At 67.2% G+C, this 113659-nt stretch carries 96 protein-coding genes and 4 tRNA genes (2 of these 100 only partly in view); 66 read left to right on the forward strand and 34 right to left on the reverse strand.

The genetic code is table 11. The annotated features are described in order from the left end of the window. The 10 genes from fimV to ACYAF3_RS20725 all read left to right on the forward strand — a co-directional run. Positions 1 to 457: the 3' end of a motility hub landmark protein FimV gene (gene fimV, locus ACYAF3_RS20680; RefSeq protein ID WP_003122265.1), read on the forward strand. The gene continues 2303 nt to the left of window position 1, outside the view; 457 of the gene's 2760 nt are visible here — the last part of the coding sequence; the start codon falls outside the window, past its left edge; the stop codon is at positions 455 to 457. Between the two features lie 21 nt (positions 458 to 478). After that, positions 479 to 1336, forward strand: a complete 858-nt coding sequence (gene truA, locus ACYAF3_RS20685) for a tRNA pseudouridine(38-40) synthase TruA (RefSeq protein WP_003091390.1) — start codon at positions 479 to 481, stop codon at positions 1334 to 1336. 89 nt (positions 1337 to 1425) lie between these two features. Next, positions 1426 to 2061, forward strand: a complete 636-nt coding sequence (locus ACYAF3_RS20690; protein WP_003116445.1) for a phosphoribosylanthranilate isomerase — start codon at positions 1426 to 1428, stop codon at positions 2059 to 2061. A 268-nt stretch (positions 2062 to 2329) separates the two neighbouring features. Further along, the gene (gene accD / locus ACYAF3_RS20695; RefSeq protein ID WP_003104199.1) at positions 2330 to 3202 is read left to right on the forward strand and encodes an acetyl-CoA carboxylase, carboxyltransferase subunit beta; all 873 of its coding nucleotides are present in this window, start codon (positions 2330 to 2332) and stop codon (positions 3200 to 3202) included. Continuing rightward, positions 3199 to 4488: a bifunctional tetrahydrofolate synthase/dihydrofolate synthase gene (gene folC, locus ACYAF3_RS20700; protein ID WP_003104198.1), complete on the forward strand. Its 1290-nt coding sequence runs from the start codon at positions 3199 to 3201 to the stop codon at positions 4486 to 4488. The genes accD and folC overlap by 4 nt, the downstream gene beginning before the upstream one ends. A gap of 3 nt (positions 4489 to 4491) precedes the next feature. Then, a complete protein-coding gene (locus ACYAF3_RS20705; protein WP_003158837.1) occupies positions 4492 to 5145 on the forward strand; it encodes an SPOR domain-containing protein in 654 nt (217 codons plus the stop codon). A 73-nt stretch (positions 5146 to 5218) separates the two neighbouring features. Further along, positions 5219 to 5761, forward strand: coding sequence for a CvpA family protein (locus ACYAF3_RS20710; protein ID WP_003113932.1), 543 nt, complete (start codon positions 5219 to 5221; stop codon positions 5759 to 5761). 221 nt (positions 5762 to 5982) lie between these two features. Further along, positions 5983 to 7488 (forward strand): amidophosphoribosyltransferase, encoded by a 1506-nt coding sequence (gene purF, locus ACYAF3_RS20715; protein WP_003091383.1) that lies wholly within the window; start codon positions 5983 to 5985, stop codon positions 7486 to 7488. 16 nt (positions 7489 to 7504) lie between these two features. Next, positions 7505 to 8716, forward strand: coding sequence for an O-succinylhomoserine sulfhydrylase (locus tag ACYAF3_RS20720; RefSeq protein WP_003103540.1), 1212 nt, complete (start codon positions 7505 to 7507; stop codon positions 8714 to 8716). Then, positions 8713 to 9480: an SDR family oxidoreductase gene (locus tag ACYAF3_RS20725; RefSeq protein WP_003103539.1), complete on the forward strand. Its 768-nt coding sequence runs from the start codon at positions 8713 to 8715 to the stop codon at positions 9478 to 9480. Before ACYAF3_RS20720 ends, ACYAF3_RS20725 begins: the two co-directional genes overlap by 4 nt. Positions 9481 to 9566: 86 nt before the next feature. On the opposite strand, the gene xcpQ is transcribed toward ACYAF3_RS20725, so the two are convergent. Both xcpQ and xcpP read right to left on the reverse strand, forming a co-directional pair. Further along, on the reverse strand, positions 9567 to 11543 hold the full coding sequence (xcpQ, locus tag ACYAF3_RS20730; protein WP_003103536.1) for a GspD family T2SS secretin variant XcpQ: 1977 nt from the start codon (positions 11541 to 11543) through the stop codon (positions 9567 to 9569). Positions 11544 to 11547: 4 nt separating this feature from the next. Beyond that, on the reverse strand, positions 11548 to 12255 hold the full coding sequence (gene xcpP / locus ACYAF3_RS20735) for a type II secretion system protein N (RefSeq protein WP_003119750.1): 708 nt from the start codon (positions 12253 to 12255) through the stop codon (positions 11548 to 11550). A 219-nt stretch (positions 12256 to 12474) separates the two neighbouring features. Here xcpP and xcpR point away from each other — a divergent pair, with 219 nt between their 5' ends. From xcpR to ACYAF3_RS20795, 12 genes are all read left to right on the forward strand, one after another. Beyond that, complete coding sequence (gene xcpR / locus ACYAF3_RS20740) at positions 12475 to 13983, forward strand: GspE family T2SS ATPase variant XcpR (protein WP_003158838.1); 1509 nt, start codon at positions 12475 to 12477, stop codon at positions 13981 to 13983. Further along, positions 13983 to 15200 (forward strand): GspF family T2SS innner membrane protein variant XcpS, encoded by a 1218-nt coding sequence (gene xcpS, locus ACYAF3_RS20745; RefSeq protein WP_003091376.1) that lies wholly within the window; start codon positions 13983 to 13985, stop codon positions 15198 to 15200. The genes xcpR and xcpS overlap by 1 nt, the downstream gene beginning before the upstream one ends. A 4-nt stretch (positions 15201 to 15204) precedes the next feature. After that, the gene (gene xcpT, locus ACYAF3_RS20750; RefSeq protein WP_003119751.1) at positions 15205 to 15651 is read left to right on the forward strand and encodes a GspG family T2SS major pseudopilin variant XcpT; all 447 of its coding nucleotides are present in this window, start codon (positions 15205 to 15207) and stop codon (positions 15649 to 15651) included. 6 nt (positions 15652 to 15657) lie between these two features. Further along, the gene (gene xcpU / locus ACYAF3_RS20755) at positions 15658 to 16176 is read left to right on the forward strand and encodes a GspH family T2SS minor pseudopilin variant XcpU (RefSeq protein WP_003103530.1); all 519 of its coding nucleotides are present in this window, start codon (positions 15658 to 15660) and stop codon (positions 16174 to 16176) included. Then, the gene (gene xcpV / locus ACYAF3_RS20760) at positions 16173 to 16562 is read left to right on the forward strand and encodes a GspI family T2SS minor pseudopilin variant XcpV (RefSeq protein ID WP_003103528.1); all 390 of its coding nucleotides are present in this window, start codon (positions 16173 to 16175) and stop codon (positions 16560 to 16562) included. Before xcpU ends, xcpV begins: the two co-directional genes overlap by 4 nt. Next, entirely contained in the window at positions 16559 to 17272 is a 714-nt protein-coding gene (xcpW, locus tag ACYAF3_RS20765; RefSeq protein WP_003103526.1) for a GspJ family T2SS minor pseudopilin variant XcpW, read from the forward strand. Before xcpV ends, xcpW begins: the two co-directional genes overlap by 4 nt. Beyond that, positions 17269 to 18270: a GspK family T2SS minor pseudopilin variant XcpX gene (gene xcpX, locus ACYAF3_RS20770; RefSeq protein WP_003103524.1), complete on the forward strand. Its 1002-nt coding sequence runs from the start codon at positions 17269 to 17271 to the stop codon at positions 18268 to 18270. Before xcpW ends, xcpX begins: the two co-directional genes overlap by 4 nt. Then, a complete protein-coding gene (gene xcpY, locus ACYAF3_RS20775) occupies positions 18267 to 19415 on the forward strand; it encodes a GspL family type II secretion system protein XcpY (RefSeq protein WP_003103522.1) in 1149 nt (382 codons plus the stop codon). The genes xcpX and xcpY overlap by 4 nt, the downstream gene beginning before the upstream one ends. A gap of 1 nt (position 19416) precedes the next feature. Further along, complete coding sequence (gene xcpZ, locus ACYAF3_RS20780) at positions 19417 to 19941, forward strand: GspM family type II secretion system protein XcpZ (RefSeq protein WP_003091369.1); 525 nt, start codon at positions 19417 to 19419, stop codon at positions 19939 to 19941. A gap of 138 nt (positions 19942 to 20079) precedes the next feature. Next, a tRNA-Val gene (locus ACYAF3_RS20785) sits at positions 20080 to 20155 on the forward strand. Positions 20156 to 20171: 16 nt separating this feature from the next. Further along, a tRNA-Asp gene (locus ACYAF3_RS20790) sits at positions 20172 to 20248 on the forward strand. Positions 20249 to 20362: 114 nt separating this feature from the next. Then, positions 20363 to 20439: transfer RNA gene (locus ACYAF3_RS20795), tRNA-Asp, on the forward strand. A gap of 287 nt (positions 20440 to 20726) precedes the next feature. On the opposite strand, the gene ACYAF3_RS20800 is transcribed toward ACYAF3_RS20795, so the two are convergent. Together ACYAF3_RS20800 and ACYAF3_RS20805 are read right to left on the reverse strand one after the other, a co-directional pair. Next, on the reverse strand, positions 20727 to 21764 hold the full coding sequence (locus tag ACYAF3_RS20800) for an AraC family transcriptional regulator (protein ID WP_003116451.1): 1038 nt from the start codon (positions 21762 to 21764) through the stop codon (positions 20727 to 20729). Further along, on the reverse strand, positions 21761 to 22879 hold the full coding sequence (locus tag ACYAF3_RS20805) for a carbon-nitrogen hydrolase family protein (RefSeq protein ID WP_003113936.1): 1119 nt from the start codon (positions 22877 to 22879) through the stop codon (positions 21761 to 21763). Before ACYAF3_RS20805 ends, ACYAF3_RS20800 begins: the two co-directional genes overlap by 4 nt. Before the next feature lie 214 nt (positions 22880 to 23093). On the opposite strand from ACYAF3_RS20805, the gene ACYAF3_RS20810 reads away from it, so the two are divergent. The 3 genes from ACYAF3_RS20810 to ACYAF3_RS20820 all read left to right on the forward strand — a co-directional run bounded on the left by ACYAF3_RS20810 (position 23094) and on the right by ACYAF3_RS20820 (position 27846). After that, complete coding sequence (locus tag ACYAF3_RS20810) at positions 23094 to 25133, forward strand: oxidoreductase (RefSeq protein WP_003119758.1); 2040 nt, start codon at positions 23094 to 23096, stop codon at positions 25131 to 25133. Positions 25134 to 25469: 336 nt separating this feature from the next. Next, a complete protein-coding gene (locus tag ACYAF3_RS20815; protein ID WP_016852652.1) occupies positions 25470 to 26909 on the forward strand; it encodes a hypothetical protein in 1440 nt (479 codons plus the stop codon). A gap of 37 nt (positions 26910 to 26946) precedes the next feature. Further along, positions 26947 to 27846 carry a 1-aminocyclopropane-1-carboxylate deaminase/D-cysteine desulfhydrase gene (locus ACYAF3_RS20820; RefSeq protein WP_057392331.1) on the forward strand — a complete coding sequence of 300 codons (900 nt, stop codon included), beginning with the start codon at positions 26947 to 26949 and terminating at the stop codon, positions 27844 to 27846. Here ACYAF3_RS20820 and ACYAF3_RS20825 read toward each other — a convergent pair whose 3' ends face one another. Continuing rightward, complete coding sequence (locus ACYAF3_RS20825) at positions 27847 to 28812, reverse strand: DUF1853 family protein (RefSeq protein ID WP_019726529.1); 966 nt, start codon at positions 28810 to 28812, stop codon at positions 27847 to 27849. It lies immediately after the preceding gene. 124 nt (positions 28813 to 28936) lie between these two features. Between ACYAF3_RS20825 and ACYAF3_RS20830 the strand changes: the two genes are divergently transcribed. The 10 genes from ACYAF3_RS20830 (at position 28937) to ACYAF3_RS20875 (ending at position 43025) form a co-directional block, all read left to right on the forward strand. Then, on the forward strand, positions 28937 to 29824 hold the full coding sequence (locus ACYAF3_RS20830; protein ID WP_003091343.1) for an NAD(+) kinase: 888 nt from the start codon (positions 28937 to 28939) through the stop codon (positions 29822 to 29824). Next, positions 29824 to 30804: a metallophosphoesterase gene (locus tag ACYAF3_RS20835; protein ID WP_003091336.1), complete on the forward strand. Its 981-nt coding sequence runs from the start codon at positions 29824 to 29826 to the stop codon at positions 30802 to 30804. Before ACYAF3_RS20830 ends, ACYAF3_RS20835 begins: the two co-directional genes overlap by 1 nt. Further along, the gene (locus ACYAF3_RS20840) at positions 30801 to 31661 is read left to right on the forward strand and encodes a rhomboid family intramembrane serine protease (RefSeq protein ID WP_003104987.1); all 861 of its coding nucleotides are present in this window, start codon (positions 30801 to 30803) and stop codon (positions 31659 to 31661) included. The genes ACYAF3_RS20835 and ACYAF3_RS20840 overlap by 4 nt, the downstream gene beginning before the upstream one ends. An 83-nt stretch (positions 31662 to 31744) precedes the next feature. Further along, the gene (locus ACYAF3_RS20845) at positions 31745 to 32008 is read left to right on the forward strand and encodes a YeaC family protein (protein WP_003104989.1); all 264 of its coding nucleotides are present in this window, start codon (positions 31745 to 31747) and stop codon (positions 32006 to 32008) included. Then, positions 32008 to 32841: a DUF2797 domain-containing protein gene (locus ACYAF3_RS20850; RefSeq protein ID WP_003091329.1), complete on the forward strand. Its 834-nt coding sequence runs from the start codon at positions 32008 to 32010 to the stop codon at positions 32839 to 32841. Before ACYAF3_RS20845 ends, ACYAF3_RS20850 begins: the two co-directional genes overlap by 1 nt. An 18-nt stretch (positions 32842 to 32859) precedes the next feature. Next, entirely contained in the window at positions 32860 to 35517 is a 2658-nt protein-coding gene (gene pepN, locus ACYAF3_RS20855; RefSeq protein ID WP_003116455.1) for an aminopeptidase N, read from the forward strand. A 446-nt stretch (positions 35518 to 35963) separates the two neighbouring features. Further along, on the forward strand, positions 35964 to 37928 hold the full coding sequence (locus ACYAF3_RS20860; RefSeq protein WP_003104994.1) for a DUF1302 domain-containing protein: 1965 nt from the start codon (positions 35964 to 35966) through the stop codon (positions 37926 to 37928). Positions 37929 to 37986: 58 nt separating this feature from the next. Beyond that, on the forward strand, positions 37987 to 39354 hold the full coding sequence (locus ACYAF3_RS20865; RefSeq protein ID WP_003091320.1) for a DUF1329 domain-containing protein: 1368 nt from the start codon (positions 37987 to 37989) through the stop codon (positions 39352 to 39354). Positions 39355 to 39533: 179 nt separating this feature from the next. Further along, on the forward strand, positions 39534 to 40631 hold the full coding sequence (locus ACYAF3_RS20870) for a WD40/YVTN/BNR-like repeat-containing protein (RefSeq protein WP_003122447.1): 1098 nt from the start codon (positions 39534 to 39536) through the stop codon (positions 40629 to 40631). A 12-nt stretch (positions 40632 to 40643) separates the two neighbouring features. Then, the gene (locus ACYAF3_RS20875; RefSeq protein WP_003122448.1) at positions 40644 to 43025 is read left to right on the forward strand and encodes an efflux RND transporter permease subunit; all 2382 of its coding nucleotides are present in this window, start codon (positions 40644 to 40646) and stop codon (positions 43023 to 43025) included. A gap of 70 nt (positions 43026 to 43095) precedes the next feature. On the opposite strand, the gene cprS is transcribed toward ACYAF3_RS20875, so the two are convergent. The 9 genes from cprS to ACYAF3_RS20920 all read right to left on the reverse strand — a co-directional run bounded on the left by cprS (position 43096) and on the right by ACYAF3_RS20920 (position 53074). Continuing rightward, on the reverse strand, positions 43096 to 44391 hold the full coding sequence (gene cprS, locus ACYAF3_RS20880; protein ID WP_003105000.1) for a cationic peptide sensor histidine kinase CprS: 1296 nt from the start codon (positions 44389 to 44391) through the stop codon (positions 43096 to 43098). After that, positions 44388 to 45059, reverse strand: coding sequence for a cationic peptide response regulator transcription factor CprR (gene cprR / locus ACYAF3_RS20885; protein ID WP_003091311.1), 672 nt, complete (start codon positions 45057 to 45059; stop codon positions 44388 to 44390). Before cprR ends, cprS begins: the two co-directional genes overlap by 4 nt. 61 nt (positions 45060 to 45120) lie before the next feature. Beyond that, positions 45121 to 46200: an alpha/beta hydrolase fold domain-containing protein gene (locus ACYAF3_RS20890; protein WP_003105002.1), complete on the reverse strand. Its 1080-nt coding sequence runs from the start codon at positions 46198 to 46200 to the stop codon at positions 45121 to 45123. Positions 46201 to 46253: 53 nt separating this feature from the next. Further along, positions 46254 to 47885 carry a BatD family protein gene (locus ACYAF3_RS20895; protein ID WP_003113945.1) on the reverse strand — a complete coding sequence of 544 codons (1632 nt, stop codon included), beginning with the start codon at positions 47883 to 47885 and terminating at the stop codon, positions 46254 to 46256. Continuing rightward, on the reverse strand, positions 47882 to 49642 hold the full coding sequence (locus ACYAF3_RS20900; RefSeq protein WP_003119769.1) for a VWA domain-containing protein: 1761 nt from the start codon (positions 49640 to 49642) through the stop codon (positions 47882 to 47884). Before ACYAF3_RS20900 ends, ACYAF3_RS20895 begins: the two co-directional genes overlap by 4 nt. Continuing rightward, positions 49639 to 50661, reverse strand: coding sequence for a vWA domain-containing protein (locus ACYAF3_RS20905; RefSeq protein WP_004350938.1), 1023 nt, complete (start codon positions 50659 to 50661; stop codon positions 49639 to 49641). Before ACYAF3_RS20905 ends, ACYAF3_RS20900 begins: the two co-directional genes overlap by 4 nt. Beyond that, positions 50654 to 51148 (reverse strand): DUF4381 domain-containing protein, encoded by a 495-nt coding sequence (locus tag ACYAF3_RS20910; RefSeq protein ID WP_003107434.1) that lies wholly within the window; start codon positions 51146 to 51148, stop codon positions 50654 to 50656. Before ACYAF3_RS20910 ends, ACYAF3_RS20905 begins: the two co-directional genes overlap by 8 nt. Then, positions 51145 to 52083 (reverse strand): DUF58 domain-containing protein, encoded by a 939-nt coding sequence (locus tag ACYAF3_RS20915; protein WP_003091295.1) that lies wholly within the window; start codon positions 52081 to 52083, stop codon positions 51145 to 51147. The genes ACYAF3_RS20910 and ACYAF3_RS20915 overlap by 4 nt, the downstream gene beginning before the upstream one ends. A gap of 10 nt (positions 52084 to 52093) precedes the next feature. Next, a complete protein-coding gene (locus ACYAF3_RS20920; protein ID WP_003103494.1) occupies positions 52094 to 53074 on the reverse strand; it encodes an AAA family ATPase in 981 nt (326 codons plus the stop codon). Positions 53075 to 53413: 339 nt separating this feature from the next. Between ACYAF3_RS20920 and ACYAF3_RS20925 the strand changes: the two genes are divergently transcribed. From ACYAF3_RS20925 to pelG, 12 genes are all read left to right on the forward strand, one after another. Then, entirely contained in the window at positions 53414 to 54184 is a 771-nt protein-coding gene (locus ACYAF3_RS20925; protein ID WP_003091293.1) for a hypothetical protein, read from the forward strand. A 272-nt stretch (positions 54185 to 54456) separates the two neighbouring features. Beyond that, positions 54457 to 59319 (forward strand): NAD-glutamate dehydrogenase GdhB, encoded by a 4863-nt coding sequence (gene gdhB, locus ACYAF3_RS20930; RefSeq protein WP_003103491.1) that lies wholly within the window; start codon positions 54457 to 54459, stop codon positions 59317 to 59319. A 147-nt stretch (positions 59320 to 59466) separates the two neighbouring features. Continuing rightward, the gene (locus ACYAF3_RS20935; protein WP_003109601.1) at positions 59467 to 59910 is read left to right on the forward strand and encodes a MarR family winged helix-turn-helix transcriptional regulator; all 444 of its coding nucleotides are present in this window, start codon (positions 59467 to 59469) and stop codon (positions 59908 to 59910) included. A 42-nt stretch (positions 59911 to 59952) separates the two neighbouring features. Continuing rightward, complete coding sequence (locus ACYAF3_RS20940; RefSeq protein WP_003103486.1) at positions 59953 to 60525, forward strand: cysteine hydrolase family protein; 573 nt, start codon at positions 59953 to 59955, stop codon at positions 60523 to 60525. A 12-nt stretch (positions 60526 to 60537) separates the two neighbouring features. Further along, positions 60538 to 61524 carry an FUSC family protein gene (locus ACYAF3_RS20945; protein WP_031756479.1) on the forward strand — a complete coding sequence of 329 codons (987 nt, stop codon included), beginning with the start codon at positions 60538 to 60540 and terminating at the stop codon, positions 61522 to 61524. 481 nt (positions 61525 to 62005) lie between these two features. Further along, positions 62006 to 64852, forward strand: coding sequence for a bifunctional glycoside hydrolase/polysaccharide deacetylase family protein (locus tag ACYAF3_RS20950; protein ID WP_031756481.1), 2847 nt, complete (start codon positions 62006 to 62008; stop codon positions 64850 to 64852). Continuing rightward, positions 64830 to 68411 carry a tetratricopeptide repeat protein gene (locus ACYAF3_RS20955; RefSeq protein WP_003119775.1) on the forward strand — a complete coding sequence of 1194 codons (3582 nt, stop codon included), beginning with the start codon at positions 64830 to 64832 and terminating at the stop codon, positions 68409 to 68411. Before ACYAF3_RS20950 ends, ACYAF3_RS20955 begins: the two co-directional genes overlap by 23 nt. Positions 68412 to 68450: 39 nt before the next feature. Beyond that, entirely contained in the window at positions 68451 to 68969 is a 519-nt protein-coding gene (locus ACYAF3_RS20960) for a pellicle/biofilm biosynthesis outer membrane protein PelC (RefSeq protein ID WP_003091288.1), read from the forward strand. A 5-nt stretch (positions 68970 to 68974) separates the two neighbouring features. Beyond that, a complete protein-coding gene (pelD, locus tag ACYAF3_RS20965) occupies positions 68975 to 70342 on the forward strand; it encodes a pellicle/biofilm biosynthesis GGDEF protein PelD (protein WP_003116463.1) in 1368 nt (455 codons plus the stop codon). Then, positions 70320 to 71309 (forward strand): tetratricopeptide repeat protein, encoded by a 990-nt coding sequence (locus ACYAF3_RS20970; protein WP_003116464.1) that lies wholly within the window; start codon positions 70320 to 70322, stop codon positions 71307 to 71309. Before pelD ends, ACYAF3_RS20970 begins: the two co-directional genes overlap by 23 nt. After that, complete coding sequence (gene pelF / locus ACYAF3_RS20975; protein ID WP_003103472.1) at positions 71306 to 72829, forward strand: GT4 family glycosyltransferase PelF; 1524 nt, start codon at positions 71306 to 71308, stop codon at positions 72827 to 72829. The genes ACYAF3_RS20970 and pelF overlap by 4 nt, the downstream gene beginning before the upstream one ends. A 1-nt stretch (position 72830) precedes the next feature. After that, complete coding sequence (gene pelG, locus ACYAF3_RS20980; protein WP_003091283.1) at positions 72831 to 74201, forward strand: exopolysaccharide Pel transporter PelG; 1371 nt, start codon at positions 72831 to 72833, stop codon at positions 74199 to 74201. Between the two features lie 40 nt (positions 74202 to 74241). Here pelG and ACYAF3_RS20985 read toward each other — a convergent pair whose 3' ends face one another. Continuing rightward, positions 74242 to 74472: a hypothetical protein gene (locus ACYAF3_RS20985; protein WP_003091282.1), complete on the reverse strand. Its 231-nt coding sequence runs from the start codon at positions 74470 to 74472 to the stop codon at positions 74242 to 74244. Between the two features lie 125 nt (positions 74473 to 74597). Between ACYAF3_RS20985 and ACYAF3_RS20990 the strand changes: the two genes are divergently transcribed. Together ACYAF3_RS20990 and ACYAF3_RS20995 are read left to right on the forward strand one after the other, a co-directional pair. Continuing rightward, positions 74598 to 75074, forward strand: coding sequence for a helix-turn-helix domain-containing protein (locus tag ACYAF3_RS20990; protein WP_009313801.1), 477 nt, complete (start codon positions 74598 to 74600; stop codon positions 75072 to 75074). Positions 75075 to 75111: 37 nt separating this feature from the next. After that, positions 75112 to 75588 carry a helix-turn-helix domain-containing protein gene (locus tag ACYAF3_RS20995; protein ID WP_003115353.1) on the forward strand — a complete coding sequence of 159 codons (477 nt, stop codon included), beginning with the start codon at positions 75112 to 75114 and terminating at the stop codon, positions 75586 to 75588. Positions 75589 to 75704: 116 nt separating this feature from the next. On the opposite strand, the gene ACYAF3_RS21000 is transcribed toward ACYAF3_RS20995, so the two are convergent. The 3 genes from ACYAF3_RS21000 to ACYAF3_RS21010 form a co-directional block, all read right to left on the reverse strand. Continuing rightward, the gene (locus tag ACYAF3_RS21000) at positions 75705 to 77609 is read right to left on the reverse strand and encodes a M14 family metallopeptidase (RefSeq protein WP_003103223.1); all 1905 of its coding nucleotides are present in this window, start codon (positions 77607 to 77609) and stop codon (positions 75705 to 75707) included. Between the two features lie 167 nt (positions 77610 to 77776). Next, complete coding sequence (locus tag ACYAF3_RS21005; RefSeq protein ID WP_003103224.1) at positions 77777 to 78778, reverse strand: alpha/beta fold hydrolase; 1002 nt, start codon at positions 78776 to 78778, stop codon at positions 77777 to 77779. A gap of 71 nt (positions 78779 to 78849) precedes the next feature. Next, entirely contained in the window at positions 78850 to 79731 is an 882-nt protein-coding gene (locus ACYAF3_RS21010; RefSeq protein WP_003113960.1) for a DUF6685 family protein, read from the reverse strand. Positions 79732 to 79883: 152 nt separating this feature from the next. Between ACYAF3_RS21010 and ACYAF3_RS21015 the strand changes: the two genes are divergently transcribed. Further along, positions 79884 to 80105, forward strand: coding sequence for a DUF2835 domain-containing protein (locus ACYAF3_RS21015; protein ID WP_003103227.1), 222 nt, complete (start codon positions 79884 to 79886; stop codon positions 80103 to 80105). Between the two features lie 56 nt (positions 80106 to 80161). Continuing rightward, positions 80162 to 81190 (forward strand): quinone-dependent dihydroorotate dehydrogenase, encoded by a 1029-nt coding sequence (locus ACYAF3_RS21020; protein WP_031756483.1) that lies wholly within the window; start codon positions 80162 to 80164, stop codon positions 81188 to 81190. 87 nt (positions 81191 to 81277) lie between these two features. On the opposite strand, the gene rmf is transcribed toward ACYAF3_RS21020, so the two are convergent. Next, complete coding sequence (gene rmf / locus ACYAF3_RS21025; protein WP_003103238.1) at positions 81278 to 81490, reverse strand: ribosome modulation factor; 213 nt, start codon at positions 81488 to 81490, stop codon at positions 81278 to 81280. A gap of 460 nt (positions 81491 to 81950) precedes the next feature. Here rmf and rlmKL point away from each other — a divergent pair, with 460 nt between their 5' ends. Beyond that, complete coding sequence (rlmKL, locus tag ACYAF3_RS21030; RefSeq protein WP_003103239.1) at positions 81951 to 84128, forward strand: bifunctional 23S rRNA (guanine(2069)-N(7))-methyltransferase RlmK/23S rRNA (guanine(2445)-N(2))-methyltransferase RlmL; 2178 nt, start codon at positions 81951 to 81953, stop codon at positions 84126 to 84128. 69 nt (positions 84129 to 84197) lie between these two features. Here the strand turns inward: rlmKL and dacB are convergent, their stop codons facing one another. Further along, the gene (gene dacB, locus ACYAF3_RS21035; RefSeq protein WP_003160657.1) at positions 84198 to 85628 is read right to left on the reverse strand and encodes a D-alanyl-D-alanine carboxypeptidase/D-alanyl-D-alanine endopeptidase; all 1431 of its coding nucleotides are present in this window, start codon (positions 85626 to 85628) and stop codon (positions 84198 to 84200) included. A gap of 310 nt (positions 85629 to 85938) precedes the next feature. Here dacB and ACYAF3_RS21040 point away from each other — a divergent pair, with 310 nt between their 5' ends. The 3 genes from ACYAF3_RS21040 (at position 85939) to ACYAF3_RS21050 (ending at position 89571) form a co-directional block, all read left to right on the forward strand. After that, positions 85939 to 86283: a YggL 50S ribosome-binding family protein gene (locus ACYAF3_RS21040; RefSeq protein WP_003091271.1), complete on the forward strand. Its 345-nt coding sequence runs from the start codon at positions 85939 to 85941 to the stop codon at positions 86281 to 86283. A 425-nt stretch (positions 86284 to 86708) separates the two neighbouring features. Then, a complete protein-coding gene (locus ACYAF3_RS21045) occupies positions 86709 to 87332 on the forward strand; it encodes a response regulator transcription factor (RefSeq protein ID WP_003091268.1) in 624 nt (207 codons plus the stop codon). A 13-nt stretch (positions 87333 to 87345) separates the two neighbouring features. Next, complete coding sequence (locus tag ACYAF3_RS21050; protein WP_031756485.1) at positions 87346 to 89571, forward strand: ATP-binding protein; 2226 nt, start codon at positions 87346 to 87348, stop codon at positions 89569 to 89571. A gap of 10 nt (positions 89572 to 89581) precedes the next feature. Here the strand turns inward: ACYAF3_RS21050 and ACYAF3_RS21055 are convergent, their stop codons facing one another. From ACYAF3_RS21055 to ACYAF3_RS21070, 4 genes are all read right to left on the reverse strand, one after another. Further along, entirely contained in the window at positions 89582 to 90913 is a 1332-nt protein-coding gene (locus ACYAF3_RS21055; protein ID WP_003091265.1) for a deoxyguanosinetriphosphate triphosphohydrolase, read from the reverse strand. Positions 90914 to 91029: 116 nt separating this feature from the next. Further along, entirely contained in the window at positions 91030 to 91353 is a 324-nt protein-coding gene (locus tag ACYAF3_RS21060) for a hypothetical protein (protein ID WP_003103249.1), read from the reverse strand. A gap of 13 nt (positions 91354 to 91366) precedes the next feature. Continuing rightward, positions 91367 to 91747 carry a phage holin family protein gene (locus tag ACYAF3_RS21065; protein ID WP_003091263.1) on the reverse strand — a complete coding sequence of 127 codons (381 nt, stop codon included), beginning with the start codon at positions 91745 to 91747 and terminating at the stop codon, positions 91367 to 91369. 3 nt (positions 91748 to 91750) lie between these two features. Further along, positions 91751 to 92080 (reverse strand): ElaB/YgaM/YqjD family protein, encoded by a 330-nt coding sequence (locus ACYAF3_RS21070; protein ID WP_003091262.1) that lies wholly within the window; start codon positions 92078 to 92080, stop codon positions 91751 to 91753. Positions 92081 to 92549: 469 nt separating this feature from the next. On the opposite strand from ACYAF3_RS21070, the gene ACYAF3_RS21075 reads away from it, so the two are divergent. Further along, a complete protein-coding gene (locus ACYAF3_RS21075) occupies positions 92550 to 93758 on the forward strand; it encodes an ammonium transporter (RefSeq protein WP_003091258.1) in 1209 nt (402 codons plus the stop codon). Between the two features lie 184 nt (positions 93759 to 93942). Here ACYAF3_RS21075 and opdQ read toward each other — a convergent pair whose 3' ends face one another. The 4 genes from opdQ to ACYAF3_RS21095 all read right to left on the reverse strand — a co-directional run bounded on the left by opdQ (position 93943) and on the right by ACYAF3_RS21095 (position 97788). Next, positions 93943 to 95208 (reverse strand): porin OpdQ, encoded by a 1266-nt coding sequence (gene opdQ, locus ACYAF3_RS21080; RefSeq protein ID WP_003091257.1) that lies wholly within the window; start codon positions 95206 to 95208, stop codon positions 93943 to 93945. A 168-nt stretch (positions 95209 to 95376) separates the two neighbouring features. Further along, positions 95377 to 96243: an MBL fold metallo-hydrolase gene (locus ACYAF3_RS21085; protein WP_003109616.1), complete on the reverse strand. Its 867-nt coding sequence runs from the start codon at positions 96241 to 96243 to the stop codon at positions 95377 to 95379. Continuing rightward, a complete protein-coding gene (locus ACYAF3_RS21090) occupies positions 96243 to 97175 on the reverse strand; it encodes a pyridoxamine 5'-phosphate oxidase family protein (RefSeq protein WP_031756487.1) in 933 nt (310 codons plus the stop codon). The genes ACYAF3_RS21085 and ACYAF3_RS21090 overlap by 1 nt, the downstream gene beginning before the upstream one ends. A 16-nt stretch (positions 97176 to 97191) precedes the next feature. Continuing rightward, a complete protein-coding gene (locus ACYAF3_RS21095; protein WP_003116471.1) occupies positions 97192 to 97788 on the reverse strand; it encodes a glutathione S-transferase family protein in 597 nt (198 codons plus the stop codon). Positions 97789 to 97953: 165 nt separating this feature from the next. Between ACYAF3_RS21095 and ACYAF3_RS21100 the strand changes: the two genes are divergently transcribed. From ACYAF3_RS21100 to ACYAF3_RS21110, 3 genes are all read left to right on the forward strand, one after another. Next, the gene (locus ACYAF3_RS21100) at positions 97954 to 98511 is read left to right on the forward strand and encodes a TetR/AcrR family transcriptional regulator (protein ID WP_003103255.1); all 558 of its coding nucleotides are present in this window, start codon (positions 97954 to 97956) and stop codon (positions 98509 to 98511) included. A gap of 45 nt (positions 98512 to 98556) precedes the next feature. Further along, positions 98557 to 98796 carry a glutaredoxin family protein gene (locus tag ACYAF3_RS21105; protein ID WP_003113967.1) on the forward strand — a complete coding sequence of 80 codons (240 nt, stop codon included), beginning with the start codon at positions 98557 to 98559 and terminating at the stop codon, positions 98794 to 98796. A gap of 367 nt (positions 98797 to 99163) precedes the next feature. Beyond that, the gene (locus ACYAF3_RS21110; RefSeq protein ID WP_003103259.1) at positions 99164 to 100567 is read left to right on the forward strand and encodes a cytochrome C Snr1; all 1404 of its coding nucleotides are present in this window, start codon (positions 99164 to 99166) and stop codon (positions 100565 to 100567) included. A gap of 57 nt (positions 100568 to 100624) precedes the next feature. Here the strand turns inward: ACYAF3_RS21110 and ACYAF3_RS21115 are convergent. From ACYAF3_RS21115 to mobA, 3 genes are all read right to left on the reverse strand, one after another. Continuing rightward, positions 100625 to 100701, reverse strand: a tRNA-Pro gene (locus tag ACYAF3_RS21115). Between the two features lie 153 nt (positions 100702 to 100854). Beyond that, positions 100855 to 101076 (reverse strand): YgdI/YgdR family lipoprotein, encoded by a 222-nt coding sequence (locus ACYAF3_RS21120; RefSeq protein WP_003091247.1) that lies wholly within the window; start codon positions 101074 to 101076, stop codon positions 100855 to 100857. Positions 101077 to 101207: 131 nt separating this feature from the next. Continuing rightward, on the reverse strand, positions 101208 to 101804 hold the full coding sequence (gene mobA / locus ACYAF3_RS21125; protein WP_003109495.1) for a molybdenum cofactor guanylyltransferase MobA: 597 nt from the start codon (positions 101802 to 101804) through the stop codon (positions 101208 to 101210). Positions 101805 to 101870: 66 nt separating this feature from the next. Here mobA and moaB point away from each other — a divergent pair, with 66 nt between their 5' ends. Beyond that, positions 101871 to 102410, forward strand: coding sequence for a molybdenum cofactor biosynthesis protein B (gene moaB / locus ACYAF3_RS21130; protein WP_003091240.1), 540 nt, complete (start codon positions 101871 to 101873; stop codon positions 102408 to 102410). Then, positions 102407 to 103624, forward strand: a complete 1218-nt coding sequence (locus tag ACYAF3_RS21135; protein ID WP_003116473.1) for a molybdopterin molybdotransferase MoeA — start codon at positions 102407 to 102409, stop codon at positions 103622 to 103624. Before moaB ends, ACYAF3_RS21135 begins: the two co-directional genes overlap by 4 nt. 28 nt (positions 103625 to 103652) lie before the next feature. On the opposite strand, the gene gliR is transcribed toward ACYAF3_RS21135, so the two are convergent. Then, a complete protein-coding gene (gliR, locus tag ACYAF3_RS21140) occupies positions 103653 to 104684 on the reverse strand; it encodes an AraC family transcriptional regulator GliR (protein ID WP_003116474.1) in 1032 nt (343 codons plus the stop codon). 176 nt (positions 104685 to 104860) lie between these two features. Between gliR and ACYAF3_RS21145 the strand changes: the two genes are divergently transcribed. The 5 genes from ACYAF3_RS21145 to ACYAF3_RS21165 all read left to right on the forward strand — a co-directional run bounded on the left by ACYAF3_RS21145 (position 104861) and on the right by ACYAF3_RS21165 (position 111514). Beyond that, positions 104861 to 106456 (forward strand): FAD-binding oxidoreductase, encoded by a 1596-nt coding sequence (locus ACYAF3_RS21145; RefSeq protein ID WP_003119788.1) that lies wholly within the window; start codon positions 104861 to 104863, stop codon positions 106454 to 106456. A 5-nt stretch (positions 106457 to 106461) separates the two neighbouring features. Beyond that, positions 106462 to 108042 carry a glycerol-3-phosphate dehydrogenase/oxidase gene (locus ACYAF3_RS21150; protein WP_023084104.1) on the forward strand — a complete coding sequence of 527 codons (1581 nt, stop codon included), beginning with the start codon at positions 106462 to 106464 and terminating at the stop codon, positions 108040 to 108042. 20 nt (positions 108043 to 108062) lie between these two features. Continuing rightward, complete coding sequence (locus tag ACYAF3_RS21155) at positions 108063 to 109622, forward strand: FGGY-family carbohydrate kinase (protein ID WP_003160647.1); 1560 nt, start codon at positions 108063 to 108065, stop codon at positions 109620 to 109622. A 74-nt stretch (positions 109623 to 109696) separates the two neighbouring features. Beyond that, entirely contained in the window at positions 109697 to 110605 is a 909-nt protein-coding gene (gene yegS / locus ACYAF3_RS21160) for a lipid kinase YegS (RefSeq protein WP_003091230.1), read from the forward strand. A gap of 102 nt (positions 110606 to 110707) precedes the next feature. Continuing rightward, positions 110708 to 111514: an MOSC domain-containing protein gene (locus ACYAF3_RS21165; protein WP_003113973.1), complete on the forward strand. Its 807-nt coding sequence runs from the start codon at positions 110708 to 110710 to the stop codon at positions 111512 to 111514. A 43-nt stretch (positions 111515 to 111557) separates the two neighbouring features. On the opposite strand, the gene ACYAF3_RS21170 is transcribed toward ACYAF3_RS21165, so the two are convergent. Both ACYAF3_RS21170 and slt read right to left on the reverse strand, forming a co-directional pair. Beyond that, on the reverse strand, positions 111558 to 111944 hold the full coding sequence (locus tag ACYAF3_RS21170) for a lysozyme inhibitor LprI family protein (protein WP_003118100.1): 387 nt from the start codon (positions 111942 to 111944) through the stop codon (positions 111558 to 111560). Positions 111945 to 112000: 56 nt separating this feature from the next. After that, positions 112001 to 113659: the 3' portion of a lytic transglycosylase Slt gene (gene slt / locus ACYAF3_RS21175; RefSeq protein WP_003119793.1), read on the reverse strand. Its footprint extends 270 nt past the window's final position; only the last 1659 of its 1929 coding nucleotides appear in the window; its start codon lies beyond the right edge, outside the window — the gene reads right to left on this strand; its stop codon occupies positions 112001 to 112003.

A 113659-nucleotide genomic window follows, 5' to 3' on the forward strand; every position in this document is an offset into this window, starting at 1 on the left:
GCCCGCCGCGGCGCCCGCCGACAACGAATTCACCCTCGATACCGAGGCTGCCGAAGAGCCGGCGTTGTCCCTGCCGGACGACTTCGACCTGTCGCTGGCCGACGAGCCGACGGAGCCGGCCGCTCCGGAGAAGGGCGAGGACAGTTTCGCCGCCCAGTTGGACGAGGTGAGTGCGCAGTTGGACGAGTTGGCCAGCAACCTTGACGAGCCGAAGAGCGCGACGCCGAGTTTCTCCGCCGAAGATGCAGCGGTCGCCTCCGCCCTGGACGGAGACGCCGACGATGACTTCGACTTCCTCTCCGGTGCCGACGAAGCGGCGACCAAGCTGGATCTGGCTCGTGCCTACATCGACATGGGCGATAGCGAAGGCGCGCGCGATATCCTCGACGAAGTCCTGGCCGAAGGTAACGACAGCCAGCAGGCGGAAGCCCGCGAGTTGCTGGAGCGCCTGGCCTGATCCGGAAATGAAGCGACTCTCATGAACGATGTTGTTCCGCCAGCGGCAGCCGAATCGGCTGCCGCTGGCGTTTCCAGAATCGCCCTCGGCATCGAGTACAAGGGCTCCCGCTATCGTGGCTGGCAGCGCCAGGAAGCCGGCGTGCCTTCCGTGCAGGAAGCGCTGGAGCGCGCCTTGTCGAAGGTTGCCGCCGAGCCGGTCGGGGTGATCTGCGCCGGCCGTACCGACGCTGCCGTTCATGCCAGCGGCCAGGTGGTGCATTTCGACACCGCGGTGGAGCGCCCGTTGAAAGCATGGGTGATGGGCACCAACGCCAACCTGCCCGCGGATATCAGTGTGACCTGGGCGAGGGTGATGCCGGCGCATTTCCACGCGCGCTTCTCGGCCATGGCCCGGCGCTATCGCTACGCCATCTACAACGATCCGATCCGCCCGGCGCACCTGGCCGAGGAGGTCACCTGGAACCATCGGCCGCTGGATATCGGGCGGATGCGCGAGGCGGCCCAGGTACTGGTCGGCACCCATGACTTCACCTCGTTCCGGGCGGTGCAGTGCCAGGCCAAGTCGCCGGTCAAGACCATGCATCACGTGCGCTTGCTGGAGCATGGTCGGTTGATCGTGCTGGACATCCGCGGTAACGCTTTCCTTCACCATATGGTGCGCAACATCGCTGGCGTCCTGATGACCATCGGTGCCGGCGAGCGGCCGATCGAATGGGCGAAGGAGGTGCTCGAGGCGCGCGACCGGCGCGCCGGTGGGGTCACCGCTCACCCCTACGGACTCTATCTGGTGCGGGTGGAGTACCCCGGGGAGTTCGAGTTGCCCGAGCGCTACCTGGGGCCGCATTTCCTTTCCGGATTGCCCGATATCGTCGGCTGACGTCGAATCGGGCTTTTGCTACCATCGAGAATTCCCGCCGGACCGGCCGTCCGGCGGTTCGTCGCTCACTCGCCGAGGATTCTCCGTCGTTGCCAGCCGTTCGCATCAAGATCTGCGGTATCACCCGAGTCGAGGACGCCCTGGCCGCTGCCGCGGCGGGCGCCGATGCCATCGGCCTGGTGTTCTATGCGAAGAGCCCGCGGGCGGTGGATATCCATCGGGCGCGGGAGATCGTTCGTGCCCTGCCGCCGTTCGTGACCAGCGTCGGCCTGTTCGTCAACGCCAGCCGCTGCGAACTGGGCGAGATTCTCGATGCGGTGCCGCTGGACCTGCTGCAATTCCATGGCGACGAGCGCGCCGAGGACTGCGAGGGACATCGGCGACCCTACCTGAAGGCCCTGCGGGTGAAGCCCGGCGACGACATCGTCGGGCGCGCGGCGGCATATCCGGGAGCTGCCGGGATTCTCCTGGATACCTATGTGGAAGGCGTGCCCGGCGGCACGGGGGCGGCGTTCGACTGGTCGCTGGTGCCGACCGACCTGGGCAAACCCCTGGTGCTGGCCGGCGGTCTGACGCCGGATAACGTCGGCAGGGCAGTCGAGCAGGTCAAGCCCTACGCGGTGGACGTCAGCGGTGGCGTCGAGGCGAGCAAGGGAATCAAGGATGCGGCGAGGGTCCGCGCGTTCGTGGACGCGGTGCGTTCGCGGCGCCGCGACGAGACATGATGTGACGACGGGCGGCCCGCCGCCGTCCACTAGCGTGTCGCCGTTTCCGCGACAACGCCCGGCCGCCGATAGGGAGGCCAGATATTTCGCGATAGCCGCTCGCCGGGTATCGCCCAGGTGACCGCGCAGGCGGGGGATGGGACAGGCCGCGAAACGCTTCGCAGCCGTGGGGCCCACCGCTGCCGGCGGTCACGAAGATGAATTTGCTCAGGGACGCCGTCACCGGATCGGTGCGGCCATCCCGACCTTGCACTGGAGAACAAAGAGCATGAGCAACTGGCTGGTAGACAAGCTGATCCCTTCCATCATGCGTTCCGAGTCCCAGAAGAGTTCGGTACCGGAAGGCCTGTGGCACAAATGCCCGTCCTGCGAAGCCGTGCTGTACCGTCCGGAGCTGGAAAAGACCCTGGATGTCTGCCCGAAGTGCGATCACCACATGCGCATCAACGCGCGTACCCGCCTGGACATCTTCCTCGATGAGGACGGTCGCGAGGAGCTGGGTGCCGACCTCGAGCCGGTGGACCGCCTGAAATTCCGCGACAGCAAGAAGTACAAGGATCGCCTCGCCGCGGCACAGAAGGACACCGGCGAGAAGGACGCGCTGATCGCCATGAGCGGCAAGCTGCAGGGTATGCCGGTGGTCGCCTGCGCCTTCGAGTTCTCCTTCATGGGCGGTTCGATGGGCGCCATCGTCGGCGAGCGCTTCGTTCGCGCAGCCAACGTCGCCCTGGAGAAGCGCTGCCCGCTGATCTGCTTCTCCGCCTCCGGCGGCGCGCGCATGCAGGAAGCGCTGATCTCGCTGATGCAGATGGCCAAGACCTCGGCGGTCCTGGCGCGCCTGCGCGAAGAAGGCATCCCGTTCGTCTCGGTATTGACCGACCCGGTCTACGGCGGCGTTTCCGCCAGCCTGGCGATGCTCGGCGACGTGATCGTCGGCGAACCCAAGGCGCTGATCGGCTTCGCCGGTCCCCGCGTGATCGAGCAGACCGTCCGCGAGAAGCTGCCGGAAGGCTTCCAGCGTAGCGAGTTCCTCCTTGAGCATGGCGCCATCGACATGATCGTGCATCGTGCCGAGTTGCGGCCGCGCCTGGCCAATCTGCTGTCGGCCTTCACTCATTCGCCGAGCCCCGTATCCGCATGACCCAGCGTTCCCTGGCCGATTGGCTGAGCTATCTCGAACAACTCCATCCGACGGCCATCGACATGGGCCTGGAGCGTTCCCGCGAGGTAGCGCGCCGGCTCGGCCTGGGAAGGCCGGCGAAACGCGTGGTCACCGTTACCGGGACCAACGGCAAGGGCTCCACCTGCGCCCTGCTCGCCGAACTGCTGCGTGAGCAGGGGTTGTCGGTCGGGGTCTACAGCTCGCCGCACCTGCTGCGCTACAACGAGCGGGTGCGGATCGATGGCGTCGAGGCCGGCGATGCGCAACTGTGCGACGCCTTCTCCGCGGTGGAGGCCGCACGTGGCGAGATTTCCCTGACCTATTTCGAAATGGGCACTCTGGCCGCCTTCTGGCTGTTCGAGCGCGCCGGGCTGGACTTCGCGGTGCTGGAAGTCGGCCTTGGCGGGCGCCTGGATGCGGTCAACCTGATCGACGCCGACCTGGCGCTGATCACCAGCATCGGCCTGGACCATGCGGACTGGCTGGGCGATACCCGCGAAAGCGTGGCTTTCGAGAAAGCCGGTATCCTGCGCGCCGGCAAACCGGCCCTGTGCGGCGATCTCGATCCCCCGCAGCCATTGCTGGAGCAGGTGGCTGCGCTGGGGGCACCGCTTTACCTGCGCGGTCGCGACTACGACCTGGCGCTCGCCGATCATGGCTGGCACTGGCGCGGGCTGGCCGCGGACGGCCAGGCGCTGGCGCTGCACGATCTGCCGTTGCTCGGGTTGCCCATGGAAAACGCCGCGCTGGCCCTGCAGGCCTACGCGTTGCTCGAGTTGCCCTGGCAGGCGGAGCGCCTGGCCGAGGCGCTGCGGCGGACCCGGGTGACCGGTCGCCTCGATCGCCGCGACCTGTCCTGGAACGGCCAGCCACGCCAGCTCCTGCTGGACGTCGGGCACAATCCCCAGGCCGCCCAGTACCTGGCGCAACGCCTGCGTGCCGCAGCGCCACGAGGACGCTACCTGGCGGTCTTCGGCCTGCTGGCGGACAAAGACCTGGATGGCGTACTGGAACCCTTGACCGGCTTGGTGCAGGATTGGGCCGTTGCACCGTTGCCGACTCCGCGTTCGCGGCCGGCCGCGGAGCTGGAGGCGGCGCTGATCCTGCGCCAGGTTCCGGCGAGCAGTCATGCGGATATCGCCGCCGCCCTGGACGCGCAGTGCGCCAAGGCTACCGCGGATGATGTCATTCTGCTGTTCGGATCGTTCTATAGCGTGGCCGAAGGCCTGGAATGGCTGGCCCGTAGAACGGATAAGGGGGAGTAAATCATGGCCTTGCTGGAAAGAGGGCTGAAGCAGCGCATCGTCGGGGCGTTGGTGCTGATCGCCCTGGCGGTGATCTTCCTGCCGATGCTGTTCACCCGCGAAGACGAGTCGCGCCAGGTCGTGGTGGAAGCGCCGCCGCGCCCGCAATCGCCGGCCATGCCCAGTGTCGAGGTGCAGCCGACCGAGGTGCCGGAACTGCAGCCCGGCGAGGAAGGCATCGCTCCCGAGATCGTCGAGGAAGGCTCCCCGGCCGCCGCCGGCCAGCCCAGCCAGCCGATCGGCGGCCTGCCGGCGACCCCGCCGGCCACCCAGCCGCCCGCCCAGGCGCCGGCCGCCAGCCTGCCGCCAAGCCAGCCGCAACCGCCCGCTGCGCCGCCGAGCCCGCCGCCCGCGGAGAAGCGCCTGGACGCCAACAACCTGCCGCAGAGCTGGTCGGTACAGCTTGCCAGCCTGTCCAACCGGGCGCGCGCCGAGGAATTGCAGAAGACCCTGCGCTCCCAGGGCTACAACGCCTACATCCGCAGCTTCGACGGGATGAACCGGGTCTTCGTCGGGCCGGTGATCCAGCGCGCCGAGGCGGATCGCCTGCGCGACCAGTTGAGCAAGCAGCAGAAGCTCAACGGCTTCGTCGTGCGCTTCCAGCCGGAACGCGGTTGACCGCGACCCGCGGCTTACCGTCGCGGGCGCGCTCTGCTAAAATGCAGCGCCTTTTCTGCTTGTGGGCTGCATAGTGGCATTTACCTGGGTCGATTGGACGATGGTCGCCATCATCGTCGTTTCCAGCCTGATCAGTCTGAGTCGCGGCTTCGTCAAGGAAGCCTTGTCCCTGCTTACCTGGATAGTCGCCGGCGCGGTGGCCTGGATGTTCGGCGGGGCGCTGGCGCAGCACCTGGGCGAGTACATCCAGACCCCCTCGGCCCGCATCATCGCAGCCTGCGCGCTGCTGTTCATCGCGACCCTGCTGCTCGGGGCGCTGGTCAACTACCTCATCGGCGAACTGATCCGGGTCACCGGCCTCTCCGGCACCGACCGCTTCCTCGGCATGGTCTTCGGCGGTGCGCGCGGCGTACTGCTGGTCGTGCTGCTGGTCGGCCTGCTCAGCCTGGCCCCGGTACAGCAGGACCCTTGGTGGCAGCAGTCGGTGCTGATGCCGCATTTCCTGATGGTTGCCGACTGGTCGAAGAACTTCATTCTCGGTTTCGCCGGCCAGTGGTTGCCGGCCGCGCCGATAACGCCGCCGAGCGGCATCGGCGGGCTGCTTCCCAGCCAGTGATTTTGGCGGGACACTGGCCGAGGCCGGGTCCCGCGGTTTTCCAGGGCGGCGCGTCGATGGCGCGGCGCCGGCGGCACAGGACGTGCCGCGAGCCAGTCGGCGGCGAAGGTCACCGATTCGCGGGAGCCAGCGGCCCACAGGCCCTGGTCAGCTCGATGGTCCGGGACGGACCGATCGCGCTTCCCATCTTTCCAGCTTGAGCCAAGTAGGGGTTGCGTCACATGTGTGGCATCGTCGGTATCGTGGGCAAGTCGAACGTCAATCAGGCGCTGTATGACGCGCTCACCGTCCTCCAACATCGCGGCCAGGACGCTGCCGGTATCGTCACCTGCCATGACGATAAGCTGTACCTGCGCAAGGACAATGGCCTGGTCCGCGACGTCTTCCAGCAGCGCCACATGCAGCGCCTGATCGGCAGCGTCGGCATCGGCCATGTGCGTTACCCGACCGCCGGCAGCTCCAGCTCGGCGGAAGCGCAGCCGTTCTACGTCAACTCGCCCTACGGCATCACCCTGGCGCACAACGGCAACCTGACCAATGTCGAGCAGTTGGCCAAGGAAATCTACGAATCCGACCTGCGCCACGTGAACACCAACTCCGATTCGGAAGTGCTGCTCAACGTGTTCGCCCACGAGCTGGCGGTGCGCAACAAGCTGCAGCCCACCGAGGAGGACATCTTCGCCGCGGTTTCCTGCGTGCACGACCGTTGCGTCGGCGGCTACGCGGTGGTGGCGATGATCACCGGCCATGGCATCGTCGGTTTCCGCGACCCCAATGCGATCCGTCCGATCGTCTTCGGCCAGCGGCATACCGAGAACGGCGTCGAATACATGATCGCCTCCGAGAGCGTGGCCCTGGACGTACTCGGCTTCACCCTGATCCGCGACCTGGCGCCGGGCGAGGCGGTGTACATCACCGAGGAAGGCAAGCTCTATACCCGCCAGTGCGCGAAGGCGCCGAAGTACGCGCCGTGCATCTTCGAGCACGTCTACCTGGCGCGTCCGGATTCGATCATGGACGGCATCTCGGTGTACAAGGCGCGCCTGCGCATGGGCGAGAAGCTTGCCGACAAGATCCTCCGCGAGCGTCCCGACCACGACATCGACGTGGTCATCCCGATCCCCGACACCAGCCGCACCGCGGCGCTGGAACTGGCCAACCGGCTCGGCGTGAAGTTCCGCGAGGGCTTCGTCAAGAACCGCTACATCGGCCGCACCTTCATCATGCCCGGCCAGGCGGCGCGGAAGAAATCCGTGCGGCAGAAGCTCAACGCCATCGAGCTGGAGTTCCGCGGCAAGAACGTGATGCTGGTGGATGACTCCATCGTCCGCGGCACCACCTGCAAGCAGATCATCCAGATGGCCCGCGAGGCCGGGGCGAAGAACGTCTACTTCTGCTCCGCCGCGCCGGCCGTGCGCTACCCCAACGTCTACGGCATCGACATGCCGAGTGCGCACGAGCTGATCGCGCACAATCGCAGCACCGAGGACGTCAGCAAGCTGATCGGCGCCGACTGGCTGGTCTACCAGGACCTGCCCGACCTGATCGACGCGGTCGGCGGCGGCAAGATCAAGATCGATCACTTCGACTGCGCCGTGTTCGACGGCGAGTACGTGACCGGCGACGTCAACGAGGCCTACCTGAACCGGATCGAACAGGCGCGCAACGATGCGACCAAGGCCAAGAGCCAGGCGGTCAGCGCGATCATCGATCTGTACAACGACTGACAAAGGGGAGAGCGGCATGACTCAGGACTGGGATGCCGGGCGTCTCGACAGCGACCTGGAAGGCGCGGCCTTCGACACCCTGGCGGTTCGCGCCGGGCAACGGCGGACGCCGGAGGGCGAGCACGGCGAGGCGCTGTTCACCACTTCCAGCTACGTCTTCCGCACCGCCGCCGACGCGGCCGCGCGGTTCGCCGGCGAAGTGCCGGGCAACGTCTATTCGCGCTACACCAACCCCACGGTACGCACCTTCGAGGAGCGCATCGCCGCCCTCGAAGGAGCCGAGCAGGCGGTGGCCACGGCGTCGGGCATGTCGGCGATCCTCGCCCTGGTGATGAGCCTGTGCAGCTCCGGCGACCACGTGCTGGTCTCGCGCAGCGTGTTCGGCTCGACCATCAGCCTGTTCGACAAGTACTTCAAGCGCTTCGGTATCCAGGTCGACTATCCGCCGTTGAGCGATCTCGCGGCCTGGGAGGCGGCGTGCAAGCCGAATACCAAGCTGTTCTTCGTCGAGTCGCCATCCAACCCGCTGGCCGAGCTGGTGGATATCGCCGCGCTGGCCGAGATCGCCCACGACAAGGGTGCGCTGCTGGCGGTGGACAACTGCTTCTGCACGCCGGCCCTGCAACAGCCGCTGAAGCTCGGTGCGGACGTGGTGATCCACTCCGCGACCAAGTACATCGACGGCCAGGGCCGGGGCATGGGCGGGGTGGTTGCCGGTCGCGGCGAGCAGATGAAGGAAGTGGTCGGCTTTCTCCGCACCGCCGGACCGACCCTCAGCCCGTTCAACGCCTGGCTGTTCCTCAAGGGCCTGGAAACCCTGCGTATCCGCATGCAGGCGCACAGCGCCAGTGCCCTGGCCCTGGCCGAATGGCTGGAGCACCAGCCGGGCATCGAGCGGGTCTACTACACGGGCCTGCAGAGCCATCCTCAGCATGAGTTGGCCCGGCGCCAGCAGAGTGGCTTCGGCGCGGTCGTCAGCTTCGACGTGAAGGGCGGGCGCGATGCCGCCTGGCGCTTCATCGACGCTACCCGGATGGTCTCGATCACCACCAACCTGGGCGACACCAAGACCACCATCGCCCACCCGGCGACCACCTCCCACGGTCGACTGTCCCCCGAGGACCGCGCGCGCGCCGGGATCGGCGACAGCCTGATCCGGGTCGCGGTCGGCCTGGAAGACCTCGACGACCTCAAGGCCGACATGGCTCGGGGGCTGGCCGCGCTGTGATCGAACCCAACCTGCGAGGCAACGGCAAGGTCGCCCTGGTCACCGGGGCGGCCCGGGGCATTGGCCTGGGCATCAGTGCCTGGCTGATCGCCGAGGGCTGGCAGGTAGTGCTTGCCGACAACGACCGTGAACGCGGGGCCAGGGTGGCCGAGGCGCTGGGCGAGCACGCCTGGTTCGTGGCCATGGACGTGGCCCAGGAGGGCCAGGTGGCGATGAGCGTGGCCGAGGTGCTCGGTCAGTTCGGCCGCCTCGACGGCCTGGTCTGCAACGCCGCCATCGCCAATCCGCGCAATACGCCGCTGGAGGCGCTGAGTCTCGGCGAGTGGACCCGGACCCTGGCGGTCAACCTGACCGGTCCGATGCTGCTGGCCAAGTACTGCACGCCTTATCTGCGCGCGCACAATGGCGCCATCGTCAACATCGCCTCGACTCGTGCCCACCAGTCGGAGCCTGACTCCGAGGCCTACGCCGCGAGCAAGGGCGGGTTGCTGGCGCTGACCCATGCCCTGGCCGCCAGCCTGGGCCCGGATATCCGTGTCAATGCGCTCAGCCCCGGCTGGATCGATACCCGCGAGGCCGCCGAGCGCGAGGCTGCGCCGCTGACCGAGCTGGACCACGACCAGCACCTGGTCGGCCGGGTCGGAACGGTGGAGGATGTCGCGTCGCTGGTGGCTTGGCTGCTCTCCGAGGACGCCGGTTTCGTCACCGGCCAGGAATTCCTGGTCGATGGCGGCATGACCCGGAAAATGATCTACCTCGACTGAGTTGGTGGGGAGATGCGGAAAAGGCGCTGTTCCGAAAGGAGCAGCGCCTTTTTTTCGTATGAGGCCGCCTTGCCGGTATGGCGCCGTTATTCCGTCTTCAGTTCGCGCAGATCGACGGCCTGTCCATCGAACAACTGGTTGGCGTTGGTCGGCAGGATGCTGGGTCGTCCCTCCGGGCCGCGAGTGCCGTCGATGACCCGGATGTCGCTGTATTTCTTGCCCGAGAGCGCGGCGAGACCGGCGCTGTCGCGGACCACCGTAGGACGCAGGAAGACCATCAGGTTGCGCTTGGTGTGGGTGTCCTTGGTGGAACGGAACAGGCGACCGAGCAATGGGATGTCCCCGAGCAGGGGAACCTTCGACTCGGCTTGGGAAACGTCGTCCTGGATCAGGCCGCCGATCACGATCACCTGGCCGTTCTCGGCGAGGATGGTGCTCTTGATCGAGCGCTTGCTGGTGATCAGGTCGGTATTGTTGCGCTGCTGGGCGTTGGGCAGCAGGGCCGAGATCTCCTGCTCGATCTCCAGGCGCAGGGCCGCGCCGTCGTTGATGTGCGGAGTGACCTTGAGGCTGACGCCGATATCCTTGCGCTCCACGGTGGTGAACGGGTTGCTCGAACCTTCGCTGTTGGTGGTGTAGGAGCCGGTCTGGAACGGTACGTTCTGGCCGACCAGAATCTCCGCTTTCTGGTTGTCCAGGGTCAACAGGCTCGGGGTCGACAGCAGGTTGCTCTTGGTGTTGGCCGAGAGCGCGGTGACCAGCGCGCCGAAGCTGCTGCTGCCGATGCCGACGATGGCGCCGTCGGGGATGGATTCCGGTGCCTTGTTGCTCTCGAGCGATTGCAGCAGGGTGCCGATGGACAGTCCGGTATTGGCGAAGTTGGTCTTGGTTCCGCCCATGCCGCCCTTGTTGATCGCCCATTGCACGCCGACGGCATCCTGGATGTCGCCGGAGATCTCGACGATGGCCGCTTCCACCAATACCTGGGCACGCGGCACGTCGAGCTGGCGAACGATGTCTTCGAGAGCGTTGACCGTGTCCGGGTCGGCCAGCAGGACCAGGGCGTTGGTGCTTTCGTCGGCACGGATGAGGATGTTGCTCGGTCGGCCGCCGCCGGTCTGTTCGCCGCCCTGGCCGCCATTGTTCTTCATGCCTTCGGAAATCTGGCCGAGGGTTTCCGCGAGGGTCTTGGCGTCGTTGTGGCGCAGGCGGATCACCCGGGTGTTGGCTGAGCGCGCGGTCGGGGTGTCCAGCGATTGCGCCAGTTGCACCAGCTTGGCGCGCGCCTGCGGCGGGCCGAGGATGATCAGGCGGTTGGTGCGCGCGTCGGCGATCACCTGGGCGCCCGCCGCGCCCTTGGCCTGGCCGCGGCTCATGGCGTTGTTGAGCACCTCGGCGGCGTCCATCACCCAGCCGTAGCGCAGGTTGATCACGCTGTAGTCGTGGCTGCCCTTCTGGTCGAGCTGGCGGATCACGTCTTCGATTCGCGCGATATTGGCGCTGCGGTCGCTGATGATCAGCGCGTTGGCCGAGGGCACCGCGGCGAGGTGGCCATATTGTGGGACCAGCGGACGGATCAGCGGGATGAGTTCCGATACCGGGCTCTGCTGCACCTGGATCACCCGCGTCTCCAGGCGATCCGGCGCGCTCTGGCCGCCGCCGGCCTCGGTCTTGGCCTCGGCGTTGGGCACGATGCGCGCCTGGTCGCCCTGGGCAACCACGGTGAAGCCGTGGGTGCTCATCACCGAGAGGAACAACTGGTAGACCTCGCTCAACGAGAGCTGGGCCTTGGAGACCACGCTGACCTGGCCCTTGACCCGCGGGTCGACGACGAAGGTCTCGCCGGTGATTTCGGAAATCTGGTCGATGAATTCGCGGATGTCGGCATCCTTGAGGTTGATCGTCCAGTGCGCCTCCTGCTGGTTGCCGGCGGGGACGAAGGCGTTCCCGCCGCTGTTTTCGGCGTGCGCCGCCTGGATGCCGAGGGCCAGGCTGAGAAGGACGGCGGGAACGTACGAACGACTGGAAGGGGCAAACAGGGCGCGGAGCAAAGGCTGGGACATCGGGTCAGTCGCTTTCCGTAGGCGTGGTCGTGGGCTCGCTCGAGTCTTCTTCGGCGGGTTCTGCGATGGGCGTGGCTTCCATCTGCTGGCGCAAGGCGTCCAGGCGCTCGCGCAATGCTGCAGCGTTCTCATCCTGCAGGCTTTGCAGTTGTTCGATCGAGTCGTTCTCGCTTGTAATGTCGTCCGCGCTGGCCAGCAGTCCCCCGGAACGGTGCGGGAAGGGCAGGCTTTCCAGGCGCCCGCCGCGCTGCAGTTCGACGCGGTCGCGGTAGACCGCGTGCAGCTTCACGCCGTCGCTGATCTCGCCGCCGACCGCGTAGCGGTGCGGCTTGTCGCCCTGGCGCTGGATGATCGCGCTGGACAGCTTGGGATCGCTCTGGACGAAGCTGCCCTTGAGCACCAGGTCGAGGTTGGTGGCCGGTGGCGGGGCGTTGGGGTCCTGGGCGCTGGTGCCGAAGAGGCGCGCCAGGCGGGTCGGATCGCTGCGGATCGACTCGTGGCTGACCGGCGAGGCGGCGACGGCTACCGGGCTGCGTTGCAGGCGCAACCAGCCGGCCGCCTGCCAGGCGAGGCTGATGCTCATGGCGATGATCAGGGCAACAGCCAGAAGGGCCGGGGCGTACCGCTGCAGCCAGCGGGAAGAGGCGCCGGAGAAAGGCAATACATCACTCCTGGTCTTTATCGTTATGTCTGAAGATCGCCGAGGGATCATAGCAGTTCGTTGCCAGTAGGCTACCTACTTCTATCAATAGGTGTGACTGGCCGGGCCAGGCACGCTTGTGCTTAAGATAACGGCTCGCCAGGATACTTCTGCAAGAGGAACTCGGGATCGGCCGCACAAAACGACTAACAACTAACAATACTGACGGTAACCGTTCAGTGGTCATATACGACCAAGATACTTCTGTAAGGTTACCGCTATAAGGCATCCATGATGACAGCCCCATTACCCGACATCGCCGCGCCGGCCGCACCGCCACGGCGTCTGCCGTTCAGCTTCGCCAAGCGCCAGGGCCTGTTGTTCCTGTGCCTGGAGGAGCAGTACTGGCTGGCCTGCCGGCCGCAGGTGGAGCTGGCGGCGATCGCCGAGGCGCAGCGCTTCGCCGGCCGCCGCCTGCCGCTCAGGGCGCTCGGCGAGGACGCCTTCAACCAGGCCCTGGCGGCCTCCTACCAGCACGACTCCTCGGCGGCCATGCAGCTCGCCGAGGACCTCGGCGGCAGCCTGGACCTCGCCGCGCTGGCCGACCAGGTCCCGGAAACCGAGGACCTGATGGAGCAGGAGGACGACGCGCCGATCATTCGCCTGATCAACGCGATCCTCGGCGAGGCGATCCGCGAGAACGCCTCGGACATCCACCTGGAAACCTTCGAGAAGCGCCTGGTGGTGCGCTTCCGCGTCGACGGCGTGCTGCGCGAGGTGCTGGAGCCCAAGCGCGAGCTGGCGGCCCTGCTGGTATCGCGGATCAAGGTCATGGCGCGGCTGGACATCGCCGAGAAGCGTATTCCCCAGGATGGGCGGATTTCCCTGCGGGTCGGCGGGCGCGAGGTGGACATCCGCGTCTCGACCCTGCCCTCGGCCAACGGTGAACGGGTGGTGCTGCGTCTGCTCGACAAGCAGGCCGGGCGCCTGAACCTGCAGCACCTGGGCATGAGCGAGCGCGACCGCAAGCTGATGGACGAAACGGTGCGCAAGCCGCACGGCATCCTGCTGGTCACCGGCCCCACCGGCTCGGGCAAGACCACCACCCTGTACGCCAGCCTGACCACGCTCAACGACCGCACGCGGAACATCCTCACCGTCGAGGATCCGATCGAATACCACCTGGAGGGCATCGGCCAGACCCAGGTCAACGCCAAGGTCGACATGACCTTCGCCCGCGGCCTGCGGGCGATCCTCCGGCAGGACCCGGACGTGGTGATGGTCGGCGAGATCCGCGACCGGGAGACCGCCGAGATCGCGGTGCAGGCTTCGCTGACCGGCCACCTGGTGCTCTCGACCCTGCACACCAACAGCGCCATCGGTGCGATCACCCGCCTGGTGGACATGGGCATCGAGCCGTTCCTGCTGTCCTCCTCCATGCTTGGCGTGCTGGCCCAGCGCCTGGTGCGGGTGCTCTGCCCGGCGTGCAAGGAGCCCTACCGGGCCGACGAGGCCGAGTGCGCGCTGCTCGGCGTCGATCCCGCCGCGCCGCCGACCCTGCATCGCGCCCGCGGCTGCGGCGAGTGCCACCAGCATGGCTATCGCGGGCGTACCGGTATCTATGAGCTGGTGGTGTTCGACGACCACATGCGCTCGCTGATCCACAACGAATCCTCCGAGCAGGAAATGACCCGGCATGCCCGCACCAGCGGACCGAGCATCCGCGACGACGGTCGGCGCAAGGTGCTGGAAGGCGTCACCACGGTCGAGGAAGTCCTGCGCGTGACCCGGGAAGAATAATGGCCGCCTTCGAATACCTCGCCCTCGACCCCAGCGGTCGCCAGCAGAAGGGCGTGCTGGAGGCGGACAGCGCGCGCCAGGTCCGCCAGTTGCTGCGCGAGCGCCAATTGGCGCCGCTCGACGTGAAGCCCACCCGTACCCGCGAGCAGAGCGGGCAGGGCGGGCGCCTGACGTTCGCCCGCGGACTGTCCGCGCGCGACCTGGCATTGGTGACCCGGCAACTGGCGACCCTGGTCCAGGCCGCGTTGCCGATCGAGGAGGCGCTGCGCGCCGCCGCGGCGCAGTCCACCTCGCAGCGCATCCAGTCGATGCTTCTCGCGGTGCGCGCCAAGGTCCTCGAAGGCCATAGCCTGGCCGGCAGCCTGCGCGAGTTTCCCACCGCCTTTCCCGAGCTGTACCGGGCGACTGTGGCTGCCGGCGAGCATGCCGGGCACCTCGGCCCGGTGCTGGAGCAACTTGCCGACTACACCGAGCAGCGCCAGCAGTCGCGGCAGAAGATCCAGCTGGCGCTGCTCTATCCGGTGATCCTGATGGTCGCTTCGCTGGCCATCGTCGGCTTCCTGCTGGGCTACGTGGTGCCCGACGTGGTCCGGGTGTTCATCGACAGCGGGCAGACCCTGCCGCTGTTGACCCGCGTGCTGATCGGCGTCAGCGACTGGGTCAAGGCCTGGGGCGCGCTGGCCTTCGTCGCGGCGATCGGCGGGGTGATCGGCTTCCGCTACGCGCTGCGCAAGGATGCCTTTCGCGAGCGCTGGCATGGCTTCCTGCTGCGCGTGCCGCTGGTCGGTCGGCTGGTGCGTTCCACCGACACCGCGCGCTTCGCCTCGACCCTGGCGATCCTCACCCGCAGCGGCGTGCCGCTGGTGGAGGCGCTGGCGATCGCCGCCGAGGTGATCGCCAACCGGATCATCCGCAACGAAGTGGTCAAGGCCGCGCAGAAGGTCCGCGAGGGCGCCAGCCTGACCCGCTCGCTGGAAGCCACCGGGCAGTTTCCGCCGATGATGCTGCACATGATCGCCAGCGGCGAGCGCTCCGGCGAGCTGGACCAGATGCTGGCGCGCACCGCGCGCAACCAGGAGAACGACCTGGCGGCGCAGATCGGCCTGATGGTCGGCCTGTTCGAACCGTTCATGCTGATATTCATGGGCGCGGTGGTGCTGGTCATCGTCCTGGCCATTCTTCTTCCGATCCTTTCTCTCAACCAACTCGTGGGGTAATCGCGTGAATCAGAGCCGCCCATTGCAGCGTCGCCAACAGTCGGGCTTCACCCTGATCGAAATCATGGTCGTGGTGGTCATCCTCGGCATCCTCGCCGCCCTGGTGGTGCCGCAGGTGATGAGCCGTCCCGACCAGGCCAAGGTCACCGTGGCCAAGGGCGACATCAAGGCCATCGCTGCCGCGCTGGACATGTACAAGCTGGACAACTTCGCCTATCCGAGCACCCAGCAGGGCCTCGAGGCGCTGGTGAAGAAGCCCACCGGCAATCCGCAGCCGAAGAACTGGAACAAGGACGGCTACCTGAAGAAGCTGCCGGTCGATCCGTGGGGCAATCCCTACCAGTACCTGGCGCCGGGCACCAAGGGCCCGTTCGACCTGTATTCGCTGGGCGCCGACGGCAAGGAAGGCGGCAGCGACAACGACGCCGACATCGGCAACTGGGACAACTGACCGGACATGCGGGCTTCGCGCGGCTTCACCCTCATCGAGCTGATGGTGGTGATGGTCATCATCAGCGTGCTGATCGGCCTGGCGGTGCTCAGCACCGGCTTCGCCAGCACCTCGCGGGAGCTGGACAGCGAGGCCGAGCGGCTCGCCGGGCTGATCGGCGTGCTGACCGACGAGGCCGTGCTGGACAACCGCGAGTACGGCCTGCGCCTGGAGCGCGATGCCTACCAGGTACTGCGCTACGACGAAGCGAAGGCGCGCTGGTTGCCGGTGGCGCGCGACAGCCACCGCCTGCCGGAGTGGGCGGAGCTGACCTTCGAGCTGGACGGCCAGCCGCTGGTGCTGGCCGGCAGCAAGGGCGAGAAGGAGCAGAAGAAAGGCACCGACCAGCCGCAATTGCTGATCCTCTCCAGTGGCGAACTCAGTCCGTTCCGCCTGCGCCTGGCCGAGCGCGGACCCGAGGGGCGGGCGTTGTCGCTGAGCAGCGACGGTTTCCGCCTGCCACGGGTCGAGGTGGCGCGGCGATGAAGCGCGCGCGTGGTTTCACCCTGCTGGAAGTGCTGGTGGCCCTGGCGATCTTCGCCATGGTCGCGGCCAGCGTGCTCAGTGCCAGCGCGCGCAGCCTGCAGAATGCCTCGCGGCTGGAAGACAAGACCCTGGCGATGTGGATCGCCGACAACCGTCTCAACGAATTGCAGCTGGAACAGACGCCGCCCTCCAGCGGCCGCAACCAGGGCGAGCTGGAGTTCGCCGGGCGCCGCTGGGAGTGGCGCACCCAGGTCGACAGCACCGCCGAGCAGGATATGCGGCGGGTGATCGTCTGGGTCGCGGCGAAGCCCCTCGGCCGCGAGCGTGGCAGCATCGAGGAACGCGCCGCGGCGCGCCTCGTCGGTTTCCTCGGGAGCCAGCCATGAGGCTACAGCGGGGCTTCACCCTGCTCGAGCTGCTGATCGCCATCGCCATCTTCGCCCTGCTGGCCCTGGCCACCTACCGCATGTTCGACAGCGTGATGCAGACCGACCAGGCGACTCGCGTGCAGGAGCAGCGCATGCGCGAGCTGGTGCGGGCGATGGGCGCGCTGGAGCGCGACCTGACCCAGGCGGTCGAACGTCCGGTACGCGACGAGCTGGGCGATAACCGTGGCGCCTTCCTCAGCGAGGGCGAGAACGACCAGATCGTCGAACTCACCCGTGGTGGCTGGCGCAACCCGCTCGGCCAGGCGCGCTCGCGCCTGCAGCGGGTGCGCTGGTCGCTGTCCGGGGAGACCCTCGAACGCCGCTACTGGCTGGTTCTGGACCGCGCCCAGGACAGCAAGCCACGGGTGCAGCAGGTGCTGGACGGGGTTACCGCGCTGAGCTGGCGCTTCCTCGACAAGGAGCACAACTGGCAGGGCCACTGGCCGACCGACGAAGGCAGCGAGGAGGAGCGCCTGGAAAGCCTGCCGCTGGCGGTGGAGATGACCCTGGAGCACCGCCACTACGGCAAGCTGGTGCGCGTCTGGCGTCTGCTCGATCCGCCGCTCAAGCAGGACCAGCCGCAGGGCCAGCCGGGCGGCGAGAATGGCGAGAACGGCGAGGGCGGAGTGCCGCAGCCGCCGGAAGGCATGCCGGGGGCGCCGGAATGAGGCGCGGGCAGAACGGCGTCGCGCTGATCACCGTGCTGCTGGTGGTGGCGGTGGTGACCATCGTCTGCGCCGGGCTGATCATCCGCCAGCAGTTGGCGATACGCAGCAGCGCCAACCAGTTGCACGTGCGCCAGGCCTGGCACTATGCGCTGGGCGGCGAACGCCTGGCGGAAGCGGTGCTGCGCCGCGACCTGCGCCAGGGCGGCGAGAATACCCGCGAGCCGGTGGACCACCTGGGCGAGGCCTGGGCTCGACCGATGACGCCGTTCAAGCTGGACGACGGCGGCGAGCTGCGGGTGCGGATCGAGGACCCCAGCGGGCGTTTCAATCTCAACGGACTGGTGCGCAAGCGCAAGGTCAAGCCGGATTCGGTGAAGCAGTTCCGTCGCCTGCTGGCCACCCTGGGGATGAAGGAAGAGATCGTCCAGGGCTTGCCGGACCGGCTGGCCGACTGGCTCGACGCCGACCAGAATCCGCAGGGCGAGCAAGGCGCCGAGGACAACCAGTACCTGCTGGAGGCGCCGGCCTACCGCGCCGCCAACCGCAGTTTCAAGGACGTGTCCGAGCTGCGCCTGCTGAAATTGTCGGAAGCCGACTATCGACGCCTGCTGCCGTTCGTCAGCGCCTTGCCCGAAGATGCGCCGCTGAACGTGAACACTGCCAGCGTGCCGGTGCTGGCCGCCATGTTCGAGATCGATCCGGGACAGGCGGAAAACATCGTGGACGCCCGCGGTCGGGAAGGTTTCCAGAGCAAGGACGATTTCACCAAGCATCTGACCCAGTTGGGTTCGAAGACCGGAAACGTCAGTTATGCCGTCGGCACCCGCTACTTCCAGGTGATCAGCGAGGTCAGCCTGGGCGACCGCCGGCAGGTGCTGGTGAGTACCTTGCAGCGGGGCAAGGACGGCAAGATACGCGTGATGGCCCGCGACATGGGACAGGGCGGCCTGCCCATCCCGTCGACGGGCGGCGACGATTGGAAGAAGGACGAGCGATGAGTGGAGTGAGTGCGCTGTTCCTGCCGCCCGCCAGCACGGCGGGGGCCGATGGGGAACTGGCGGTATGGTGGGTGCAGGATGGCGAGTGCCGGCGCGCGCCGTTCGCCCAGGCGCTGGCGGAAATCCGTGCGCCCTGGCGGCTGTACCTGCCGGTGGAGGCGGTGACCGCCTGCGCGGTGAACCTGCCTACGCAGAAGGCGCGCTGGTTGCGCCAGTCGCTGCCGTTCGCGGTGGAGGAACAACTGGCCGACGATGTCGAGCAGATGCACCTTGCCCTTGGTCCGGCGCTGGCCGACGGCCGCCACCGGGTATTCGCCGTGCAGCGCACCTGGCTTGCCGCCTGGCTGGCGCTGGCCGAGGGCGCGGGCAAGGCGCCGGCTTCGCTGCATGTCGATGCCGATTGCCTGCCGGGCGAGGGCAGCTGCCTGTTCTGGCTGGAAGAGCGCTGGCTGCTCGGCGGCAGCGGTGCCGTACGCCTGGCCTGCGGCAGCGAGGATTGGCCGGTGCTGCGCGACAGTTGCCCGCCGCCGCAGCGGGCCTTCGCCGCGCAGGAGGTGGCGCCCCTGGAGGGGGTGGAAGTCCAGGCCCTGGCGGGCAATCCGCACGTCTGGCTGAGCGAGCAGCCGCTGGGCACCGACCTGGCCCAGGCCGAGTTCGCCGCGCGCCAGCAGAGCAGCCAGTGGCGCCGTTGGCGGCCGCTGCTGGGGCTGGTCGGGCTGTGGCTGGTGTTGCAATGGGGCTTTACCCTGGTCCAGGCCTGGCAGTTGCAGCGCGAAGGCGACCGCTACGCGGCGCAGAGCGCAGAACTCTACCGCCAGCTGTTTCCCGAGGACCGCAAGCTGATCAACCTGCGCGCGCAGTTCGACCAGCACCTGGCCGACAGCGCCAGCAGCGGCGGCGAGGGCCAGTTGCTCGGCCTGCTTGGCCAGGCCGCCACGGTGATCGGCGGCGAGCCGACGGTGAGCGTCGAGCAACTGGACTTCAGCGCCGCTCGCGGCGACGTCGCCCTCCAGGTGCGGGCTCCCGGTTTCGACGTGCTGGAACGGCTGCGTTCGCGTCTCAGCGAGTCCGGGTTGGCGGTGCAGCTGGGTTCGGCCAGCCGCGATGGCTCGACGGTCAGCGCGCGCCTGGTGATAGGAGGTTGAGATGAAGGTGATGACGCAATTCCACGAGCGCCTCAGGGCCCAGGCGGAAACCTCGCAGCTGGCGATCCGCTGGCGCGGGCTGCCGGCGCGGGACCGCCTGGCGCTGCTCTGGCTCGGTGCGTTCCTCCTGCTGGTGGTGCTCTACCTGGCGCTGTGGCGCCCGGCCGAGCGCCATCTGCAGTCGGCGCGGCAGTACTTCACCGAACAGCGCGCGCTGCATGCCTACATCCAGCAGCAGGCGCCCAACGTGCGCCAGGCCGATGCCGCGGCGCCACAGGCGCAGATCGACCCGGCGGCGCTGCAGGGCATGGTCACGGCTTCGGCGGCCCAGGCCGGACTGAGTGTCGAGCGCCTCGACAACGAAGGCGAGGGCGCCGTGCAGGTGGCCCTGCAGCCGGCGCCATTCGCCAAGCTGCTGCCCTGGCTGGAGCAGTTGAACGGGCAGGGCGTGCAGGTGGCGGAGGCCGGCCTGGACCGCCAGGTCGACGGCCGGGTCTCGGCGCGCCTGAGCCTGCGGGTCGAGTGAGCGGCCCGTGGCTGGGCCCGGCCTGGGCCCCGGCGCCGACCGTGGCGACAGGCGATCGCCGAAATTTCAAAAAAAATTCAATCAGGGCATTGACTTAGGTTTTTCGGTCGGTAGAATGCGCCCCACTTCGAGAGTGAAGGGTGATTAGCTCAGCTGGGAGAGCATCTGCCTTACAAGCAGAGGGTCGGCGGTTCGATCCCGTCATCACCCACCAATCTCGCAAGTTACGCGCAGCGGTAGTTCAGTCGGTTAGAATACCGGCCTGTCACGCCGGGGGTCGCGGGTTCGAGTCCCGTCCGCTGCGCCATTCACTTCCCCTCCCGAGTTCACCACCCCGAACTCGCCGTCTTCCACTAGAAGGCGGGCAGCCTGGCTGCAACAAGAGGAAGTCGCTTTACCGGGCATCTTGCCCAGCCGACGCGCAGCGGTAGTTCAGTCGGTTAGAATACCGGCCTGTCACGCCGGGGGTCGCGGGTTCGAGTCCCGTCCGCTGCGCCATACATCTTCACCACGCCGAGGCGGGGTGAGCCACGAAGAAAGCGGCCAATGGCCGCTTTTTTCGTTTCCGTCGTCCCCTGCGCCTTCCGTTTTCTCCTTGTTTGCCGGATTTCCTGCTCCGTCGGTCCGCGCGCGGTAATCCCGCTGTCATCTTCCTCGTCTACAGCTGAAAGACACAGACGAACGAAAGGTGATCCGCGATGGACGACTACCAGGAAGAACTGCTGGAGCAGCATGCCGCCGAATGCGATCTGCCAGAGCCGGCGGACGACGCCACCGAGATGTGATCAGGCGCTCTGTCGCTGGGCGCGGCGGAATTCGCCGGGCGTCTGCCCGCTCCAGCGCTTGAAGGCGCGCTGGAAGGCTTCCGCCGAGGCGAAGCCGAGCAGGTAGGCGATTTCGCCGAAGGCCAGGTCGGTCTCGCGGATGTAGACCATCGCCAGGTCGCGGCGGGTGTCGTTGAGGATGCTGCGGAACTGGGTGCCTTCCTCGGCCAGCTTGCGCCGCAGGGTCCAGGTCGGCAACTTGAGGCGCGCGGCGATTTCCTCGAGGTCCGGTTCGCGACCATTGAGCATCGGCCCCAGCAGGCGGCTGACGCGCTCGCGCCAACTGCGGGTGCGGGTCAACTGCTCCAGTTCGCGGTTGCAGAGTTCCAGCATCTGGCTCCAGGTGCTCGGACAGTGCTCGGCATTCGCCAGGGCCAGGCTGGCCTGGCTCAGGCGCAACTGGTTGGTCGGCGCGCCGAATTCCACCGGGCAGCCGAAGAATGCCTCGTAGCGCTCGGCCCAAGGCGGCGCTGGATATTCGATCTCCACCCGCTCCGCTTTCAACGGCTGCCTTGCCAGGGCGCCGAGATGGCTGATCCAGCCTGCCAGCACCGAATCGACGACGAAGCGGTTATAGGCGTTATAAGGGCTGATCGAATAGAAGCGCAGCCAGGCGCCGCCGGCGTCTTCCACCAGGCTCGACTGGCCCCGGTAGTTCTGCGCGTAAAGCGGTTCCAGGTGGATCATTGCCCGCGCGGCGGCGCGCAGGTTGGGCGCCTGGGCGACGCTGACGCCGGCCAGGCCCATCTGTCCGAGACGGCTCAGGCGGCCCATCTGCAGGCCAAGGGCGGGGTCGCCGCTGAGCTGTATGGCGGCATGGCCGAGGCGCATGTAGCGAGGGATCGACAGGCGCGCCCCGGGTTCGGCCAGGCGCCGCTGGTCGAGGCCGTACTGCTCGAGCAGTGGTGCGGGCTCGACGCCGGCGGCGAGCAGGGCGTCGGCCAGCGCCTGGACGAAGCCGACCGAGAGGTCGCCGAGGCGAACCCGGGGCGCGCTCATAGCCAGAGATTGACCAGTTGCGCACCGCCGCCGGGATTGGCCTGGCGCATGCCCTGCGACGAACCGAGCAGGCTCTGGCCGTCTTCGGTGACGTTCCACAGGCGGCTATGGGCGAAGGCCACGGCGGCGCCGCGCGCACCGCTGGCCAGCAGGCGCTCGCCGACCGCCAGGCGCTGCCAGGCCTCGGCGTTGCTCAGGCTGTTCGGCGCCAGGCGCACGTCGCCGGGAACCAGCTCCGCATCGAAGCCGGGCCAGGGCTGCTGCCAGCGACCGCTCTGGTTCAGGGCGGCGGGGATCGCCAGCAGTTCGACGCCCTGTTCGACCAGGGTGGCGTAGGTGTCCGGGTACCAGCTGTCGGTGCCGATCAGCACGCCCAGGCGTCCTGCCGGCGTATCCAGCACCTGCAGGCGCTCGCCGCGACCGTTGTTGAGGTAGCTCAGTTCGTGGCGGGTCGGGAACACCTTGCGTTGCGGCTGGCCGAGCGGCCGGCCGTCGGGACCGAAGGTCAGGCTGACGTTGTACAGCTGGCCGGTGCCGGGACGCAGCTCGCCGTCCTCGACCTCGGGGTCGGGCAGGACGATGGAGCCGGCGACCACCGTCACCTTGAAATCATGGGCGAGCCCGCCGAACAGGGTCTGGTAGTCGTGGGCCATGTCCACCGCCTTCATCCGGAACAGGGTGTCGGTGAGACGCTGATCGCCGCGCGCGGTGATCCAGCCGCGCGCCACCTTCAGTGGGTTGCTCGCGGCCATCCAGTCCATCGCCGTGGGCCAGTCGGCAGCGGCGTAGACCTCGGGCTTCTCGCCGCTGGCCACCAGCCAGGTGCCGACATGCTCGGGGAACACCACCACCGTGCGCTCGTTGAGCAGGCCCTGGCGGCGGGCATTTTCCAGGTAGGCGTGGAATTTCAGTTGCAACCGTTCGGCGCTCTGGTAGTCCGGCGTGAACAGTTCCGGCTGGACCGCCAGCAGGTTGCCGCGCTCGCCGGGCTGGCCCTGGACCACGCTGACCTGGCTGCGCAGGTCGGACAGGTAGTGGCCTACCGGGCGGCGTTCGGCCCAGCCGGCGTAGGCGGCGAAGAGGGTGATGAGGATCAGGAAGATCAGCTTGCGCATGCGGGTCTCCAAGGCAGCCCACAGGGTAGGGGAGTGGCGTCGGCTTGCCAAGCATCCCTGTGCATTCCGATCAGTAACTTGTCATTTAGGATCATTGAGCGCTCCGGTGGCGCTCCTTAGAGTCGTCGCCATACCGACCGCTGCCCGTCCCGCGCATTGCGCCCGAGGCCGCGGCATATCCGTGAACGCGTTTCGCCCGATGTGGAGACCCCCGATGACCGCCGCCGTTCCCTATCCGCACCTGCTCGCCCCGTTGGACCTCGGCTTCACCACCCTGCGCAACCGCACCCTGATGGGGTCCATGCACACTGGCCTGGAAGAGAAGCCGCAGGGCTTCGAGCGCATGGCGGCGTACTTCGCCGAACGCGCCCGCGGTGGCGTCGGCCTGATGGTCACCGGCGGCATCGGCCCGAACGAGGAGGGCGGCGTGTATTCCGGCGCGGCCAAGCTGAGCACGCCGGAAGAGGCGGAGAAGCACAGGATCGTGACCCAGGCGGTGCATGAGGCGGGTGGCAAGATCTGCATGCAGATCCTGCATGCCGGCCGCTACGCCTACAGTCCGAAGCAGGTGGCGCCGAGCGCGATCCAGGCGCCGATCAATCCGTTCAAGCCCAAGGAACTCGACGAGGAAGGCATCGAGAAGCAGATCGCCGACTTCGTCAACTGCGCCAGCCTGGCCCAGGTCGCCGGCTACGACGGCGTCGAGATCATGGGATCGGAAGGCTACTTCATCAACCAGTTCCTCGTGCAGCACACCAACCAGCGCACCGACCGCTGGGGCGGCAGCTACGAGAACCGCATGCGCCTGCCGGTGGAGATCGTCCGCCGGGTGCGCGAGGCGGTGGGGCCGAACTTCATCATCATCTATCGCCTGTCCATGCTCGACCTGGTCGAGGGCGGCAGCAGCTGGGACGAGATCGTGCTGCTGGCGAAGGCCGTCGAGAAGGCCGGCGCGACCCTGATCAACACCGGCATCGGCTGGCACGAGGCGCGTATCCCGACCATCGCCACCAAGGTACCGCGCGCGGCCTTCACCAAGGTCACCGCCAAGCTGCGCGGCGAGGTCGGCATCCCGCTGATCACCACCAACCGCATCAACACTCCCGAGGTGGCGGAGAAGGTCCTGGCCGAGGGCGATGCCGACATGGTCTCCATGGCCCGGCCGTTCCTCGCCGACCCCGATTTCGTCAACAAGGCCGCCGCCGGCCACGCCGAACGGATCAACACCTGTATCGGCTGCAACCAGGCCTGCCTCGACCACACCTTCGGCGGCAAGCTGACCAGTTGCCTGGTCAACCCGCGCGCCTGCCACGAAACCGAGCTGAACTACATCCCCACCACCAGGCCGAAGAAGATCGCCGTGGTCGGTGCCGGCCCGGCCGGCCTGGCCGCCGCCACCGTGGCCGCCGAGCGTGGGCACCGGGTCAGCCTGTTCGACGCCGCCGGCGAGATCGGCGGGCAGTTCAACGTGGCCAAGCGGGTTCCCGGCAAGGAAGAGTTCCACGAGACCCTGCGCTACTTCCGCAACAAGCTGGAGAGCACCGGTGTCGAACTGCACCTGAACCGCCGGGTCGGCGTGGACGACCTGGTCGCGGGCGGCTACGACGAGATCGTCCTCGCCACCGGCATCGTTCCGCGCACACCGGCTATCCCCGGCATCGAGCATCCGAAGGTGATCAGCTACCTGGATGCGATCCTCGAGCGCAAGCCGGTGGGTGGCAAGGTGGCGGTGATCGGCGCCGGCGGCATCGGCTTCGACGTCTCCGAATTCATCACCCATGCCGGTCCGTCCACCAGCCTGGAGCGCGAGGCGTTCTGGAAGGAGTGGGGGATCGATACTCGCCTGGAGGCCCGCGGCGGCATCGCCGGGATCAAGGCCGAGGTGCATCCGGCGGCGCGCCAGGTGTTCCTCCTGCAACGCAAGAAGAGCAAGGTCGGCGACGGCCTCGGCAAGACCACCGGCTGGATCCATCGCGCCGGCCTGAAGAACAAGCAGGTGCAGATGGTGAATGCCGTGGAGTATCTCGGGATCGACGACGCCGGCCTGCATATCCGCGTTGCCGAGGGCGAGCCGCAGGTGCTGCCGGTGGATACCGTGATCGTCTGCGCCGGCCAGGACCCGCTGCGCGAGTTGCAGGACGGCCTGCTGGCGGCCGGCCAGAGCGTGCACCTGATCGGTGGCGCCGACGTCGCCGCCGAGCTGGATGCCAAGCGCGCCATCAACCAGGGTTCGCGCCTGGCCGCCGAACTCTGAGAGCCTTTCCGCGATCTGTTGCGTAGCGGAGAAACTGCGTTGAAAACGGCTTTTCTCCAGCTCGCACAGGTTCTGCGTATCGCCCCTGTCCGCCCTCGTCGGCGCGGCGGGGCGCTGCGCACCGGTTCGGTGAACGGTGGCGCTCTGCCACGGTGATCTCCGTCCGCTCAAAACCCGACCGCTTCACAATTTCCCCTACCGCTCGGCGGGCCGTCCGGCATCGCCCGGGTGTCTGCCAACCCAGTCACATTGCCCGCGACATTTTTTCCCCTAGACTTGCCCGAACAACGAGATAGCGCCTGTTTTTCAGGTGACATGCCAGATGGGTACTGCCGGATGCGGGCCGCCTCGCCAGGCGTTCGAGGGTTAGCGATGAGCATGCAGAAAAAGCCACAGATGGCGGAGGCCGTGCTGTTCTTCAACGACAGCGGCGTCTGCAAGGAAATGCTGTATCCCGAATTCGAGGCGCTGCTCGATGGCCTGGTGCGCATGCCGGAATACGCCGACCGGCAGATGCACCTGGCCTATGTGTTGATCAATCCGCGCCTGCAGGCGCGGGCGGCGGTGTTCTTCTATCTCGATTTCGACGAGCAGGGCGGCGCCGACACCGGCTGGAACCTGCCTCTGCGCAACCTCGCCGAACGCGCCGGACGCGGCCCCGACATGGGCGGCGGGCCGATCCGCCTGGCCTGTCGCAGCCAGTGCCCGGTGTCCTGGCACCAGATGCACCTCTGGGACCCGGAGAGCAGCGCCGGACGCAACCATTTCGTGCTCATCCGCGACGCGCTCAGGCGCAACCAGCTGGGCCTGCTGGTGGACGAAGAGCCTGCCGCGGTGGAGCCGCAGCGGCTGCAGATGGCCGCCGAAGAGCAATGGTACGCCGCCGGTCCCGCCGCCCCGAAGGCACCGCCCGCGGAGCCTCCGCGCAAGCAGGAGGACGAGCAGACGGCGCGCCTGGCGCAACTGGTCAAGCAGCAGCGACAACAGCTCGCCGCCCTGGCCCGGCAGCAGGAGCAGCGCCTGGCCGGGCTCGCCCGGCAGCACGAAGAGGAACTGGCCAGGCGCGAACAGGACGCCCGCGGGCAACTGGACATCCTGCGCAGCGAAGTGCTCAGCCTGCAACAGGCCCTGGAACGGCAGGCGCGGGAGAACGCCGAATTGCAGCAGCGTCTGCTGGAGCAGGGCGAGCAGTTCCAGCGCAACCGCGAGGAACTGACCCGGCAACTGCGTTTCATCGAGAACCAGGGGCGCAACGAGACCGACCTGCTGCGCTCGGAGTTCGCCGACGAACTGGAGGCTCGGGTGGCGGCGGCGGTGGCCGGCTACAAGGAGCAGATCTCGATCCGCGACGTCGAACTGGCCTACCGCAACGAGCTGGACCAGCAACTGGAGCAGGAACTGGCCGAGCTGCGCGCCGAGCGCGACCGTCTGGCCGCCCAGGGACCGGAGCAACTGCTGGAGCGTCTATCCGGCCAGGGCGTGGTATTCGTCGCCTACCATCCCGGTGCCGGGCACCTGACCATCCCCTTGCAGGACATCCCGCGTTACCAGGACAATCCGCTGGCCTACGCGGCGGCCAAGTGCTTCGTCTCCGAGAGCCAGTACCGCCAGTGGCTGGACCACTTCCAGCAGCCGCGCTGCGAGGCGCTGCTGCCCGGCGGCGAACGCTGCAACCTGCCGCTCGACCGGGTCGACAACCCGGCGCGCTTCGTCGCCGGCGACACCAACTGCTGCGCCCGGCACAAGACCACGGGGCGCCTGCGCACCGTGAGCTGACTCCTTGCCGTTTCCCCACTGGTCACCGCATACACCCTTGCAGCGTCTCGAACTCGACTGGCTGCAACGGGCCGGGGTCGAACTGGCGCTGCTGCGCCTGGACCAGGCCGATCCGCTGATCTCCGGCAACAAGGGGTTCAAGCTCGCGCCACACCTGGCGCTGGCCCACGGGCAGGGGCTGGACGGCCTGATCAGCCTCGGCGGCGCCCATTCCAACCACCTGCACGCGCTGGCCGGCGCTGGCGCGCGTTTCGGTTTCCGTTGCGTCGGCCTGTTGCGCGGACACGAAGTCGATACGCCGACGGTGCGCGACCTGCGCAGTCTCGGCATGGAACTGCACTGGCTCGGCTACGGCGGCTATCGCCAGCGGCATGCCGCCGGCTTCTGGCTTCCCTGGCGGGAACGTTACCCAGGCTTGCTGCCGGTCGCCGAGGGCGGTGGCGGGCTGCTGGGCGCGCGCGGTTGCATCGGGCTGGTGGAGCGCATAGCGACCCAGTTGCCGACGCTCGGCTGGGACGATTACGACGCGATCTGGGTGGCCGCCGGTACCGGTACGACACTGGCCGGCCTGGTGCTCGGCGAGGCCGGGCGGCATCCCGTGGTGGGCGCGCTGGCGGTGCCGGAGGACCACGGCGTCGCCGCCCAGGTCGCGGCGACCCTTGCCGAGGCGGGCTGGGCCGATGCCGGCTATCGCCTGCTGGACGCCAGCCGTGGCGGTTTCGCCCGCCTCGATGGGAAATTGGCGCGGTTCATCGTCGAGTTCGAGACGGCCAGCGGCGTCGCCCTCGAACCGCTGTACACCGGCAAGCTGCTGCTCGCCCTGCGCGAGGCCGTGGAGAGCGGCGCGGTGGCTCGCGGCAGCCGGCTGGTGGCGCTGCACAGCGGAGGCCTGCAGGGCCGCCGGGCATTGCAGGAGCGTTTGCTGGCGTTGCTCTGATCAGGCATCCGCGGCCTGGCGCGCGCTACCCCACAGGCTGAGCCCCGGTGGCCAGTCGTCGCTGGCCAGGAACAGGCGCTCGGCCTCTACCCAGTAGCCGTCGCGCGGCACCACCCTTACCAGCATTTGCGGACGTGCCTCGTCGGCGAAGGCGATGTTCCAGCAGGCGCCGTCGCGCGGTGGGTCGAGCGGGTCCTGCCGCCGCATGGCCGGCGCCAGCCAGTGCTCGCGCGACAGATGCAGCCAATGCTGCCCGGTCTGCGGTCCGGCCAGGCTGGCCAGGTACGCCGGCCAGTCGCGCTGGCGGAGCCAGCGGCCACGCAGATGCCGTGGCTCGATGTCGGCGGGCAGGCTGCCCGGCCCGGGCCAGGGATGGAACAGGTAGCCGCTCAGCCACAATGCGGAAACGGCCGATTCGGCGCCATGGGCGGCCAGCACCTGGCGACCCTCGCGGGTCGCCGCCAGCGGCAACTGGTGTCGGCAGAGGTGTTCCAGCTTGCGTGACAGGCGGTCCTGGCCGCCGGGCCCGAGCCAGTCGCCGGGGCCGGACTGGGGCCCCAGGTAGAGTTTGATCGCCAGTTCCAGGTGGTGGATGCCGTCGTCGTCCCGCAGCAGCAGGTCGAGTTCGCCAAGGGTATGCCCGCCGTCGCGCACCGGCAGGTTGGCGGCGATCAGGCGCACGTCCGGGGCCTGTTCCAGGGCGAATTGCCAGAGATGTTCGTAGTACAGGCCGAGACGCTGCCGTGGCCATTGCGCGAGCCAGGCGGCGAGGTGCTGCGGCTGTCGCTCCTGTTCGCGCAACCAGGCGGCCAGGCGCTCCGGCTCCTGGCGCCAGCGGCTGGCGGCGAGCGGATGGCGCTGCGGCTCCGGGGTCCGGCGCAGCAACGGCGGGGCGAGCAGGGTCCAGGCCAGGTCGCGGACGGCCGGGTGGTGCAATTCGTCGAGCAGTTCGGTCAGCAGCGTCATACCCTGAGGTTAGCCGGGTTGCGCCACTCGCGGCGATTTCCCGTACATGCGCGGGTTTGCCGCTGTCCGCGGCTTTCGCCCATAATCCGCTCTATCCCGCCCGCCAGCTTTTCGCAGGAACCGCATGGAACCCTTTCGCAATATCGGCATCATCGGCCGCCTCGGCAGCACCCAGGTGCTGGACACCATTCGCCGGCTGAAGAAATTCCTGATCGATCGCCACCTGCATGTGATCCTCGAGGACACCATCGCCGAAGTCCTGCCCGGACACGGCCTGCAGACCTGCTCGCGGAAGATCATGGGCGAGATCTGCGACCTGGTGGTGGTGGTCGGCGGCGATGGCAGCATGCTCGGCGCGGCCCGAGCGCTGGCCCGGCACAAGGTGCCGGTGCTGGGGATCAACCGCGGCAGCCTGGGCTTCCTCACCGACATCCGCCCGGATGAACTGGAGGCCAAGGTCGGCGAGGTGCTGGACGGCCAGTACATCGTCGAGAGCCGCTTCCTCCTCGATGCCCAGGTGCGTCGCGGTATCGACTCGATGGGGCAGGGCGATGCGCTCAACGACGTGGTCCTGCACCCGGGCAAGTCGACCCGGATGATCGAGTTCGAGCTGTATATCGACGGCCAGTTCGTCTGCAGCCAGAAGGCCGACGGCCTGATCGTCGCCACGCCCACCGGTTCCACCGCCTACGCGCTGTCCGCCGGCGGTCCGATCATGCATCCGAAGCTGGATGCCATCGTCATCGTGCCGATGTACCCGCACATGCTTTCCAGCCGCCCGATCGTAGTGGACGGCAACAGCGAGCTGAAGATCGTCGTGTCGCCGAACATGCAGATCTACCCGCAGGTCTCCTGCGACGGGCAGAACCATTTCACCTGCGCCCCCGGCGATACCGTGACGATCAGCAAGAAGCCGCAGAAGCTGCGCCTGATCCACCCCATCGACCACAACTACTACGAGATCTGCCGGACCAAGCTCGGCTGGGGCAGCCGCCTGGGCGGAGGCGACTGATGCAACTCGACCCCGGACGTGGCTACGACCTGATCGGCGATGTCCACGGCTGCGCGCATACCCTGGACCGCCTCCTCGACCTGCTCGGCTACCGCCTGCAGGGCGGCGTCTGGCGCCATCCGCGGCGCCAGGCGCTGTTCCTCGGCGACATCGTCGACCGCGGCCCGCGCATCCGCGAGGCCCTGCACCGGGTGCACGCGATGGTCGACGCCGGCGAGGCGCTGTGCATCATGGGCAACCACGAATTCAACGCGCTCGGCTGGAGCACTCCGGCGGCGCCCGGCAGCGGCCGCCAGTACGTCCGCGAGCATACGCCGCGGCATGCCCGGCTGATCAAGGAGACCCTCGAGCAGTTCGAGGGCCACGACGCCGACTGGCGCGACTTCCTCGGCTGGTTCCAGCAACTGCCGCTGTTCCTCGATGCCGGGCGCTTCCGCATGGTCCATGCCTGCTGGGACGGCGAGCTGATCGCGACCCTGCGCCGGCAGTTCCCCGACGGGCGGATCAGCGAAGCCTTCCTGCAGGAGTCGGCGGAGCCCGGCAGCTTCGCCGACCTGGCCTGCAACCGCCTGCTGCGCGGTACCGACATGCGCCTGCCGCACGGTGCCACCCTGACCAGCAGCGATGGCTATACGCGCGCCTTCTTCCGCACCAAGTTCTGGGTCGAGGACGAGGCGCCGCGCACCTACGGCGATATCGTCTTCCAGCCCGACGCGTTGCCCGAAGCGATCGCCCGCGAGCCGCTCAGCGAGGAGCAGAAGTCCAGCCTGCTGACCTACGGCGCCGACGAACCGCTGTTGTTCGTCGGCCACTACTGGCGACGCGGCACGCCGGCGCCGATCCGGCCGAACCTGGCCTGCCTGGACTACAGCGCGGTGATGTACGGCAAGCTGGCGGCCTACCGCCTGGATGAGGAAACCCGCCTGGACCGGCACAAGTTCGTCTGGGTCGAAGTGAAGCGGCCGGAGGCTGACGAGTGAGCGCGGTGCAGGTCCTGAAGTTTCCCCTGTCGGTCGACCTGGCCGGCTTCGTCGGCCTGCTGCGGCGTCTGAACGTGCCGCACCGGGTCAGCGAGGAATCCGGCCAGCAGGTCCTCTGGGTGCCCGACGAGCGGCTCGCCGAGCAGGTCCGCGAGTTGTACCGGCGTTATCCCGAAGGCGATCCGCAGGCGACCCTGGAGGCCGCGCCGCGACCGGCGGGGCAGGGTTTCGTCCGGCAACTGCGGATGAGCCCGATGACCGCCGCGGTGTTGCTGCTGACCTTCGTCGTCGCCGCTGTCACCTACCTTGGCGACAACTTCGCGACGATGCGCTGGCTGACCTTCCAGGACTTCCGTATCCAGGGCCAGTACGCGCTGTTCACGCCGTTGGCCGAAAGCCTGGCGGCGGGTCAATGGTGGCGGCTGTTCACGCCGATGCTGATCCACTTCGGCTGGCTGCACCTGGCGATGAACGCCATGTGGTTCTGGGAGCTGGGCCGGCGCATCGAATTCCGCCAGGGCCGTCCGATGCTGCTCGGCCTGACCCTGCTGTTCGGCCTGGTGTCCAACGTGGTGCAGTACGCGGTGAGCGGCGCCAGCCTGTTCGGCGGGTTGTCCGGGGTGCTCTATGGCTTGCTCGGGCACTGCTGGATCTTCCAGTACCTGGCGCCGAACCAGGCCTATCGCCTGCCCAGGGGCGTCGTGGCGATGATGCTGATCTGGCTGCTGGTGTGCCTGTCCGGGGTGATCGACCTGCTCGGCTTCGGCTCCATCGCCAACGGCGCGCACGTTGGCGGGCTGCTGGTCGGTTGCCTCAGCGGTTTGCTGGGCGGCCTGCTGGCGCGGCGTCGCCGTTGAGCGAGGGGCTGCGGCAGCTTCGATGTGCGCCGCCGGCCCCGGCCCGGTAGAATGGCCGGTACGCCTTTTCACCGGAGCCGGCCATGTCGTCCTTCAATCAAGCGATCGAGAACATCACTCCTGAGATCTACCAGAACCTCAAGCTGGCCATCGAGATCGGCAAGTGGCCGGACGGCCGCAAGCTGACCCAGGAGCAGAAGGAACTCTGCCTGCAGGCGGTGATCGCCTGGGAGCTGCAGAACCTCCCCGAGGAGGAGCGCACCGGCTACATGGGCCCGCAGCACTGCTCCTCGCATTCCGACGAGCCGATCCCGAACATCCTGTTCAAGTCGGACTCCGTGCACTGATGGAAGAAATCGCCCGCGGCGCGCTGAGCAAGATGACGGCGCGCCTGGAAAGCAATGCTCCCGTGCAATACGCCTTCCGCCTCGACGACCGCGAAGTCGCGGTGAACCCGCTGATCGGCCGGCCGCTGCGCCTGGAGTACCTCGGCAGCATCTTCTGCACCCATTGCGGCCGCAAGACGAAGAAGAGTTTCAGCCAGGGCTATTGCTATCCCTGCTTCACCCGGCTGGCGCAGTGCGACAGTTGCATCGTCAGCCCGGAGAAGTGCCACTACGAGCAGGGCACCTGCCGCGAACCGGAGTGGGGCGAGCGGTTCTGCATGACCGATCACGTGGTGTACCTGGCCAACTCCTCCGGGGTGAAGGTCGGCATCACCCGCGCCAGCCAGATTCCCACCCGCTGGATCGACCAGGGCGCGCGCCAGGCGCTGCCGATCCTGCGCGTGGCCACCCGCCAGCAGTCCGGCCTGGTGGAAGACCTGCTGCGCAGCCAGGTCGCCGACCGCACCAATTGGCGGGCCATGCTCAAGGGCGAAGCCGAGCCGGTCGATCTGGCGGCAGTCCGCGAGCAGTTGTTCGACCAGTGCGCCGACGGCCTGCGCGAATTGCAGCAACGTTTCGGCCTGCAGGCGATCCAACCGGTTATCGACCTCGATCCGCTCGAGATCGCCTACCCGGTCGAGGCCTACCCGAGCAAGGTCGCCAGCCTCGACCTGGAAAAAACGCCTATCGTCGAAGGCACGCTTCGCGGTATCAAGGGCCAGTACCTGATCCTCGACACCGGGGTGATCAACATTCGCAAATACACGGCCTACCAGATCGCCGTGCATCACTGAGCAGAAGGGCCACAAGCCATGCGCACCGAGCAACCGAAAGTCATCCACCTCAAGGACTATCAGGCGCCGGACTACCTGATCGACGAGACCCACCTGAAGTTCGAACTGTTCGAAGACCACAGCCTGGTACACGCCGAGTTGAAGCTGCGGCGCAACCCCGAGCGCGGCGCCGGCCTGCCGCCGCTGTTGCTGCATGGCCAGCAACTGGAGCTGCTGGCGCTCGAACTGGACGGCCAGGCGCTCGGCGCGGACGACTACCAACTGGACGACGAGCAGCTCGGGGTGCAACCGCGGCAGGCCGAATTCGTCCTCAGGAGCACGGTGCGTATCCATCCGGAGAGCAACACCGCGCTGGAAGGCCTGTACAAGTCCGGCAAGATGTTCTGCACCCAGTGCGAGGCCGAGGGTTTCCGCAAGATCACCTATTACCTCGACCGTCCCGACGTGATGAGTCGCTTCACCACCACCGTCAGCGCCGAACAGCAGCGCTACCCGGTGCTGCTCTCCAACGGCAACCCGGTGGCCAGCGGTTCCGAAGGCAACGGCCGGCACTGGGCGACCTGGGAAGACCCGTTCAAGAAGCCGGCCTACCTGTTCGCCCTGGTCGCCGGCGACCTCTGGTGCGTCGAGGACAGCTTCCGCACCATGAGCCAGCGCGACGTGGCGCTGCGCATCTACGTCGAGCCGGAGAACATCGACAAGGTCCAGCACGCCATGGACAGCCTGAAGAAGTCGATGCGCTGGGACGAGGAGGTCTACGGCCGCGAGTACGACCTGGACATCTTCATGATCGTCGCGGTCAACGACTTCAACATGGGCGCGATGGAGAACAAGGGCCTCAACATCTTCAACTCCAGTTGCGTCCTGGCCCGCGCCGAAACCGCCACCGACGCCGCCCACCAGCGGGTCGAGGGCGTGGTGGCGCATGAGTATTTCCACAACTGGTCGGGTAACCGGGTCACCTGCCGCGACTGGTTCCAGCTGTCGCTCAAGGAGGGCTTCACCGTATTCCGTGACTCGGAGTTCTCCGCCGACATGAACTCGCGCACGGTCAAGCGCGTCGAGGACGTCGCCTTCCTGCGCACCAACCAGTTCGCCGAGGACGCCGGGCCGATGGCGCATCCGGTGCGCCCCGACTCGTTCATCGAGATTTCCAACTTCTACACCCTGACCGTCTACGAGAAGGGCTCGGAAGTGGTGCGGATGATCCACACCCTGCTCGGCGCCGAAGGCTTCCGCAAGGGCTCGGACCTGTACTTCCAGCGCCACGACGGCCAGGCGGTGACCTGCGACGATTTCGTCAAGGCCATGGAAGACGCCAATGGCGTCGACCTGACCCAGTTCAAGCGCTGGTACAGCCAGTCCGGCACTCCGCGCCTGGCGGTGGAAGGCGAGTACGACGCCGCCGCCCGCCGCTACACCCTGACGGTGCGCCAGAGCTGCCCGCCGACTCCCGGCCAGCCGAGCAAGGAACCCTTCGTCATCCCGCTGGAGCTGGGTCTGCTCGACGGCCAGGGCCACGAACTTCCGCTGCGCCTGGAAGGCGAGGCCGTGGCCCAGGGCGGCAACCGCGTGCTGGCGGTGACCGAGGCCGAGCAGCGCTTCGTCTTCGTCGAGGTGCCGGAGCAGCCGCTGCCATCGCTGCTGCGCGGCTTCTCCGCGCCGGTGAAACTGAGCTTCCCCTACAGCCGCGACCAGTTGCTGTTCCTCATGCAGCACGACAGCGACGGCTTCAACCGCTGGGAGGCCGGCCAACAGCTTTCGGTGCAGGTCCTGCAGGAGCTGATCGGCCAGCACCAGCGCGGCGAGCAACTGGTACTCGACCCGCGCCTGATCGAGGCCTACCGCACCCTCCTGGCGGACGAGGCGCTGGACCAGGCGATGGTCGCCGAGATGCTCTCGCTGCCCAGCGAGGCCTATCTCACCGAGATCAGCGAAGTCGCCGATGTCGACGCGATCCATGCCGCCCGCGAATTCGCCCGCCAGCGTATCGGCGAAGCGCTGTTCGAGCCGCTGTGGCAGCGTTACCAGGCCAACCGCAAGATTTCCCGCGACACCGCCTACCTCGCCGAGGCCTCGCACATAGCCCGGCGCAGCCTGCAGAACATCGCGCTGTCCTACCTGTCGCTGTCGGGCCGGGAGGAAATCCTCGCCGCCTGCCTGGAGCAGTACGAAGGCTGCGACAACATGACCGAGCGCCTGACCGCCCTGGCGGTGCTGGTCAACTCCGGCTTCGAGGCGGAGAAGGGCAAGGCCCTGGCCATGTTCGCCGATTACTTCAAGGATGACCCGCTGGTGATGGACCAGTGGTTCAGCGTGCAGGCCGGCTCGCCGCTGCCGGGCGGGCTGGAGCGGGTCCAGGCGCTGATGCAGCACCCGGCCTTCACCCTGAAGAACCCGAACAAGGTGCGCGCGCTGATCGGCGCGTTCGCCAACCAGAACCTGGTCAACTTCCATCGTCCTGACGGCGCCGGCTATCGCTTCCTCGCCGACCAGGTGATCGTGCTCAACGCACTCAACCCGCAGATCGCCTCGCGCCTGCTGGTGCCGCTGACCCGCTGGCGCAAGTACGACGAGGCGCGGCAGGCGCTGATGCGCGGCGAGCTGGAACGCATCCTGGCCTCCGGCGAATTGTCCAGCGACGTCTACGAAGTGGTGAGCAAGAGCCTGGCCTGATCCGCCAGCTTCGCCCGGAAGAGGGTGTTACTGGCCACTGGCTGGTAACGCCCTTTGTTACTTCTGGGAATCGCTTCACTGTTTTCCATTGATGGAGTCCGCTTAATCGTGTTTCGCGAACCTCCCTGCGCAGGCTCTGCGAAGGGACTTTTCGCGCCACCGGCGAAATTCGCCTGGCGCGTTTTGTCGGACACTTCCTGTTTTCTGGTCAGTGAATGAACAGTCATCCCGCAGGAAGTCCTGTTTTTTTCGCAATCCATTGAATTGCCTGGAGGATTCCGTTGAATTGGCATCCCGGTTGCACTGCCTCGTCGCGCGGTTCCCTTTCGTCGATGCTAGGCCGGTGACGCCGCGACCACCCATAACAAGGCCGCAGAGAAACGGCCGAACGGCGAACCGCCCGCAGTGGCGGCGCCCAACGCATGACCACATGGAGTGAGTTCCCGATGTACATCCCCAACCGCCAGCCCCGGCTGCGCTCCGCGCCGGCCCGGGCCGGCTTCGCCTTCGCCGGGCTGCTGCCGCTGCTGGGCGGCCAGGCCCAGGCCGTCGAATTCAGCTTCCTCGACAACGAGGTGTCCGGTTCGCTCGACACCACCCTGTCCTACGGCACCCTGTGGCGGGTGCAGGGGCAGGACAAGAGCAACAATGACATCAACACCAACGACGGCAACCGCAACTTCGATACCGGCCTGGTTTCCGAGGTCTACAAGATCACCTCGGACCTGGAGGCGACCTGGCGCAATTATGGCGTGTTCATCCGCGGCACGGCGTTCTATGACACCCAGATCATGGACAAGCGCAACGACTACTACAGCCACAACGATCCATCGCAGCCGAGCCAGAGCTATCCCCACGACGACCGTTTCACCAGCCAGACCCGCGACATCGCCGGGCACAAGGCGGAAATCCTCGACGCCTACGTCTACGGCAGCTGGGACATCGGCAACATGCCGCTGAGCGCGCGCTTCGGCCGCCAGGTGTTCAACTGGGGCGAGGGCATCTTCTACCGTGGCGGGGTCAACACCACCAACCCGGTGGACGCCGCCAAGTACCGCCTGCCCGGTTCCGAGCTCAAGGAAGTGCTGATGCCGGTGGAAGCGCTGAGCTTCAACATCGGCCTGACCGACAACCTGTCGATGGAAACCTTCTACCAGTGGAACTGGAAGGAAACCCGCCTCGACCCGGTCGGTACCTTCTTCTCCGAGACCGACCTGTTCGCCGACGGCGGCAACACCGGCTACAGCGACTTCACCGGCACCGCGCTGGACACCCCGGTGCCCGGCTTCGGCAACGTCATCGGCCTGTACCAGGCGCTGGGCAACAATCCGCTGCTCAGCGGCGCGCTGAAGAACACCGGCCTCTATGCCAACGGCGTGACCCCGGCCTACGGCAACGTGATGAAGGTGTCGTCCATCGGCAAGGACATCAACGCGCGCAACGACGGCCAGTTCGGCGTGGCCTTCCGCTACATCGCCGAGGAACTGAACAGCACCGAGTTCGGCTTCTACTTCGTCAATTACCACTCCAAGGAACCGACCCTGTACGCCGACATCGGCGACTATGCCGGGGCCGACCTGGCGGCGCTGGCCAACACCCTGCGGCCGATCGCCGGCAACCTCGCCGAAGCCCTGGCCAACGGCCTGGTGACCGCCGACGTGATGGGCAACATCAATGCCCGCCGCGAGTTCGCCGAAGACATCCGCATGTACGGCTTCAGCTTCAACACCACGGTGGGCGACGCCTCGGTGTTCGGCGAGCTGGCCTATCGGCCGAACCTGCCGATCGGCATCGCCGCCACCAACGACCTGATCGGCGACCTCGCCCACGGTGCGGCGGAAGCCGCCAACGGCGGGCAGATCAACGTCGGCGGGCAGATGGTCGGCCTCGGCGGGCAGATCCACAACTACGAGCGGGTCGAGGCGTTCAACACCTCCCTCGGGACCATCTACAACTTCGGCCCGTCGCTGAGCTTCGACTCGTTGACCGGCGTCGCCGAGCTGGCCTCGGAACACCTGCGTGGCAGCAGCCTGAAGTACACCGCCTACGACGGCAGCACCCGCTACTATGCCGGGCGCGGCAACAGCTCGTACGTTTCCGGCGGCGACCGTGGCGACCAGGTGAACCGCAACGCCTACGGCTACACCCTGCTGCTCAGTGGCACCTGGAACGACGTGTTCGCCGGGGTCAACGTGTCGCCCTACGTGGTCTACAAGGACGACTTCGAAGGCAACTCCTACCAGACCGGCAACTTCATCGAAGGTCGCAAGGCCTACACCCTGGGGATCAAGGCCACCTACCTGAACAGCCTGGAAGGCGAACTGCAGTACACCGAGTTCTACGGCGGCGGGCAGAACAACAACATCCGCGACCGCGACAACATCGGCCTGACCGTGAAGTACTCCTTCTGACCGAACCGATAACGACACGGGCGCCGCGAGCGCCCGGCACCTCACACGGAGAACCCTCATGTTGAACAAGCACCTGCTGATCGGCGCTTCCCTGGCGCTGGCACTGGGCAGCGGCGGCGCGCTGGCCGGCGTTTCCGCCGGCGAGGCGGCGCAACTGAAGTCGAGCCTCACCCCGCTGGGCGCGGAGAAGGCCGGCAACGCCGCCGGCAGCATTCCCGCCTGGACCGGCGGCATCACCCAGGCGCCGGCCGGCTACAAGCCGGGCCAGCACCACCCGGACCCGTTCGCCGCGGACAAGCCGCTGTTCACCATCGACAAGGCCAACCTGGAGCAGTACAGGGAACACCTGACCCCGGGCCAGTTGGCGCTGTTCAAGACCTACCCGGACAGCTTCCGGATGCCGGTCTACCCCAGTCGCCGTTCCGGCTCGGCGCCGCAGTGGCTGTACGACAACACCTTCGCCAATGCCACCAGCGCCAGGCTGCTGGACGGCGGCAACGGGTTCGCCGACGCCTATGGCGGGGTGCCGTTCCCGATTCCGAAGAGCGGCGTGGAGGCGCTGTGGAACCACGTCGCCCGCTACCGCGGCACCTATGTCGTGCGCCGCGCTTCGGAAGTCGCGGTACAGCGCAACGGTAGCTATTCGCTGGTGACCTCGCAGCAGGAAGCGCTGTTCAAGTACTACCTCAAGGGCGGCAGCTTCGCCGACCTGAACAACCTGATGTTCTACTACCTGTCGTTCACCAAGAGCCCGGCGCGCCTGGCCGGCGGCGCGGTGCTGGTGCACGAGACCCTCGACCAGGTCAAGGAGCCGCGCCAGGCCTGGGGCTACAACGCCGGCCAGCGCCGTGTGCGGCGTGCGCCGAACCTTGCCTACGACACGCCGATCGCCGCCGCCGACGGCCTGCGCACCGCCGACGACACCGACATGTTCAACGGCGCGCCGGACCGCTATGACTGGAAGCTGCTGGGCAAGAAGGAAATCTACATTCCCTACAACAACTACAAGGTCAGCAGCCCCGAGGTGAAGTACGAGGAACTGCTCAAGCCGGGCCACCTCGATCCGCAATACACCCGCTACGAGCTGCACCGCGTGTGGGTGGTGGAAGGTACCCTGAAGCCGGGCGCGCGGCATATCTACTCCAAGCGCACCCTGTACCTCGACGAGGACAGCTGGAGCGCGGCGGTGGTCGACCAGTACGACGGTCGCGGCGAACTGTGGCGGGTGTCGATGGCCTACCTGAAGAACTTCTACGACCTGCCGTACACCTGGAGCGCGCTGGATGTGTTCCACGACCTGCAGGCGCGTCGCTACCACGTGCAGAACCTGGACAACGAGGAGCCGGGTACCATCGACTTCACCCAGGCGATACCGGACGACTCCTACTTCAAGCCCTCGGCCCTGCGCCGCCGCGGCACCCGCTGATCGCTCCGCTCGCCGGCGCCGACCGCTTCCCTCCGGGGAGGAGGGCGGCGCCGATCCCCCGTTACAGACGGCTTACACGCTTAACAAAAGATAACGTGGCTTCAATTGTCTCCGTCGCCAAACGCTGGCTATATAACGCTCACCACGAACCACTAATAACAACAACGGGGACGGTATCCATGCGTGAGCCCATGACGTGGCGCACTTCGCCCGGCCAATCCGCGGACGCTTTGCGGCATCCGGCCATTCCTTCCAGATCGCCCCTGGCCAGCAGGGCCCTGTCGTTTCTCGGGGCGCTTTCTCTTCTGACCTTCGCCGCCACCCCGGTCCTGGCCGAGTCGACGCCAACCGCCGCGTCGCCGCAATTCGCCGTGGAGTCGCCGAAGGCCGCCAGCAGCCTGCTGCTCAGCGTCGCCCATGCCGGCAAGCGGCTGGTCGCGGTCGGCGACCGTGGGCATATCCTGCTCTCCGACGACGACGGCAAGACCTGGACCCAGGCCAAGGTGCCGACCCGCCAGTTGCTCACCTCGGTGTTCTTCGTCAACGAGCGCAAGGGCTGGGCGGTCGGGCACGATGCGCAGATCCTCGTCAGCGACGACGCCGGCAGCACCTGGACCAGGCAGTTCGAGGACCTCGGCCGCGAAGCGCCGTTGCTGGACATCTGGTTCGCCGACGAACAGCACGGCCTGGCCGTCGGTGCCTATGGCGCGCTGCTGGAGACCCGCGACGGCGGCCAGCACTGGGAAGACGTCAGCGAGCGCCTGGACAACGAGGACCAGTTCCACCTCAACGCCATCGCCGCGGTCAAGGACAACGGCCTGCTGGTGGTCGGCGAAGCCGGCAGCCTGTTCCGCTCGAAGGACTGGGGCGCCACCTGGGAAAAACTCGAAGGCCCCTACGAGGGCTCGCTGTTCGGCGCCATCGGTACCGCCGATGCGGGCGGCGTGCTGGTCTACGGCCTGCGCGGCCACCTGTTCCGCTCCGCCGATTTCGGCGACAGCTGGGAAGAGATACCGCTGAAGGCGGCGTCCGGCGACCTGGAATTCGGTCTCTCCGACGGTGCGCTGCTGGCGGACGGGCGTATCGTCGTGGTCGGCCACGGCGGCAGTGTCCTCGAAAGCACCGACGGCGGGCGCAGCTTCAGCGTGTTCAACCGTCCCGACCGGCTGTCCCTGGCCGGCGTCAGCGCCACCGGCGACGGCCACCTGATCCTGGTCGGCCAGGGCGGCGTGCACCTCGCTGCGGCGAACGGTGCCGCGCTCGAACAACAACAATAAGGCGGGGGTCGCATGAGTGCCATGAACCAGCATCAGCAAAACAAGGCGAGTCTGCTCGAACGCCTGATCTTCAACAACCGGCCGGTGGTGATCTTCCTCTGCGTGCTGGTCAGCGTCTTCCTGTTCTACCAGGCCACCCAGGTGCGGCCGTCCACCAGCTTCGAGAAGATGATCCCGCTGGAGCACCCGTTCATCCAGAAAATGCTCGAGCACCGCAACGACCTGGCCAACCTCGGCAACACCGTGCGCATCTCGGTGGAGGCGGTGAACGGCGACATCTTCACCAAGGAGTACATGGAGACGCTCCGGCAGATCCATGACGAGGTGTTCTACATCCCCGGCGTCGACCGTTCCGGCCTGAAGTCGTTGTGGAGCCCCAGCGTGCGCTGGACCGAAGTGACCGAGGAAGGCTTCGCCGGCGGCGAGGTGATCCCGCAGACCTACGACGGTTCGCCGCGGGCGCTGGAGGAACTGCGCAACAACGTGCTCAAGTCCGGGCAGATCGGCCGCCTGGTGGCGAACAACTTCAAGTCGAGCATCGTCGACGTACCGCTGCTGGAGATGTACCCGAACCCGAAGAACCAGAGCGAACTGATCAAGCTCGACTACCGCCAGTTCTCCCATGAGCTGGAAGAGAAGATCCGCGACAAGTACCAGTTGCAGAACCCCAACGTGAAGGTGCACATCGTCGGCTTCGCGAAGAAGGTCGGCGACCTGATCGACGGGCTGGTGATGGTGGTCGGCTTCTTCGGTATCTGCCTGCTGATCACCCTGGTCCTGCTGTACTGGTTCACCAAGTGCATCCGCAGCACCATCGCCGTGCTGATCACCACCCTGGTCGCGGTGCTCTGGCAGCTCGGCCTGCTCAACCTGGTCGGTTTCGGCCTCGATCCCTATTCGATGCTGGTGCCGTTCCTGATCTTCGCCATCGGTATTTCCCACGGCGTGCAGAAGATCAATGGCATCGCCTTGCAGTCCAGCGGCGCCGACAATGCGCTGATGGCGGCGCGGCTGACCTTCCGCCAACTGTTCCTGCCGGGGATGATCGCGATCCTCGCCGACGCCGTCGGCTTCATCACCCTGCTGGTGATCGACATCGGGGTGATCCGCGAGCTGGCCATCGGCGCCTCGATCGGCGTGGCGGTGATCGTCTTCACCAACCTGATCCTGCTGCCCGTGGCGATCTCCTACATCGGCATCAGCAAGAAGGCGGTGCAGCGCAGCAAGGATGACGCGGTGCGCGAGCACCCGTTCTGGCGCCTGCTGTCGAACTTCGCCAGCCCGAAGGTGGCCCCGGTGTCCATCGCCATCGCCCTGCTGATGCTCGGCGGCGGCCTCTGGTATGGCAAGCACCTGAAGATCGGCGACCTCGACCAGGGTGCGCCGGAACTGCGTCCCGACTCGCGCTACAACCTCGACAACGACTTCATCATCCGCAACTACTCGACCAGTTCGGACGTGCTGGTGGTGATGGTCAAGACCTCCCCGGAAGGCTGCTCCACCCACCAGGCCCTGGCGGCCATGGACGAGCTGGCCTGGAAGCTGGAGAACACCGAGGGCGTGCAGTCGGCGATCTCGATGGTCACCGTGTCCAAGCAGGTGATCAAGGGGATGAACGAAGGCAACCTGAAATGGGAGACCCTGTCGCGCAACCAGGACGTGCTGAACAACTCCATCGCCCGTGCCGACGGTCTCTACAACACCGACTGCTCGCTGGCGCCGCTGCTGGTCTTCCTCAACGACCACAAGGCCGAGACCCTCGACCGCGCGGTGGCGGCGGTGCAGGCCTTCGCCGCGGAGAACGACAAGGACGACCTGCAGTTCCAGCTGGCCGCCGGCAACGCCGGGATCGAGGCTGCCACCAACGAGGTGATCAAGCAGTCCGAACTGATCATCCTGGTGCTGGTGTACATCTGCGTGGCGGCCATGTGCATGATCACCTTCCGTTCCTTCGCCGCGACCCTCTGCATCGTCCTGCCGCTGATCCTCACCTCGGTTCTCGGCAACGCGCTGATGGCGGCGCTGGGCATCGGCGTGAAGGTCGCGACCCTGCCGGTGATCGCCCTCGGCGTCGGCATCGGGGTGGACTACGGGATCTACATCTACACCCGCCTGGAGTCTTTCCTGCGCATGGGCCTGCCGTTGCAGGAGGCCTACTACGAGACCCTCCGCTCCACCGGCAAGGCGGTGCTGTTCACCGGCCTGTGCCTGGCGATCGGCGTGGCCACCTGGATCTTCTCGGCGATCAAGTTCCAGGCCGACATGGGCCTGATGCTGACCTTCATGCTGCTCTGGAACATGTTCGGCGCCCTCTGGCTGCTGCCGGCCCTGGCGCGTTTCCTGATCAACCCGGCCAAGCTGCAGGCCAGGAAGGCCTCGGTGTTCGCTCACTGAGTCGCGCCGAGCCCCGCCAAGACCGCGGCCCAGGCCGCGGTTTTTTTGTGCGGAGGAAGGCCGTCGCGCTTCAGTCCGGCGTGGCGGGGAACAGCAGCTCGCAGCGGAAGCGCTGCTCGTCGCTGCTGTAATGCAGGCGCCAGCCGCTCTTCTGGCACAGGCGCTGGACCAGGTCGAGGCCCAGGCCATAACCGAACGCCATCGACTCCTCCGTGCCCTGGGCCGCACCGATGGGGTTGCTGATCAGCAGGCTGCGGTCGCGCACGACGATTTCCACCACGCCCTCGTCGCTGTACTGCAGGGCGTTGCGCAGCAGGTTGCCGATGATGATCCGTGCGCGGGTCTGCGGCAGGCTGTGTGGCTCCACGTCGAGGTGGAAGGTCAGGCCGCGGCGCTGGCTCAGCGCCTGCTGTTCCTCGAGCAGTTCCTCCAGCAGGCGGCCGACCTCGATGTGTCCGTCGTCGCGCAGTTCGCCGCTCTCGCGGCTGAGCCAGAGCAGGGTCTCGGTCATCTGCTGCATGCCCAGCGCCGAGCGGCGGATGCGTTGCAAGGCATGCGGGGAGGGCGCGCGGCCGGGTTGGTCGAGCAGCTCCAGGTTCATGCCGATCACCGCCAGCGGGGTGCGCAGCTCATGGCTGGCGTAGCGCAGGAAGCGTTCCTCGCGCTGGCTGAAGTCCTTGATCCGGGTCACGCTGTTCCACAGGGTATCCGCCAGCACGTTGAGTTCGCGGTAGTTGAAGCGCGGCCGCTGGCTGTCCGGGGCGAGGTCGTCGAGGGTCATCGACCAGCGCGTCAGCTTGCGCAACGGCGCGACGATGAACCAGACCAGCAGGCCGACGGCGGCCAGCGAAGGCAGGGTGACCGATAGGGTGACGATCCAGGTCTGCCTGACGCGGGCGTCGATGATGGCGTCGGACAGCGGCGTGTCGATGCTGCCGGCGGCGTCGTTGTCGTAGAGGTAGAGCGTCTTGCCGTCGGCCAGTGGCTGGCGGACCACCACGTAGGCATCGTCGCTGGGCGCGTCGTCATCCTCCTCTTCGTCATCGTCGTCCCAGTTGCCGAGCAGTTGCATGGCGCCGATGCTCTTGTAGGGCGGGGTGTCGAGCATCTCCCTGAGTTTCGGCGGCAGCCCCGCGGTGCCGACGCTGCCCTTGAAGTAGTAGCTGTCCGGCGCCGGCGTAGCCGGGTCTTCCTGGTAGCGCTGGGCGAAGTACAGCCCTTCCTCTTCCATCATCATGCTGAGCAGGTAGAGGGCGCCGGTCTCGCCGTAGTCGCCGAGCATGCGCGTGTAGACCAGCAACACCCCGGCGAGGATCAGGGTGACGCCGCCGCCGACGATGGGGATCAGGCTCAGGCCGCGTTTCATTTGCGCTCCAGCTGGAAGCCGACGCTGTGCAGGGTATGGATCAGAGGGGTGGCGAACCCCTTGTCGACGGTGCTGCGCAGGTGGTGCATGTGCACGTTGAGGGTGTTGCTTTCCGGCGGCTCGTCGCCCCAGACGCTGCGCCCCAGCTGCTCGCGGGTGACCAGCGCGGGGCTGGCGCGCATCAGGCACTCGAGGATCTTCCAGGCGGTGGGGGACAGCGCCAGGGGCGTGCCACCGCGGCTGGCCTGGCGGCTGTCGAGGTCCATCACCAGGTCGTCGACCTGCAGGCGCTGGGCCTGGCCGCTGCGGCGCCGGCTGAGGGCTTGCAGGCGGACCAGCAGCTCCGGCAGTTCGAAGGGCTTGAGCAGGTAGTCGTCGGCGCCGGCGTCGAAGCCGTCGAGCTTGTCCTGCAGGGTATCCAGGGCGGTGAGCATGAGTACCGGGGTCTGCAGGCCGGCTTCGCGTAGCTGGCGACAGACCTGCCGGCCGTTGATGCGCGGCAGCATGATGTCCAGCAGGATCACGTCGTAGCGGTTGGCGCGCGCCAGGTTGAGGCCGGCCTGGCCGTCGCGGGCGTGATCGCAGACCACCCCGGCGGCCTCGAGGTAGTCGATGACGGTGCCGGCGAGATCGAAGTTGTCTTCGACGACGAGTACGTGGATATGCATGGTATCTGTTCGCATGACGGATGGGACGCTGTGCCTGGTTCGCCGCGGGCGTTGCCCGCGCCTACTTGAGCACCTTGATCGGCTTCACCGGGGTGCCGTCGCTCCACTGGCCCATGCCGGTCTGCTCCGGCGTAGCGCCCAGGGCGTACTGGCGGTTGCGGTTGTAGAACGCCGCGTCGGTGAGGCCATCGAACAGCTTCCAGGTGCCGTACCAGTCGAGGGCGTCGATCACCAGCGGGTCGTGGCCGGTATAGCGGCCTTCGGCCTGCTGGACTTCGAGGCGCTTCTCGACGCGGTCGAGCAACCAGTCGCTGTCTTCTTCCTTCGGATACTGCGGGCCGAATACCGGCGCGGTGGGTGCCGCGTGGTTGGCCAGCAGCGGCGGAGCGCCGTGGCGATCGCTGCGCAGCAGCAGGAGGTTCTTGTCGCTGGGCGGAATGTGCCGGCTCTGGCGGTAGATGCGCTTGGCGTCGGTGCAGGCCACGTGGCTGTCCTCGTCGCCGCAGACCGCCAGCAGCAGGGTGCCCTTGGCCAGCCCCGACAGGCGTTCCTGGGCCACGCCGTCCCAGCGCTTGCCCTGGCTCTTGCCGGGCTCGACCACCATCAGCGCCTTCGCCGCCGGCAGCTTCAGGCGTTCGCTGGCGGCCGCCAGGTTGGCGGCGAGCAGTCCGCCGGCGGAGTGGCCGAGGTAGGCGACCTGGTTCAGCCGCGGGCGCACCCCCAGCTCGCCGGCCTGCAGGCGCCTGAGGGCGTCGCCGAGGGCGCCGGCGGCATTGTCGAGGAAGTCTGCGTTGGGCGTCTTCAGGTCCGGCTGGTAGCGCGGGTAGACCACCACCATGCCGCGGCGGACGATATGGTCGATCCAGGCGCGGTAGAGGTCCGGCTGCATCACGCTCCAGCCGTGCAGGAAGATCACCAGCGGAGCGTTGCCGGGGACCGGTTGCTCGGGGGTGAACACCCAGTATTCGCGAGCGCCTTCGCCGAAGTGCCACTGATGCACGCTGGCATGGCGATAGTCCGCGCCGCCCGGCCCTTCGGCCGGCTGCGTCGGCGGCGTGGGCGCGGTCGGCGGTTCGGCGGCCGTCGCGGCGTGGCCCAGGAGCAGGCCGCACAGGACGAGGTACAGGGTACGGAAGCGCATGCGGGCCCTCTTGCGGAATCGGAATGTCGTGCCAGTCCTAACCATAGCGCCGTTCAGCGCGGATAGAGCGGTGGCAGGCCGCCATTGTCGACCGCTCCCGCCGGCGCTTGTTCCGTGGTGGGCAGGGCGCGGATCGCCCGCCACAGGTCCTCGCCCTGCCAGGAATGGCCGCTCTCGCTGTACAGCGCGCCGTTGAGGCCATCCAGGGCGTCGGACAGCGGTACGAAGCGGGCCGCCATGTCGGCCAGGGTATCGGGTTGCTGACGGGCCCAGGCGTCCAAGGCCTGGCGGGTCGCCTGGGGATCGTTGGCCAGGCAGGCGCGGCGCAGCTCGTCGAGCAGGCTGCGGCTGCTCGGGCCGTTGGCCGCGGCGCGGATCACCGCCGGCAGCTGGCGGGCGCGCCACCAGAGGCCGAAGCCGAGCAGGGTGGTCAGGGCCAGCACGGCGGTAGCCAGTTGCCAGGGCCAGAGCGTCGGCTCCAGGCGTTCGCCGAGCGGCAGCGCCGCCGCCGGCGGCTCCGCCTCGGCCTGCGGCGCGGCGGCCACTTCCAGGGTGCGCGGTGGCAGGCTGGTGCGCTCCAGGCGGTCTTCGCGGGTGTTCCACCAGACCACTTCGAGCGCCGGCAACTCGATGCGCCCGGCCTGCTCGGGCACCAGCGCCTCGCGCTCCTCGCGACTGCCGATGAGGCCCTGGTCGGTGCTCTGGTCGGCCAGCTGCGGTTGGTCCGGGTAGCGCCGCAGGCCTTGCACGTCGGGCAGCGGCAACGGCGGAAGCTGGGTGCCGGAAAGCCCCTCGACCTTCAGCAGCACGTTGCGCGTCAGCGATTCGCCGACCTGTGCCTGCTCCGGCTGCGGGCTCCAGCTTTCGCTGATGCTCAGCGCGCGGGCCGGCATCCAGGGCGCGTCGGCCGGATAGTCGGCGGGCTTGGGCCGGACCTGCAGCGGGATGCTCGGCGAAGTCACCCGCATCTGCCGGCCGGGGCGCGGGCCGAAGGGGTTGTAGTCGTCGCTGCCACGGTCGACCAGGGTCGCACTGAAGGCTTGCGCAGGAATCTCCAGGGTGCCGCTCTTCTGCGGGAAGATCGCGTAGCGCACCTCGATCACGCCGTGGCGGATGCCGTTGATCTCCTTCTCGTAGGTGCGCGCCTCGCCGAGCTGTTCGACCTTCGCGTCGTTCATCGCCAGCGGGGTCAGGCTGCTGTCGTCGTATAGCGACACCGAGTGGTAGATGCGCAGGGTGAGGATCGCCTGGGCCTGCACGTAGACTGTCTCCTGGTCGACGCTGGCATCGATGAAGACCGGCGCCAGCTTGCTGCTCTTGGCGCGGTCGCGCGCCTCCAGTACGTGCAGCCTGATCGGCTGGGTGCTGCTGGCGCCGAGGCTGATCGGCGGGATCGCCACGTAGCCGCTCTGCTTCGGCAGGAGGGTGACGATCCAGCGGGTGGTGGCCTGGGCCCGGCCGTTCTGCGTGGCGAGACGGTTGACCTGGCGCGTGCCGAGGACCTCGAAGAGGGCGTCCAGCGGGCTCAGGTCGGGTTTGCCGAAGAGGGTCGGGTCGTCCGATTCCAGCGTCAGTTCGACGCTTTCCCCTTCGGTCAGGCGGGCGCGGTCGACGCTGGCGCTGAAGCTGGCATGGGCGGAAACGCAGAGGAGCGCGAGAAGCAGGCTGCAGAACAGGCGGATCATGGCGTGGCTTCCTGGCGTTGCTGCTGTTGGTACCAGAACTTGCGCCGCAGCAATTCGGCGGGATCGTCGGGAATCTGTCGCAGCCATTGCTCGAGGGCCTGGCGACGTTCGTCGTCGAGTCCGTCGTCGGCTTCCTCGTCGCCCGTCCGCTCGTCCTCGGCGTTGGGCTGCGGCTGCGCTTGGCCGGGTGCTCCGGCGGTCTTCTCGCCTTCGTCTTCCGGCAGGCTGGTCGAGGGCGCCGCGGCCTGGGCCTTCTGCGCATCGACGGTCGCCGCGTCGCGCGGCGGCCGCTGGCTGCTTCCGGATGGCGGGCTCTGCTGGCTCGCTTCCTGGCGCTGTTCCTTGTTCTCGCCGGCCTGCTGCTGCGCCGCCTGTTCCTGGCGTTGGCGCAGCAGTTCCTCGACCAGGGCCTTGTTGCGTTGCGCGGCGACCAGTTGCGGCTGGCGCTCCAGGGCTTGTTCGTAGGCGTCGACGGCGGCTTCCAGTTCGCCCTGGCGGGCCAGGGCGTTGCCACGGTTGTAGTGATCGTCGGCCTGGTCGCCTTGGGCGAAGGCCTGGGCCGCGGCGGCGTAGTCGCGGGCCTGGTAGAGCGACAGGCCTTTCCAGCGGAAGTCCTCGAAGCGCTTCGCCGCCTCGTCCGCCTGGCCCCGTTGCAACAGGCGCTGGCCTTGCTGGTCCGGACGCAGCCAGAGGTCTTCGAACTGGAAGGCCATGGCCGGTTGCGGCAGGCTCAGCATCAACAGCGGCAGGCAGAACAGCCAGCCGCGCCGTCCGGCACAGGCGGCCAGCAGGAGCAGCGGCAGGAGCAGCCAGTAACCCTGGTCGGCCCAGCGCTGCAGGCGCAGCAGGGCGTTCTCGCGATCTTCCTCCAGCGTGCCGCCGCGGGCCAGCAGGCCGAGGCTGTCGAGGTCGCGGTCGTTCGGCCGCAGGCGCTGGTAGCCGGCGCCGATCTCCGCGGCGAAGCGGCGCAGCCCGCTTTCGTCGAGCCTGGGCAGGAGGATGCCGCCCTGGTCGTCCTTGAGGAAGCTGCCATCCTCCTGCTGCACCGGAGCGCCCTTCGGCGTGCCGACGCCGAGCACGGCGAGGCGCGCCGCCCGGTGCTCAAGGGCGCTGCGGATGCCCTGGCGCTCGGGTTCGCTCAGCTCGCTGGTCAGCAGCAGCAGGCGGCCGCGGCCCTGGGCGCCCTGTTCCAGCAGGTCGAGGGCCTGGCGCACGGCGAGGTCGGCGCGCTGGCCGGGCTCGGGCATGATCGAAGGTTTCAGGGCGTCGAGCAGGTTGCGCGCGGTGAGCTGGTCGTCCGACAGCGGCACCAGGGTATGCGCGCTGCCGGCGTAGACGACGATCGCGGTCTGCGCGTCGTTGCGCGTGCGAAGCAGGTCGAGCAGCTTGCGCCGGGCCTGCTCCAGGCGGGTCGGCGACAGGTCGCCGGCAAGCATCCCGGGAGTCAGCTGGAGGATCGCCACCAGCGGGTCGCTACGCTTCATCGAGGGCTGTTCCAGTTGCTGCCAACTGGGCCCGAGCAAGGCCAGCAGGGCCAGCAGCCAGGCGATGCCGAGGCAGATCCAGGGCATGCGGTTCTGCCGCCCGGCGCCGCCGACCAGCAGCCAGGGCTGGAAGGCCGTCGGCAACAGCAACTGCCAGCGTCCGGCACGACGCTGGCGATGCAGCAGCTTCCACAGCAACCAGCCAAGCAGCGGCGCCAGCAGCAGCCAGTAGGGGCGCAGCCAGTGCGGCCAGGCGTCCAGCAACAGGTTCATGGTTGCCTCCCGGAACGGCGGCGCGGCCAGGTCCGGTTTTCCCGTGGCCAGAGTTCCAGCGCCACCAGCAGCACACTCAGGCCGAGGGCGGCGGCCAGCGGCCAACTGTACAGCGCCAGGGCCGGGCGCGCCCGGGTAGTCTGCTGGGCGACCGGTTCGAGGCGGTCGAGGGTCGCGGAAATGCTTTCCAGCTCGGCGCTGGATCGCGCGCGGAAGTATTCGCCGCCAGTGCTCTCGGCGATACCGCGCAGGGTCGGCTCGTCGAGATCGAGCCCCGGGTTGAAGCCGAACAGGCCGGGCACGCCGCCTTGCTGCGGGTCGGCGCCGATGCCGATGGTGTAGATCTTCACCTGTTGCTCGGCGGCCAGTTGCGCGGCGATCTGCGGGGCTATCTGTCCGCCGGTGTTGGCGCCGTCGGTGATCAGCACCAGCACCCGGCTTTCCGCAGGCCGCTGGCGCAGGCGCTTGACCGCCAGGCCGATGGCGTCGCCGATCGCCGTGTTCTTGCCGGCGATGCCGATCTGCGCCTCGTCCAGCCAGACCCGCACGGTGTGCCGGTCGAAGGTCAGCGGCGCCTGCAGGTAGGCCTGGCTGCCGAACAGGATCAGGCCGACGCGGTCGCCACGACGGTCTTCGATGAAGTCGCCGAAGAGTTTCTTGATCAGTTCCAGGCGGCTGATCTCGTCGTCCTGCCAGCGCATGTCGCGGTAGTCCATGGAACCGGAGACATCCACCGCGAGCAGCAGGTCGCGGCCGCTGGCGGGTAGCGGCAGGGGGTCGCCGACCCACTGCGGGCGGGCCGCGGCGAGCAGCAGGAGGAACCAGAGCAGGGCGAAGCGCACCTGCTGCCGCCAGGCCGGCAGGCGTGCGCGGGCACGACGTCCGGCGAGGCTTTCGAGTTCGTCGAGGAAGCTCACCTTGAGCGCCGCCTCGCCGCTGTCGGCGGCCGGCAGCACCAGACGCAGCAGCCAGGGCAACGGGGCGAGGGCGAAGACCCAGGGCCAGGCGAACTCAAACATGCTTGCGAATCCAGGTGGCGACGGCGGCGTCGAGGCCGTCCACGGCCTTGTCGTCGAGGGTGCAGTCGGCGCGGTAGCCGCCTTCCACCAGGATCATCCAGCGGGTCAGGCCGGCGGCCGGGCAACGGTTGTCGAGGAACGCCAGCCAGGCGCGGCCGCTGAGGGCGTGGCTGCCGCTATCTGGCCAGCGCGCCCTGCAGACCCGCTTGAGCAGGCCGTTGATGGCTTGCAGCCAGGGTCCGGCGGAAGCCCTGCCGTAGGGCTTGGCAAGCGCCGCCAGTTCGGCCAGGGCCGCTTCGCGCAGCGGATCCAGCGGCGCTTCGCCGCGGGTGGCGATGGTGCGCCGCGGCAGGTGCCGGCGCAGTCGCCAGAGCCCCCAGCCGAGCAACGGCAGCAGGGCGGCCAGCAACCACCAGCCGGGCGCCGGCGGCCACCAGCCGACGGGCGGGGGGGCGATCAGCGGTTCCAGCCGGTCGAGCGGGTTCATGCGCGATACCCCGGCTGGTGTTGTTCCAGCAGGTCCCGCAACTGCTCCACCAGGTCTTCCTGGGTCGACAGCGGCAGCAGCGGCACGCCCAGTCGCTGGGCCAGCCGCTGCCAGCGCGCGCGGCGCGCCTCGGCCAGTTCGCGATAGGCCTGGCGCAGCTCGTCGGCGTGGGTGTCCAGCTCGAGGTCGGCGGCGCCTTCGCGGAAGCGCAGCAGTCCGGCGGCGGGAAGGGCATGGTCGAGCGGGTCGGACAGCGGCAGCAGCACCAGGTCGGTATGGCGTGCGATCAGGCTGAGTTGCTGCTCGGCGACGTCATTGAGGGTGCGCTCGTCGCACAGCACCAGGATCAGGCTGCCCGGGCGCAGCACTTCGCGGGCGCGGCGCAGGGCCAGGCCGAACAGTTCGCCAGGCCGCTCGGCCGGCGTCTCGCGCAGCTCGCGATTGGCCCGCAATAGCTGGTTGAACAGTTGCAGCAGGCTGTGCTTGCTGCGTCGCGGCTTGATTTCGTGGCAGTCGCGGTCGCTGAATACCAGGCCGCCGATACGGTCGTTGTGGGCCAGCGCCGACCAGCCGATGAAGGCCGCCGCGCGTGCCGCCAGCACCGCCTTGAAGCACAGGCCGGAGCCGAAGAACAGGCGCTGGCTCTGTTCGACCAGGACGAACACCGGTCGCTCGCGTTCCTCGTGGAACAGCTTGGTGTGCGGCTCGCGGGTGCGCGCGGTGACGCGCCAGTCGATGGTCCGTACGTCGTCGCCGGGCTGGTAGATGCGCACCTGGTCGAAGTCCACGCCGCGTCCGCGCAGGCGCGAGTGATGCAGGCCGACCAGTGGGCTGCGGCGGTTCTGCGAGGAGAACAGGCGCGCTTCGTGGAGCCGGTGGCGCATTTCCAGAAGCTCGTCGAGGCCCAGTTCGACGCCCGGGGCGGCGCTCAGCATGGCGGCGGCCTCAGGCCACGGCGACCACGTCGAGGATGCGCTGCACGACCCGGTCCTGGTCGATGCCGGCGGCTTCCGCCTCGAAGGTCAGGATCAGGCGATGGCGCAGCACGTCGAACAGCACCGCCTGGATGTCCTCGGGGCTGACGAAGTCGCGTCCGGCCAGCCAGGCGTGGGCGCGCGCGCAGCGGTCGAGGGCGATGGAGCCGCGCGGGCTGGCGCCGTAGGAGATCCATTCGGCGAGTTCCGCGTCGTGCTTGGCCGGGGTGCGGGTGGCCATGATCAGTTGCACCAGGTATTCCTCCACCGCGTCGGCCATGTACAGGCCGAGGATTTCCTGGCGCGCGGCGAAGATGGTTTCCTGGGTCACCCGGCGCTCCGGCCGGGCCTCGCCGTTCAGTGCCTCGCCACGCGCCTGCTGGAGGATGCGGCGTTCCACCGAGGCCTCCGGGTAGCCGATCTTGACGTGCATGAGGAAGCGGTCGAGCTGGGCTTCCGGCAACGGGTAGGTACCTTCCTGCTCGATCGGGTTCTGTGTCGCCATCACCAGGAACAGCTGTGGCAGGTCGTAGGTGCTGCGGCCGACCGAAACCTGGCGCTCGGCCATGGCTTCGAGCAGCGCCGACTGCACCTTGGCCGGGGCGCGGTTGATCTCGTCGGCCAGCACCAGGTGATGGAAGATCGGGCCTTGCTGGAACACGAAGGTGCCGGTCTCCGGACGGTAGATCTCGGTGCCGGTGATGTCGGCGGGGAGCAGGTCGGGAGTGAACTGGATACGGTGGAACTCGGCTTCGAGGCCTTCGGCGAGGTCCTTGATGGCCTTGGTCTTGGCCAGTCCCGGCGCGCCTTCCACCAGCAGGTGGCCGTCGGCTAGCAGCGCGATCAGCAGGCGGTCGACGAGTTTTTCCTGGCCGAGGATCTGGCTCGACAGGTAGCCCTTCAGTCCCTGCAGGGCGCTCTTGTGCTGCGTGCTTTCTGGCTCGTTGCTCATTGTCTGGACTACCGGTTCCAAGGCCTGCTGGGGTGTCGCTCGGTGGCGCACGGCGAGGCCGGCGCGCGCGGGCGGGGAGAAGGCTCCGCTCTGCGGCGGATGACGCCCCCCGATCCCGCACATGTTAGCGCACGGCGACTGCCTAGCGTACTCTCCGACGCTCGTGCCGCGCCTATTCGTGAACCCGCGCGGGTATGCCGGTGAAAAGCCTCCGCCTCTCGCCGTGACCTGCCTCGCGAAGCGCGGCGGATCGACGCGCCCGGGGAACTTCGCCGGCTCAGGCGGGTCGGTTTCCGCGATGCGAACAGCGAATGGACAGAGCGTTTGTCAGGAGCGACATTGCCGGGGCTTGCCCGGCGCAAGGGGGAGGGCCGCGCCCGGCGTGGGTGGCGGCGCTGGGTCGGTGGGCTGCTGTTGCTGCTCGGCGCGCTCGCCAGCGGATGTTCGAACGCGCCGCGCAACGCCGCCGGCGAGGACACCAGCCAGGGTTCGATGCGCGCTGGCGAATTCCTCCAGACCGATGCCGATCGCATGGCCACCCTGGCCATGCGCGACAACCTGCAAAGCCTCTACCAGTTGCTCTGGAAGCTGTACAAGCGCAATCCCGCCGAATGGAAGAAGACCGGCCTGCCGAGCCAGGCCGACGCCGAGCTGGCGATCCGCCGGGCCATCGAGCAGAACCGCGAACTCAGCGACCTGGGCGGCCGCCGCGACATCGCCGCACTGTCCTACTCCCTCGATCCGGCGTTCAAGGGCGACCGCGTCGGTGCCTTCATATACTCCCTGGCCAGCATGCTGATCACCGCCCATGGCGGGCGCACCGAGTTCTACGTCTACCAGGGGATCGACGCGCAGTACGTCTACAACGCCGCGCGCAACGTCGAGGTCGCCACCTGGATGCTGGCTACCCGCAAGGACGACAAGGGTGCCCCGTTGCTGCTTTCCAACGCCCTCACCGACGACGCCAGCAACCTCAGCTACGCCCGCGAGTTCGCCAAGATCGTCGCGCGCCTGGACCTGCTCGCCGAGGTGCTCGGCGAACGCTACCGGCGGATCAGCGTGAACTACGCCCAGGGACTGCTGTTCATGCATTTCCTGCCGGTGCAGTGAGCCGATGCTCCCGGGGTGAACGAATATGTCGCAGCACGGTAAGTGTTTTGCCTTGCCGGCTCGTTAAGCTCTGTCGGATATGACCGGCGGGTCGCTCGCCGAAAAGGGCGGTTGCCGGTCAGCCTTTGCTGTGCGCCTGCCTGCCTGGATTAATGCTCAGCTTCTGCTGAACTTCATGGACGCAGCGAGGGTCGGTCCGAAGGTGCGTTGCTCGCGACCTTTCCCGCGAACCGCTCGCCTCCATGAAATAACAAGCCAAGCGGAGTACAACCATGGCGTTCTTCACCGCGGCCAGCAAAGCCGATTTCCAGCATCAACTGCAGACGGCACTGGCGCAGCACCTCGGCGACAAGGCGTTACCACAAGTCACGCTGTTCGCCGAACAGTTCTTCAGCCTGATCTCCCTCGATGAACTGACCCAGCGTCGGCTTTCCGACCTGGTCGGTTGCACCCTTTCCGCCTGGCGCCTGCTGGAGCGCTTCGACCGCGACCAGCCCGAAGTCCGCGTATACAACCCCGACTACGAGAAGCACGGCTGGCAATCCACCCACACCGCGGTAGAAGTGCTGCACCCGGACCTGCCGTTCCTGGTCGACTCGGTGCGCATGGAACTGAACCGCCGCGGCTACAGCATCCATACCCTGCAGACCAACGTCCTCAGCGTGCGCCGCTCGGCCAAGGGCGAGCTGAAGGAAATCCTGCCCAAGGGTAGCCAGGGCAAGGACGTCAGCCAGGAATCGCTGATGTACCTGGAGATCGACCGTTGCGCCCACGCCGGCGAACTGCGGGCGCTCGAGAAGGCCATCCTGGAAGTGCTCGGTGAAGTACGCGTGACCGTCGCCGACTTCGAACCGATGAAGGCCAAGGCCCGCGAACTGCTGACCTGGCTTGGCAAGGCCAAGCTGAAGGTGCCGGCGGAGGAACTGAAGGAAGTACGCAGCTATCTCGAATGGCTGCTGGACAACCACTTCACCTTCCTCGGCTACGAGGAATTCAGCGTCGCCGACGAGGCCGACGGCGGGCGCATGGTCTACGACGAGAAATCCTTCCTCGGCCTGACCCGTCTGCTGCGTGCCGGCCTGAGCAAGGATGACCTGCACATCGAGGACTATGCCGTCGCCTACCTGCGCGAACCGGTCCTGCTGTCCTTCGCCAAGGCTGCCCATCCGAGCCGTGTGCACCGCCCGGCCTACCCGGACTACGTGTCGATCCGCGAGCTGGACGGCAAGGGCCGGGTGATCCGCGAGTGCCGCTTCATGGGCCTGTTCACCTCCTCGGTGTACAACGAGAGCGTCAACGACATCCCCTTCATCCGCGGCAAGGTCGCCGAAGTGATGCGGCGCTCCGGTTTCGACACCAAGGCCCACCTCGGCAAGGAACTGGCCCAGGTGCTGGAAGTACTGCCGCGCGACGACCTGTTCCAGACCCCGGTGGACGAGCTGTTCAGCACCGCCCTGGCGATCGTCCGCATCCAGGAGCGCAACAAGATCCGCGTGTTCCTGCGCAAGGACCCCTACGGTCGCTTCTGCTACTGCCTGGCCTACGTGCCGCGCGACGTGTATTCCACCGAGACGCGCCTGAAGATCCAGCAGGTCCTGATGGAGCGCCTGCAGGCCAGCGACTGCGAGTTCTGGACCTTCTTCTCCGAGTCGGTGCTGGCCCGCGTGCAGTTCATCCTCCGCGTCGACCCGAAGTCGCGCATCGACATCGACCCGGCGCGCCTGGAGGAAGAAGTGATCCAGGCCTGCCGTTCCTGGCAGGACGACTACAGCAGCCTGGTGGTGGAAAACCTCGGCGAGGCCAAGGGCACCAACGTCCTGGCCGACTTCCCGAAAGGCTTCCCGGCCGGCTACCGCGAGCGCTTCGCCCCGCACTTCGCGGTGGTCGACCTGCAGCACCTGCTCAGCCTCTCCGAGCAGCGCCCGCTGGTGATGAGCTTCTACCAGCCGCTGGCGCAGGGCGAGCAGCAACTGCACTGCAAGCTGTACCACGCCGACACCCCGCTGGCCCTGTCCGACGTCCTGCCGATCCTGGAGAACCTCGGCCTGCGCGTGCTCGGCGAATTCCCCTACCGCCTGCGCCACCAGAACGGCCGCGAATACTGGATCCACGACTTCGCCTTCACCTACGCCGAAGGGCTGGACGTGGACATCCAGCAGCTCAACGAGATCCTCCAGGACGCCTTCGTCCACATCGTCAGCGGCGACGCCGAGAACGACGCCTTCAACCGCCTGGTGCTGACCGCCAACCTGCCGTGGCGCGACGTCGCCCTGCTGCGTGCCTACGCGCGTTACCTGAAGCAGATCCGCCTGGGCTTCGACCTCGGCTACATCGCCAGTGCGCTGAATGCCCACACCGACATCGCCCGCGAGCTGGTGCGGCTGTTCAAGACCCGCTTCTACCTGGCGCGCAAACTCACCGCGGAAGACCTGGAAGACAAGCAACAGAAGCTGGAGCAGGCGATCCTCGGTGCCCTCGACGAAGTCCAGGTGCTCAACGAGGACCGCATCCTGCGGCGCTACCTCGACCTGATCAAGGCGACCCTGCGGACCAACTTCTACCAGCCCGACGGCAACGGCCAGAACAAGAGCTACTTCAGCTTCAAGTTCAACCCGAAGGCCATTCCGGAGCTGCCCAGGCCGGTGCCCAAGTACGAGATCTTCGTCTACTCGCCGCGCGTCGAGGGCGTGCACCTGCGCGGCGGCAAGGTGGCTCGCGGCGGCTTGCGCTGGTCGGACCGCGAGGAAGACTTCCGCACCGAGGTGCTCGGCCTGGTCAAGGCCCAGCAGGTGAAGAACGCGGTGATCGTGCCGGTCGGCGCCAAGGGCGGCTTCGTCCCGCGCCGCCTGCCGCTTGGCGGTAGCCGCGACGAGATCCAGGCCGAGGCGATCGCCTGCTACCGGATCTTCATTTCCGGCCTGCTCGATATCACCGACAACCTCAAGGAAGGCGAAGTGGTGCCGCCGGCCAACGTGGTCCGCCACGACGAGGACGATCCCTACCTGGTGGTCGCCGCGGACAAGGGCACGGCGACCTTCTCCGACATCGCCAACGGCATCGCCGCCGAGTACGGCTTCTGGCTCGGCGACGCCTTCGCCTCGGGCGGCTCCGCCGGCTACGACCACAAGGGCATGGGGATTACCGCCAAGGGCGCCTGGGTCAGCGTGCAACGGCACTTCCGCGAGCGCGGCATCGACGTGCAGAAGGACAACATCAGCGTCATCGGCATCGGCGACATGGCCGGCGACGTGTTCGGCAACGGCCTGCTGATGTCGGACAAGCTGCAACTGGTGGCCGCCTTCAACCACATGCATATCTTCATCGACCCGAACCCGGACGCCGCCAGCAGCTTCGTCGAGCGCCAGCGCCTGTTCAACCTGCCGCGTTCGAGCTGGGCCGACTACGACGCCAAGCTGATCTCCGCCGGCGGCGGGATCTTCCTGCGCAGCGCCAAGAGCATCGCCATCACCCCGGAAATGAAGGCGCGCTTCGACATCCAGGCCGACAGGCTGGCGCCCACCGAGCTGATCCATGCGCTGCTCAAGGCGCCGGTCGACCTGCTCTGGAACGGCGGGATCGGCACCTACGTGAAGTCGAGCAAGGAAACCCACGCCGATGTCGGCGACAAGGCCAACGACGGTCTGCGCGTCGACGGCCGCGAGCTGCGCGCGAAGGTGGTGGGCGAGGGCGGCAACCTGGGCATGACCCAACTGGCGCGGGTCGAGTTCGGCCTGCACGGCGGTGCCAACAACACCGACTTCATCGACAACGCCGGTGGCGTGGACTGCTCCGACCATGAGGTCAACATCAAGATCCTGCTCAACGAAGTGGTGCAGGCCGGCGACATGACCGAGAAGCAGCGCAACGCGCTGCTGGTGAAGATGACCGACGCGGTCGGCGCCCTGGTGCTGGGCAACAACTACAAGCAGACCCAGGCGCTGTCCCTGGCGCAACGTCGCGCCCGCGAGCGGATCGCCGAGTACAAGCGGCTGATGGGCGACCTCGAGGCGCGTGGCAAGCTCGATCGCGCCCTGGAGTTCCTGCCTTCCGACGAGGAGCTGGCGGAACGCATCAGTGCCGGCCAGGGGCTGACCCGCGCCGAGCTGTCGGTGCTGATCTCCTACAGCAAGATCGACCTCAAGGAATCGCTGCTGAAATCGCTGGTGCCGGACGACGACTACCTGACCCGCGACATGGAGACCGCCTTCCCGGCATTGCTGGCGGAGAAGTTCGGCGACGCCATGCGCCGCCATCGCCTGAAGCGCGAGATCGTCAGCACGCAGATCGCCAACGACCTGGTCAACCACATGGGCATCACCTTCGTGCAGCGCCTGAAGGAGTCCACCGGCATGAGCGCGGCCAACGTCGCCGGGGCCTACGTGATCGTCCGCGACGTGTTCCACCTGCCGCACTGGTTCCGCCAGATCGAGAACCTCGACTACCAGGTGCCCGCTGATATCCAGCTGACCCTGATGGACGAACTGATGCGTCTCGGTCGCCGCGCCACCCGCTGGTTCCTCCGCAGCCGCCGCAACGAGCTGGACGCGGCGCGCGACGTGGCCCACTTCGGCCCGCGCATCGCCGCCCTCGGCCTGAAGCTCAACGAGCTGCTCGAAGGGCCGACCCGCGAGCTGTGGCAGGCGCGCTACCAGACCTACGTCGACGCCGGCGTGCCGGAACTGCTGGCACGCATGGTGGCCGGTACCAGCCACTTGTACACGCTGCTGCCGATCATCGAGGCGTCCGACGTGACCGGCCAGGACACCGCGGAAGTGGCCAAGGCCTATTTCGCCGTGGGCAGCGCGCTGGACCTGACCTGGTACCTGCAACAGATCACCAACCTGCCGGTGGAGAACAACTGGCAGGCGCTGGCCCGCGAGGCGTTCCGCGACGACCTCGACTGGCAGCAGCGGGCGATCACCGTCTCGGTGTTGCAGATGCAGGACGGACCGAAGGAGGTCGAGGCTCGCGTCGGCCTGTGGCTGGAACAGCACCTGCCGCTGGTCGAGCGCTGGCGGGCGATGCTGGTCGAACTGCGTGCCGCGTCGGGTACCGACTACGCCATGTACGCCGTGGCCAACCGCGAGCTGATGGACCTGGCGCAGAGCAGCCAGCACGGTGTCTGCATCCCCTGATGCGACCGGACTGACGGCAAGCAAGAGCCCCGCCCTAGTGCGGGGCTCTTTCATTTCAGCTGTCGTGCCGTCGGTCGGGTCCCATGGCGGGCGGCGTTGGATGTGTTATTTTGCTATGAAAATATAGCTATGATTATGTAGATAAATATGCCCACCAACCAGGATCTCCAACTGGCAGCGCATCTGCGCAGCCAGGTCACCACCCTGACCCGCCGCCTGCGTCGCGAGGCGCAGGCCGATCCGGTGCAATTCTCGCAACTGGTCGTGCTTGGCGCGATCGACCGCCTTGGCGGCGACGTCACACCTTCCGAGCTGGCCGCCGCCGAGCGGATGCGCTCGTCGAATCTGGCCGCGCTGCTGCGCGAACTGGAACGCGGAGGGCTGATCGTCCGTCACGCCGATCCGCAAGATGGGCGCAGAACCCGCGTGTCGCTGAGCTCGGAGGGCCGGCGAAATCTCTACGGCAACCGCGCCAAGCGCGAAGAATGGCTGGTGCGTGCCATGCACGCCTGTCTCGACGAGAGCGAGCGCGCCCTGCTGGCGGCGGCCGGTCCGTTGCTGACACGCCTGGCGCAATTCGAGGAGCCCTGAATCCAGGGCTTTGGGTTCCGGCAGATGGAAGAGGAGTTCCCGATGAACACAGCACTGATCGGTCTCGACTACATCGTCGATATCATGCATCCCGACGGTAGGATTGCCCGCTGTGCAGAACAGGCCGCCTTGCGTGGCGTGGTCGCGCGTTTCAACCGCGCTCTCGCCGTCGCCGAGCAGCGTGGCTGGCTGCGGATCGCGGTGAGGGTGGGCTTCGAGCCCGGCTATCCGGACCTGCCGGAACATTCGCCGATCTTCGCTGCCGCGCAGGCACTCGGCGCTCTCGACCTCTGCGGGCGCGGTTGCGCATTTCATCCTGACCTGAAGCGGGATGCCGTGCAGATGGAAGTGCTCAAGCCGCGCATCAGCGCCTTCTATGCCACGCGCCTGGAGGCCGTGTTGCGGGCGAGGCGGATCGAGCGCCTGGTGCTCGCCGGTGTCAGTACGACCTGGGCTGTGCAGGCCGCCGCGCGCGATGCGCACGATCGCGACTACCAAGTGCTGGTGTTGGAGGAGGCCTGCGCGGCGGCCAGCGACGAGGAGCACCGGCGCTCCATCGAGGTCCTGGGCGGCATCGCGCGGATCGTCACGCTCGACCAGTTGGCAGCGCTCTAGGCGGCGCGTCGTGTGTGCGCCTCGCTGACACGCCTGTTCGACGGCCGCGCCATGGGGCGCGCGCTCGCCGTGTCGCTGCCGCTGTTCGTGCTCTACAGCGCCAGCGGCGATGCCAACTGGCTGCTGGCGAATATCGCGACGATCTCCGTGGCGGTCGTCGTCGAGCGGGTCGGTAGCGCACCGCTCGCGGCGCTCGGCCAGGGGGTGGCGATCATCCTCGGCTTTCTCGGCCTGTCGTTCGCGCTCGCCTGGGGAGCGGCGTTTGCCATCGCTTGCGCAGCGCTCGCCGCTGCTGCTGTCGCGCTATCCGGCCTGGATACGCGCTTGCGCACGCTGGGCAATTTCGTCTTTATTCCTGTGCTCTATCTGGCCTGCGAGGTTGCCGCGACGCACCGCGCTGCGCTGTCCCTGGTGCCGTATCTCGTCGTCGCGATGCTACCATCGGTGGCGCTCGCCGGTGTCGATACCTTGCGCCACGCAGCGCTCGCACGCCGTTACGGCACCCTGCTGCGCTGGCGTGGGGCGCACTTGACGGGCCACGCGGCCGCGCATGACGAGCTGCTCCAGGCTGTGTTGGCGGTCACACTCGCCGTAGCCTGCAGCGCGACCTTGGTGGCGTGGCGGCACATCGAATACGGCCAGTGGGCGATCTGGTCGTCCGCCAGCGTGGTTACCGGCAATGCCGCCAGCGCGCACCTGAAGCTGCGCGATCGCGGGCTTGGCGCGCTGCTCGGCGTACCGCTCGGCCTCGCGGTAGGGGCCGCTCTACCGCATGTTCTATTGGTCCACACCTTGGCGACTCTTGCCTCGGTCCTCACCCTCGTCGGATTCCGTCACTACGCGACAGGCTTTGCCGCGCGTTGCGCGTGCATCGCCTGCGCCTCCTGGGCGATTCAGCAGTCGCCCCTGGTCGCCTCGCTGCGGGTCGCCGAAGTACTGGCGGGTGGGGCGATAGGCGTCGCCTCGGTGTGGCTGGTGCGGTTCCTCGCACGCAACTGAAGGCGGTGCGACCGCACGCGCGTGCGCCAAATGCCCGGCGCCTTTCGTTGGCCGGAAAAGACAACCTGTTTCACGGATTTAATAAATATTTAGTTATTAGCGAACGGCATCTACCGAACCGATGGGTCTAGACGAAGTGACTTCCGGGGGCTTCCGGAGGGCCGTCGACTTTCCTGATGAAGTGCGTGAAACCTGGGCTTTCCACTTTGCCACACCGGTGTCTCGGAAAGCGCGGAGTTGACCTGCAAAGCGTCACGGGCAGGCAAAAGGACACCATGGCGTCATGTATGTGCCTAAAAATTGACAGTTTCCGCTTAAAAATTTAGCAATTAGCATATTTAGTCATTAGATTGACGTTAATCGCCTGCGGCTGCTTTGGCTGTGCCCGCACTGTCAGGGATTCGACGTTGCCACCGGAAACCGCATCCATGCTTCCGACCTGCCGCTTCGGTCGGTATCGACCCTGCCGCGTAGGCTGGGCATGCGGTTCAGCAAGAAAGGAATCGCCGTGCTGCGTCTGCCGTCCCGCCGTAACACCCTTCGACCCATCGAGCGCCCGCTCGCCTGGCTTGCCGGCCTGGCGCTGGCGCTTTGTGCCGGCACTGCCGCAGGGGCTGCCGGCGGGCCGTCCAGCGTGGCGTTCTGGTACGCCGAGCGGCCGCCGCTGGCCGAGCTTTCCCAGTTCGACTGGGTGGTGCTCGAAGCGGCGCACCTCAAGCCGGCCGATGTCGGGTATCTGAAAGAGCAGGGCAGCACGCCCTTCGCCTATCTGTCGGTCGGCGAGTTCGACGGCGACGCCGCCGCCATCGCCGACAGCGGCCTGGCCCGGGGCAAGAGCGCGGTCCGCAACCAAGCCTGGAACAGCCAGGTAATGGACCTCGCCGCGCCGAGCTGGCGGGCGCACCTGCTCAAGCGCGCCGCGGAGCTGCGCAAACAGGGCTACGCCGGCCTGTTCCTCGATACCCTGGACAGCTTCCAGCTACAGGCCGAGGAGCGCCGCGAGGGCCAGCGCCGGGCGCTGGCCAGTTTCCTCGCCCAGCTGCATCGCCAGGAGCCGGGCCTCAAGCTGTTTTTCAATCGCGGTTTCGAAGTGCTGCCGGAGTTGCCCGGCGTCGCGTCGGCGGTGGCCGTGGAGTCGATCCATGCCGGTTGGGACGCCGCTGCCGGGCAATACCGCGAGGTGCCCCAGGAGGATCGCGATTGGCTGAAGGGCCACCTGGATGCCCTGCGCGCCCAGGGCATGCCCATCGTCGCCATCGACTACCTGCCGCCGGAGCGGCGTGACGAGGCGCGCACGCTCGCTGCGCGCCTGCGTAGCGAAGGCTACGTGCCGTTCGTCAGCACCCCGGCGCTGGACTACCTGGGGGTGAGCGACGTCGAGGTGCAACCGCGACGCATCGCGCTGCTCTACGATCCCCGCGAGGGCGACCTGACCCTGAGCCCCGGTCACGTCTACCTCGGCGGCCTGCTCGAATACCTCGGTTATCGGGTCGACTACCTGCCCACCGACCAGCCGCTGCCCGAACGTCCGCTGAGCGGTCTCTACGCCGGGGTAGTCACCTGGATGACCAGTGGACCGCCGCTGGCCAGCGACGCCTTCGACAACTGGATCGCTGCACGTCTCGACGAAAAGGTGCCGGTGGCGTTCCTCGCCGGCCTGCCTACCGAGAACGACGGCCTGTTGCAGCGCCTGGGTATTCGCCGACTGTCGCAGAAACTCAAGGTCAAGCCGAGCACCGAGACCCACGACCAGGCGCTGCTTGGTTCCTTCGAAGCGCCGCTGGTGATCCGGATCCGCGACCTGCCGGCGCTCACCGTACTCGATCCGGCGCGGGTGACCCCGGCGCTCAAGCTCAAGGGCGACGGCAAGGAGTACGTGCCGGTGGCGACCGCCGACTGGGGGGGCTTCGCCCTGGCGCCCTATGTGCTGGAGGAGGGTAGCGAGCACCGGCGCTGGATCCTCGATCCGTTCGCCTTCCTGCGCAAGGCCTTGCGTCTTGTGCCGCTGCCGAGTCCCGACGCGACCACCGAGAATGGCCGGCGCATCGCCACCGTGCACATCGATGGCGACGGCTTCGTCTCCCGTGCCGAGGTGCCCGGCAGTCCCTATGCAGGCCAGCAGGTGCTGGAGGACTTCATCAAGCCCTATCCGTTCCTCACCTCGGTCTCGGTGATCGAAGGCGAGGTCGGGCCGAAGGGCATGTACCCGCACCTGGCCAGGGAACTGGAGCCGATCGCCCGGCGCATCTTCGCCGACGACAAGGTGGAGGTCGCCAGCCATACCTTCAGCCATCCGTTCTTCTGGCAGCCGCAACTGGCCGAGCAGGGCGAGAACTTCGAGGCCCAGTATGGCTACAAGATGGCCATCCCGGGCTACGACAAGGTCGACTTCGTACGCGAGGTGATCGGCGCCCGCGACTACATCGAGCAGCGCCTGACCACCCCGCGGAAGCCGGTCAAGATGATCTTCTGGTCCGGCGACGCGCTGCCCGACGCCGCCACCATCAAGCTCGCCTACGACGCCGGGCTGATGAACGTCAACGGCGGCAATACCGCGCTGACCCGGGCCTTTCCCTCGCTGACCGGACTCTACCCGCTGATCCGGCCCACCCGCGGCGGCGTGCAGTACTACGCGCCGATCATCAACGAGAACGTCTACACCAATCTCTGGCAGGGGCCGTACTACGGCTTCCGCGGCGTCATCGATACCTTCGCCCTGACCGACAGCCCGCGCCGCCTGCGCGGCCTGCACCTGTACTACCACTTCTATTCGGGGACCAAGCAGGCCTCGATCCGCACCATGCACCAGATCTACGCGGCGATGCAGGCGGAGCATCCGTTGTCGCTGTGGATGAGCGACTACATCCCGCGCCTGGAAGGCCTGCATCGCGCCAGCCTGGCCAAGCGTGCCGATGGCAGTTGGCAACTGCGTGGCTTCGCCGCCTTGCGCACGGTGCGCCTGGACCCGGCGCTGGGTTGGCCGGACCTCGGCCGCTCCACGGGAGTCGCGGGCGTGCGCGACCTGCCCCAGGGGCGCTATGTGCACCTGAGTGCGGCGAATGCGCGCCTGGTCCTGCGCGACAGCCGCGATCCGCGGCCGGCGCTGGAGGAGGCCAACCTGCCGCTGAAGCACTGGCGCTACCGCGACGATGGCCGCGTCGAGTTCGCCTTCGCCGGGCACCTGCCATTACGCCTGGTGGTGCGCGCGGCGGGCGATTGCCGGCTGAGTGCGGCCGGCAAGGCCTTCCCGGGAAAGGCCGGCAACGGCCTGTGGACGTTCGAGTTGCCGATGGAGCAGGTGCGCGATGGCCAACTCGTCTGCCGCTGACAAGCATCCCCAGGCGCGCCTGCTGAATCCCTGGGCCCTGCTGCCGGTCGCTCTCGGGGTGGCGCTGGTGCTGTGGCTGACCTTCAACAGCGAAGAAGTATTCATGCCCAGCGGCGATGGCGAGCCCGACGCGGTCTCGGTGAACTACGCCGAACTGCTGTTGCAGGCGCACCCGGAGAACGACGCGCTGCGCCTGACCCTGATCGACCTGCTGGTCAAGCTCGGCGACTTCGAGCAGGCGCGTCATCACCTCGCCCGTCTGCGCGGCAAGGACCGCCTGGCAACGCCGTTCTACGAGGTGGAACTGGACATCCTTGGCGCCCTGGCCAGGCCCGAGGGCATGGATGAGGAGCAGACGCGCCGATTGCTGGAGCGCCTGCGCAAGATCGAGCACGTTTCGTTGAACGACGCCATGCTCGAACGACTTGCCCGTCATGCCCTGGCCCTGGACGCGCCGGACCTGGCGGCGCGGACCTTTGCCGAACTGGCCGGCCGCGACCCGCAGGGCCGGCAGCGCTGGCTGGACGAGGCGGCGCGCTGGTACCTGGCTTCCGGCGAGCCGCTGCCGGCGGCGGACATCCAGCGGCAACTGGCCGAAGCGCAAACCGAGCCGGCGAAGCGCCTGGCCTATCTGCGCCAGGCCTTCGCCAGCCTGCTCGCTGGCGAGCGCGGCGAACAGGCGGCGTTGTTGCTGGACGAGCGGCTGGACGCCTTGCCGGAGGATGAATCGACCCTGGCCTGGCTCGCCCAGGGCGTACGCGCCGCCGAAGGCAGCCAGCGCTACGACCTGGCCGAACGCTTCATCCGGCGCTGGCGCGAATTGCGCCCCGAGGACCATGAGGCGCTGGCCGCCGACCTGCGTCTGAACATGGCCGCCGGGCGGGTCGAGCGGGCCTGGGAGGTCGGCCAGGAGCTGCTGGCCCTGCGCCCGGAGGACAGGACGCTGCTGGCCGATCTCGCGCGCCTTGGCGAATGGACCGGCAACGGCCCGCGGGCGCTGGGCCTGTGGAAGCAACTGCTGGCCGGCGCCGATGACCCGGCCCTGCGCGGGCATGCCTGGCGCCTGTCGCTGCAGATGTTCGATTTCGACAGCGCCATCGAGCTGCTGGCGCCCATCGGTGCGCAGCGACAGATGACCGACGAGGAACTCGATGCGCTGGTCTACAGCCATGAAACCCGCGGCACGCCGGAAGAGGGCGAGGCATGGCTGCGCGGCTACGTGCAGCGTTATCCGAAACAGCGCCTGGCCTGGCAGCGCTTGCAACAGATTCTCGAACACACCCAGCAGTTGCAGGAAGAGACCGGGGTCTGGGCGCGGATGGCCCGGCATTTCCCGCTGAGTGTCAAGGAACGCATGCAGTGGGCGGAAACCCACTGGAACCTGTTCGATCCGCGCCAGGCCTGGAAGGTCCTCGCCGGCGTGGATACCCGCGCGATCCGCGAGCCGGAGTTCTGGCGCCTGCGCGCGGCGCTGGCCTGGGCCCTGGAGCAGGACGACGATGCCCGCGCCGCCTACGAGCGCATGCTGGCCCTGGACATCCGCCTGAACAGCAGCGACGAGGACCAGTTGATCGCCCTGTACCGGGACAGCAATCCGAAGCAGGCCTTGCAGGTGCTTATCGGCAGTTGGCAGCGCAGCCGCGATCCGCGGCGCCTGGCCAGCGCCCTGCAACTGGCGGAGAACCTCCACGACTGGCCGGCCCTGAAGAGCCTGCTGGCCGAGGCCGAAGGCCTGCCGGAAGCGCAGGGCAGCCCCTATTACTGGGTGGCCAGGGCGCGGCTGGCGGAACAGGAAGGCCATGGCGACGTCGCCGAGCGTCTGTACCGGGAAGCCCTGGTGCGTTTCCCCGGCGAGAACCTGGTGCGCGAACGCCTGCTCTGGTTCTACATCGACCGTGGCCGTCGCGACAGCCTGGCGCCCCTGTTGGCGCAGTGGCATGGCCTGGCGCTGCGGGACAGCACGCTGTGGCTGCCGTTCGCCAGCGCCAGCCTGCTGCTCGAGCGTAACGACCAGGCGCTGGCCTGGTTCCGCCTGTACCTCAAGTCCAATCCCAACGACTGGCTGGTGCAGGCCGCCTACGCCGACGCACTGGATGCCAGCGGCTACCAGGACAAGGCCCTGCGCCTGCGCCGACTACTGCTCCGGCGGCTCGACCGCGAGGCGGTCAGGGCCACCCCGGACAGCTTCGCCGCCTACCTGCGCCTGCTCGCCGTGGCCCAGGGGCCGCTGCTCGCCCAGGGCGAGGCGCGGCGGGCCTGGAATGGCGAGCCGGCGATGCTGCAGCTGTGGTTCGAGCAGTTCCTCGACCAGCTCGCCGCCACCAACCAGGAGCCGCTGAAGGATGACTGGCTGGCCTGGGCGCGCGGCCGGGGCCTGAAGATCGGGCGCAACGAAGAGATCCAGGCCGCCCTGCGCAGCCAGAATCGCGCCGCCCTGCAACGCCTGCTGGAGCGCGGCGAGCTGGATCCGGCGCAGCGGGTCGAGGCGCTGGTGCGTCTCGGCCATGGCGGCGAAGCGCTGGGCGAGGCCCTGGGCGCACTGGGCGACGGCCACTCGCGCGACAACCGCGAGCAGCTGCGGCGGCAGGCGGCGGAAATCCTCGAACGCACTCCCCAGGGCCTGCAACTGGGTTGGAACAAGCGCGACTTCGGCGGTCTCGACTTCAAGGGGCCGACGCTGCGCGCGGCGCGCCACCTCGGCGACGACTGGTACGCCGATCTCGAACTGGGCAGTGGCCGCTATCACGGCGATGCGCTGGATAGCTCGCTCCTCGGTAGCGAACGCAACGCCAGGCTGACGTTGCGGCGCGAACTGGCCGATGGCTTCGCCGCGGCGACGCTCGATGGCAGCTGGCGCGACGACGAGGACCGCCACGGCCTGGGGGTGCTGCGCAATTGGCGGCTGAGCTCGCGCGACGAACTGGAAGCGGGCCTCGACTGGCACCGCGAGACCGACGAGACCGGCCTGATGCGAGCCCTCGGCATGCGCGACAGCCTACGGCTCGGCGGCCGCCACACCCTCAGCGGGCGCGACCAGTTGAGCTGGTCGCTGGCGCACAACCGCTTCTCCACCCGCCAGGGCGACGACCTCGGCAACGGCGAGGCGCTGTCCCTGGAATGGGCCCACACACTGTTCTTCGACGGCCCGGCCTGGCAACTGCGCGGCGGCATCGACTACCAGCGCAATCGCCTGGAGAACCGCGTGCCGGACGACCTGCTGGCGGCCCATGGCGGTGCGCTGGCGCTCGATGGCGCGCGCAGCCAGGACCTGCTGCAGGACCGCTATGGCCAGGTCTACCTCGGCAGCACCTGGCGCCGTGGCTTCCCTGGCGCGCTGAACCGCAGCCGTCCGCAATACACCTGGATCGTCGACACCCTGGCCGGCTGGCAGTGGACAGAGAAGGAGTTCAACTACGGCATCGATCTCGGCATCGGCATGGAGCTGCTGGGCGACGACGAACTGGCGTTCACCTTCGGCTACCAGTCGGCTCCCCAGGGCGGCGGCGGCGATGCCGGCGGCACGCTCGGGGTGACCTACAGCACGCGCTTCGGCCGCTGAACGCGGCCCGGATACGGAATTCAACAGGAGGAACACAACATGCAATCCATCCGCTGCCTGGCTCTCGCGGCCGTCGCCCTGTTCATGGCGGGCTGCTCCAGCTTCACCAGCGAAAGCGCTACGCCGCTGGCGCGCGGCGCGCAGTGGGGCCTGGTGCCGCTGCTCAATTACTCCCAGGCGCCGCAGGCCGGCGAGCGTGCCGAGCAGATCCTGCTCAGCGTGCTGGCCGAGGAGGGCGTGCGGCCGCGCCTGTACCCGGCGCAACCGCAAGGCGACCTGCAACTGGTCGACGACCGCGAGCGCCAGCAGCGCGCGCTGGACTGGGCACGCCAGCAGAAGCTGGCCTACGTGGTCACCGGCAGCGTCGAGGAGTGGCAGTACAAGAACGGCCTGGACGGCGAGCCGGCGGTGGGCGTCAGCCTGCAGGTGCTGGAGCCGGCCTCCGGGCGGGTGCTCTGGAGCACCAGCGGGGCGCGCGCCGGCTGGTCCCGGGAAAGCCTGGCGGGCGCCGCGCAGAAAGTCCTGCGCGAGCTGGTCGGCGACCTGCGGCTCGAGTGACGGCGATGTCCGCGCACAAGGATTTCGCCCTCGCACCGCGCGCCAGCGGCAGCGTCTCCTGGGTCGAGACGCTGGTCATCAGCGCGCTCGCGCTGGGCCTGGGCTGGTGGTTCAGCCCGGACGACCCGCTGCAGGTCAACGCCACCTTTCCCTGGGTGATCCTCGCGCCCCTGTTGCTGGGCATGCGCTACGGCTTCGTCCGCGGGTTGGCCAGCGCGGCGCTGCTGGTGGCGGCGCTGTTCGCGTTTCGCGTCCAGGGCGTCGAGGCCTATGCCCAGGTACCGGCGGCCTTCATCGTCGGCGTGCTGCTCTGCGCCATGTTGGTGGGCGAGTTCCGCGACATCTGGGAACGCCGCCTGGAGCGCCTGGAGCTGGCGAACGAGTACCGCCAGTTGCGCCTCGACGAATTCACCCGCGCCCATCACATCCTGCGCATCTCCCACGATCGCCTGGAACAGCGGGTCGCCGGCAACGACCAGAGCCTGCGCAGTTCGCTGCTCGGTCTGCGACAACTGCTGCGCGAGCTGCCGGGCGATGAGGCACCGCTCGATGCGCTGGCGGAAACCGTGCTGGCGCTGCTGGCCCAGTACGGTTCGCTGCGCATCGCCGGACTCTACCGGGTGCGCCACGACCGCACCCCGGAGCCGCAATCCTTGGCGACGCTCGGCGAGATGCCGGCGCTGGACGCCGACGATCTGCTGGTGCGCACCTGCCTGGAGCGCGGCGAACTGGTCAGCGTGCGCCAGGAACTGCTGGAGCGCGGCGAGCAGCGTGCGCACAGCGCGCTGCAGGTGTGCGTGCCGCTGGTCGACACCGATGGGCGGATCCTCGCCCTACTGGCGGTGGAGCAGATGCCATTCTTCGTCTTCAACGAACGTACCTTCAGCCTGCTGGCGATCCTCGCCGGGCACATCGCCGACTTGCTGCAGAGCGACCGTCGCGCACTGCAACTGGCCGACATCGACGCCCAGCGCTTCTCCCAGTACCTCAAGCGCTCCCTGCTGGACGCCCGCGACCATGGGTTGCCGGCCTGCCTGTATGCCTTCGAGTTGACCGATGCGCGCTACGGCGAAGAGGTCCAGCGTCTGCTGGAAGGCAGCCAGCGTGGCCTCGACGTGCAGTTGCGACTGCGCAACGACGAGGGCCGGCGGGTCCTGCTGGTGTTGTTGCCGCTGACTTCCGCCGAAGGCTCCCAGGGGTATCTGCAGCGCCTGAGGATTCTCTTCGCCGAACGCTTCGGCCAGGCCCGCGAGCTGGAGTCGCTGGGCGTGCGCATCCGCCAGTACGAACTGGACGCCGGCAACGATCGGCAGGCGCTGGGACATTTCCTTTTCAACGAGTGCGGCCTGAATGATCAGCAAGTGGCTGTTTAGCGGCGCCTTCCTGTTCGAGCTGAGCAGTTGGGCGAGCGTCTTCGCCGACCTGCCGTTCGGCCAGGCGCTGGCGCTCTACCTGTTCGCCCACGGCCTGGGCAGCGCGCTGCTGTGCGTCGGCGTATGGCTGCTGCTGCCGCGGCGCTACAAGTTCCCGCTGCCGTGGAGCCCGCTGTTCCTCTTCAGCCTGGCCTTCTTCGTGCCGCTGATCGGAGCGGTCGGCGTCGCTGCGGCGGTATTCCCGGCGCTGTACCTGCCGCGCCAGCGTGGCGAGCAGGCCTGGCAGGCGATGGGCGTCCCCGAGCTGCCGTTCCGGCCGAAGGAAAAGCGCCTCGACATGATGTTCAGCGACGGCGGTCTGCAGGACGTCCTGCGCCATGCGCCGGACCCGAACCAGCGGCTCACGGCGATCTTCGCCACCCGGCGGATGCCCGGCAAGGAGGCGATCCCGATCCTCAAGCTGGCCCTGCGCGACCCCGCCGACGACGTCCGCCTGCTGGCCTACTCGATGCTCGACCAGAAGGAAAGCCGGATCAACCAGCGCATCGAGGCCGCCCTCGGCCGCCTCGCCGGCGCCACGCCGGCGCGACGCGGCGCGCTGCACGGAACCCTGGCGCGCTGGTACTGGGAACTGGCCTACCTGGGGTTGGCCCAGGGCAGCGTGCTGGAGCACATCCTCGAGCAGGCGCGCGAGCATACCGACCAGGCGCTGCGCGGCGCACCCTCGGCCGACCTGCATCTGCTGGCCGGGCGCATCGCCCTCGAACAAGGCCGCCTGGAGGATGCCGGACGCGCCCTCCAGGCCGCCGAGGAGGCGGGAATCGATAGCGCCCAGCTGGCGCCGTTCCGCGCCGAGGTGGCGTTCTTCCAGCGGCGCTACCGGGACATCCCCCGGCTTCTCGCCGGAATGCCCGACGACATGCTGCAACGGCCGCCCTTCGCGGCCCTGGCGAGATACTGGACATGACCGAACACACCGCTCCGACGGCGCCCGTCGCCGATGTCTGCCTGCTGCTGGAGGGCACCTGGCCCTATGTCCGCGGCGGCGTCTCCAGCTGGGTCAACCAGTTGATCCTCGGTCTCCCCGACCTGACCTTCTCGGTGTTCTTCATCGGCGGCCAGAAGGATGCCTACGGCAAGCGCCACTACCCGATCCCGGACAATGTGCTGCACATCGAGGAACACTTCCTGGAAACCGCCTGGAGTTCGCCGAACCCGCAGACGCGACAGGGCAGTAGCGAGACCGAAAAGGCGTTGCGCGATCTGCACCGTTTCTTCCACTACCCGGAGACGCCGGACGTGGAGGAGGGCGACGCGCTGCTCGACCTGCTCGCCGAGGGCCGCATCGGCCGCGAGGACTTTCTCCACAGCAAGGCCAGTTGGGAGGCGATCACCGCAGGCTACGAGCGCTATTGCACCGATCCGTCCTTCGTCAATTACTTCTGGACCCTGCGCTCGATGCAGGCGCCGGTGTTCATGCTCGCCGAGGCGGCCCGGCGGATGCCGCGGGCGCGCATGCTGCACTCGATCTCCACCGGCTACGCCGGCCTGCTGGGCTGCATCCTGCAACGTCGCTGGGGCTGCCGCTACCTGCTCAGCGAGCACGGCATCTACACCAAGGAGCGCAAGATCGACCTGGCCCAGGCCAACTGGATCGCGGAGAACCCCGACGAGCAGCTGAGTACCGGACTGGATGCCGAGGTCAGCTACATCCGTCGCTTGTGGATCCGCTTCTTCGAGCGTGTCGGCCTGCTCACCTATCGCGCGGCCAATCCGATCGTCGCCCTCTACGAAGGCAACCGCCAGCGCCAGGTACTCGATGGCGCCGAGCCACGGCGCACCCGGGTGATCCCCAACGGCATCGACCTCGATGCCTGGGCCGGCGCCCTCGAACGGCGGCCGCCGGGGATTCCGCCGGTGGTCGGGCTGGTCGGCCGGGTAGTGCCGATCAAGGACGTGAAGACCTTCATCCGCGCCATGCGCGGGGTGGTCAGCGCGATGCCGGAGGCGGAGGGCTGGATCGTCGGTCCGGAGGAGGAAGATCCGGACTATGCCAGCGAATGCCGCAGCCTGGTGGCCAGCCTCGGCCTGCAAGACAAGGTGAAGTTCCTCGGTTTCCGTCGGATCGGCGAGGTCCTGCCGCAACTCGGCCTGATGGTCCTCACCTCGATCAGCGAAGCGCAGCCGCTGGTGATCCTCGAAGCCTGGGCTGCCGGCGCCCCGGTGGTGAGCAGCGACGTCGGCTCCTGCCGCGAACTGATCGAAGGCGCCGACGCCGAAGATCGCGCCCTGGGTCGCGCCGGGGAGGTGGTGGCGATCGCCGACCCGCAGGCCACTTCGCGGGCGATCCTCGCCCTGCTGCGCAATCCGCAGCGCTGGCAGGCGGCCCAGGCAGTCGGCCTGCAACGGGTCGAACGCTACTACACCGAGGCGCTGATGCTCGGACGTTACCGCGGGCTGTACCGCGAAGCCACGGAGATTGCATGACATGGCCGGCATCGGCTTCGAACTGCGGAAGATCCTTTCCCGCGATTCCTATACGGCGACCCTGCGCGCCTACCTCTACGCCGGGCTGATCAGCTCCGGTCCCTGGGTGCTGTCGATCGTCAGCGTGATGCTGATCGGCGTGCTGAGCCTCGGCGTGGTGGTGCCGGACGTGCTGGTCCGGCAGTTCCTGATCACGGTGACCTACCTGATGGCGCTGTCGCTGATCTTCACCGGGGGACTGCAACTGTTCTTCACCCGCTTCATTTCCGATCGCCTGTTCGAGCGCAAGCACGAGGCGATCCTGCCCAACCTGGTGGGCGTGCTGTTGCTGGTGACGTTGGCGGCGGGCCTGCTCTCGGCGATATTGCTGGCGACCCTGTTCGATGAGCCGTTCGCCTACCGCCTGCTGGTGATGGCCAACTTCGTGGTGCTCTGCAACCTGTGGCTGGTGATCATCTTCCTGTCGGGAATGAAGGCCTACAAACGCATCCTGCTGGTGATGTTCATCGGCTACGCGCTGATGGTCGCCTGTGCCTACCTGCTGCGTTTCATGCAGATGGACGGCCTGCTGCTGGCATTGCTGATCGGCCACGCCAGCCTGCTGTTCGTCTTCCTCTACGACATCCTCCGCGAGTACCCGGCCAGGCGCATGGTGGCCTTCGACTTCCTCGACCGCCGGCAGGTCTTCGTCAGCCTGCTGCTGACCGGCCTCTGCTACAACCTGGGAATCTGGATCGACAAGTTCATCTTCTGGTTCAACCCCTCCACCTCGGACCTAGTGATCGGCCCGCTGCGCGCCTCGATCCTCTACGACCTGCCGATCTTCCTCGCCTACCTGTCGATCATTCCCGGCATGGCGGTGTTCCTGGTGCGCATCGAGACCGACTTCGCCGAGTGGTACGAGCGGGTCTACGAGGCGATCCGCGGCGGAGAGACCCTGCAGCACATCGGCCTGCTCAAGGAGCAGATGATCCTCGCCATCCGCCAGGGCCTGCTGGAAATCTGCAAGGTGCAGGGGCTGGCGGTGGTCCTGCTGTTCCTGCTGGCGCCGCAACTGCTCGGCTGGCTGGGAATTTCCCGCTATTACCTGCCGCTGTTCTACATCGACCTGATCGGGGTGAGCATCCAGGTAGTGTTCATGGCCTTGCTCAACGTCTTCTTCTACCTGGACAAGCGCCGCATCGTCCTCGAACTCTGCGTGCTGTTCGTGATCGTCAACGGCGCCCTGACCTTCGTCAGCCTGCTGCTCGGGCCGAGCTTCTTCGGCTACGGCTTCACCCTGTCGCTGCTGGTCTGCGTGCTGGTCGGGCTGTACCGCCTGACCACCGCGCTGGACGACCTGGAGTACGAGACCTTCATGCTCAATCGCTGAGGGGTTTCGCCGGCGGCAGGGTCTTTCAGAAAGGGCCGATTCACCCGGTTGAATCGGCCCCTTTTTTTGCTTCCTCGATGCGTTTTTGCAGCTTCTGCATATCCACCAGGCGTTGCGTGCCGAAGGTTCGCATCGGCAGGTCGCCGCTCTCTATCCAGGCGTAGAGCAGGTCCGGCCGGTCGCTGAGGCCGGTCAGGAAGGCGAAACGCATCAGGGTTATATAGCGGGGGCACTCGGCGAAACCCTCTTGGGGGAGTTCTTCCACTTTCATCAGGCGTCCTGCACCATGGTCCGATGTTGGAGGGGAACCCTCGGTCTAGAGGGCTTGGATTCATATTGATCTACTAACAGTTAGTGAATCAATATGCATAGGGAACCATCAGACGCGGACTACACATGGTAAAGAATCGACGTTTGTTCACTGCTGGCAAGCGCTTGCGCGCCCTGCGCGAGCTGATGGGCTTGAGCCGTCCGCAGTTCGCCGAGTTGGTGGGGATGACGGCCAAGCGCCTGGAGAACATCGAGAACGAGCTGCAGCGCATGCACGACGAGGACTTCGAGAAGGTCTGCGGAACCTTCCCGGAGTTCAGCGACTGGATCGCCTATGAAGGCAGCATCGAGCCGCAGTCGATCGCCTGGAAGGTCGCCGACTCGGCGCAGGCGGCCGCGGTCTACCTGGTGGAGCGCAACCCGGTGCTGCTGGAGCGGCACGGCATCGACATGCAGGCCTGGCGCGAACGCCACCGCGAGATACGCGAGGCGCTGCTGGCGGCGGAACAGGCGCCGGAGGCGGAGCCGGCGCCCCTGGAAGAGCCGCCGGAACCCAGGCGCCAGCGGAAGAGGAAAACGCCCGCGAGCGGCAAGGGCGACTGAGGCGCATCGCGCCAGAAACGAAGGGAAGTATCCGTACATGGTCTATGTAGTGAGGAAGCGCTGCCTGTTTCGCGCCGGCGAGCGCCTGTTCGGGTTGCGCGGGCTGACGGGGTTGAACCGACCGCAGTTTTCCGAGGTGGTCGGCATGGATCCCAAACGCCTTGAGAACATCGAGAGTGGCCGGCAGCGCATGCACGACGAGGATTTCGAGAAGGTCTGCGGGACCTTCCCGGAGTTCAGCGACTGGATCGCCTATGAAGGCAGCATCGAACCGCAGTCGATCGCCTGGAAGATCGCCGAGGCCGCCCAGGAAGCGGCGGTCTATCTGGTGGAGCGCAACCCCGAGCTGCTCGAACTCCACGGTCTCGACGTGCCGGCCTGGCGCGAGAAGCATCGGGAAATCCTCAAGAAGGTGCGCAAGCGGGAGTTGTCGCCGCCACCCGAAAAACCACCGAAACCCAGGCGCAAGCGCAAGCCGAGAAGCAACCTGCCCACACCCACCGACGGTACCTGAGACCGGCTCCCTCTCCCCAGCCCTCTCCCGCAAGCGGGAGAGGCAACGGGGCTCCCGAAGCCCAGCGGTAGGGTGGATAACGCGCAGCGTTATCCGCCGTCAGCCCCAGGTGGGCCTCAGAACACCACTCCTACCGGATAGACGAAGGCGTTCACGTCGTAGAACGGCGTGCGCTGGTAGAACCATTGCAGGCGTGCCTGCGGATCGGCGGCGAAGGCCTTGTCCTCGCGCAGGCGTTTGTCGAAGGCGGCCTTCAGCGCCGGGTCTTCCGCCAGCATCTTGCGCGCCATCGGCTCCATCACGTATTCCTCCGGCTCCTCGGCGGCCACCAGGGTGGAATTGAAGAAGCCCCAGGACCAGAAGGAATCCGGACTCTGCGGTTGCAGCAGGTCGATGGCCAGGACGCCCAGCGGCTGGGCGGTGTCGATCGACAGCGAGCCGGCCGGGAAGGTCTGCAGGCGCTGGAACGGCTTCGGCGTGCCGCTGACCAGCAGGCGACCTTCGTAGCCCGGAATCCGGTTGCCTTGCACGCGATCCGGTTCGAAGCCATCGGCGAGCTTGATGTCGTCCATGCGGTACAGGGTCACGGCGATTTCGGTCGGACGCTCCAGGGTGCTATAGCGGATGCCATGGGCCTTGATCCGGGCGATCACCTCGTGCCACTGCGCCGGGACGATGAAACGCTGGGGACGCGGCACCACCAGGTCGGGTACGCCGTTGTCGGTCACCGGTAGTTTCAGCGTCTTCGGCCGGTTGCTCCAGACGATGGTGCGGGCTCCGGTGACCGGCGATTGCTCGTAGCGGTAGTCGCCCACCACGAACGGCGTCTCGGCGGCCTCGCCCGGCTTCCAGGTGAGGATCACCTCCTTCTGCCGCAGCAGGCGCTCGCGGTCGCTGGCGATGGCCTGGCGCAGGCTGGCGGCCTGCTCGCCGATCACCTCGAACATCGCCTTGAGCATCACGTAGTTGCCCAGCACCTGGGTCTTGTACGGATGCAGGGCGTGTTGCTCGATGAGGATCGACGGCACGTTGCGGATGTCGCCGTACTGGTTGGAGAAGCGCGCCAGGTCGGTGCGGTAGGGGTAGTAGCCCTGGGTCGGATCCTGGTTGTCGTTCAGGCTGATGCATTCATGGACCATGTGCCCGAGGCTTTCCAGCGCCTGGTACACCGGCTTGCGCATGACCTGGTCCATCCAGGCGCTGCTCGCCGGTGACCAGCCGTTGCCGTTGTGGCAGTAGGAGCTGTCGTAGGGATACATGGCGCCGTCGGTGGAGTGGGTGTCGGCGAAGAAGCTCAGCTCGTAGTGGTTGAACACCCAGGCGACGTTGCGGATCTCCGCGCTGTCGAGCTTGGTGAAGTCGCGGTTGAGATTGAGATTGCGGCCGTTCACCCGCCAGCCGGTCTCCTGCGGGCCGTTCTGGTTGATCCGCCCGTAGGCGCTGCGGCGCAGGTCGCCGTCGACGTTGACCACCGGGATGAACAGCAGGTTGATCTTCTCCAGCAGCCCGGCGAGCGGGCGGTCGGCAGCGCTCATGTCGCGCAGCAGCATGAACATGGCGTCCTTGCCGTTGGCCTCGCCGGGATGGATCTCGGCTTCCACCAGCAAGGTCGGCTTGGCGGAGCGCTTCAGGCCGGCGGCGGACTTGTCGGCCTCGGTGGAGGCGGTCACCAGCAGCATCGGGTGACCCTCGGCGCTGCGCTCGGGCAACTCGCGCAGGGCGATGCGGCCGGAGGAGGCGGCTACCAGTTTCTCCAGGTAGGCGCGGGTCTCGCGGTAGTCGCTGGTACGCTGGAAGTCGCTGCTCTCGGCCTGGGTGATCAAGGGGTCGCCGGGCTTGGCGAGGTAGCGCAGGCTGCCCAGCCTCTGCTCGAACATCGGTGGCAGGATGCGCTGGCGGGCCGCGGCCGGGTAGGCGCTGTCATCGATGTAGGCGGGCGCGTGGGGCAGCTCCGCGTGAGCGGGCAGGGCGCTCGCCAGCAGGACGCCGGCGAGTAGCGAACGGGGTAGGCAAGGGAACACGATGAACCTCCATGTGGATGGGAACGGCCGCGGCGTGGGCGGGCCTGCGCGACGCGAGCCACGCGTCGTCGCGCAGCCAGTGCAGTGAAACGCCGGCGGCAGGCATCGGTGTTGACGCCGGGCAAGGCGCGGCGAAGCCGATGGCGAGAGCGCCGCCGGTGGATGGTTCAGGGCTGGGTTTGCAGACCCTCCAGCAGTGCCTGGTGGAAGCGTTCCGGAGCCTGTATCTGCGGGGTATGGCCAAGGTCGGGGAATTCCACCAGGGTCGCCTGGGGAATCCGTCGGGCGGCGTCCTTGCCCAGTTGCGCGTAGTTGCCCAGCCTGGCTTTCAGTTCTGCCGGCGCGGCGTCCTTGCCGATGGCGGTGTTGTCTTTCTCGCCGATCAGCAGCAGGGTCGGCATCTGCAACCGGTCCAGTTCGTAGACCACCGGCTGGGTGAAGATCATGTCGTAGGTCAGCGCCGAGTTCCAGGCCACCGACTCGCGCCCCTTGCCGCGATACATGCCGGCCTGCATCTGTACCCAGCGATCGAACTCGGGGCGCCATTCGCCGGCGTAGTAGGTGGCTTGCTGGTATTGGCGAATGCCTTCGGCGCTGGTCTGCAAGTCGCGCCTGTACCAGTCGTCGACGCTGCGCCAGGGCACGCCCAGGGCCTTCCAGTCCTCCAGGCCGATGGGGTTGACCAGCACCAATCGTTCGACCTGCCGCGGATAGAGCAGGGCGTAGCGGGTAGCGAGCATGCCGCCCATGGAGTGGCCGATCACGCTGGCCCGGGCGACGCCGAGCCGTTCCAGCAGGGCGTGGGTGTTGGCTGCCAGTTGCTGGAAGCTGTACTGGTAATGGGCCGGCTTGCTCGACTTGCAGAAACCGACCTGGTCGACGGCGATCACCCGGTAGCCGGCGTCGGCGAGCACGTCGATGGTGCGCTCCCAGGTCCCGGCGCAGAAATTCTTGCCGTGCATGAGCAGGATGGTGCGGCCGTTGGCTTTCTTCGGCGCGACGTCGAGGTAGGCCATGCTCAGCGGCTGGCCCTGGGAGGTGAAGTCCAGATAATGCACCGGATAGGCGTAGTCGAAGCCTTCCAGGCGTTCGCCGTAGACCGGCGCCTGGCTGGCCAGCGCCGGCCCGCAGGCGAGGGCGAGACAGAGGCTGAGGCGGGGTAGGGACATGCGATCGCTCCTGTGTGGGTCTGCTGGAGGATGCACGTCAGGGCGCGAGCTGGCCAGTCCTGGCCGGTTGCCTACAGTTGCTTCAGATACTTCACCACGTCTGCCGCGCCAGCCGCCCGCAGACCTTCGCCGAGGGCATCGGCGCGTTCGTCGTTGCGGGGCAGCAACAGGCACTCCGGGGTTTCCGGAGTGAACAGGGCGAGTCGCGCATAGGGCAGGCCGGTATCCAGCAGCAGGCTCATGAAGGTCGGCTCGGACCAGGCCTCGGTCGGAATCCGCAGCATGTGGTAGCGCTGTTCCAGTTCGTCCAGCGCGCCGGGCTCCAGTTCGTAGCGTTCCAGATGTGCCGGCAGCTTCAGTTCCAGTTCGCGGCGGCGGGCGTAGACGATCGCCGCGGCGAAGGCGCAGGCCTGGCGTTCGCCCGCCCAGAACAGGCGCTCGCCGTGCCAGGCGGCCTGGCGCAGGCGGATGCTGTCGCCGTTGGTGAAACGCGGCAGGGCCAGGCTCAGGGCCTTGACGAAATCCTTGTAGCTGATGATCCGTACGCCCCGGCAGACCTCGGCCGTGGCCAGGTCTTCCAGGCGTGGGCAAGGTGCCTGGACGAGGATCTCGCGGCTGCATACGCCTTCGATGGTCTTCAGGTCGACCGACTCCAGGGTGGAGTGGCTGACCCGCACCAGGCGCTTGAGGACCGCGTGGGCTTCCGCCTTGTCTTCCTGGACCGGGCCGGACAGCGCGCCGCGCGGCAGGTCGACCAGGGTGTGCAGGGGCGGTCCGGCCTGCCACCAGACGCTCGGCTCCGGCCGTCGCAATGGCTGGAACGGCAGCTCGAGGGCGGCCGCCCGTTCGCGCAGCTCCCGGCCATCGCTTCGCGCGGCACCCAGGCGCAGGCGGTTGGCGAGTGCGGAAAGGCGACCGGTGAAGGTGCTGTTGCTACGCGAGTTGGAACTCATGATCGACGGAGGGCTCCTCGGGCTCGGCGACCGACGCGGAAAGGGGTGGGAGGGGACGGCGACGGTCCGTCCATTGAAGCACAGGTTCGGGCGTGACATTCAACCGCGTGGTTTGTGGCAAGCTGTCGTGGTTCATTCAAGCGGGGGGCTCCATGCCCAGTCTCATCATGGATATCGCCCTGTCCGGCGAACGCCTGCAGGCCATCTACGGCGGCAGGGCCAATCGGGTCCTGCTGCGCAGCCGCGACGGTCGCCGGGTGAATCTGCCGGCCCATCACCTGCGTCCGTTCATCGGCCACGATGGCGTGCATGGCACGTTCCGCCTCGATTTCAGCGAGGATGGCCGCCTGCTGGCGCTGCAACGCCTCGCCTGAGCGGGCGCTCGACGGCTATAATCGGCACCCTTCATTCTGCCGACCGATACCTGACCATGTACACCCTGGCCCGCCAGCTGCTGTTCAAACTGTCCCCGGAAACCTCCCACGAACTGTCCATCGACCTGATCGGGGCCGGCGGCCGCCTGGGCCTGAACCGCCTGCTGACGCCCAAGCCGGCCAGTCTGCCGGTCTCTGTGCTGGGCCTGGAGTTTCCCAACCCGGTGGGGCTGGCCGCGGGCCTGGACAAGAACGGCGACGCCATCGACGGGTTCGGCCAGCTCGGTTTCGGCTTCATCGAGATCGGCACCGTCACTCCGCGACCGCAGCCGGGCAATCCCAGGCCGCGCCTGTTCCGCCTGCCGCAAGCCAACGCGATCATCAATCGCATGGGTTTCAACAACCACGGCGTCGACCACCTGCTGGCACGGGTGCGCGCGGCGAAGTATCGCGGCGTGCTGGGGATCAACATCGGCAAGAACTTCGATACCCCGGTGGAGCGCGCGGTCGACGACTACCTGATCTGCCTGGACAAGGTCTACGCCGACGCCAGCTACGTCACCGTCAACGTCAGCTCGCCGAACACGCCCGGCCTGCGCAGCCTGCAGTTCGGCGATTCGCTCAAGCAACTGCTGGATGCACTGCGCCAGCGCCAGGAAGCGCTGGCGCTGCGGCATGGCCGGCGGGTACCGCTGGCGATCAAGATCGCCCCGGACATGACCGACGAAGAGACCGCGCTGGTCGCCGCGGCGCTGGTCGAGGCGGGGATGGACGCGGTGATCGCGACCAATACCACTCTCGGCCGCGAAGGCGTGGAAGGCCTGCCGCATGGCGACGAGGCGGGTGGCCTGTCCGGCGCGCCGGTGCGGGAAAAGAGCACGCACACGGTGAAGGTGCTGGCCGGCGAACTGGGCGGACGGCTGCCGATCATCGCCGCCGGCGGTATCACCGAGGGCGCGCACGCGGCGGAGAAGATCGCCGCCGGGGCGAGCCTGGTGCAGATCTATTCGGGTTTCATCTACAAGGGACCGGCGTTGATCCGCGAAGCGGTGGATGCCATCGCCGCTTTGCCGCGGCGGAATTGAAAAGGGCTCCTTGCGGAGCCCTTGGGCTTGCGCCCGCCGCCCGGATGGGGCGTGCCTTGGGGAAATCGGTGCTATCCGTGTTGTCGCTTACACGTGCTGGAGTTGATTGAGACGTTGTAAGCCGGCCGTGCCAGTGAGGCCGTCCCAGTTGTCGCCACGGCCCTCGCGCCAGCCGTTGAGCCAGGACTGCCGCGTCGTAGGATGGGTGAACGGACAAAGATCACGAGATTTACCGGTTATGCCGTTCTGATAACCACGCAAGAAGGCTCTTTCCAACGGATCACGCTTAAGTCTTCTCATAGGGTGTTGCCCTCACTTGTTGACTGTTATGTCCCGTTGGCCCCCAGGGGAGGCCTGGCGAAGCTTTCGCCGAAAGGGGTCGTTGCCGGCGTGACGACCCTCGCCCGACACCGTTGCGGTGGCGGATTAACTGGAGTTCTAACCAAAGCGTTCAGGCGTGTGAATGACCGATTTGTCATAAAGACTTAACGCTTTCGTCGATAGGGCCATATGTTGCAGGCTCATGACGCCTGGTTTCCGGCGCTAACGCCGCAGGGTCGCGGGGTTGCGCCTTATAACGATTTGTACCCCCACCAATTGAGATTTCCTCGCATTCCGACGAAGGGTCGCCCAGACTGCGACTCGGGGTCGCAGCGAGCAACGCCGGGAGCGTTCCGGCAATCGAACCACGGCACCTGGTGCCAAAGAAGTGCCCATGAGGGTGCTTCCACTGACAAGGGCTACGGCCCGGGAAGGCGATATGGCTGATGTTTACGAATTGTTTCTGACCTGCCCGAAAGGCCTGGAAAGCCTGCTCCTCGAAGAGGCGCAGGGGCTCGGCCTGGACGAGGCGCGCGCCCAGGTGTCGGCGGTGCGCGGACAGGGCAGCCTGGAGGTGGCCTATCGCCTCTGCCTGTGGTCGCGCCTGGCCAACCGGGTCTTGCTGGTGCTGGCGCGATTCCCGGTGGAGAACGCCGAGTCCATGTACATGGCGGTCCACGCGGTGAACTGGGAAGACCACCTGGACGCCGGCGGCACGCTGGCGGTGGAGTTCAGCGGCAAGGGCTCGGGCATCGACAACACTCATTTCGGGGCGCTGAAGGTCAAGGATGCGATCGTCGACAACCTGCGCGAGCGCTCCGGCCGACGCCCGTCGGTGGACAAGGTCAATCCGGACGTGCGCGTCCACCTGCACCTTGACCGCGGCCAGGCGACCCTCTCCCTGGACCTCTCCGGGCATAGCCTGCACCAGCGCGGCTATCGTCTGCAGCAGGGCGCCGCGCCGCTGAAGGAGAACCTGGCGGCGGCGGTGTTGATCCGTGCCGGCTGGCCGAAGATCGCCGCCGAGGGCGGTGCCCTGGCCGACCCGATGTGCGGCGTCGGCACCTTCCTGGTCGAGGCCGCGCTGATGGCTGCCGATATCGCGCCGAACCTCAGGCGCGAGCGCTGGGGCTTCAGCAATTGGCTGGGTCACGTGCCGGCGCTGTGGCGCAAGCTCCACGAGGAAGCCCAGCAGCGCGCGGCGACCGGCCTGGCCAGGCCGCCGTTGTGGATTCGCGGCTACGAGGCCGACCCGCGCCTGATCCAGCCGGCGCGCAACAATATCGAGCGTGCCGGAGTGGCCGACTGGGTGAAGATCTACCAGGGCGAACTGGCGACTTTCGAGCCGCGCCCGGACAAGGGCCAGACCGGCCTGGTGATCTGCAACCCGCCCTATGGCGAGCGTCTCGGCGACGAAGCCAGCCTGCTGTATCTCTACCAGAACCTCGGCGAGCGCCTGCGCCAGAGCTGCATCGGCTGGAGCGCCGGGGTGTTTACCGGGGCGCCGGAACTGGGCAAGCGCATGGGCATCCGCAGCCATAAGCAATACGCGTTCTGGAACGGCGCGCTGGCCTGCAAGCTGCTGATGATCCAGGTCGAGCCGCGCCAGTTCGTCACCGGCGAGCGTGGCGAACGCAACGACGAAGGCCTGGCGCGGGCGCCGAGCGAGCCGGCACGGCTGAGCGAGGGCGGGCAGATGTTCGCCAATCGCCTGCAGAAGAACCTCCGGCAACTGGGCAAATGGGCGCGCCGCGACAAGATCGAGTGCTATCGCCTGTATGACGCCGACATGCCGGAGTATGCCCTGGCGGTGGATATCTACGGCGATTGGGTTCACGTCCAGGAGTACGCCGCGCCCAAGTCGATCGATCCGGCAAAAGCCCAGGCGCGCCTGTTCGACGCCCTGGCGGCGATTCCGCAGACCCTGGGCGTTGCCCAGGAGCGAGTGGTGGTCAAGCGCCGCGAGCGCCAGGCCGGCAAGAAGCAGTACGAACGGCAGAGCAGCGAGGGCAAGTTCCTCGAGGTGGGTGAGGGCGATGTGCGCCTGCTGGTGAACCTGACCGATTACCTGGATACCGGGCTGTTCCTCGATCACCGGCCGATGCGCCTGCGCATCCAGAAGGAGGCGGCCGGCAAGCGCTTCCTCAACCTGTTCTGCTATACCGCCACGGCCACCGTGCATGCGGCCAGGGGCGGCGCGCGCAGCACCACCAGCGTCGACCTGTCGAAGACCTACCTGGACTGGGCGCGCCGCAACCTGTCGCTCAACGGCTTTTCCGACAAGCAGCGCCTGGTGCACGGCGACGTGATGGAGTGGTTGCGGGAAGACGATGGCCAGTACGAACTGATCTTCATCGACCCGCCGACCTTCTCCAATTCCAAGCGCATGGAAGGCGTGTTCGACGTGCAGCGCGACCACGTCGAACTGCTCGACCTGGCCATGGCGCGGCTGGCGCCGGGCGGGGTGCTGTATTTCTCCAACAACTTCCGCAAGTTCGAACTGGACGAGAGCGTGCAGGCCCGCTATGCGGTCGAAGAGATCACTGGCGAAACCCTCGATCCGGATTTCGCGCGTAATCCGAAGATCCATCGGGCCTGGAGAATCACCGTTCGCTGAGGCGAGCGGCATTCATGCAAAAGGCCGCCGGCGGGCAACCGCTGGCGGCCTTTTTTTTCGTACTGCGCCTTATTTCCGCGCGTGCAGGCTCAGCAGTACCTGGTCGAGGATCGCCGAAGCGCCCCACGGCCGCGGGCTGTTGAGGATCGCCACCACCACCCAGTTGTGGCCGCTGGCGTCGCGGCTGAAGCCGGCGAGGGCGCGCACGGTGTTGAGGGTGCCGGTCTTCACGTGCGCCTCGCCGACCAGTGCGGTGCGCCGCAGGCGTTTGCGCATGGTGCCGTCGAGGCCGGCCAGCGGCAGCGAGGAGATGTACTCCGGTGCATAGGGGCTGTGCCAGGCGGCTTGCAGCATCGCCGCCATCTCACGGGCGCTGACCCGTTCCTGGCGCGACAGTCCCGAGCCGTTCTCCATCACCAGGCGCGGCGCGGTGATGCCCTTGCGCGCCAGCCACTGCCGCACCACCCGCTGCGCGGCCTGGGCGTCGTCGCCGTCGGCGCTGTTGCGGAACTGCGCGCCGATGGAGAGGAACAACTGTCGGGCCATGGTGTTGTTACTGTATTTGTTGATGTCGCGGATGATCTCGACCAGGTCTGGCGAGAAGGCCTTGGCGATCAGCGTGGCGTTGCGCGGTACGCTGCCCTGGCGGTCCTTGCCGAGGATGCTGCCGCCCAGTTCTTGCCAGATGCCGCGCACCGCGCCGGCGGTGTAGCCGGGGTGGTCGAGCAGCGACATGTAGGTCTGCGCGCTACAGCCCTGGGGAATCTGTCCGGTGGCCAGCAGGGTGGTGCCGTCGAACTGGGTCACCGGGCTGAAGCGCAGCTTCGGCCAGGCTGGGCAGGTGGCCGGCGCGGTCATCTTCACCTGGTTGTCGATGCGTACGTTGGCCAGCGGCGGGTCCATCTGCACGTTGACCTTGTTGCCGTCGGTGCGCACCACCATGCGCACGCTCTTCAGGTTGACCAGCAGCGAGTCCGGACCGACCAGGAACGGCTTGGTGTCGTCGCCGCCGTCGTCGTTGAATACCGGCAACTGCGGGATGTTGAAGTAGCTGCGGTCGAGTACCAGGTCACCGGTGACCTTGGTCACGCCATTGGCGCGCAGGTCGCGCATCAGCAGCCAGAGCTTCTCCATGTTCAGTTTCGGATCGCCGCCGCCCTTGAGGTAGAGGTTGCCGTTGAGCACTCCGTTCTTGAGCTGGCCGTCGGTGTAGAACTCGGTCTTCCACTGGTAGGTCGGGCCGAGCATTTCCAGGGCGGCATAGGTGGTGAACAGCTTCATGGTAGAGGCCGGGTTCACCGATACGTCGGCGTTGTAGTAGGTGGGGTTGCCCGGGCCGTCGAGCGGAATCAGCACCAGCGACAGATCGTTGCCGGTCAGCTTGTTGGTCTGCAGGGCTTTCTGCACGTTGGCCGGCAGGGTGGCGTTGACCTGGGCGAGGGTGGGAAGGGCGAAAGGCAGGAGCGTGGCGAAGGCAAGAGTACGCAGCGACTTGAACATTAATGAAGAACCCTTGAAGACGGAGGGTAGAAAATGAAATGAAGATGAAAAACGAAGCGAACCTGAAAAAAGAGACGGACATCACGCGAAGAGGCCGTCTTGCTCATTATGCCGCAAGGCGGATAACGATGCGCTGGAGTTTCGCGGAGTTCGCCGTCATATCGCCGAATGGTCGGAACTGGTAGAGTGCGCCGGCAATCCGGCCGCGCCGCGCGGAGCTTGCCGGGGTTCGCCCGCGGCTCCAGCGGCGTCGGCTACTGTCTGTAATGCGAGGCTCCGCCAATGGAGCGTCAATCCAGGAGATGCCGCCATGGCTACTAATCGTTCCCGCCGCCTGCGCAAGAAATTGTGCGTCGATGAATTCCAGGAGCTGGGTTTCGAATTGAACTTCCACTACAAGGAAGGCGTGGATGCCGATGCGGTGAACGCTTTCATGTTGCGCTTCATCGATCAGGCGATCGAAGCCAACGAACTGACCTATGGCGGCTGCGACGAATTCGGTTTCGTCTGCCTGGCGCGCCGTGGCTCGGTCAATGAAGAGCAGCGGGCCCTGATCGAGGCCTGGTTGAAGCAGCAACCGGAACTGGCCAGCGTCGAGGTCGGCGCGTTGGTCGACGCCTGGTACCCGGAACAGCCTGTCCTGCCGAAGCTCTAAGCGATAGCGCCGCCATCCCGCCCGAGGATGGCGGTCGCGTCTTCCCTCCCTTTCAATCCTGCTCCGGCGCTATCTGGCCCGGCGCCCGTCGTGCTTCCCTTTGCCCTGCCAAGGCATGTCGGCGGCTTGTGGCCGTACATGCGGATAGCAATACTCCGAAACCCCTGACGAACTATTCAACTCGCTCTGGCAGATAACGAGCCGGGAAGGCGCGTATATATGCGGGTGTTTTTCATGCAGATAACCAGGCCAATTGCTTGGCAATATACGAGGTTTTGAATTCGCCGTAAGAAATAAATTAAGTTTCCGTGAGAATATTCCTTAAAGTATATGAGTTGCCATCGAGTATCTCGACAATATGGCTCCCGTCTATATCTTGCTCAGGAGAATTTTTTCTGAATTTTTATTGGCAAGGAAATCAGACAATGAGCCGTATCCTGATAGTCGACGATCATCCCGTGATTCGCATGGCCATGAAGATGTTGCTGGAAGCCGAAGGGCACCAGATCGTCGGCGATACCGATAATGGCGTGGATGCCATCAGCCTCGGGCGGGAGCTGAAGCCGGACCTGGTCATCCTCGATATCGGCATTCCCAGGCTGGACGGCCTCGAGGTCATCAGCCGCCTGATGGTGCTGGCGTTGCCCCTGAAGATCCTCGTCCTGACCGGCCAGAGCGCCTCGCTCTTCGCCCTGCGCAGCATGCAGGCGGGCGCCGCCGGGTTCGTCTGCAAGCAGGGCGGACTGGCCGAACTGGTGACGGCGGTGAATGCGGTCGCCTCGGGATACAGTTACTTTCCCAGCTCGGCCATGCGTCCTGTGCAACAGGGCGCCTATTCCGACGATGTGGAATTGCTCGGACGCCTGTCCGATCGCGAAGTATCGGTATTGCAATACCTCAGCCAGGGTTATTCGAACAAGCAGATATCCGAGCAGATGTTTATCAGCAACAAGACCGTCAGCACTTACAAGGCGCGCTTGTTGTTGAAGTTGAACGCCGGCTCGCTGGTGGATCTCATCGAGTTCGCCAAACGCAATACGCTTATCTAAGGGCCGGAACCGAATGAAGTTCCAGAAACGCAGTGCGTGCATGCTCGGCCTGCTTCTCATATTCGCCTGCATGGCGGGATATGCCGTTCCGGCGAGGGCGACGGCTGGCGAATATTCTTCCATGCTCCGGATTCCCGCTCCGGATCGTCCGGGGGACGCCGATGTGGTCGACGAAGCGCCGCTACGCCAGGCTGCCGACGGGCTGAGCTCGCCATCCCCTTCCAGCCTGGTGCTCGGCCTGCTGGTGGCCTGCCTGGTCTGCGTCGGATGCCTGGGCTGGAATACCGTCCTGCAGCTCAGGCTCAGGCGTTGGCAACGTACCGAAGCCGACCTGAGCGGCCGCCTGGCATTGAAGCAGGCGCTGGTCGACGGGATTCCCTACCCGGTGAGCATCCGCACGCTCGACGGTCGCCTGCTGGCCTGCAACCGCAATTACCTGGAAAGCCTGCGGATGACCCGAGAGCAGGCCCGCGGCACCCTGTTGACCGATTCCGACTGGGTCGAGGGCAGCAAGGCACGGCTCATGCACCAGCAGTGCCTGGCGGTGGCTCGGGGAGGAACGGCGAGCTTCACCGACATGGCGGTGCGCATCGGCGGGCAATTGCTGGAGATCCACCATTGGGTCACGCCCTACAGGGATCGCCAGGGCCGGATGCTCGGCCTGATGAACGGCTGGATCGACATCACCGAACGGGAGCGCCTGGCCCGCCAGTTGCGCGAGGCGATGCGCCAGGCGGACGAGGCGAATCGGGCGAAGAGCGTCTTCCTGGCGACCATGAGCCACGAGATCCGTACGCCGATGAATGCGGTCATCGGCATCCTCGAACTGGTCCTGCAGCGCCTGGCGCCGGAGCAGCGCGAACGCGCCTCGCTGGAGGTCGCCTACGAGGCAGCGGGGTCGCTGCAACTGCTCATCGGCGACATCCTCGACGTCGCCAAGATCGAGTCCGGTCACCTGACCCTCACGCCCGAGCGGGTTCGCCTGCGCCATGTCGTGGAGTCGGTGCGCCGCATGTTCGAAGGCCTGGCCCGGCAGAAAGGCCTCAGGCTCGTTGTGGAGCTGGACGATGCCCCGGGACGGGACGTGCTGATCGATCCCCTGCGCTTCAAGCAGGTGCTCTCCAACCTGGTGAGCAATGCGATCAAGTTCACCGAGCGGGGACAGGTGACGATCCGTCTCCAGGAAAGGAGCCTGGACGAGGGGAGGGTGATCGTCCGGGTGGACGTGGAGGATTCCGGTATCGGTATCGCTCCGGCGGACCAGGCGCGCCTGTTCCAGCCTTTCATCCAGGTGGCCAAGGGACGCACGGTGCAGGGCGGGACCGGCCTTGGGCTGGCGATCTGTCGGAAGTTGGTGGACCTCATGGGCGGCGATGTCGAGATGCACAGCGAGCCGGGCAAAGGCACCCGGGTGTCGCTCGACCTGCTCTTGCGCCAGTGCGGGCCGAAAATGCCTGAATCCGGCCAGGACCCGCTGGCAGCATCCATGGAGCCGTCTCCCCGCCTGCATATCCTCATCGCCGACGACTATCCGCCCAACCGGGTACTGCTGCGCCAGCAACTGGAGTTTCTCGGCCACCGGGTGGCGGAAGCGGAGGATGGCCAGGTGGCGCTGGAGCTCTGGGCCGACGAGCGCTTCGAGGTGCTGATCAGCGACTGCAACATGCCGCGCCTGAACGGCTATCAGCTGGCACGCAGGATACGCATCCAGGAACGGTGCGAGCGACGCGCGCCGATCCTGATCCTCGGCTATACCGCCGACGCCGAGCCGGACGAGGTACAGCGCTGCCGCGACGCGGGCATGGATGATTGCCTGTTCAAGCCGCTCGGCCTGGAGACCCTGCGCAACTACCTCGCGACCTCTTTCGGACGCGACGCCGCGCAGCCCCGGGGGCTCTATGATGCAGCCGCTCTCAGCAGCCTCGGCGGCGGCCGCCCGGAACGGCTGCGCGAACTGCTGGAGACCCTGCTAGGCAGCAACCGTCAGGACCTCCAGCGCCTTGCCATCCTCCTGCGCGAGAGCGACAGGACCCGGCTCGCCGAGCATGCCCACCGCATCAAGGGCGCCGCACGGATGATCGGGGCGCGTACCCTGCTGGAGGCCTGCGAGGCCCTGGAGGACGCCTGCCGGCGAAGTGGCGACGGGGAGTGCCTGCAGACGCCTGGCGAAAGACTCCGGCTGGCCCTGGAGGCGTTGCAGGAGGAACTCCAGGAGCAGTTGGCGGGCGCTGCGGTATGAGCCCTTCCTTTCAGGAGGGGCTCGAGCGTCCGGTCATTTCCCGGGCCATTTCCGTGGCGTAGCTGTCGGTCATGCCGGCGATGAAATCGATCACCTGGAGGAAGGCGCGGTACAGCGGCCACTGCGGGTCGGGCGCGTTGCGTCCGAGCAGGTCGAGGATGCGCCGGTTCTTGAACGACGGCGTATGCCCGCCGTATTGCTCCAGCGCGGCGCCACAGAAGGCGTTGAGGAGGATCTCCAGAGTGGTGTAGGCGCCGATCTCGTGGAGGGTCTTGCGCTTGTCCTGGAAGATCTTTTCCCGCGCGATGGCCTTGGCCCGCTGCACGCAGAGCTTGGCCGGGCCATGCATGTGTTCCACCAGGTCGCCGGCAAGCTGCCCGGCGAGCAGGGCCTGCTGCTGGTCGACGAAGGCACGGGCGGCGGCATTGGTCAGGTGCTCGATGGCCTTGCCGCGGAGGATCGCCAGTTTACGCCGGCGGGAGTCCCTGGGGCCGAGTTGGCGATAGGTGTCGGGCAGGTCGTCGCCGACCAGGCCGAGCAACAGCGCCTCGACCTCGCTGTATTCGAGCAGCTCCATTTCCAGGCCGTCTTCGAGGTCGATCAGGCCGTAGCAGATGTCGTCCGCCGCTTCCATCAGGTAGACCAGCGGATGGCGAGCCCAGCGCTCGTCGTCGAGTTGCGGCATGCCGAGCTTATGGGTGATCTGCTCGAGCAGCGGCAGTTCGCTCTGGTAGCAGCCGAACTTGTGCTTCTTGTAGCCCAGCGCTTCGGCGTGGCGCGAGGTCCAGGGGTACTTCAGGTAGGTGCCCAGGGTGGCGTAGGTCAACCGCGTGCCGCCGTCGAACTGGTGGTATTCCAGTTGGGTGAGGACCCGGAAGCCCTGGGCGTTGCCTTCGAAGTGGAGAAAGTCGGAACGCTCGGCGTCGCTCATCTCGTCCAGCCAGCCACGTCCGGCGGCTTGCTGGAACCAGTTGCGGATCGCGTCTTCGCCGGAGTGCCCGAACGGTGGGTTGCCGATGTCGTGGGCCAGGCAGGCCGACTGGACGATGACCCCGAGGTCGCTGGGGTCGCACCACTCGGGTAGTTCCTCGCGGAGAATCTCGCCGACCCGCATGCCCAGCGAGCGGCCGACGCAGGCGACTTCCAGGGAGTGGGTCAGGCGGGTGTGGATGTGATCGTTGCTGGAGACCGGATGGACCTGGGTCTTGCGTCCGAGGCGGCGAAACGCGCCGGAGAAGATGATCCGGTCATGGTCCTTGTGGAAGGCGCTGCGGCCCAGTTCATCGTTGCTGTGTACCGGCTTTCCGAGCCGTTCGCGGGTGAGCAGGGTCTGCCAGTCCATCGGGAATTCCAGGGATGCGCTGAGGCGATGCGGACACGCTAACGGTTTGCCTCGGCAAGCTCAATCGTCGCGTTGGGGAAACGGAGGGCGCCGACCGTTGCCGGTCGGCGCATCCTTCAACGGCCTTTCTGCTTGCGCAGGCCGAGCAACAGCGGGGCCAGGGCGACGCCCAGGCGCAGCAGACGCTGCCAGCGTCCGCCCTTGCCAAGCAGGACGCCCAGCAGTGCGGCTCCGCCGGCGCCCCAGAGCGCCGCATTGCCACCGCCGAACAGTTGCTGGCTGAGGTTGTGGCCCAGCCCCTGGGCCTGGCGGAAGGGTTGCACCAGCAGTTGGCTTTCGCGGCGCAATTGCTGGCGCTGCATTTCCAGGCGCAGGCGGATCACCGCCTTGCGCAATTCGCGACGCGACAGGCCGGTCGCGTTCACCGGTAGTTGGCTCATGCGCGTTTCCTTGTCATGGCAGCAGTCGCTCGCGGTCGTTGGCCAGTTCTTCCAGGGTGGCGCTGAACGGCGAGCTTTCGTCGTTGATCGACTGGTACAGGCGCCAGCCGCAGAACAGCGAGCCGATCACGTAAAACAGGCACAACCCGAGCGCCGCTGCGAGCCGGTTGGTGTCCCAGAACACGATCAGCACCAGCAGCGACAGGCCGACCAGCAGGAGCAGGGCGAATACCAGGGCCAGCCCGGCGAACAGCAGCAGGCGCAGGGTGTTGGCCTTCTGTTCCTGCAGCTCGATGCCGAACAGCTCGACGTGACCGTGCAACAGGCCGAGGAAGGCGGCGCCGAAGCGCCGCAGGGAGGGGCGGCCGTCCGCCGGGTCCTTTCCTTCGCTCATGGCTCAGCGCCGGCTGACCAACAGGCCAAGCAGGAAGCCGACGCCGGCGGCGATGCCGATGCTCTGCCAGGGGTGTTCGCCGACGTACACCTCGGTGGCGTCCACCGCGGCCTGGCTGCGTTCGCGGACGTTGTCCTTCAGCGAGTCCTTGGTGTCGCGCAAGGTATCGCGAGCGCGCTTGAGGCTGTCGTGGATCTTGCCGCGGATTTCTTCGGCCTGGTCGCCCGCCACGTCGGCGGTGCTTTGCAGGAGTTTCTCGGTATCGGCGACCAGTGCCTGGAATTCAGCCAACAGTTCATCCTTTGCAGCGTTTGCAGTGGTCTTGCGGGGCATGACGAGCTCCTCTGGTCATGGGGTGTGTTTTTTTCGAGCCGAGCGCGGGGCGGAAGGTTCAACCGGTGGGTAATTTCCGCGCGTTGCCGGTCGCTCCCGGCGTTCCTTTCATTAAAGACTGCCACAGCGTGCCTGTCGGCGCGGCTGCGGCGAGATGACGCCCATCCGGCTGCCTCGCAACGGGGCGCGAACTGGTATGGCGCTTGCAATTCCCTGGTGCGCACGTCGGCCGGAATGCCCCTTGCGAGGGCGCCAGGCGCTCCCGGAGGGTACTTCGGGATGAACGTCCAACCCAATGAAAATCAAGGAAAGTCCGGGAGCTTTCCATGCTGCCTCAGGCACCTTGCGAAACGTCTGCCGAAGAAAAGCGGCGGTTCGCACGACGACTACTGCTTCGTCATGGTGCGTTGAAGGGCGGGCGTGGGCGTTTCTGGTGCTTTCTCTCTACGCGCGAAGGCTGCCTCAATCCATGGATAACCTGAATAGTGCGGTGCAAGTCCTGATCCACGGCTCCAATACCCTGTTCATCCTGCTCGGAGCGGTGATGGTGCTGGCGATGCACGCCGGCTTCGCCTTCCTCGAGGTGGGCACCGTGCGCCTGAAGAACCAGGTCAACGCCCTGTCGAAGATTCTGTCCGACTTCGCCATCTCGGCGCTGGCCTATTTCTTCGTCGGCTACTGGATTGCCTACGGCGTGACTTTCTTCCATCCGGCGGCGGCGCTGACCGTGGACAGTGGCTATGCGCTGGTGAAGTTCTTCTTCCTGCTGACCTTCGCCGCGGCAATCCCGGCGATCATCTCCGGCGGCATCGCCGAGCGTGCCAGGTTCGGTCCGCAGTTGTGCGCCACGGCGCTGATCGTGGCCTTCGTGTACCCGTTTTTCGAAGGCTTGGTGTGGAACGGCAATTTCGGCTTGCAGGAATGGCTGAAGCTGGAGTTCGGCGCGCCCTTCCACGATTTCGCCGGCTCCGTGGTGGTGCATGCGCTGGGCGGCTGGCTGGCATTGGCGGCGGTGCTATTGCTGGGCAGCCGCAACGGCCGCTATCGCGACGGCAAGCTGGTGGCGATGGCGCCGTCGAGCATCCCGTTCCTGGCACTGGGGTCGTGGATCCTGATCATCGGCTGGTTCGGCTTCAACGTGATGAGCGCCCAGACCCTCGCTGGGGTCAGCGGGCTGGTGGCGGTCAACTCCTTGCTGGCGATGGTTGGCGGCACCATGGCGTCGCTGCTGATCGGCCGCAACGACCCGGGTTTCCTGCACAACGGTCCGCTGGCCGGGTTGGTGGCGGTGTGCGCCGGTTCCGACCTGATGCATCCGATCGGCGCGCTGGCTACCGGCCTGGTAGCGGGGGCCCTGTTCGTCTGGGCGTTCACCGCGACCCAGGTGCGCTGGAAGATCGACGACGTCCTCGGTGTCTGGCCGTTGCACGGTCTTTGCGGGGTCTGGGGCGGGATTGCCTGCGGCATCTTTGGCCAGCAGGCATTGGGTGGGCTCGGCGGGGTGAGCCTGGCCAGCCAGGCGCTCGGCAGCCTGCTGGGGGTGACGGTGGCTTTCGCCGGCGGCCTGTTGGTCTATGGGCTGATGAAGGCGCTGCTGGGCATCCGCTTGAGCCAGGAGGAGGAGTACTACGGCGCGGACCTGTCGATCCACAAGATCGGCGCGATCAGCCACGAATGAGGGGGCGGACTTCCTTGGTCCGGTGGGGTATCGGCGGATAACGCCCCAGGCGCTATCCGTCCTGCACGCTGCGAGCGAGGCATCCCGCCATGAAAGAGGCCACCCAAGGGTGGCCTCTTCGTTCCGCCGCGGGGCTCTGGGGAGGGGCGGATGGCCGTAGCGCGGCTATCCGCGGGGCCTGCCGTTACCAGAGCGGCAGCGTGTAGCTGACGATCAGGCGATTTTCGTCGTAGTCGTTGGTGTAGTTGGTGCGCATGGTCGCGTTGCGCCACTTCACCCCGAGGTTCTTCAACGGGCCGCTCTGGAACACGTAGGCGATGTCCATGTCGCGTTCCCATTCCTTGCCTTCGCCCGAGGTGGTCAGCAGGTCGATGTTGTCGCCCTTGACGTAGCGGGTCATGAAGGTCAGGCCGGGAATGCCGACGCCGGCGAAGTTGTAGTCGTAGCGCGCCTGCCAGGATTTCTCGTCCTTGTTGGCGAAGTCGCCGATCTGGATGAAGTTCACCAGGTAGGGGTCGGCGCCGTTGATGTAGGCGAAGCCGGTGTCGCCGCTCATCTTCTGGTAGCCGACGCCGAAGGCGTGGTAGCCGAGGCTGTAGGTGAACATGGCGTTGAGCGCCTTGTTGTCGACGTTGCTGGAACCGTCGTCGGTGGAGCGCGCCCAGCGGATGTCGGATTTCAGCGACTGCTTGTCGGCGATCGGCAGGGTGTGCACCAGGCCGAGGTAATGCTGCTTGTAGAAGTTGTCGAGCTTGCCGTAGTGGTAGCTGGTGCTGAGGTTGTCGGTCCACTTGTAGCTGCCGCCGGCGAAGTCGAACTTGTCCGAAGTCAGCCCGGAACGGACCACGATGTTGCGCTTGCCGCCACCGGTGATGGTCATGTCCTCGTTGTCCGAGGAGTCGCGCTGGTTGACCTTCTTCAGGCGCCCGGCGTCGAGGGTCAGGCCGTCGATCTCCATGGAGTTCAGCGCGCCGCCCTGGAAGGTCTGTGGCAGCAGGCGGCTGTCGTTGGGCATGATCACCGGCAGCTTGGGGGTCAGGGTGCCGATCTTCAGGGTGCTCTTCGACGCCCGCAGCTTGGCGGTGATCCCTGCCTCGCCATAGTCGTCCTGGGCGCGGCCGGTCTCGCGGTCGCGCTTGAGCAGGCCGGTGCCGCTGCGGTCGGGGCTGGAATCGAGCTTCACCCCGAGCAGGCCGATGGCGTCGACGCCGAAACCGATGGTGCCCTCGGTGTAACCGGACTCGTAGCGCAGGAGGAAGCCCTGGGCCCATTCCTCGGCCTTGGACTGGCTGGCGCCTTCCTGGCGGAAATCACGGTTGAAGTAGAAGTTGCGGAGTTCGATGCTGGCCTTGCTGTCCTTGATGAACTCGGCATGGGCCAGGGTTGGGACGGTAATGCTGGAACCCAGCGCGGCAAAAGCCACGGCACGGGCGATCGGGGTCATGCTCATTGTTATTGTCTCCTCGAGCGCTTGGGGCAGGCCGATGGCGGCGGCGTGACGCCACGTCGGCCTGTGACAGCCCGGTTACTTAAGCACTACAGGAAGACGGCCACTGTTAGACATTAGTCGAGGGTGGCCGCGAATTGGCACGAACCCTGTCTAGGACGGGCTTTCCCGCTATTCCAGCCAGTGCGGGAAGTAGCCCAGGGCGGCCTGGACCCGCGCATCGTGCGCCGGAATCACGCTCAGGCGCGGGTCGCTGCGGAGCAGCAGGCGGATCTTCGCCAGTTGCGCGAGGGTGCGCGCGGGATCGCGATCGACCAGGGCGCGGCCGGCGAAGAATTTCTGCCGTGGGCCTTCGACGCCTTCGAGTCGCCAACTGGTGTCGCCGCTGAAGAACAGCCGGCGCCCGCTGTCGAGGGTGACGAACAGACCGACCGAGCCGGGCGTATGGCCGGGCAGGGGGACCAGCACCAGGCGGCCGTCGCCAAACAGGTCGAGGCTTTCGTCGAAGCCCATGAACGGCTGCGGATCGAAGCTGTAAGGTCGCCAGCGCACGCCATGGCGGAATTGGCTGGGGAAGGCGGCCGGCGGGGTGGCGATGCGGCTGAAGGCGATCTCCTCGTAGGGTGCCCAGACCGGTACTTCGGGGAAGTCGACCAGGCCCGAGGCGTGATCCCAGTGTGCGTGGGACAGCAGGATGCGATCGACGCGAATACCGGCTGCGTCCAGTTGGTCGCGCGCCGGGACGACTTTCTGGTAAGCGAACAGCGGCGCTGCCCACCAAGGCATGTCGGCGCGGAACTGGGCGTCGATGTCGCGCCCCAGGCCAGTGTCGAAGAGCAGGGTGGCGGCGTGGTGCTCGATCAGCACCGCGGTATGGCTGAGCGGCACCCGGCGCACCCAGGAGCCGCCGTCGACGGTGAGCGCATCGAGGGTTTCCACTCCCGAGGTGCGCAACAGGGCGACTCGCATTTCCGCCGCCTGCACCGGCAGGACGAGGAGGGCGATCAACAACGAGGCAAGGCGATACAGGAAAGGCATCAAGATTCACCGGGAGGAAGAAAAGGGGATGGCTGGGGCTCGCCGAATGCCAGCGGCAGGCGGCCGCGCCGCCAGCGCCAGCCTGCGGGGCGCAACGCCAGCAGGCGCTCGGCGCCGGCGGGCCAGGGGATGGATGGCTGCGAACCCGGCCAGAACAGCTCGGCCTCGGCGTGCAGGTGCAGCAGGTCGCCATTGTCGAAATCGATGAACAGGAGGCCGCAGCGAGGATCCTGGAGCAGGTTGCCGAGGGTATTGAACAGGCGGTTGCCGGCATAGTCGGGCAACCACAGGCGGCCATCCGCGCCGAGCCGGAGAAAGCCCGGCGGCCCGCCCCGATGGGAGACGTCGACGCCGCCTCTGAGCGGGTCGGCATGCTGGCTGGCGATGAACAGCGTATCGCTGCACGAGACCAGCGACAGCCAGCGTGGATCGAGTCCTTCGCCCTGCAATGCGGGACTTGCGATCCTGGAGACGGGCTGATGGCTGCGCGCCTGGATGTACTTGGGACAGTTTCCGAAGGATTGCTCGACGCCGACCGTGAAACCCTTTCCGTCCCGCGCCAGGACCCGTCCATTCATGCGGTTGCGGCGGCGGGTCGGCCATTCCAGGCCGAGGATGCCGAGGCGGGTGCCAGCCTCGAGATTGGCCGCCAGCGGATCGTCCGCTTGCGGCAGGTTGTCGATGCGCAGGCGGGTCGGTTCCGGCGAACGGGCGAAGCCGGGGGGGCCCCAGAGCACCGAGGCGCTGGGGTAGCCGTCGGCGTCGAGGCTGCCCACCAGCAACAGCGATAGCAGGGCGAAGAACTCCCGGTGCTGGTCCGGCATGAAGGTGCGGATCGCGCGGCTGCCGAAGCCGGCGACCTGTTCGCGAACGCCGGCGCGTTCCTGGATCGCCAGTTCGCCGGTGTGGAAGGGACTCTGTTCCTGGCTCATGCTGCCTCCTGCCGAGCTACAGGCCGGGCATCGGGATGTAGCCGGGCAGCGCGCGGATGCGGGCGATCCAGGCGTTCAGCGCCGGGTAGTGGTCCAGCGCCAGGCCGCCTTCGGGGGCGAGGGCCAGGTAGGGGTAGAGGGCCACGTCGGCGATGCTCGGCTGTTCGCCCTGGGCCAGCCAGCGATGCTCGGCTAGGTGCCGGTCGACCAGGCGCAGCACTTCCAGGCCTCGCTGGTGGGTTTGCTCGCGATCCAGCGGCAGGTTGAAGCGAGTGATCAGCCGGGCGCTGGCCGGGCCGTTCTGCACCTCGTTGGCCGAATAGCTGAGCCAGTAGGCGATGCGGCCCTGGCTGACGGGGTCGAGCGGATACCACTCGGGGCCGGCATGGCGTCGTGCCAGATAGACGAGAATGGCGTGGGAGTCGCCCAGTTGCAGCTCGCCGTCTTCCAGCACCGGGATCTGTCCGCGGGGATTCATGCGGAGGAAGGCCTGGGTCTTGTGCTCGCGGTTGAGGAAATCGACCGGCCGCAGCGTCGCCTCGCGGCCGATGAGGGAGAGGAACAGGCGGACCTTGTAGGCGTTGCCGGAGAGATCCAGGTCATGGAGTTTCATCTGAGGGTTCCAGGCGGGTATTGGTGCCTGGATATTAGACAGACAGGTCTGTATATTTCAAGGCGCGCGTTCGCCTTTTTCCGTCGGTATTCGTCCGGGGAGCGACGCAGAGCGGTTCAAGGGGGCGGCAGGGTCGCGCATAATGGGCCGCTCAGGAGGCTTTCCATGACATCCCGCAAACGCGAGCAACTGCTCAGCACCGCCGTCGACCTGTTCTATCGCGAGGGTTACCACGCCACCGGCATCGACCGCATCCTGGCCGAATCCGGGGTGGCGAAGATGACGCTGTACAAGCACTTTCGCTCGAAGGACGAACTGATCATGGCCGCCCTGGAGGTGCGTCGGCAGCGCACCGCCGAACGCATGCTCGAAGCCGAGGCACGGTTGCAGCCGCGAGCGGCGATCCTGGCGGTGTTCGATGGTCTGCAGGAGTTCCTCCAGGACGAGGCGTTCCGTGGCTGTGCCTTCATCCATGCCGCCGCCGAGTTCCATGAGCGCTCGCATCCGATCCATCGCCAGGCGGCCGAGCAAAAGGCCTTCGTTGAAGCCTATTTCCAGCGCCAGCTGGAGCGCCTGGGCGCGCGTTCGGCGGCACTGCTTGCGCGGCAGTTGCAATACCTAATGGAGGGCGCCCTGGTGATGGCGCACATTCATGGGCCGGCGGATCAGGCTCGCGAGGCCCGGCAGGCGGCCGAAAGTCTGTTGCAGGTCGCTGGCATCTGAGCGCGGGTGCTACCATCGCCGCGAAACACTGCACAGGTCCTTTCGATGCCCCCGGAATGCCAACTCTTCGGAACCCTCGGTTGCCACCTCTGCGAAGTCGCGGAGGCGGTGCTGATGCCCTTCGTCGAACATGGCCTGCTGGTCGAACTGGTGGACATCGCCGACGACGAAGCCTGGGTCGAGCACTATGGCCTGCGGATCCCGGTGCTGCGCCGCTGCGACAATGGCGCCGAGCTGAACTGGCCGTTCGAGGCCGAGCAGGTCGCAGCCTTCCTCAGCTGCTGATGCCTATTCATTCGCGCTAAGCGCGGCACCGCTGGTAACCCCGCGCTCTATGCGCAAACCGGACTGCGTTCCGCTTCCTTCCCCCATGCCGCGCGGTGCCTGGCTTCGGCGATGCTGGCGAAGCGATGCATAGGCGTTTCTCAATGGTTTTCATAGCCTGAGTCTATTGGCTCGGCAGGCTGCGTTCGGCTAGGCCTAAGGGCGATGGATAAACCCTGAGTTCCCTTCAGGACTGACTGGAAACAGCCGGGAACCCGCGTGGCGCAGGACGCGTCGCAGGTCGTTCGGTCCGCTGTCGCGGACCGCCGGGGTGTGGGGGTCGGGACGACGAGGCTCGGCGTTTCCTCATAACGAAAGAGGACGCCTGATGAAAACGCCCGCCTGGACGCGCCATGCCCTCTGGGTCATGCCGCTCGCCTTGGGGCTGCAATCCGCCGTGGTCGCGGGGGATGAGCAGCCAAGCAAGACTTCCAGCTATTCGCCGGTGGTGATCAATGAGGACTTCGCCACCATCATGAAGCGCATGACGGCGAACAAACCGTCGATCGAACAGGCCCACAAGACGCTTCTCGAGCAGCGTTACGATCTCAGCGACAGGCCGGCCAAGGGCGCCAGCATGACGCGCGGCAAGCCGCTGCAGGAAGGGATCCGGGTGAAGCTGCCGGCCGGCACCAGCTGGGAGGAACTGGCCAGGCTGAGCCCCGAGGAAATCCGCAAGCAGGGGCTGTTCCCCGGTGGCTTCCTGCCGCTGCCGCACCCTAACCATGCCGAAGGCGGGATGGTCTTTCCCAAGTTCCTCATCGACGAGATCAAGCGCCAGGAAAGCCGCGATCTGACTCGTTTCGACCTCGACTACGACCTGCCGGACCACTTCCTGCCGGAATTCCCGGCACCGATGTTCCTTACCACCCGGCCTGACCTGGGCGATGTGTCCAAGGGCAAGCTGGTGACCATCGACAACTATTTCGAGTTGTTCAACGGGATTCTCAATCCCAAGCAGCTGGAAGGGCTGCGCCTGCTGCTAACGGCCTTTCCGCAGCAGCAGTTCAACCTCACCGACGATCGCCGTAGCGAGCATCCGAGCCGCGGCGTAGCCTGCTTCGACTGCCATGCGAACGGCCACACCAATGCCGCTACCCACCTGGCCGGCGATGTGCGCCCGCAGCCGTTCCGCCACCGCATCGACACGCCGACGCTGCGCGGGGTGAACATCCAGCGGTTGTTCGGCTCGCAGAGGGCGCTGAAGACCGTCGAGGACTTCACCGAGTTCGAGCAGCGCGCCGCCTACTTCGACGGTGATCCGGTAATCGCCACCAAGAAGGGGGTGAACGTGCTCGAGCGTGGCAGTCAGGTGCATTTCATGGGTGAGTTCCAGGCGCTGCTGGACTTCCCCCCGGCACCGAAGCTGGATGTGGAGGGGCGGCTCGATCCGGGCAAGGCCAGCGAGCAGGAATTGCGTGGCGAAAAGCTGTTCTACGGCAAGGCGGCCTGCGCCGGGTGCCATGCGCCGCCTTACTTCACCGACAACCTGATGCACAACCTGAAGGTGGAGCGCTTCTACGATCCGAAACTGGTCAATGGCGTGATGGCGTCCGCCGACGGGCCGATCAAGACCTTCCCGTTGCGCGGGATCAAGGATTCGCCGCCGTACCTGCACGACGACCGCCTGCTGACCCTGGAGGACACCGTGGAGTTCTTCAACCTGGTGCTGGAGCGCAAGCTGTCCGCGGAAGAGAAGGGCGACCTGGTGGCCTACCTGCGTACCCTGTGAGAAAGGCCGAATCGCAGGCAATAAAAAACCCGCCGTTGAGGCGGGTTTTTCGGGATATGGTCGGAGCGACTGGATTCGAACCAGCGACCTTCTCGTCCCGAACGAGACGCGCTACCAAGCTGCGCTACGCTCCGTTTTGTTGGGGCGCATTCTACAGAAAAAGTTTTGGTACACAAGGGGTTAGATGAATTTTTTTTCGAGCCCCGGTTTCCCCGGGCGAAAAAGCAAAGACCCCGTCGCTCGTTCGAGTCGACGGGGTCTTCAGGAAAACCTGTTACGCGACGGTATCAGAGTTCCTTGACGGTGCGGACCTGGTCCTTGTTCACGCGGGCGCGCTTGCCGTCGAGCTGTTCGAACTCGTAGAAGCCGGAATCCTCGTCATAGGAAGGGGTGTCTACGGCCTGGATTTCACGTCCGTCGTTGAGGGTGATCACGGTAGGGCTGGAACAACCCGCGAGGGCGCCGAGGCCTACGGCGAGGAGGAGGGCGGGTAGCATCCGCTTGATCATTGCGCAGTTCTCCTGTGCGGTCAGACTTTGAAGTTACGAGTTTCTGACAGACGAGTTCTAGGAAGAGTTCCCCCCTAAAAACGAGTGTTCCCCCCACCTTCGAGAAAATTCGACTCGACGTCCCTTCCGTTTTACTTCAGTTCGCGGTGATTAGCCAACAGCTCGGGGGTGTTCAGGTTGGCCAGCCGCGGATCGCCCGCGGCCAGCTCGATGGCCTCCGCGCCAAGCGGCAACAGGACGTGGCGTGGGCTACGGTCGCCCTGGCGCCAGGCGTGTTCTATCTCTTCGGCCAGGTGCGTCGGGATCAGGCTGAACAGCGGTTCCCACTGGCCGCCGCAGCGCAGCATCCAGGGGCGCGCCGGTGTGCGGCCGGCGGCCTGCAGCAGGGTTTCCAGCAAGGCGCGGTCGATGCGCGGCGCGTCGCAGGGCAGCACCAGCAGCCAGGGATGCCGGGCCACCGCCAGGCCGGCGCGGATGCCGGCGAGCGGGCCGGGGAAGTCTCGGCTGTCGTCGCTCACCAGGCGGTCGGCATAGGCCGCATAGCGTTCCTGGTTGCGGTTGCAGGAGACGATCAGGTCATCGGTGAGCGGGCGCACCAGGCGATGCAGGTGGGCGATCAGGGGCAGGCCCTGCCACTCGATCAGGCCCTTGTCGCGACCGCCCATGCGCTGGCCGCGGCCTCCCGCCAGGAGAAGGATGGAGCAGGGGGGCAGGGCGCTATCGGGCATCTGGGGTCTCCGTGTCGGGCCTGTGATATAACACCGCGATCACGTCCACAAGCAAGGGCCAACCCCATGAGCCACAAGGCCGAAACGGCATTCGTGCCGTTGAACATCGCCGTCCTGACCGTCAGCGATACCCGTACCCTGGAAACCGATACTTCAGGCCAGTTGTTCGTCGACCGCCTGACCGAGGCCGGGCACAACCTGGCCGCTCGCGTGCTGCTGAAGGATGACCTATACCGGATCCGCGCACAGGTCGCGACCTGGATCGCCGAGGATAGCGTGCAGGTCGTGCTGATCACCGGCGGCACCGGTTTCACCGGCCGCGACAGCACCCCGGAAGCGGTGGCCTGCCTGCTGGACAAGCAGGTGGACGGCTTCGGCGAGCTGTTCCGGCAGATTTCGCTGGCCGACATCGGTACCTCCACCATCCAGTCGCGGGCCCTGGCCGGGCTTTCCAACGGCACCCTGGTCTGCTGCCTGCCGGGCTCCACCAACGCCTGCCGCACTGCCTGGGAAGGCATCCTCGTCGAGCAACTGGACGCCCGTCATCGCCCGTGCAACTTCGTCCCGCACCTGAAACAGGCGGCGCCCTGCGAGAGCCGCGGGTGAGCGGCTGCTGCGAACAGCCGGGGCTGATGCCGGTCGAGACGGCGCTGGAACGGCTCCTCGAACTGGCCGCGCAAACGCCTATCGATACGTGTGAGCAGGTGCCCCTGGAGCAGGCTGGCGGCCGCGTGCTGGCGGTCGACCTGCTGGCCGGCCTGGACCTGCCGCCGTGGCCGAACAGCGCCATGGACGGCTACGCCTTGCGCCTCGCCGACTGGAACGGCGAGCCACTGCCGGTCAGCCAGAAGATCTTTGCCGGACAGGCGCCGAAGCCGCTGCAAGCGGATACCTGTGCGCGGATCTTCACCGGTGCGCCGCTGCCCGAAGGCGCCGATCTGGTAGAGATGCAGGAAAACGCCGAAGCGCTCGACGATGGCCGCGTGCGCTTCACCCAGCCGTTGCGCGTGGGCCAGCATGTGCGCCCGCGTGGCCAGGAAATCCGCCAGGGCGACCTGGTCCTGCCGGCCGGCACGCGCCTGCGCTCCATCGAACTGGGGTTGGCGGCTTCGCTCGGCTACGCGGCCCTGGAGGTGCGACGCAAGCCGCGGGTGGCGCTGCTGTCCACCGGCGACGAGCTGGTCGAGGCGGGCCAGCCGCTGCAGGCCGGGCAGATCTACAACAGCAACCGTCCGTTGCTCAAGGATTGGCTGCAACGCCTGGGCTGCGACGTGCTCGACGCCGGCATCCTTCCCGACGACCTGGCACGTACTCGCGAGCGCCTGGCCGGGTTGGCCGGGGTGGACCTGATCCTGTCCACCGGCGGCGTATCGGTGGGCGAGGCCGACTTCCTCGGCATGGCGCTGCGCGAAGCCGGCGAGCTGACCCTCTGGAAGCTGGCGATAAAACCCGGCAAGCCGCTGACCGTCGGCCAGTTCCAGGGCATCCCGGTGATCGGCCTGCCGGGCAATCCGGCTTCGACCCTGGTCACCTTCGCCCTGCTGGCGCGTCCCTACCTGCTGCGCCGGCTTGGCGTGGCGCAGGTCGCGCCGCTGCGGGTGGAGGTACCGGCCGGCTTTGCCTGGACCAAGGCGGGGCAGCGTCGCGAGTACCTGCGTGGTCGCCTGGAGCAGGGCCGCGCGGTGCTCTATCCGAACCAGAGTTCCGGGGTACTGCGCAGCGCTTCCTGGGCCGAGGGGCTGGTGGAGGTCCGCGAGGGACGTACCCTCGTGGAAGGCGAGGGTGTGGCGTTCATTCCGCTGAGCGAACTGCTCGACTGAGCCGACGGTGGCCGGATGGCCGCCGTTCTCATTGCGCCGCCGGCTCCTTGCGCCGTTGCCGGTACTCGCCGGGCGTCTGCCCGGTCCAACCCTTGAAACTGCGATGGAACGAGCGCGACTCGGTAAAGCCCAGGTACTGGGCGATGTCCTGGATCGGCAGCTCGCTATGCAGCAGGTAGTGCTCGGCCAGTTCGCGGCGCAGTTCGTCGAGGGTCTGCTGGTAGCTGCTGCCGGCTTGCTGCAGGTGGCGTTGCAGGGTGCGTACGGTCATGCCGAACTTCTCCGCCACCCGTTCCTTGCGCGGCAGGCCGTCCTTGAGTAGCTGGCGCAGGGCGTTCTTCACCCGCAGCGGCAGCGGTTCGTCATCGTCTAGCTCGGCCATCAGCGCCAGGGCATGTTCCTCCAGGGTGCGCAGCAGCGTCGCGTCGGCCTGGCGCAGCGGCAGCGCCAGGTAGTCCAGCGGTACCAGCAGCGCCGAACAGGGTTGGGCGAAGCGCACCGGACAGCCGAAGAAGGTCTCGTAGTCTTCCACGCGGGTTCCGTCCGGCAGGTCGTGTTCCAGCCAGACCTCGTCCGGCGAACCTTCCAGGTCGGCGATCCAGCGCGCGTAGAGGACCCAGGAAGCCAGGACGTGCTCGACCATGTGGCGCCGTACCAGGGGTGTCTGGTGGCGGCAGTTCCAGATCAGCCGGACCTGCCCGCCGGCCGCCTCGATGCGGCTGGTGCCCATGTCGCCGACCAGCTTCTCGTAGGGCGTGATGCGGCTCATGGCCTCGCCCAGGGTGGCGCAGTTCATCGCGATGTAGCCGAGCACGCTCCAGGAGCCGGGCTGGACGAAACGCGCCGAATGCAGGCCGAACAGGGGATCGCCGGAATGCTCGCAGAAATAGCCGAGCAGGCGCTCGTGGGCTTCGCCCGGCAGGCGCTGGCGATTGTCGTTGAGCTGGTCGGCCTGGAGGCCGGCGGCGGCCAGGGCAGGGGCGATGTCCAGGCCGAGCCGTTCGGCATGGCGCAGGTATTTCAGCAGGGCCGGAACCGAGGTGGAGCCAAGGGTCTGCATGGTCGTTGTTCTTGTCGTGGCGGGTGGAACAGGCCGTCCGGCGTGCGTGCCGGCTGTCTTGATCGGTCACAGGGAGTGTCTCGATCCGACAGTGACAGGCGAGGGCGGCTGGCTAGTATAGGCAGCCAGAAAGGTTCCGATAAACAGGTTGCCGCGACAAGCGAGGGGAGAGGTTCATGCGCCGTTGGAATGGCTGGGGCGAAGAAAGCACCGTGGTCGAATTGCCGGACAGCGCCCGTGGGTTCCTGGCGGAACTGGTCGGGCAGGGCGCACGCTTGCCGGACGCCAGCCTGGAGGCGGCGCTGGCGAAGGTCCCGGCGTCGCGCCTGGAGGCCGATCCGCGCTACAGCATCGACCCCCGTGAGCGTCTGCTGCATGCCCGCGGGCAGAGCCTGCCGGACTGGCTGGCGATGCGCGAGGGCGACTTCGGCGTCTACCCGGACGCCGTGGCCTATCCGGAAACCGCCGAACAGATCCGCGAGTTGCTGGCCCTGGCCGACTCCCGCGACCTGCAACTGATTCCCTATGGCGGCGGTACTTCCGTGGCCGGCCATATCAATCCGCAAGCCTCGCGGCGGCCGGTACTGACGGTCTCGCTGGAGCGCATGAACCGCCTGATCGATCTGGACCGCGAGAGCCTGGTCGCGACCTTCGGCCCCGGCGCCGCCGGCCCGCAGGTGGAGAGCCAGTTGCGTGCGCTGGGCTACACGCTCGGGCATTTCCCGCAGTCCTGGGAGTTGTCGACCCTCGGTGGCTGGGTCGCCAGCCGCTCCAGTGGCCAGCAGTCGCTGCGCTACGGGCGGATCGAACAACTTTTCGCCGGCGGGACCCTGGAGACCTTCGCCGGGCCGCTTGAAATCGCTACCTTCCCGGCATCCGCGGCGGGACCGGACCTGCGCGAACTGGTGCTGGGCTCTGAGGGACGCTTCGGGATCATTTCCTCGGTGAAGGTGCGGGTCTCGCCGCTGGCCGAGGACGAGCGCTTCTACAGCGTCTTCCTGCCGAACTGGCAGCAGGCCCTGCAAGCCACCCGCGAGCTGGCACAGGCGCGCGTGCCGCTGTCGATGCTGCGACTGTCCAACGCCGTGGAAACCATGACCCAACTGGCCCTGGCCGGCCATCCCGGACAGATCGCCTGGCTGGAGAAATACCTGGCGCTGCGCGGCGCGGGCGAGGGCAAGTGCATGCTGACCTTCGGCGTGACCGGCAACCGCCGGCAGAACGGATTGTCGCTGAGCCAGGCGAAGGCCTTGCTGAAACGCTTCGGCGGGGTCTTCACCGGAACCCTGCTGGGGCGCAAGTGGGCGCAGAACCGCTTCCGCTTCCCCTACCTGCGCGAGGCCCTGTGGCAGGCGGGCTACGCCGTGGACACCCTGGAGACCGCCACCGACTGGAGCAACGTCGACGGCCTGCTGCAGAAGATCGAGGCCAGCCTGCGCGACGGCCTGGCGGCCGAGGGCGAGAGGGTCCATGTGTTCACCCACCTCTCGCATGTCTATGGCGAGGGGTCGAGCATCTATACCACCTACGTGTTCCGTCCGGCCGCGAGCTATGCGGCGACGCTGGAGCGCTGGAAGCGTCTCAAGCATGCGGCCAGCCAGGCGATCGTCGACAATCGCGGCACCATCAGCCACCAGCATGGCGTCGGCAAGGACCACGCACCCTACCTGCCCCGCGAGAAGGGCGAACTGGGCGTCGCCGCGCTGCGTGCCATGGCCGGTCACTTCGACCCGGCCGGGCGGCTCAACCGCGGCACCCTGCTGCAGGACTGAGCGGAATGACTTCAGCCTGGAACGAGGAGTGGCGTCGCCGCCGCCTGCCGGCGCTGGCGGGGCAGGAGTGGGACCTGATCGTGGTCGGCGGCGGCATCAGCGGTGCCGGCATCCTCCGCGAAGCCGCGCGGCGCGGCTGGCGCTGCCTGCTGCTGGAGCAGCGGGACTTCGCCTGGGGCACCTCGAGCCGCTCGTCGAAGATGGTCCATGGCGGCCTGCGCTACATCGCGAAGGGCCAGTGGCGGCTGACCCGCGACTCGGTGCGCGAGCGCCAGCGCCTGCTCGGCGAGGCGCCTGGGCTGGTGGAGCCGTTGAGCTTCGTGATGGCCCACTACCGCGGCGGCTTTCCCGGCCCGCGGCTATTCGGCGGCCTGCTGAGCGTGTACGACGCCCTTGCCGGGCGGCGCAACCACCGTTTCTACGACGCCGCCGCGTTGCGCTACCTGGCGCCGGGCCTGAAGGAACAACGGCTGCTCGGCGGCACGCGTTTCTTCGATGCGGTGACCGACGATGCGCGCCTGGTGCTGCGGGTGCTGGCCGAGGCGCGTCACGACGGCGGCGAGGCATTCAACGGCATGCGTGTGCGCGAATTGCTGCGCGAGGGCGGCCAGGTGGTCGGCCTGCGCGCCGAGGACCGCGAGAGCGGCGAGCTTCTCGACTTCCGCTGCCGCGCCCTGGCGCTGGCCACCGGGGCCTGGGCCGATGAGTTGCGCCAGCCCGGCGGAAGCGAGCACATCCGCCCGCTGCGCGGCAGCCATCTATTGCTGCCGGCCTGGCGCCTGCCGGTGGCCCATGCCTTCAGCTTCATGCACGCCACGGACCGGCGACCGGTGTTCGTGTTCCCCTGGGAGGGCGCGACGGTGGTCGGCACCACCGATCTCGACCATCGCGACGGCCTTGGGGAGGACGCGCGGATCAGCCGCGCCGAACTCGACTACCTGCTGGCGGCCTGCGCCCAGCAGTTTCCCGCCGCTGCCATCGAGGCGCGCGACGTGCTGTCGACCTGGGCCGGCGTGCGACCGGTGGTCAGCAGCGGCGACGACAGCGGCAAGCCTTCCGACGAGAAACGCGAGCATGTGCTCTGGCGCGAGCCGGGCTGCGTGACCCTGGCCGGCGGCAAGCTGACCACCTTCCGGCCGCTGGCGGTGGAGGTGCTACAAGCCTGCGCGCCGCTGCTCGGGCGCACGGTCACGGACGATGGCGCGGCGGTATTCGGCGCCTGCGAAGGTCCGCTCATCGACGGGCTCGGCAGTGGCCAGCGACGCCGCCTGGCCGGTCGCTACGGACGCGACCTGGTCCGCCTCAAGCGGCTGGTGGACACCCTCGGAACGGACTGCGTGGGTGCCAGCGAAACGCTCTGGGCCGAATTGGCGTTCGCCGCCGAGGCGGAAATGGTGCTGCATCTCGATGACCTGCTGTTGCGCCGCACCCGCCTCGGCCTGCTGTTGCCCGGAGGCGGCGCGGCATACCTGCCGCGTATCCGCGCGCTCTGCCAAGCGCGCCTGGGCTGGGACGACCCGCGCTGGGAACGTGAGCAACAGGCCTATCTGGACCTCTGGCGCCGGCACTACAGCCTGCCCGTCTGACCAGCCGAGACGAGAACGAGATGAACGACAAGAACTATCTGCTGGCGATCGACAATGGCACCCAGAGCGTGCGCGCCCTGCTGTTCGACCTGCAGGGCAACCTGCTGGGCAAGGGCAAGGTGGAGCTGGAGGCCTACTACTCGAAGCATCCGGGCTGGGCCGAACAGGACCCCGAGTACTACTGGGCGATGCTCGGCGAGGCCTGTCGGCGGCTCTGGGACCAGGTGGACATCGATCGCGGGCTCATCCGCGGGGTGTCGCTGACCACCCAGCGTGGCACGGTGATCCACGTCGATGCCGAGGGCAGGCCGTTGCGGCCGGCGATCCTCTGGCTCGACCAGCGCCGGGCGGAGGTCCGCGAGCGCATCAGGGGGCCTTGGGGCTGGCTGTTCAAGCTGGTCGGCGCCGAGGGCGCGGTGGAGCATTTCCGCGCCCAGGCCGAGGTCAACTGGGTGGCCCAGGAGCAGCCGGAGATCGCTGCGAAGACCGACAAGGTGTTGCTGCTTTCCGGCTTTCTCAGCCACCGCCTGACCGGCCGTTTCGTCGACTCGGTGGGGTGCTGCGTTGCCTACCTGCCGTTCGACTACAAGCGCCTGCGCTGGGCCGCGCCGCGCGACTGGAAATGGCAGGCGCTGGCGGTACGCCGCGAGCAGTTGCCGGAGCTGTTCAAGCCGGGCGAGCGGCTCGGCCAGATCAGCGCCGAGGCCAGCCGGCACACCGGCATTCCGCAAGGCCTGCCGTTGATCGCCGCGGGGGCCGACAAGGCCTGCGAGGTGCTCGGCGCAGGTGCGCTGGAGCCCACCATCGCCTGCCTCTCCTATGGCACCACGGCGACCATCAACACCACTCGCGCCCGCTACCTGGAAACCGTGCCGCTGATTCCACCCTATCCGGCGGCGATTCCCGATCATTTCAATACCGAGGTGATGATCTATCGCGGCTACTGGATGGTCAGCTGGTTCAAGCGCGAGTTCGGCTTGCGCGAGATGCAGCAGGCGCGCGAGCAGGGGGTCGAGCCGGAGCAACTGTTCGACGAACTGGTCAACGGCGTGCCGCCCGGCTCGATGGGCCTGACCCTGCAACCCTACTGGTCGCCGGGAATCCGCGAACCGGGACTGGAGGCCAAGGGGGCGATGATCGGTTTCGGCGACGTGCATACCCGGGCGCACATCTACCGGGCCATCCTCGAGGGCCTGGCCTATGCCCTGCGCCAGGGCAAGGAGCGCATCGAGAAGCGTTCGGGCACGCCGATCGTGCGCCTGCGCGTGGCCGGCGGCGGCTCGCAGAGCGACGCGGCGATGCAGCTCACCGCCGACATCTTCGGCCTGCCGGCCGAGCGCCCGCATGTCTACGAGGCGTCCGGCCTGGGTGCGGCGATCGACTGCGCGGTGGGGCTCGGCCTCTATCCGGACGTCGCCAGCGCGGTGGCCGGGATGACCCGCGTCGGCCGGGTTTTCCTGCCCCAGGCGGAAGCCCGGCAGATCTACCAGCGGCTCTATGGCGAGGTCTACCTGCGCATGTATCGCCAGTTGCGCCCGCTCTACCGCAGCATTCGCGAGATTACCGGCTACCCTGCCTGAACCGGGCGCCGCACTTCCGTCCCGGATACGCGGTCAATAGGCAAAGACAAGGCCACGACGAGGGGTTCGGTTCGATGGACAAGGACAAGGTTCTGCTGGTCCTGCACGGCAAGCAGGCGGGCAACGAAGAGGTTCGTGCCGCGGTCGCGGCACAGCGCGAGGCCGGGCGGGAGCTGGCGGTGCGGGTAACCTGGGAGGACGGCGACGCCCGGCGCATCGTCGAGGAGGCGCTGGCGGCCGGCTATGCGACGCTGGTCGCGGGCGGTGGCGACGGCACGCTGCGCGAGGTGGCCGAAGCGCTGGCGCGCGGGCGAGGCGAGGCGAGCCTGGCGATCCTGCCGCTGGGCACCGCCAACGATTTCGCCCGCGCCGCCGGGATTCCCCTGGAACCGGCCGCGGCGCTGGCGCTGCTCGACCAGACGGCGCGGCCGATCGACCTGGGCGAGGTGAACGGCAAGCTGTTCCTCAACATGGCCACTGGCGGCTTCGGTTCGAAGGTCACCGCGAATACCTCGGAGGACCTGAAGAAGGTTCTCGGCGGTGCCGCCTACCTGTTGACCGGGTTGACCCGTTTTTCCGAAGTGCATGCCGCCCAGGGCCGTTTCAGCGCCCCGGACTTCCAGTGGGAAGGCGAGTTCCTCGCCCTGGGCATCGGTAACGGGCGCCAGGCCGGCGGCGGGCACGTACTGTGTCCGCAAGCGCGAGTGGACGACGGCCTGCTGGACGTGAGCATCCTGCCGACGCCGCAGGACATGGTCGGTACCCTGGGCACCCTGCTCGGCGGTGGCAACGGAGTGGAAAGCCTGTTCGTCCGCGCGCGGGTGCCATGGCTGGAAGTGGAGGCGGCGGAAGGTCTCGACGTCAATCTCGACGGCGAGCCGCTGGAAGGACGCAAGCTGCGTTTCTCGGTTTCCCCGGGCGCGCTGCGCGTGCACTTGCCGGCCGGCTCGCCGTTGTTGCGCGAGCCGCCGCGCGAGGACTGAGGGCGGGGCCGACTGATCCGCTGCCTGGAGTGGCGTCTGTGTCTTGTCGGCCTTTCCCGCGACACCGTATAACAGCATCTTTCCACCAAGGATGCTGGTTCCATGTTCCGTCTCTCCGCGCTGTACCGCTATCCGATCAAGTCTTCCGCCGCCGAGTCCCTGGAGCGCGTCGCGCTCGATGCGCTGGGCGTGGTCGGCGACCGACGCTGGATGGCGGTGGACACCGAAACCGGACGTTTCTTCACCCAGCGCCTGCTGCCGCAGCTGGGGCGTATCCAGGCGCGCTGGGCGGCGCCGGAGGTCCTGCGGCTGAATGCGCCGGGGATGTCCGAGCTGAGCCTCGAAGTACCGGCAGCCGACGCCAACCTGCGTGGCGTCACGGTCTGGCGCGATACCTTGCAGGCGCCGGATGCCGGCGACGCCGCAGCGGACTGGCTGACGCGCTTCCTCGGCCGCCCGACGCGCCTGGTGCACATTCCCGAGGCGCGCGCGCGGCAGGTCGATACCGGCTACGCCGAACCGGGGCAGAAGGTGCATTTCGCCGACGGTTTCCCGCTGCTGCTGATCGGCCAGGCTTCGCTCGACGACCTCAGCCAGCGGGTCGGCCGGCCGTTGGAGATGCTGCGCTTCCGTCCCAACCTGGTGGTGGAAGGCAGCGCCGCGTTCGCCGAGGACGGCTGGAAACGCATCCGCATCGGCTCGGTCGAGTTCGTCGTGGCCAAGCCCTGTTCCCGCTGCATCCTCACCACCCTGGATCCGGCGACCGGCGAGCGCAACGAGGACCGCGAGCCGCTGACGACCCTGAAGACCTACCGGGAAAAGGATGGCGCGGTGCTGTTCGGGCAGAACCTGATTGCGCTGGGACAGGGCAGCCTGGAGGTGGGGATGCCGGTGGAAATCCTCGACTGAGGAACGGTCGCCCGCCGTTGCGGCGGGCGGCCCTTGCCGGCGATCAGAGCTTGGCGTCGACGCAACCGGTGCTCAGGCACTCGCGCTCGCGTTCGCGGAGGAAGTCGAGGCGCTGGCGGGTCTTCTCGGTGGCGCAGTCGAGGTTGACGAAATAACCGTTGTCCTTGCTTTCGCTGCAGGCCGCGTCGCGCTCCTTGATCCAGGCGATCTGGCTCTTCTTCAGCAGGGCTTTCTGGCCGTCGTTCAGGTGCTTGCGCAGGGTGCCGAACTGCTGGTTCAGCTCGCGGTCGGCCTGGGAAAACTCGCCGCTGCGGCAGTACACGCTGTCGAAGGCGTTGCGCGGCGTACCGCAGGCGTCGGCGGCCAGGGCGCCGTCGGCGAGCAGCAGGCTGGAGGTGGCGAGCAGGGCGGTGGCGAGGGGCTTGTTCATCTTGAGGTCCTTTTCAAGGTACTGGAAAGGCCCGGGCGTCCGGGCCGGGTTGGGGGTCAGAAATCGTCGAAGTAGCGTTCGTGCCAGTCGACGATGGGCTGCGGCGCATTGAGCTTCTGCCCGTAGATCACCGCATAGGACAGCACGTTCTGCACGTACTGGCGAGTCTCGTCGAACGGAATGGTCTCGATCCACACGTCGAAGGCCAGGTGGCGGGTATCTTTCAGCCACTGGCGGACGCGGCCCGGACCGGCGTTGTAGGCGGCCGAGGCGAGTACCCGGTTGCCGTTGAACTGGCCATGCACCTGGCTCAGGTAGGCGGCGCCGAGGCGGATGTTGACGTCGGGCACGATCAGTTGCTGGGTCGAGGCCAGCGGGATGCCGAACTTGCGCGAGGTCTCCTTGGCGGTGCCGGGCATCAGCTGCATCAGCCCGGTGGCGCCGACTCCGGAACGGGCATCGGACATGAACGCGCTTTCCTGCCGGGTGATGGCGAAGATCCAACTGGAGTGCAGGCCGCGGTTCTTCGCTTCGCGCACCAGGGTGGCGCGGTGCGCCATCGGGAAGCGGATGTCCAGGTCGTCCCAGTACTGCGCCTGGCTGATCGAGCGGATCGCCGGGAAATACCACTGCATGTCGTAGGCCAGCCTGGCCTGGGCGATCAGCTCGTCGCGATCGAACAGGCGCGCGGCGTGGTACCACTCGCGGCGGGCGTTGATCACTTCGCCACGGTTGAAGAACTCCATGGCCCGGCGCGTACTGGCGGCGTTGCGTACGCGTTGCAGGACGCGCGGGTCGATGTGCGCAGGACGGTTGCCGAGCTTGTACGGCACGCTCAGGCGGTCGGCGGCGAGGAAGCCGTAGAAGTCGCGCTCGCCGGCGAGCTTCTGGTACAGCGCGATCGGCTCCTTGCTGTTCGGCTGCGCCAGTTGCAGGCTGCGTGCCTGCCAATAGCGCCAGCGGCTGGTGGCGGCAAGATCCTGGGGCAGCTTGCGGGTCAGCGCGTAGGCTTCGTCCCAGCGGCCCAGGCGCAGCAGCAGGCGGGTGCGCCATTCGGTGACGGTGTTGTCGCGCAGGCCGGGATCGTACTGGGTCATCAGCGGCAGTGCGCGCGGATCGAAGCGCTTGGCCAGGCTGAGACCGATCTCGCGGGCGATGGCGACCTTCTCGTCGCTGGAGAAGGGTAGCGCCGAGCTGTAGTAGTCGAGCAGGCTAAGGGCCTTTTCCGGGTCCTGCCGCGCCAGGCGGCGCAGGCCGAGACCGACCACGTCGGCGGTGGCATGGTCGCGCTGGCTGAAGCGGCCGGTCTGGCTCAGCTGGGCGGGGTTCTGCGCCACGCTGACCATCAGCGCGCCCTGGTTGCCGAGGGTCGGCAGGCGCTGCGCGAGGTGCGAGGCGAGGCTGTAGTTGCGCGCTTCGGCGGCCAGCTTGAGGCGTTTCCAGACCTTTTCCTCGGTGAGCTGGCCTTCGCCCTGCCAGAGGCCGAACAGGGTGTCGCAGGCAGCCGGCTGCGACTTGCCGACCAGCCACAGGCGTTCGCTGGTGGCGTAGCCTTCGGCCTTCTGGCCGTGGCCCAGCTGGTACTGGCCATACAGGCAGTCGAGTTCGGTGAAGTTCAGCTTCGGATCGTAGTAGTTGACGAAGGTCTTCCAGTCGCCGCGGTCGGCCAGCAGGCGCAGCCAGCGCAGTTTCAGCCAGCCGATCTGCGGCAGGTC

The sequence above is a fragment of the Pseudomonas sp. TZ252 genome (assembly GCF_056110345.1).

Coding starts and splice junctions, on each gene's coding strand:
- ACYAF3_RS20815 (WP_016852652.1), top strand. CDS start 25,470: ATGCGGGCCGCCTCGCCAGGCGTTCGAGGGTTAGCGATGAGCATGCAG.
- ACYAF3_RS21050 (WP_031756485.1), top strand. CDS start 87,346: ATGAAGTTCCAGAAACGCAGTGCGTGCATGCTCGGCCTGCTTCTCATA.
- ACYAF3_RS20900 (WP_003119769.1), bottom strand. CDS start 49,642: ATGAACCTGTTGCTGGACGCCTGGCCGCACTGGCTGCGCCCCTACTGG.
- ACYAF3_RS20935 (WP_003109601.1), top strand. CDS start 59,467: ATGCCCACCAACCAGGATCTCCAACTGGCAGCGCATCTGCGCAGCCAG.
- dacB (WP_003160657.1), bottom strand. CDS start 85,628: ATGTTCAAGTCGCTGCGTACTCTTGCCTTCGCCACGCTCCTGCCTTTC.
- rlmKL (WP_003103239.1), top strand. CDS start 81,951: ATGGCTGATGTTTACGAATTGTTTCTGACCTGCCCGAAAGGCCTGGAA.
- yegS (WP_003091230.1), top strand. CDS start 109,697: ATGGACAAGGACAAGGTTCTGCTGGTCCTGCACGGCAAGCAGGCGGGC.
- xcpQ (WP_003103536.1), bottom strand. CDS start 11,543: ATGTCCCAGCCTTTGCTCCGCGCCCTGTTTGCCCCTTCCAGTCGTTCG.
- ACYAF3_RS20800 (WP_003116451.1), bottom strand. CDS start 21,764: ATGAGCGCGCCCCGGGTTCGCCTCGGCGACCTCTCGGTCGGCTTCGTC.
- xcpW (WP_003103526.1), top strand. CDS start 16,559: ATGAGGCTACAGCGGGGCTTCACCCTGCTCGAGCTGCTGATCGCCATC.
- pelF (WP_003103472.1), top strand. CDS start 71,306: ATGACCGAACACACCGCTCCGACGGCGCCCGTCGCCGATGTCTGCCTG.
- gliR (WP_003116474.1), bottom strand. CDS start 104,684: ATGCAGACCCTTGGCTCCACCTCGGTTCCGGCCCTGCTGAAATACCTG.
- ACYAF3_RS20910 (WP_003107434.1), bottom strand. CDS start 51,148: ATGAACCCGCTCGACCGGCTGGAACCGCTGATCGCCCCCCCGCCCGTC.
- ACYAF3_RS20805 (WP_003113936.1), bottom strand. CDS start 22,879: ATGCGCAAGCTGATCTTCCTGATCCTCATCACCCTCTTCGCCGCCTAC.
- ACYAF3_RS21010 (WP_003113960.1), bottom strand. CDS start 79,731: ATGAGTTCCAACTCGCGTAGCAACAGCACCTTCACCGGTCGCCTTTCC.
- rmf (WP_003103238.1), bottom strand. CDS start 81,490: ATGAGAAGACTTAAGCGTGATCCGTTGGAAAGAGCCTTCTTGCGTGGT.
- moaB (WP_003091240.1), top strand. CDS start 101,871: ATGAGCCACAAGGCCGAAACGGCATTCGTGCCGTTGAACATCGCCGTC.
- cprR (WP_003091311.1), bottom strand. CDS start 45,059: ATGCATATCCACGTACTCGTCGTCGAAGACAACTTCGATCTCGCCGGC.
- ACYAF3_RS20920 (WP_003103494.1), bottom strand. CDS start 53,074: ATGAGCAACGAGCCAGAAAGCACGCAGCACAAGAGCGCCCTGCAGGGA.
- ACYAF3_RS21105 (WP_003113967.1), top strand. CDS start 98,557: ATGCCCCCGGAATGCCAACTCTTCGGAACCCTCGGTTGCCACCTCTGC.
- ACYAF3_RS21090 (WP_031756487.1), bottom strand. CDS start 97,175: ATGAGCCAGGAACAGAGTCCCTTCCACACCGGCGAACTGGCGATCCAG.
- ACYAF3_RS21120 (WP_003091247.1), bottom strand. CDS start 101,076: ATGATCAAGCGGATGCTACCCGCCCTCCTCCTCGCCGTAGGCCTCGGC.
- ACYAF3_RS20895 (WP_003113945.1), bottom strand. CDS start 47,885: ATGATCCGCCTGTTCTGCAGCCTGCTTCTCGCGCTCCTCTGCGTTTCC.
- ACYAF3_RS21110 (WP_003103259.1), top strand. CDS start 99,164: ATGAAAACGCCCGCCTGGACGCGCCATGCCCTCTGGGTCATGCCGCTC.
- ACYAF3_RS20955 (WP_003119775.1), top strand. CDS start 64,830: ATGGCCAACTCGTCTGCCGCTGACAAGCATCCCCAGGCGCGCCTGCTG.
- opdQ (WP_003091257.1), bottom strand. CDS start 95,208: ATGAGCATGACCCCGATCGCCCGTGCCGTGGCTTTTGCCGCGCTGGGT.
- ACYAF3_RS20825 (WP_019726529.1), bottom strand. CDS start 28,812: ATGACGCTGCTGACCGAACTGCTCGACGAATTGCACCACCCGGCCGTC.
- ACYAF3_RS20905 (WP_004350938.1), bottom strand. CDS start 50,661: ATGTTTGAGTTCGCCTGGCCCTGGGTCTTCGCCCTCGCCCCGTTGCCC.
- ACYAF3_RS21075 (WP_003091258.1), top strand. CDS start 92,550: ATGGATAACCTGAATAGTGCGGTGCAAGTCCTGATCCACGGCTCCAAT.
- ACYAF3_RS21165 (WP_003113973.1), top strand. CDS start 110,708: ATGTTCCGTCTCTCCGCGCTGTACCGCTATCCGATCAAGTCTTCCGCC.
- xcpR (WP_003158838.1), top strand. CDS start 12,475: ATGATGACAGCCCCATTACCCGACATCGCCGCGCCGGCCGCACCGCCA.
- ACYAF3_RS20810 (WP_003119758.1), top strand. CDS start 23,094: ATGACCGCCGCCGTTCCCTATCCGCACCTGCTCGCCCCGTTGGACCTC.
- ACYAF3_RS21145 (WP_003119788.1), top strand. CDS start 104,861: ATGCGCCGTTGGAATGGCTGGGGCGAAGAAAGCACCGTGGTCGAATTG.
- pelG (WP_003091283.1), top strand. CDS start 72,831: ATGGCCGGCATCGGCTTCGAACTGCGGAAGATCCTTTCCCGCGATTCC.
- ACYAF3_RS21020 (WP_031756483.1), top strand. CDS start 80,162: ATGTACACCCTGGCCCGCCAGCTGCTGTTCAAACTGTCCCCGGAAACC.
- ACYAF3_RS20845 (WP_003104989.1), top strand. CDS start 31,745: ATGTCGTCCTTCAATCAAGCGATCGAGAACATCACTCCTGAGATCTAC.
- ACYAF3_RS21085 (WP_003109616.1), bottom strand. CDS start 96,243: ATGCCTTTCCTGTATCGCCTTGCCTCGTTGTTGATCGCCCTCCTCGTC.
- ACYAF3_RS21055 (WP_003091265.1), bottom strand. CDS start 90,913: ATGGACTGGCAGACCCTGCTCACCCGCGAACGGCTCGGAAAGCCGGTA.
- ACYAF3_RS20835 (WP_003091336.1), top strand. CDS start 29,824: ATGCAACTCGACCCCGGACGTGGCTACGACCTGATCGGCGATGTCCAC.
- ACYAF3_RS21070 (WP_003091262.1), bottom strand. CDS start 92,080: ATGCCCCGCAAGACCACTGCAAACGCTGCAAAGGATGAACTGTTGGCT.
- ACYAF3_RS21005 (WP_003103224.1), bottom strand. CDS start 78,778: ATGTCCCTACCCCGCCTCAGCCTCTGTCTCGCCCTCGCCTGCGGGCCG.
- ACYAF3_RS20870 (WP_003122447.1), top strand. CDS start 39,534: ATGCGTGAGCCCATGACGTGGCGCACTTCGCCCGGCCAATCCGCGGAC.
- ACYAF3_RS20995 (WP_003115353.1), top strand. CDS start 75,112: ATGGTCTATGTAGTGAGGAAGCGCTGCCTGTTTCGCGCCGGCGAGCGC.
- ACYAF3_RS20960 (WP_003091288.1), top strand. CDS start 68,451: ATGCAATCCATCCGCTGCCTGGCTCTCGCGGCCGTCGCCCTGTTCATG.
- purF (WP_003091383.1), top strand. CDS start 5,983: ATGTGTGGCATCGTCGGTATCGTGGGCAAGTCGAACGTCAATCAGGCG.
- pelD (WP_003116463.1), top strand. CDS start 68,975: ATGTCCGCGCACAAGGATTTCGCCCTCGCACCGCGCGCCAGCGGCAGC.
- ACYAF3_RS21170 (WP_003118100.1), bottom strand. CDS start 111,944: ATGAACAAGCCCCTCGCCACCGCCCTGCTCGCCACCTCCAGCCTGCTG.
- xcpX (WP_003103524.1), top strand. CDS start 17,269: ATGAGGCGCGGGCAGAACGGCGTCGCGCTGATCACCGTGCTGCTGGTG.
- ACYAF3_RS21040 (WP_003091271.1), top strand. CDS start 85,939: ATGGCTACTAATCGTTCCCGCCGCCTGCGCAAGAAATTGTGCGTCGAT.
- ACYAF3_RS20990 (WP_009313801.1), top strand. CDS start 74,598: ATGGTAAAGAATCGACGTTTGTTCACTGCTGGCAAGCGCTTGCGCGCC.
- ACYAF3_RS21095 (WP_003116471.1), bottom strand. CDS start 97,788: ATGAAACTCCATGACCTGGATCTCTCCGGCAACGCCTACAAGGTCCGC.
- xcpZ (WP_003091369.1), top strand. CDS start 19,417: ATGAAGGTGATGACGCAATTCCACGAGCGCCTCAGGGCCCAGGCGGAA.
- mobA (WP_003109495.1), bottom strand. CDS start 101,804: ATGCCCGATAGCGCCCTGCCCCCCTGCTCCATCCTTCTCCTGGCGGGA.
- ACYAF3_RS20865 (WP_003091320.1), top strand. CDS start 37,987: ATGTTGAACAAGCACCTGCTGATCGGCGCTTCCCTGGCGCTGGCACTG.
- accD (WP_003104199.1), top strand. CDS start 2,330: ATGAGCAACTGGCTGGTAGACAAGCTGATCCCTTCCATCATGCGTTCC.
- ACYAF3_RS20705 (WP_003158837.1), top strand. CDS start 4,492: ATGGCCTTGCTGGAAAGAGGGCTGAAGCAGCGCATCGTCGGGGCGTTG.
- ACYAF3_RS20830 (WP_003091343.1), top strand. CDS start 28,937: ATGGAACCCTTTCGCAATATCGGCATCATCGGCCGCCTCGGCAGCACC.
- ACYAF3_RS21045 (WP_003091268.1), top strand. CDS start 86,709: ATGAGCCGTATCCTGATAGTCGACGATCATCCCGTGATTCGCATGGCC.
- ACYAF3_RS21065 (WP_003091263.1), bottom strand. CDS start 91,747: ATGAGCGAAGGAAAGGACCCGGCGGACGGCCGCCCCTCCCTGCGGCGC.
- xcpV (WP_003103528.1), top strand. CDS start 16,173: ATGAAGCGCGCGCGTGGTTTCACCCTGCTGGAAGTGCTGGTGGCCCTG.
- cprS (WP_003105000.1), bottom strand. CDS start 44,391: ATGAAACGCGGCCTGAGCCTGATCCCCATCGTCGGCGGCGGCGTCACC.
- ACYAF3_RS21100 (WP_003103255.1), top strand. CDS start 97,954: ATGACATCCCGCAAACGCGAGCAACTGCTCAGCACCGCCGTCGACCTG.
- pepN (WP_003116455.1), top strand. CDS start 32,860: ATGCGCACCGAGCAACCGAAAGTCATCCACCTCAAGGACTATCAGGCG.
- xcpS (WP_003091376.1), top strand. CDS start 13,983: ATGGCCGCCTTCGAATACCTCGCCCTCGACCCCAGCGGTCGCCAGCAG.
- ACYAF3_RS20985 (WP_003091282.1), bottom strand. CDS start 74,472: ATGAAAGTGGAAGAACTCCCCCAAGAGGGTTTCGCCGAGTGCCCCCGC.
- folC (WP_003104198.1), top strand. CDS start 3,199: ATGACCCAGCGTTCCCTGGCCGATTGGCTGAGCTATCTCGAACAACTC.
- ACYAF3_RS20860 (WP_003104994.1), top strand. CDS start 35,964: ATGTACATCCCCAACCGCCAGCCCCGGCTGCGCTCCGCGCCGGCCCGG.
- ACYAF3_RS21015 (WP_003103227.1), top strand. CDS start 79,884: ATGCCCAGTCTCATCATGGATATCGCCCTGTCCGGCGAACGCCTGCAG.
- ACYAF3_RS21150 (WP_023084104.1), top strand. CDS start 106,462: ATGACTTCAGCCTGGAACGAGGAGTGGCGTCGCCGCCGCCTGCCGGCG.
- xcpP (WP_003119750.1), bottom strand. CDS start 12,255: ATGATCCCTCGGCGATCTTCAGACATAACGATAAAGACCAGGAGTGAT.
- xcpY (WP_003103522.1), top strand. CDS start 18,267: ATGAGTGGAGTGAGTGCGCTGTTCCTGCCGCCCGCCAGCACGGCGGGG.
- ACYAF3_RS20850 (WP_003091329.1), top strand. CDS start 32,008: ATGGAAGAAATCGCCCGCGGCGCGCTGAGCAAGATGACGGCGCGCCTG.
- ACYAF3_RS20915 (WP_003091295.1), bottom strand. CDS start 52,083: ATGCTGAGCGCCGCCCCGGGCGTCGAACTGGGCCTCGACGAGCTTCTG.
- ACYAF3_RS20950 (WP_031756481.1), top strand. CDS start 62,006: ATGCGGTTCAGCAAGAAAGGAATCGCCGTGCTGCGTCTGCCGTCCCGC.
- ACYAF3_RS20720 (WP_003103540.1), top strand. CDS start 7,505: ATGACTCAGGACTGGGATGCCGGGCGTCTCGACAGCGACCTGGAAGGC.
- gdhB (WP_003103491.1), top strand. CDS start 54,457: ATGGCGTTCTTCACCGCGGCCAGCAAAGCCGATTTCCAGCATCAACTG.
- xcpU (WP_003103530.1), top strand. CDS start 15,658: ATGCGGGCTTCGCGCGGCTTCACCCTCATCGAGCTGATGGTGGTGATG.
- ACYAF3_RS20940 (WP_003103486.1), top strand. CDS start 59,953: ATGAACACAGCACTGATCGGTCTCGACTACATCGTCGATATCATGCAT.
- truA (WP_003091390.1), top strand. CDS start 479: ATGAACGATGTTGTTCCGCCAGCGGCAGCCGAATCGGCTGCCGCTGGC.
- ACYAF3_RS21060 (WP_003103249.1), bottom strand. CDS start 91,353: ATGAGCCAACTACCGGTGAACGCGACCGGCCTGTCGCGTCGCGAATTG.
- ACYAF3_RS20970 (WP_003116464.1), top strand. CDS start 70,320: ATGATCAGCAAGTGGCTGTTTAGCGGCGCCTTCCTGTTCGAGCTGAGC.
- ACYAF3_RS20890 (WP_003105002.1), bottom strand. CDS start 46,200: ATGCGCTTCCGTACCCTGTACCTCGTCCTGTGCGGCCTGCTCCTGGGC.
- ACYAF3_RS21155 (WP_003160647.1), top strand. CDS start 108,063: ATGAACGACAAGAACTATCTGCTGGCGATCGACAATGGCACCCAGAGC.
- ACYAF3_RS20875 (WP_003122448.1), top strand. CDS start 40,644: ATGAGTGCCATGAACCAGCATCAGCAAAACAAGGCGAGTCTGCTCGAA.